The organism is Pedobacter sp. KBW06, assembly GCF_003852525.1.
Classification (GTDB): domain Bacteria; phylum Bacteroidota; class Bacteroidia; order Sphingobacteriales; family Sphingobacteriaceae; genus Pedobacter.
Window position 1 is genome coordinate 1,109,658 of sequence record NZ_QAJL01000003.1, and the last position, 115,343, is coordinate 1,225,000.

The window sequence follows — 115,343 nt, forward strand, 5'->3', positions numbered from 1 at the left end:
GCGATGGTCCAGAGCTTATTGTACTTTTCAGAAAAACGGTCAAAACTTTTTTCGTCCAATGCCTTAATTGCCTCATCAATGGATTCGGCAGCTGCGTTCTCGTCAATCATCCGGGCTATTTCCAGGTGATCCGTTTTGTAACTTTCCAGCACATAGGTGTAAAGGTCTATGGACGCATCAATCATCGGTTTGGCCTCTGTATTGGGGTAAAGCCCCTTTACTTTCTCCAAATTACGCTCTGCAAATGCGATGGAATAGTTTTTCAGGTATTTTTCGCAGGTATTGAAGTCGCCCGATCCAACACCACCTTTAATGTATTTCTGATAGGTATAGAAATAGCTTCCGCCAAACCTGGAGAGCATATTGGTATTCAGGGCCGTTTTGTCAAAATATTCTTCGGGACTATGTATCAGATTGCAACTGCTGTTGATGCACAACAGCAGTAACAACGTGATTTTCATAAGATGATATTTCATTTGATGTCTTTTATGATCTATGGATGCTCTGATCAGCCTTTATCCGATGAAGGCAAATTTGTTCTCAAACATCTTACCAACAAGTGGCGTAGGCTTTTCCGCTCCGTTTGCCGCGTTGATGATGCCCATAATCCAAAGCACTAAAATAACCAAACCTGCAATTCCTAAAAAAGAAAGCGCAGGTACAATCGTGGCAACAATGGTCAGGATGACATTGAAAATAATGCTGACGATGGCCAGGCCCAGTGCTTGCCGGAGGTGATATTTAAGCAGGGAATCTGCTTTTTCTTTGCCATTAAAATAAGCGATCAGCCAACCGATCAGGGTAATGTAGGAGACGATGGATAGGGTTTTGTTGTTCATGTCTGTATGGAAAAATTGTTCAGCAGCAAAGGTGCAAACCCGGCCATCCATTCTCCAAGCCAGGCCCTGCTACAAAACAGCTACACCCTCCCCTGCAGGCGTATACAATACGTCTACGCAATCATGCTCAGCAACAATACATCGCCATACAAATCTATTTCATTACCGCAGGTGTTTGCAGGCATCTAAACCTCATCAGGCTTAGATTGGGTATTTTAGACGCAACAATATCAAGACCGAATGCCGGCCGCATCAGAACGAAGGGCTTAATTGTGCTAAACAAACCGATGGTAATCACAAGCCGGAAAATATCGATCCAGGATTTTGATCATCCTGTTTACCCTGGAAATTCCAAGCCGGGAGGCCGTGCTGCTATCCAGGGTTTCCGATTTCAGTTCATAAAAGCCCATCTTCCGATAGGCTCTTATTGCAGGGGCATTATCGTAGGAAACATCAAGCTGTAAATTCGTTGTTCCTTTTTCAAATGCCACCTTCTCCAATTCCTGAAGTAATAAGCGGATGTATCCTTTTCCCCTGTAATCGGCCTTTATGGTTATGGCATCAATGTATAAATGAGTAACCGGAAATGAATTTGGAAAATACAATCCCAGTTGAAACATTTTATACCACCCTTTGATCAGCCCATACTGTCTGATCATCGCCCTGATATTCATAGAGAACATACTTTTTTGCCCGTAACTGAAACCTGCGATCCCAATTAATTCATTCGTGTCTGATACGATTGAAAGTACCTGTTCTTTATTGATTAAATAAGGTACGACTTTTTGCATCACCTCTTTTGGTCCTAAAAAATAACGGAACTTGCTTTCAAAAGCCTCGGCAAACAATTCGCCGGCAGCTTTCCTGAATTCGGGTCGCAGTTGTCTATAAATCTTCATACAAAATGATCCTTACTGTTTTCCCGGTTTCATCAGCCTTTTACCTTTATCGGCAGGGAGGCGGTCCTCATCTGATGGCTGCTCAGCCGGACTTTCGGCTTTCCGTTTTTTACCAAAGTTCCAGCTGAGGCTGAATTTGACCTGCCTGGAGTCTGTTCTGGAATCAAGATTAAAAGTCTGCGTATGGTCTGACAATACAGCCGCTTTAAAGATTCCGGTGTAAAAGACATCAGCTACCGCCAGTCCGAGGGTCAGCTTATCGTTTAACATTTTCTTATTGATCCCTGTAATGATTTCAGAAACGGGTTTATACCTGAAATTGCCATATAATCCAGCGCTCTGGTACCAACCACTAAGCTCCAGGTTAAAACCTGCCGGAAGTTTAAAGGAATTGTAGGAATAGAAACCATAGGTATTTGCGCTTTCCTTAAATGCTTTGGTCTCCAGGTTTGCGTTAAACTGGGAAGTATAAAAATAAATGCTCTGGTAATTCTCCCACCAGTCTACCCCCGGTATCGGGAAAGACAAAGATGCTTCCCATTGTTGCTGATGCCCCGTATTGATGGTTGTATAGGCTGATTTTGCACCAGGACTACTTAGAAAAGTAGAGAAAATAGGGTTTTTAGTACTGCTATAGCCCAGGGTAAGGTCTATAAAGCTAAAAAATTGCTGATTCAGTTCAATATTATTGGAGAATTGAGGTTTCAGTTTCGGATTTCCCTGCTGGGTAGTGTACAAGTCCAGGTAACGGACAGCAGGGTTCAGCTGATCATAGTCCGGCCGTTCAATCCTGCGGCTGTAACTGACAGACAAGGTATATTTATCATTCAGTTTATATCCGATCAGCGCATTGGGAAAGAGGGAAAAATAATTTTGGCAAACCAGACTGGGATCTGTTCCGGCCTCCCCCCTGACACGCGTATATTCGCCGCGCAAACCCGCATTAAAAGTCCAGGGCTCCAGCTTCAGTTCCATAGTCGCATAAGCAGCCTGAATCGCTTCTTTGTACCGGAAATTATTGTTGCGTAAAGCATCATTTTGCCATACCCCATCTTTTCTGTTTTCACTAAACTGACTGTTGTTGAGGTTTGTTTGTGCGCTCTTAATTCCTGCTTCAAACTTCCCCAATTGTTGATCACCCTTTTTAAGTTCCTGCAAGTAATCAATTTTGATAGTCTTTCTGTCTATTTTTGAAGGATAAATATTCCGGTAACGCAGCTCGGACAAATCCGGCCTGCGACCTAAGGTTTTAAAGATGGTGTAATCTTCGGATCCCCGGGAGTTTAAATTATTGAACTGCAGGGAAGCATTCAGGCTTTTCAATTCCGTGAATTTATGCCTAAACTTTAATCCATAATCCCAGTTACGTGTCGTATTGCGCAGCTCGTTGCGCTGATCGAGCAGTGAATCCTGCACTGTTCCTGCACCAAAACGGGAAATCGTACGGCCATCAGTAGGGCTATTGATGTCATTAAAAGACAGGTTGAACCGCAATGAATTTTTCTCATCAAAATGATGGTCTAAACCAAGTTTGAGCAAGTGTCCCTTTGACTTCTGAGGGTTGAGCTGGAGTTGACTCATATAAAAGGGCTGAGGGATATTTTGACTGCGGAACATGCTGTCACGGTTCCTGCTATGGTCAAAATCATAAGCATAAAGCAGGTTTAAATTCCATTTCTCGGTGCCATAGGTCATGTTCAGGCTCTGGTTGGTCCTATAATAGCGGCCCTTGCTGACATTAGAGCTGATGGTTCCGTTAAAGCCTTTTTTCACTTTCTTTTTGAAAATAATATTAATTACACCGGCTGTTCCCGCCGCATCCATACTTGATGGTGGATTGTTCATGACTTCTATAGACTGAAGTGTGGTTCCAGGCGTACCTTTAAGCAGCGCTTTGAGTTGTGAACTGCCCATTTCTGCAGGTTCTCCATCGATCATCACAGTGACGCCCGATTTCCCTTTAATCCGGATCTCCCCATCTTTATTGATGTTTACCCCCGGAAGGCTTTTTAACAGTTCAAAGGCAGACTGGCTTTGCGCCAGGTTGCTTTGTTCTACATTCATCGTTGTCTTACCTGTTGACACAGAAATGGCCTGCTTTTTTCCATTGATCGTCACCTCCTGCAATTGCCGGGTTTCTGCCAATAGCTTAAAAAGCTGGACTTCCACTGCGCCCTTTCCTACTGTTATTGACCTTGCTTCATTTTTATAGGTCACAAAAGCCGCTTCGATTCGGTAATTTCCTGCTTTTACCTGCTTCAAACTAAAATCTCCCTGTGCATCGGCAATGGCATAGGCGCTAATTTTAGCCTCCGAAATCAGCTTTAATGTAACTGTTGCACCAGGTAAAGGCATGTTCCGTTCGTCGGTAACTTTGCCTGTAATTTCCTGCTGGGCAGAGACCTTTAACGCTCCTAGCAGGAAGAAAATAAAACAAAAATAACGCATATGTCCTGTACTTTTTATCAATTGTTAATGGGACAAAAGTAAATTGACAGGCGATGGCCATTCCTGATAAACTGCGCCAACCTGCCAAAATGATACGTCAATTGTAATTTCGCTTCACTCAATTGATTTTTTAACTGAAGCCTCGATAATCCTTGAAAAGGCGCAATTTTAGACTGCTAAACCGCAGATTCAAACGTCATTTAGGTCAGTTCAGTCAGTTCTCTTTCTGCATGGCGCAGGATGTTTTTAAATTTGCCCCGGATTCCATTAAAGAATGGTTTCCAGCATTTATTAAAATTATTGTAAATGACTTCAAATCATATTAATTCTATCTTCAGTTCTACACTATCCAGGATCATCCTTGTATTTGCGGTTACCGTGATTCTGATATTTTCCATCATGATCATCAATCCCATCGATGAGGAAGATTACGCTGCGATATTGGAACTGAGCTGGGAATCTTTTTTCGACCTCGTCTGGTTTATGATCCTTGGCTGGGCCATTACTGAGACAGGCAGATTTGTTTCCTATTATCTCGACAAGCGGCTTCCATGGGAGCAGTTTTCTGTCAAACGTCTTTTTCTACAACTTTTTGTTCAGTGTTTCATCGTCATAGCAGTGATGACTTTGCTCCTGCTCCTGATGGACTTTCTGTTGGCATCTGAGGAAGATGGGATTGAAAGCGATTTGGTCGGTTACCGGCAACTGCTCTATATCAGCACATTGCTGTCACTCATCATCACTGCTGTTCATACCGGCAGTCGTTTACTGCTCAACTGGAAGAATTCAATTATAGAAGCTTCAGAGCTCAAACAGACCAGTTTACAATCGCAATTGCACTCGCTGAAATTACAGCTGGACCCACATTTCATGTTTAACAATTTCAGTACGCTGTCCAGTCTCATTTCAGAAAATCAGGCCGGCGCGCAGCAATTTCTCGATTGTCTTTCCGAAGTACACCGTTATATGCTTTATAACCTGGACCGGAACATCATTACCCTAAAAGAAGAGCTGGACTTTATTGGTTCTTATATTTATCTCATTAAAATCAGGTTTTCAGAAAACCTGAAAATTGAGCTGAGCGATGTAGAAGACCTGCTCAGCAAGGGGATTCCACCGACAACCTTACAGCTATTGATCGAAAATGCTGTAAAACACAATATTGCTTCTCGCAGTCATCCCCTGCGCATTCGAATTTTCCCGGAAGGTGATTGCCTGGTCGTCGCCAACAACATACAAAAAATACCATCCACCATAGGTTCTTCAAAGATTGGTTTGAAAAACATCATTAACCGTTATAAACTATTGTCCACAAGACTTCCTGAAATCATTCAGACAGCATCTGACTTTGTGGTTAAAATTCCTTTACTCCCTTTAAACGTTTCGCAAGATGAAAGTACTAATTATAGAAGATGAGTTACACAATGCCAAAAGACTAAGGGCCATACTAGAAGACATTGATCCAAAAATTGAGGTTCTGGCAATGCTGGAGGGGGTAACTGAAAGCATCAGCTGGTTGAAAGATCAGCAGCATCCGGACTTGATTTTTACCGATGTCCGTTTGACGGATGGACTTTGTTTTGATATTTTTTCCCAGGTAAAGCTCAAATGTCCTGTCATTTTTACTTCGGCCTTTGATGAATATGCCTTGCGGGCATTTAAGGTGAATAGTGTTGATTACCTTCTCAAGCCCATAAAAAAAGAAGAGCTCATGAAGAGTCTTCATAAATTTAAAACCAATAGCCACCCATCTTACCTCGGTCAGATGCTCGACGATGTGGCCGCCATTTTAAAACAGCAGCAAAAAAACTACCGGACCAGGTTTCTTATTCCAGTCAGGGATTCATTTTATACCGTAATGATCAAAGAGGTTGCCTATTTCTATACCGAATACAGGACCACCAGGGCTGTTATGCCCGACAATCAGCACCATATCCTTCCCTTTACCATGGAGGAACTGGAAGAAGAATTAGATCCGGACGTATTTTTCAGGGTCAGTCGTCAATACCTGATCAACAATAAAAGCATTACGCGCATCAATAATTATTTCAATGGAAAGCTGCATATCGTGTTGAGTCCGGAGCCCGCTGAAAAGATCATCATGAGCCGGGACAAATCCAGAACTTTTAAACAGTGGCTGGATCGGTAACAACATAGCAAAAATGCGATTGAAAGCTACGAACAGGTTCTGAAACTGGATGCTAAAAATGAACATGCTGCCGGACAGCTTAAAATATTATTAAAAAAATAGACAGCCCCTTAGAATACACTGCTAAAACGAAAAAACAGAAGCTTAAACGATTCTCTAGCCCTCTTTAAAAAAAGGTTATTTCGATTAACGTCAAAACATAAGTTAATCTGCCTGAATTAAAAATAATTTTATATCATTGAGAAAAGATTGATAATTAAAGCAAAGTAGAATCGTGATGGCTGATTACAGTACCTATTCTGATTTCGAACTGATATCGTTGTTAAAAGACAGTGACAATGATCAGGAAGCTTATGCTGAAATTTACAGGCGCTATGTCAGGCTGTTGGTTCGTTTTGCAGAATCCAAGTTATACAGCCTGGAAGATGCCCGGGATATTGTTCAGGATTTGTTCACCAACTTCTGGAGTGAAAGATTGGATCTTCATATTCAGGATAACCTAAAGTCTTATCTTTTTGGTATTGCCAAATACCAAATCATCAACAAGATCAGAAAGAATGTGGTCAGGGAAAGTTACGCCGGAAAATTAAGGGCCTTATCTCCTGCCTACCATTCCCTGGAAGAAGAACTCAATGCCAGAGAGCTGAGCACCAATGTTCGCTCGAAACTGGATCAGTTACCACAAAAGACCAAATACATCTACCAGCGGAGCAGAGACGAGCACAAGAGTATTAAGGAAATTGCCGAAGAACTGAACCTTTCCGATCAAACGGTAAAAAATCAGATCAGTATTGCACTGAATCACCTCAGAAAATCCCTTTCTTCGTTCTTTTTATACCTATTTTAAATAATTCAGAATATTTTAACATTTCTTCGGTACTTTTTATTCGCTGAAACTACTACCGTTATGAAGATAGAGAATTAACTATCTACGGTAGCGCATGACAACAAAAAGCATATCAGAACTTTTAACCCGATATTATAACAATGAATGTACTCCTGAAGAGGAGGCAAGGGTAAATGAATGGTTTGCTGAGCATGGCTCTGCCAAAACAAGTTTTGAACAAATGGACGCTGAAGCACAGCAGGTATGGGTAAATACTTTATTTACCGACATCACCACAGCCAATGCACTGAAAACACCGCAGCCTAAGGTCTTGAAAAAAAGACTTTGGCCAAGAATTGCGGCCGCCGCAGCAGTATTAATTGGAATTGGCATCGGTCTGTATGTTGTAGGTCATGAATCAGATCAGGACCGTGTCATCTCTTATGCCAATACCATCCATCCCGCAAAGAACGCGGCTACCTTAAAACTGGCAGATGGAAAAGTGATCAGTTTAAATGAATCAAAAACAGGTATCGTTATAGACATCGCTGCGCTAACCTATGATGATGGTACAGCGGTTGTCCTGAATTCTACCGATGAAAAACAACTTCAGCCAACAGATCCTGAAGCCGATGGCAAAGCCGGCAATCTAACCGTAAGCACGCCAACGGGCAGGCAGTACCAGTTGATCTTACCAGATGGTACTAAGGTATGGCTCAATGCCTCCTCCGCGCTTACTTTCCCTACCGTTTTCTCCGTTAAGGGCAACCGAATGATCACTTTGAGCGGCGAAGCCTATTTTGAAGTCGCCAAAGATAAATCCAGACCATTTATCGTGAAAACAAATACCCAGGAGGTTAAAGTACTGGGCACACATTTCAACATCAATAGTAACCACAGTACGGTAAGAACCACCCTGCTGGAAGGTTCAATTGCCGTTTCTCCGCTAGGCTATGCAGACGGTCAGGAGGGTTTAGCCCTTTCTGCATCCAGTGTACTCCTAAAACCCGGCGAACAAGCCCTGCAAAAATCTGGTAAGATCGAAGTGATTTCAGTAGATACGGAACAGGCTGTTTCCTGGAAAGATGGCTGGTTCTATTTTAAGAGTGCCAGCTTATCCGAAGTATTGAATGAAGCTGCGAAGTGGTACGACTTAAAAATCACCTATAAAAGTGATGTACCTGCAGATCGTTTTACCGGTAAAGTGCCCAGAACAGCAAGCTTAGGTATGTTTATTAAAGTACTTCAATTGAGTGATGTAAAATTCAAACTGGAAGGACGTAACATGATCATTGATTAAAAAAAACGATAATTAACCCCAACTATTAACCTTAACCAAACCAACCAAATGGAAAAAATCTACAAAGACACCGGCCCCTAACCGAAGAGGGCTATCCATATAAAAACAGAAGCCCCGATGGCGATCGGAGCTCTGAAATGATTGGGTAGACCCTTTAACAATTCGTGTAAACCATTTTAGTATTTAACCCAACCAAAACAAAAATATGAATAATATTATTCATTGCACCCTGCTGTCCAAAAAACCGCAGGGGCGCAATCTCATTTGGCGAACTATGAAGTTAACCTTCGCTCTATTATTCTCCGTATTTATGCAGGTAAGTGCGTCGGGAACAGCCCAAACAATAAACTTAAAGAAAAGGAATACCCCACTTACCCAAATCTTTGCTGATCTGGGCCAACAAAGCGGGTATCAGTTCTTTTACAACGAACGCTTGCTGGAAAAAGCCAGCAAAGTAAATGTTGAGATCGCAAACGGTACATTGATCGAAGCGCTCAACCTGTGTTTCGAAAACCAACCCTTCTCTTATGAGATTATGGATAAAACAGTTGTTGTGAAAGCCAGGGAGAAATCTATCCTGGAAGCGATTGCAGACTATTTTGCCATAGTTGAGGTAAAAGGACGTGTAACGGACGATAGCGGACGACCTATTCCAGGAGTAATCATCAGGGAAAAAGGCAAAAAGAACTCTGCCACCACAAATGAAAAAGGAGATTATCAGTTGAAAGTTGATGAGTCTTCTACACTGGTTTTTTCTTATGTGGGTTATAAAAATGAAGAAATTACCCTTGCCGGCAGAACCATACTCAATGTCAGGATGAAAGAGGATGTATCTCAGTTGAAAGAGGTCACGATTTCTACAGGTTATCAAACTCTTGAGAAGAAAACATTTACAGGTTCCTCTGCCATTATTAAAGCTACTGATGCTGAGCGTAACGGTGTTCCTGACATCAGCCGGATGCTGGAAGGACAAGTTGCAGGGGTTACTGTACAGAATGTTTCAGGAACCTTTGGTGCTGCACCGAAAATTCGTGTACGTGGTGCGACTTCCTTTTCCGGCGACAATAAACCTCTCTGGGTAGTAGATGGTATTATCCTGGAGGATGTCGTGAACATTTCCAATGAGGCCCTTACCACGGGTGATGCAAATACCCTGATCGGTTCATCTGTGGCTGGTTTGAATCCTGATGACATTGAGAGTTTCAATATCCTGAAAGATGCCGCAGCCACAGGTATGTATGGTGCAAGAGCCATGAACGGTGTAATTGTCGTGACGACAAAAAAAGGAAGACAAACAGAGGGTGCTGCAAGAATTAGCTATAGCGGAAACTATACGACCTATGCCAAGCCAAGTTATGCAGATTTTGATGTATTGAATTCTGCAGATCAGATGGCCATTATGATTGAGATGCAGAATAAAGGATATTATCAAATCCCCGGCGCTTCCAGAGGCAATTCGGGAGGGATCTTTTACAAGATGTACAACATGCTTTATGACTATAACGAAAGCACAAAAACCTGGGCATTGAGAAATGACAATGCCAGTAAAATTGCCTTTTTATCGAGGTATGCAAATGCAAATACAGATTGGTTTGATGTACTGTTTAAAAACTCCCTGCAACAAGATCATTCGGTCAGCATCAACTCAGGTACGGAAAAGTTTCAAACCTATGCTTCTACTTCATTTCTTCGTGACAATGGACAAACCAAAGGCAATAGTGTAGATCGTTTCACAGGTAATTATCGCGCTAACTTCAAGTTAAATGACAAGCTTAGCGGCGAATTACTGGCAAACGGCTCCGTACGGAACCAGCAAACACCGGGAACAACGGCATTGCAGTCGGACCCTGTTTATGGTACCTATTACAGAGGCTTTGACATCAATCCTTATAACTACGCATTGTCTACCAGCCGTCTGATCACCCCTTATGACGAAAATGGGAACCTGGAATATTTCCGCCAGAACAGTGCTCCATTTAACATCTTAAATGAGTTAAACACCAATTATCTGAAATTGGGAATGATTGATTTTAAGGTTCAGGGAGGAGTAAATTATAAAATAATCCCCAGCTTAACTTACTCCGTGAATGGTTCTTATCGCTTTACAAAGACGGAGAGTCAGATTTATATCCTGAAGAATTCCAATATGGCCACCTCATTTAGGACCATAGATGATGCCACCTCTTCCGTAGATAATCCGAATTTATACCTCGATCCTGATTTCCCAAATGGACTACGTGTGAGCGTATTACCGGATGGCGGTTTTTACAAGATTACAGGAGATAACCTAAAAAGTTATTATTTCAGACAAAATTTACAATACAACAAAACATTTAATAAAGACCATAACCTAAATGTTTTTGGTGCAATGGAGCTGCGCTATGCAGACAGACAAAATGAATATTTTGACGGTGCAGGTTATCAGTTTGAAAATGGAGGATTGGTAAGTTCCAATTACAAATATTTCAAACAGGCCGCTGAAACAGGCAAACCCTATTTTGGGATGGGCTACGGACTTGACCGTTACATTGCTTATTTTTCAAATGCCTCCTATACCTATAAGGAAAAATACACCTTAAAATTCTCTACTCGTCTTGATGGTTCAAATCTGATGGGTAAAAGCACGGTAGCACGGTGGTTGCCAACCTGGAACCTTTCCGGAAGCTGGAATATTGATGAAGAGTCTTTCTGGCCTAAAAACAACATCGTAAATGCGGCAAAACTAAGGGCCTCTTATGGTCTGGTTGCAAGTATCGGAAATGCCAAAAACTCGTCTGCAGTATTTTATAATCAAATTGCAAGGAGACCGAATATTGTGGATCAGGAAGTACAAACTTTCATTTCCAGCTTAGAGAACTCACAGCTTACCTGGGAGAAAACCAAGGATTTTAACATTGGTTTAGATGTAGCCATGCTTGGCGACCGCTTAAATTTAACCCTGGACGTCTATAAGCGGAATATTTTCGACCTAATTGGCGGGATCAAAACTTCAGGTATCGGCGGTCAGTTTGAAAAAACGGCGAATTATGGAGCGATGAAAGGAAATGGGATCGAATTTGCAATTACCGGTAAAGTAATAGACAACCCGAACTTTAAATGGAGAACCAATTTTAATTTTGGATACAATACCAATAAGGTGACCAAACTTGAAGTTGCTCCCAATGTATGGAGGTCTATATCATCTAATGGCGCCCCTGTAGAAGGCTATTCTCAACGAAGTTTATTTTCTGTACAATTTGCAGGTTTAAATCACGATTATGGATACCCGACCTTTATTGGTCCGGACGGAAAACCCACTACTTACATTGGTTTGCAGGACGACAATCTGTCTTTCCTAAAATATGAAGGACCTATTGACCCTACTTTTGCCGGAGGTTTTTACAATCAGTTTTCGTATAAAGGTTTCAGCGTATCCGCTTTATTCGGTTTTTCTGCGGGGAACTTTCTTCGTTTAAAACCAACGGTTCAAAGTGCATATGACGATCTGACCGCATTGAGCAGGGATGTGATGAACAGATGGGTATTACCTGGGGATGAAAAATTCACAAGTGTTCCGGCCATACTGGATCCGCTTTCCGCAGCTAAAATCATTGGCTCTGATGGTTCTGCTGTAGACATCAGGTATCCATATAACATCTACAATTATTCTACAGAACGAGTGGTAAAAGGAGATTATATAAAATTAAGGCAACTGTCGCTCACCTATGCCCTTCCTAAGAGCATTTATTCCAGACTAAATATGTCCAATGCACAATTGTCGCTGGTAGGCAATAACATTTGGTTGATTTATGCAGATAAACGCCTGAATGGGCAGGACCCGGAATTCTATGCCTCCGGTGGTGTGGCCATGCCTGTTGCAAAACAGTATACCCTATCGTTAAAATTTGGATTTTAATACGCATCGATTATGAAATTAAATAAAATATCATTTGTCCTGTTAGCGGCAGTCCCGATCCTTTCTTTACTATCATGTAAAAAATATTTAGACGAAGCTCCGGACAACAGAACGGAAATTAATTCCGTTGAAAAGGTGGCTCAGCTCGTTTCAACGGCCTACCCTACCTATGATTATCTGACATTTACCGAATCCTCTTCAGACAATGCGGAAGATAAAGGCGTTGGTATCGGCAGTACTGACGAAATGTTTGACCTCCCTTACAACTGGGTAGATGTTATTGGTACAGGAACCAACTCTACCTCTAACTACTGGAACGGATGTTATGAAGGGATTGCTGCTGCAAATCAGGCACTGGAAGCCATTGAAAAAGAAAACCTCGGTGCAGCCGTGCTGCCCTATAAAGGTGAAGCCCTTGTAGCCCGCGCTTATGCCCATTTTATGTTGGCGATCCTGTATGCAACACCATATGAAATTGGCGGAAGCAACAGTGCTCCCGGAATTCCCTACATTACGGCACCGGAAACCAAGGTTATTGTACAGTACGACAGAGGTACGGTTCAATCTACCTACGAAAAAATCGAGAAAGATCTGGAAGACGGCCTCAAACTCCTTTCTGCTTCGGCCTACAAAACACCAAAATATCATTTTACCCCCGCAGCGGCACATGCCTTTGCTTCCCGTTTTTACTTATTCAAAGGAGAATGGAAAAAGGTAATTGAACATGCAACGTTAACCGTTCCGGGCAATGATTTTGTCAGCAACATCCGTCCGATTACGACTGGTTTGAAAGATATGACAGGTGAAGAATTTAATGCGGCATTTTTTTCCAGCGCACAAAAGTACAACCTGCTCTTGTCCAATAATTATTCGACCTATCATTACCAGTACGGACCGCGACATGGATATGGTTCAAAACTCGTAAAAATGTTTACCACTGCAAATGTAACCGGTAAGATTTTAGCCAACCGTGTGGTGTCTTATGGCGTACCACAGTATACCACTTATAAGTATAAAGGTTATTTCTTTAATACCGGCCCCGGAATTGGTTTCCCTTACCTGACCAGTGCGTCGTTAACGGTAGATGAAGCTTTAATGAACAGGGCTGAAGCCTACGCTGAGCTCGGAGATAATGATCTGGCGCTGAAAGACATCAATGATTTTTATAGTGTCCGTACCGATTCCTACAGTCCGGTAAACGATGCCGTTACCCTGGCGAAGATCAATAATTTCTATAAGCTTTCAAACCCTAAAGATGGCTTGATCCGAACCATACTGGATGCCAAAAAAGCGGAGTTTTTACAGGAAGGAATCAGGTGGTTTGACATCATCCGACGGAGACTTACTGTTGTCCATAACAACTTCGATGCCAGCGGACTGGAGACCTTTACAGAACTTAAACCAGGTGATAAACGAAGACTATTTCAATTGCCTAAAGAGGTTAAATTGTCTGGTATAGAATTAAACCCGAGATAAAATTAATATTATGAGACATATATATAAATTTTTAATATTTGCGGCTTTAGTTACCTCGATAACGGGTTGTCGCAAAGCTGAAAACCTGAATGTAGATTACAGTACTTTTAACGCTGATCATCCGGAGACCAATACCGCATTAGACCAGTGGTTGAAAACGAATTTTCTGGATGCCTATAATATAGATGTGGTGTATCGTTACAACCGCTATTACCATGGAAATACGGCAAACGTTACGCCCAACAAACTGGGAGATATCCAGCCTACCATGCAGGAAGTCCTGAATGGATTCATTGCCCCATACAGAAAGGTGGCCGGGGAGACATTTTCTAAGAAGTACATTCCTAAAGAGTTTGTATTATTTGGCTCCTACTCCTATGCCGATGGTAATGATCCGGGTGTAGCAGGAACTGCTGCTGCCGGCAGGAGAATTACATTGTATGGCTTAAATGATTATGCCCCGCTCCCTGGAGGTGCATTTTATTTTTGGGACAGACAAAGAATCATGCACCATGAGTTTGGCCATATCCTGAATCAGATCATTCCTATCCCTACGGATTTTGAAAGTATTTCTAAAGGTTTTTACAAGCAACCATATAAAGATATGCCGGAAGAAACTGCCCATCAAAACGGATTTGTAACCAGTTATGCCAGTGGCGTGTATACCGAAGATTATGCGGAAACCATTAGCTGGGCATTAATTAACGGACAGGCATGGTATGATAACTGGGCCAATACCTCATCACCGGCAGGAAAAAACAGGTTGATCCAGAAAGAGCAAAATGTGATCAATTATTACAACAGTCTGGGGATAAGCTTCAAAGAGCTGCAGCGGGAACTACAAAACTATATGCGGAATACGCTGAATTTAAATGAATCAAAGTTTTCTTACTGGCTCAACAGAAAAATATATTCTTCAATGACAGTCAACCTGGAATCAGCGGCCTATACCAAATATGGCAGTTCGGATGCTTTTGGCCAGGTGTATAAAGGTGTAAAAACAGCAATAAACGGCTTGGGCGGATATGGATTGACCTTCAATTTTATAAAATTCAATTTCAGTTCAGCAACCACCATGAACGTGGAGATCAACTTTAATCAGGGGCCGGATAACTATCTCGCAAACTATGCGTATAACATGGCGATTAATCAGACTACCGGAGAGGTTAAATTTACTACAGGTACACCCGGAGGAACGGATAATAACTGGGTAAACAATGCCAATTTACTGCGGCCATCTGTACAGCCTTTGCTGGATTACCTGGGTAACCAGTTGTTCATTGCCGACTGGCTCCCGGTAACTGTTGATGCCGATAATTACATGAAATACGGTGGTTTTTACGTGAAGGGTAGTCCATCAAACTATTTTTATGCACCGCTGACTTATTAAATTAACTTAAGACAAAATGAAAAGATTACTATTTTTTATTGCACTCTTGTCTGTATTGATCAGCTGCAAAAAAACATCATACGTTGCAAAATTTGATAAGTTACCTCAGGAAAGAGCAGGAGAACAAATCGCCCTGGTTCTAAACTCCTTAACATCCGCAAAAGACGGATGGATTGCCTCTCTGCCAACAGCTAAAGGCGGAGGTTATGGTTTTTACGTCAGTTTTGATAAAGATCAGAATGCAATTATGTACGGAGATTTAACTGACAAAAGTGCTTCAGAGGCTGGAAAATCCTACTTTAGGGTAAAACAGGACATGGGAACAGATTTAATTTTTGATACGTATAACTACATTTCTATGTTAAACGATCCCGATGATAGTGTACTTGGAGGTGAAAGCAAAATCGGGTTCAGCAGCGACATCGAATTCATTTATGACCGCTCTACTGCCGATAGCATCATTTTTATAGGGAAGAAGTTTCGCCAACCCTTTAAACTGGTAAAAGCCACGGCTGCACAAAGGGCGATTTATGAAGCTGGTGGTTTTAAAACAGCGATTGATAAATTAAAAAATTTCTTCGTCAGCAACCAAAATCCTTATATAGAATTGGGTTCCGGTGCTGAGGCCAAAAAGATCGGAATCACACCTAATATGACCAATAACCTCGAAATTGGAAAGAGAATCGACTTTACCGGTCCGGCGGCAGATGGAAAAATCAGCTCTGCCTCCGAAAAATTTAATTTTACACTTGATGGCCTCTCCATTCTGAACAAGGGACTTGTTTTTCAAGGGATCACGTTTGTAAGACTGAGCTGGAAGGATGCGGTAACCTTAGCAATGTACGACGCAGCAGGAAAGGAATATATTGTTAAAAATTCAATCGTACCATTAATCCCGCTGAATCAGCTTTGGGGCACCAAATATAGTGGCATGCTTTCTGAATTTAAAACGATCTATCCAGGCACTTCTGCCAGTGGGGCGGTGATACTGAACTACTTCCATAATAACTTACAACCTAATCCGCTTAATCCTTATAGTTTCAATTACGGCCGCATCAACTTTGTGTGGAGCGTAGTGAACAAAAGATTAACGATTAACGCCCATACCAGCCAGAGTGGAGGAGCAAATACCTGGGTTACTTCATCAACCTACAGCTATACTACAGATGATAAAGGTGTGTACAAATTCACGCTTCTATCTCCGCCTTCAGAGGGATATGCGGGCAAAATTATCCTGAAGCTGCATGACTTTATACTGGCCAATCATGTGACTTTTGATTATTACATAGATAATGGCATTGTTTATGGAAAAATGGCGAGCGTAGAAGATCCTACAATCGTGATGACCTTTATGCTGCAATAGAATTCATAAAATAAGGCTACCTTAAATGCCTAAATAGCTTAACGGTTATTTAGGCATTTATTTTAAACATGAAACACCAGTTATGGAAAACAAACCTGTTCAAAATTTAAAGAATGGAGACCAATGTCTGGTTACCAGCAAAACAGGTCATATTACCATTACCGTTGAACAAAAAAATGGCGTTCGGTTGAAAACACTCGGAAAAAACGTTGTGGTTAAGAATGAGGAAGAATAAGTTCCTTTTACAGGGGTAAAAAACCCGTTTTTAAATATTTTGTAAAAAAAACTTAGAATTCTTTTAAACAATCCTTATTTTACAGTGCTATTGTTTTCCGTTGGGCAACCAATTTCGGAAGTCAATACAATTTATCTTTAATAGCTTAAATACAATGCAAGAAGGAACAGTAAAATTTTTTAATGAGTCAAAAGGATTTGGCTTTATCGTACCCGCCAACGGAGATGCAGAAATCTTTGTTCATGTGACTGGACTAACAGGTCCAATCAGAGAGAACGACACCGTTACTTATGATGTTGAAAATGGCAAAAAAGGCCTGAACGCAACAAATGTAAAAGTCATCTAATTTATTGATGATTTACCTAAAGCATCTCCAAAAGAGGTGCTTTTTTTATTTCAATGCTTTTCTGATATTTAACCTTCTTTTGCTGCTGCAGACTGCCGGGAAGAACTTCTATTAAAGGCCACCTGGGCAGGCTCTAACCAGTTAACCGGAGGAGAACTCATCCATCATGTCGACTGTTGGAACGAAAAACAAACTACCTGTTTTTGGGGTACTAAAATCGAGGATCCTATCGTAATTCCCTATAGGAGCACCAATAAACATATTACTCAGCATTTTCTGTACCGTACTGAATTTGCTGGCATAGGCAATAAAGTAAGTCCCCATTTCATTCGTAGACATGTTTCCAAAGGGCATGTTATCCCGGACAATTTTAAGATCATCACCCACGTTTGCTAAGGCGATATGGGAATTGGCCGGTTTTACGTCATCCTCCATTTCGATATCATTCGATTTGGACCTGCCAATTACTTTTTCCTGATCCCCTACAGACAACCCTTTCCAGGCTGCCAGGTCATGAATATACTTTTGAACAAAAAGGTAACTTCCTCCTTTATAATCAGGATCATCATCTCCAATAATACCAAAAAATTCCCGTTCCTGTCCGTTTGGGTTTTCTGTACCGTCAACAAAACCCAGGATGGAGCGTCCATCCCAGTATCTGAAACCCTGGATTTCTTCTACGCTGACGGCTACCGGGCTCAGGAGATCAGTTATTTCAGATGCCATATCATAACATATGCTCTGGCTATCGGCTCTGATATGAAAATGTAAGTCTCCTCTGGAAGATACTGCGGTATGTTTTTCACCTGTAACCGGAACAAAATCTACCAGCTCCTTAGGTAGTGGCGCAGGGAGTCCGAGCTGCAACCAGGCCTGATATCCGATTCCCATTACACAACTTGCACGAGATACCGGGAAGCGAATTGCAGCAGAATTATTAAGGTTGATCAGCAGTTTACAAAGATTGCTAAAAACAGCTTTAACCTGTAAGTTTTCTTTGAAGTTCCAAACCATGAAAATGGTATTGCTATTGGTACTATCTATTGTATTCTGTGATTCCGGATTCATAAAACAGCAGCATTTTTATGCCGGATAAATATATAAAAAAACTACATAAAAGCCTTTTCTATTGTCCAAAACAACTTTTTAACCCTGGCTTCCGGCGGGCAAGACCAAAACATTTTCCATCTGCTCAAAAGTCCTGGCGTCTTCAGCTTTCACAAGTGTTTTTCTATTGAAATATCAGCGATATCTCTAGCGTTATTTTCAATATATTCGCTGTAATTACTCCACATTAATTGTAATTTTTTTTTATGCTTAAACATCACTTCCATATCGTTACAGTTATCCTGTTTTTCAGTTCCTTTATCGCTACAGCCCAACAGGTAAAAGAACCAAAAGATACGCCGGTAGAATGGTCTAAACCTTATCCGCCTTTCCGCATTGCCGGCAACTTATATTATATCGGTACAGATGATCTGGCTTGCTATCTTATTGTTACTCCAAAGGGGAATATCCTCATCAATACCGGGCTTGCTGCTTCTCTGCCATTGATTAAAGCAAACCTGAAAACATTGGGTTTTAAATTTAATGACATCAGGATATTACTTACTACTCAAGCTCATTATGACCATATGGGCGCTATGTCTGAGATAAAAAAAGCGACCGGAGCTAAGCTTATGGTCAATGAAAAGGATGCAGCCGTTGCAGCGGACGGGGGGAGTTCAGATTACGCATTAGGTGGTCATGGACCAACCTTTGAACCCGTTAAAACCGATCGTTTATTACACAATGGTGATGTTATAAAATTAGGTGACATGCGACTGGTAATGCTCCATCATCCAGGTCATACGAAGGGCTCCTCTAGTTTCTTGTTTGATGTAAAAGATGGAGGCCGGAAATATAAAGTATTAATTGCCAATATGCCGACCATTGTTACGGATAAAAAGTTCTCTGAAGTTCATACGTATCCTGATATTGCCCGAGACTATGCGTATACGATCAGTGCGATGAAAAAACTGACTTTTGATATCTGGCTTGCCTCTCATTCCAGTCAGTTTGGGCTGCACAGCAAGAATAAACCCGGCAGTCCCTATAATCCGGCAGCTTTTATTGACAAAACAGGCTACGATAAAGCAATGAATGACCTGGAGGATCAACTTTCAAAAAAAGACTAGCTTCGGTCTGCTGAGTTATCCTGGGGTTTTGAAGAAAACTAAATGAGGGGATTAAAATTCAGCAAGGGTATTAAATTAATTCAGATTTCAGGTCATACAAATGGATGAGAATAAATTCGGGCAGTTAAAAAAGTACCTCACAAATCATGTTGCTGTTGATGATGAAAGTTTTTCCGTTTTTTGCAGCAAATTTAAGTTCAGGACTTTCCGGCGCAACGAAATAGTATTGAAAGCAGGTGAGATCTGCTCCTATATGTATTTCGTAAAAAGCGGATGCCTTCGGGTTTTTATGCTGGATGCCGAAGGCAAAGAATCCACCCGCTTTCTGGTATTTGAAAATAAGTTTGGTACAGCTTTCCCCAGTTTTACGCTACAGGAACCTTCCTTAGCGTCTATCCAGAGTTTAGAAACATCCGAAGTTTTATATATCAGTTACCGCGATTTCCAGCAACTCTCCGATCATTTTCCAGGTTGGGAAAAGGTATATCGGATCAACCTGGAAAAAGACTACATAGAATCTATCAAACGGATTGAAAGTTTAATTACCGTTGACGCTAAAGACCGGTACAAACTGCTGCTGCTTAATAACCAGACACTGATCAAAAGACTGCCATCAAAAATCGTTGCCGATTATCTGGGTATATCACAGGAAACATTAAGCAGACTCAAGTCTAAAAAATGAATTTATTGACTTTTGTCAATTTTTATCCGGGGCATTATCCGGTGATTTGTTTGAGAAATAAGTCTATTATGTTTAAGAAAATTGCGTTTTTAATTCTGTTTTTACCAGGTATTGCACATGCACAAAGCTCCGCTATCGGGCAGAGAACTTTTCAGTACAGGGACTCATTGAGAGACAGACCAGTCAGCACCGAAGTCTGGTATCCTACAGATGCAGACGCTGATAAAGCCTCTACAGATCCAGAATATCCCTTTATTCGCGTCCCAACTATTCGTAATGCTCCTATCCCGCTAAAGAAATTCCCCTTGATCATGCTTTCACATGGAACCGGCGGAGGGCGCTTAAATATGGAATGGCTCGCCGACATCCTCGTTCAAAAAGGGTTCATCGTTGCCGCAGTTGACCATTGGGGAAACACCTATGATCATAAAACAGCGATAGATTTTGTTACCCCATGGAACCGGGCACAGGACATTAGCTTTGCATTAACGCAGCTGTTGCAGACCCGGGAACTTGATCAGGCAATTGACAGCGAACGTATTGGTGCTGCAGGTTTTTCCATAGGTGGTTACACTGTGCTCGCCCTTGCGGGTGCTAAACTAAGTCTGGAATCCCTAAATAATTTTACTGAAACGCCTCTTGGAATGAAGGAAATTGCATTGCCCGAATTCCCCAACCTTAAGACTATGGTAAATAAAGAAGAAGTGAGGGCTTCATTCGAAAAAGCTCCCGATCTGAAGGATAAACGAATAAAGGCATTTTTTGCCATTTGTCCGGCAATTGGGCAGGGCTTTAGGAGTCAAAAGCAGTTTGAATCCATTCATGATCCGGTTTATATTGTGGGCGCACAAAGCGATAGTATTGCCCCAATAAAAACGAATGCCCTACATTATCAAAAGATGATAAAGGGGTCAAAATTATTAATCCTACCAGGTAAAACGGGGCATTATGTATTTTTAAATGAGGCCAGGGACCAATTGAAAGAAAAGGAGAAGCAGTTTTTCATGGACGACAAGACAGTAAACAGGCATCATGTTCACCAGCAGGTAGGGAATGAAGCCGCATTTTTTTTTCTTGGTATTTTAAGGTAAAAAATTAAACATCAAGGCTTATTTATTTGTTGTTAAGGTACTTTCCTAAGTTGGTAGTTTAGGGTTGATTTTTTATCTGATATCTTTACTGATTTTATTGGTGACTGTATCCAATGGACAGTTAGAAAGCTATTTTTCAAAACTTTCATCTCTGCAACAGATCAGGTTGTTTTTAAAACTGAAGAACCCCGGATAGATACCCGGGGCTCAATTCAAAGCGCGTGTTAATTTAAATTTTGAACAGGCTAACTGCGTCCAGCTGATTGGAAGCCGGTGTCACAAAATAGGTTTGCACCCTTCCCTTTTCCCCTTTTTTAGGGAGATACAGCTGGTTCGTCCCACAGTTACTCAGTCCCTCGCTATCGTTAAAGGCCCATTGATCTGTAGTACCTGTTTTGACAAAGTACCAGGTATAAGTCTCATTTGGGTCTTTAAAACCTTCAGTAGTCACATAATCTGCATAGGTCCAGGTTGCAGGTTTTACGTTCCTGGCGATATAGACCGTCTTTCCTTCCTTATTCTTCATAAAAACATCTATCCCATCGTTACTCTGGGGATAATAAATGTAAAAAGCCATCTTGTTCGTTGAAGGATCTGCCGCCGGAGCTTTGATCTCTAAGGGACTGCCGTTGATAAACACAAATGGAAAAAAACGCTCTAACTCAGGGGTATTCAGGTTCAGCTGATTTTGAAAAACCTCTTTTCCAGAAATCACATCTTTAATTCTTAATAAGCCTTGTCCCTGACTAGCCGGATAAGTATACACTTTACCAAAATTCATTTGCTGGTCAGGTTCAATCTTAAATTTATCGTAGACCACTGCATCCATGGACACTTCCAGTTTACTGTTTCCGATGTTATAACCTCTGATTTGTATGCTAACCGCTTTTGTTTTCATTTCGTCTTTGTTGCAGGAAATAAGTCCTGCTGCTGCTATGACAAGCAGCATTAGTCTTTTCATATTGATCATCATCTGTTTCATTATTGATAGCTATTGATCTAATCGGGTAAAAAATCTCATCATACTTCCCGAAGGAGCTTCAGAGAAAATGTAAAGTTTGGAAGATGGAGTGGACGACGAGGGCTTTGGTGCTGTGGACGATAGCGGATTCCAGAGGTATGCCGTTCCATCAGTATAAGGGATGTCCGTTCCAGCCTTATAGATACGGACCACAAAGGAGGCCGTGGTTTTCACCCCATTATACTCCTGCGAGGCGGTAGAAAATGTGGGTAAGGTAATAGGCGCGCAAAACTCATAAGGTTTCACATTTTTTGCCCTGCCAAGTTCCTCGAATACCTTAGGTACCAAATAATATTTACCAACCACAAAGTCAACAGGCTCCGTATAATTGGTGGTGGTTGGCTGGAACATATAAATTAGCTTGAGCTTGCCCTCTTCAACAGCAGGCTTTTCCGGCATTGAACTGATTCGGCCATCTATGTATAAAAAGTTAATTTTTATCCCGGCGTCTTCTTTTTTCAACTCCTTTTCCAGTACCAGTTTTCCGGAAATCTTCTCCGCAACCCGAAGCTTAATCCGATTTTCATTTGGTCTGAAGGTATAAGCAGTTGTACTTTCAAAACGGGAATTAGGCTGCAATGGGGTAACAAAGTCAGTCGTGTCCAACTTCACCGTCAGTTCTTCATTACTTGCATTGTAGCCGATCAGATTGATGCCAAACAGCTCATCTTTATAGAGAAAATCCTGATCCCCTTTATTACAGGCAGTAAACGCCAGCAGCATAGTGCATAGGCAGATCAGGTAAAATTTATTCAATTTCATGATATTAAAAATTAAATCCATATTAAAAGTTGTAAGATAAGCTCAGGCTGAACGAAGTACCGATCTTACGAATGAACGTATCGGTATCTCCAATCCGCCTGATTTTTCCCTCTGGGGTTGTCTCCGTATAGCCTTTTTCATATTTCTCCGAAAATCCATCTTTCCATTCATAGATATCTGACCATTCACCCATTGGGGTATTTACGCCCGGCTTTATTTTATAGGTATCATCAGAATTAATGAAGAAACGGTAAGGGCTGTTGAGCAGGTTGCTCATATTAAACCTGGCTTCCATCTTTTTGCTTTTCAGGAACTTATACCCCAGTTGAGCGTCTAACTGATTACGTGGCCTTTCGAGTTCAGAATACTCAGGCTTCATCCCTACGGTGAATGTCTTATAGCCCGAATGATTGAAGGCTACGTTGGCACTTAAACGATCTCCCGTATAGTTTAGCCCAATATTATACAATACAGGTACCTGACCATACAGTGCCCGCTTTTCTCTCAAATAGGTCTTGGTTCTGTAGGCATAGGATTTACCCTCATTATCTTGCCCATAGCCCATAGTGGAATAGCGAAAGGCGCTTGCCTGTACTTCTGAATTTTGAAGTGTAAGGTTTCCGCTGAAATAGATATTGCTTAAAAAATTCCAGTCCTTATTGATGAATCCCAGGTTTTTGCGGACATCGAACTCCCATCCATTCACATTCGCATAGTCAGAATTGGCAGTAATCAAATCAACTAACCCACTGCTATTGGTTACGTCCAGGTACATCTCCACAGGGTTTTTGAAATGTTTTTTGAAATAACCGGCAGAGAGCACCTCTCCTGCTGATGGATACCACTCCAAACGCAGATCGTAGTGGGAAATCATCGTAGAGATTACACCAGTATTGCGCTGTATCCTGCCATGAAGATGGTTGAAACGTGCGAAACTGGAATTTTCAATCAATGCGGGTCTGACCGCCGATTTGGCATAGGAAGCGCGTATGTTGAGATCGGTCAGTGGCGTAATGGTAAGATTTGCAGAAGGTAGATACAACCATTTCTTTTCATCGGCACTGGCATCCAGGGTCTTGTGTACCAAATTCCCGGTTTCCAGGTCTACATAACGGTTCTTTTCCATATTCTGCATTTCCGACTTTGCTGCCTTATCTGCAGCGGAATCCTTTATCTTTTCATATTTATAATACTCTCCCCTGATCCCCCATACCAAACGAATCCACTTGTTAAAACGGTTGTCCATCATCCCATACCAGGCCTGGTTACTGTTTCTCCCAGTATAGTTGTTATTGTTGAAATCAGAGGGGTGATAGAAAAGATCATGCAGGGGATCATTAAAATCAACGTTCCAGGTTTGTACCGGCCTAAAGCCACCGGTAAAGCCCTTTGCCGAACCAATTGGTAAAACGCTCCAGGCAAAATCACCCTTTTTATTCAGCAGCTGATAACCGGCCTTGAGCACCTGTGCTGACTTCCCGATACTGAACTTGTAGCTCAGTGCAGCGTCGGCCGCCCAGTTGGTTTCTACGTATTTATAGGAAGAACGGCTTAAGGGCCCGGGATTTTCAGTAATGTTACTTGCCTGATAAACATAGACCGTGCTATTCTGTGTTGTTATAGGTCGCAGAATAGCGTCTACTGCATCTTGTTCATGATTGTTCACGCGATTACGTGCCAATCCCCAGTCGAACTTTAACCGGCCAAAAGTATGTTCAGCACTGATGCGGTTCTGGAACAGATCGACAAATTTCGGACGGTCATATTCGTTGATGGCCGGATTTTCGGCATAGCCGATATCCTCTCCCCAGCCAGAAACACGGAAGAACTGGTCGGCGAAGACTCTGGAATAGAAATTACGTAAGGTGAACTTGTGATTCTTACTGTTCCAGCCCATATTAACCAATGCTGCCAAACTGGTTGTAAAATTATATTGACTGGCCGTTGTCTCCTGTAATTCCTTATTGGTAACCGGATCATAAAAATTGTCGCCCAGCTTGTTGAACCGGCCGCGCTCATAATGAGAAATGTCATCTATAGCCTGTTCATTGCGGTAAGTCAACGAGCCCACAAAACCTAAACGGCTATCTTTTAATCCGTAGCTCCTGCCCAGGGTAAACTGATAGTTCTGTCCGGGAGCAGCCTGATATACACGCGTGCCAAATCTTTGTAAACCACCGATCTTTTTGTTTTGCGCAGCAATCATGTCGGGCGTAATTTTTTGAACCCCTTCAGGCGGATTGGTATTGGCCGGATCCGTCGGGATATAATTTGTCTGTGTAAAAATTAAAAGATCCTTCGGAAAATGATTCCTGCCCCCATCATCAAAACCCAGATAATCATTTTTCCCACGCTGGTATCCCAAAAAATCCTCGCCAGTACTTCCATTAGTGTATTTGCTTCCTAAACTGAAGGACATGAAATTCCGGTCAGGTATTGCGATGGTATTGATCTGTACCAGTCCGCCGCCAAAACCAAAGCTCATATCCGGAGTAGCAGTTTTCGAAACCACCACATTATCTACAAGGTTACTCGGAACGATATCGAACTCGAAGTCCCGTACCTGTACATCTGTGCTGGGCAGTGTGGCCCCATCCATCATCGCCAGGTTATAACGTTCGGCAATACCCCGGATCACTACGCGTCGATTGTCGGTGGCACTTACCCCGGAAATGCGTTTCAGGGTTTCACCGATATTCTTATCCGGCAATGCAGAAATCTGTTCTCTGCTAATGCCATTTGAAATGTTAGCTTCATTTTTCTGACGGGCATACAGGGCACTCACACTTTCTTTTTTAAAGGTTCCTGTAACCACCACCTGATTTAAACTTTTGGCTGCAGGATTTAGTACAATATTAAGGCTGGTTACCTGTCCGGCTTTTACTTCTATATCCGTAATGCGTTTGGTCTGAAATGAAATATAGCTCAGTTCAAGTGTATAAGTTCCAGCAGCAATATTGAGGGTATAACTTCCGTCTACCCGACTTTGAGTAACCTCCCCGGTCTGAATGAGTTTGATATTTGCTCCGGGGAGTGGTTCTCCACGATCATCGATGATCTTTCCGGCAATCCGACCAGGTTGCTGAACAGACGCTTTTACAGGATGATGATCTTTCGCATACAGCACTACCGCGCCCCCCTGTTCCATAAAATCCAGGTTACTGTGCTTCAATAGCTGCAGAAGGATATTCTTTAGCTTTTCTTCATGGTAGTTCGCAGCTTTGACCGGTATGGTTCTGGCAAGTGAAGGGTCATAAGCAAGTCTTACTTTTGCTTTAGTTCTTAGTTGTTCCAGGGCGACAGACAAAGGTTGTCCTTCTTTGAACCGGATGTCAACTTTTGTTTCCAGCGCCTGGGGAAAAGCTTCGCTGGCATACAGTGAAGTCATGATGTTAATGGAGACGAAATATAGGATCAGTGATATTTTCACACCTATTTTGATTATAGACATTATTTTTTAATACTTTTATTGTGTTTACAAGTTAAACCCGGTGTTTGCTCATTGAATGACGAGGAAGCTGCAATTTTCTGTCAGTAGCGCAAGCACCAAAACATTCGGTATCTATCCAATAGATACCGTTTTTTTTCTAGTAGACTATCTCATCAATATTACCTCCTTGTCTTTAATCTGATAATTAAGTCCATGTATTAGTTTCAGCTGATTCAGAATAGCTTTAGGGTCATCAGTCCGGTAAAACTGCATCGAAACAGTCAAATTTTCGAGTGCTTTTCCCCTAAACCTGACTTCCATAGAAAAGGCATTGCCAAAGGTTTGTGCAAAAGATTTCAGTGAGACATTGTCAAGAATATATTCCCCGTTCAGCCAGTTTTCAACCATAAAGGTTGTGCTGTCAAGTTTTACAGTTTCGCTTACCTTGTTAAAGGTGAGTTGTTGTTTAGGCAATAAAATACCCAGCTGCGCTTTTTTGTTACGTATGGCAATTTTTCCGCTGAGTAAGCTCACCCGGATATCTGCTGCGAGGGGATCATTGTTAATGATAAACTTAGTTCCCAGCACCTGGGTGGTAATTTGGGAGGTATGTACCAAAAAGGGATGTTCCGGATCAGGACTAACGTCACAGTAGATCTCTCCGGCCGCTAACTTTACCTCCCGGTTTTGTTGCATAAAAGGCTGGGCAACGGCAATCTTTGCACCAGGTCTCAAATGGATCGTAGAGCGATCTGGTAACCGGATCTCCTTAAACTCTCCTTTATTCGCCACATAGCTAACCCAAACCTGCCTGGCAATGGAAGGTGCTGAAGTCAGATAAGCCCGATAACCGAAAGTTCCTGTCGTCATCAATACTACTGCGGCTGCAGCAACATTAAGCCAGCGCCTCTTCTGTCGCTGCGTTCTTATTTTTCGACGGATTTCGTTAAGCATTTCTTCGCCGGTCTTTGTTTTTTCCTGCTGATCGGAAAAAGCTTCAAAAGGGATCCGGTCATCTGTGCGATCGAACCAGGCATCAGCCTGCTGATCTATGCTGCGCCTTTCGCTGAATATGTTTTTCTTTGCCATACATACAACTCTTCGCAACGAAAGCCAAAATGTACTTTAAGAAAAAGCTATAAATAAGTTAAATTTTTGTTAACAGGATTACGAGTACCCCGGCAAGATTTGCCGGCTCTGAATAGAACCTTTTTGTTAGCAATCTAAGGCGTTCCAGAGCCATCGAAATATTGTTCCTCACGGTTTGTTCGGATAGAGAAAGTTCTGTCGCTATTTCTCTTATGGATTTATTTTCGAAACGACTCAGTCGAAATGCCAGTTTCATATTGTCAGGCATCTTCTCAATTTCCAGATCCAGGAGTTCCTGTAATTCTTTCGTCTCGAGTTCAGTTGGAGCAGGTACAATCAAAGTCCCGCTTTCCTGATAAAAGGTTTCTCTCTGCTTTGTGCTGATTTGTTTTCTATACCAGGAAATGGTTTGTCTTTTTGCGGCGCTGTTCAACCAGGGAGCCAATGATCTTTCGGCGATAATCCTGTGACGGTAATTCCAAAGGTTAATAAAGATCTCCTGTAAGATGTCTTTGGTTACCTCTCTATCGTTAATTCGTCGATAGATCATGGTATAAACTTCCGGCCAATATTGTTCATAAAGCTCTTCAAAAGCTTTCTGATCGCCATTTTTCATCGCAGTGACTAAATTCTGATCGCTAAGTGTCAATTGATTCACCCTGCGAAGTTAGCATCAGCCAGATTACCGTTTCGTTAACTTATTGTGAACAAAACAAAGATATTTTATTAAAAATACACGAAATACTCTGGAGAAATGACACTATAAATCAAGATTGAATGTGAGAGCAGAGGGTTATCCCAGAGCATAAGATTTTTGAATTATCTGTATGATTTGCAGCGAATTAAAAGGCAAAAAAAAATTGGGTAAACGAGGTGTTTACCCAATCGGGTGGATCATAATGGATGTTTCCTTAACCATTTGCGATAACAAATGCTATCTAATCCGATAAACTACTTTATGTGCTTCCCACAACGCAGGTACCTCTAGTTTACGGACCAACTTATCCAATACTCCTGCCGGTACGATTTCATCTCTGTTTTTATTCTGATGGTGTAAGCTATGATAAGGCACCTCAATATAAACAATGTTTATTTTTGCGTTATAAGTTAAGAACAGGTCGATCAGCTGCATACGCATCTGACTGGTTATATTAGTTGCATTCCATACAAAAAACTGTTGCTTTCTCAGGAAAACCCGGGCCCGCTCTTTTCCCTCCTGTATTACCCGGCCGTTACCCGCCTTATCTGTTGGCAGTATTCCTCTTTCATGACGAATACCATCCAATGAAATCACCGGCCAGTCATTGTAATGCTCTTTAATATAGCTATCCTTTCCCGCACCCGGCAAACCAGACATCAGAATAACTTCTGCTCCCGGTGTTTCAAACGGGATGTAATCCAGATAAGCATCTTCATTTTGCATATAGTACATTTTGGCCTGACCTGACTCAAACCGTCGCGCATTGCCCCAACATTGATTTTCTTTACAGTATTCTTCAAAGCAAGCAATACGATACAACATCTCTTCCTGATCACTGCAAATTCGACCAAGCATATCTGCCTTTGCCAGCAGGCACAGCCATTCCAGATTAACTTCCATACTTGCTTTTACCAAAGCTTTTAAAGGATCTGGTTTTTCAAATAACCAGATAGGCAAACCATGATACCTGACCAGGCTTACAATTTGCTCGCGAATCGCAAAGGGTGCCGGTTCATTAAAATACAACAACTGCCTGGCAAACTGTGCTCCTTTACGCGCATGTCCATTCGAGGTAATGCTTCCGTCAGTTTCATAAACTGTGGTGCTGTATTTCTCCACATCGTGCAACAAAGCCGCAGCCCATAAAATCTCCCGCTCTTGCGCAGACAGCTGCTGAAAAGCCGATTCGTTTTGTAAGGCTTTCAATACCATTTGCGTATGTATTGCTACATCACCTTCTGCATGATAACGAGGGTCCTGTGGAACCTCGTTCATGCGCTTCACCCAATCAAACCGGCTTTCAAGATCTTCCCATTGTTTGTTTTCGCTAATGGTCCACATAACGCCCCCCTTCATTTATTAATGATGCACGTTTCCAGTTTCTCGTCCAATGTTCATCTGTTTTAACATGCCCCTTGCGTACATATTTAAAGACATTTTTCGCAAAATCATCAACAGCATACCCCTCAGCATTTCTGGTAACGATTCCTTCCATAGTGGCTTTTGATTTATGCTGGACATCGTAAGGATCAAAGGCGCCTGAACCATTAACCAACGCTAACATTTCCCTTTCAAACTGTCCTTGATTTTCCGGCTTCTGCTCCATTTTAAGAACAGGAACTGTAGGCAAATCGAGTAGGTTAGCATAAAACCGGGTTTCTTCCCAGCTTAACCAACGGTCATGTTCCCGAATTCCGAACACATAAAAATGATGTTCTAAATTACGATATTCTATAGAGTGGATTGCGTACAAATTTTCCATAAAGAACTCCAGCTCGCCAAGATCGTATTTAACGAGTTGCCAGAACTGTCTCAGACTCTCCGTCCAGGGCGATGTAGTTGGAACTGCATGTGAGCGGGCAAATACACCATGTTTAGACAAACAGTTATTCTCTCCGTCCAGCTTTTCAGTGTGTATTAACGTCGGTATTTGTTGTAAATATTTCCAATAGTCGTGCTGAATCCTATCATCGCTCGTTGTTCCCGGCGAAAACGGGTAATGAAAAGTACGACCATATTTTTGTGAAATAGCCATATTGTAATAAGTAAAATTAAAAAAATAGTAATTACTCCCTCCCCGGATGGGAAAGGTCATTTAACATTATATGCGAAATGACATTACATGACTCAAGACTTAGACGTTTGATATATTTACAAATGTAAAAAACTAATTTAGCTTTTCTTCCCAAAAGACATTTTTAAAGACTTCTATACAACTTTTAAGATCGCGATATTGATCCAACAATCCTAAACACAGGATGACTTAGGCACAAAAAAAGCCGCCTTTCTTATCGAAAAGCGGCTTTTTAAGCAGTGGGCCATGATGGGCTCGAACCATCGACCAAAAGATTATGAGTCTTCTACTCTAACCAGCTGAGCTAATGGCCCTGAAAAATCTTATTGATTTTGCGAGTGCAATGTTACATATTTGAAACGAATTTTGGAAACAGTTTTTATGAAAAAAATAAAAAATATCATTTTCGATTATGGTAATGTCATCTTCGAAATAGACTTTAAAAGGGCTCAAACAGCTCTAGTACAACTTGGTATCACGAATATAGAAGATTTTTTCGCGCATAAAAGTCATCATAATATTTTCAATAATTTTGAGACCGCAGCCATTAGTCCCGCGGAATTCAGGGCCGGAATCCGGGAAGCATCCTCAAATAAAGAGATCACAGACGAACAAATTGATGCTGCATGGAATAGTTTATTGATTGGAGTTCCACCAAATGTTCATGAGGTTTTGTTAAAAGTAAAAGAGAAATACCGTACATTTTTACTAAGCAATAACAATGAAATCCATTACAACTGGATCGTTGACTACCTGAAAAGAGAATTCGATATGCCTGATAACAGCAGTCTGTTTGAAAGGGCTTATTATTCCCAGCAGATGTTCCTGAGAAAACCTCATGTAGAAATCTTTGAGCAAGTGCTTGCTGAAAACAAGCTCGACCCGGAAGAGACCTTATTTATTGATGATAGTCCGCAACACCTCGTGGGTGCAAAACAAGCTGGCATGCAAACCTTATTGATGACCAAACATCCTAAAGATCTGGAAGAAGTATTAACCGAGCACCATATATTATAAGGCTTCGTTAAAATATCGTAAATTGCAGGCCTAAATAAAACTCAAATACGATGACGGAAAAAAAATTCAAAACTCTGAAAGAATTCTATCCATTCTATTTAACAGAGCATAGAAATTTGACCAGTCGTGTCTTACATTTTATTGGAACAGGCCTGGTTGTTCTTTCTGTATTCACAGGAATCCTGTTTCATGAATGGCGTTTCATTTTAGCGACGCCATTCCTGGGATATGGTTTTGCCTGGGTAGGACATTTCTTTTTTGAGAAGAACAAACCCGCTACTTTCCAGTATCCCCTCTTCAGTCTGGCCAGCGACTTCCTTTTATTCTGGGACTTACTCACAGGAAATCAAAGCTTTAGATCGAAGTAATTTCCCAACATAGAAAGGCTCTATATCGATATAGATATTTGGTGTTTGATCCCAAAGACTATTACCCCTAGTTTTACATCAACACTTAAATCATTCGTTATGGAAAACAACAATACAAATAAGCGCAAACTTACGACTGCTTCCGGCAGACCTTATGCAGAGCACGAAAACTCACAATCCGTAGGAAGCAGGGGCCCATTGTTACTTCAGGACTTTATTCTTCATGAGAAAATGGCCCATTTTAACCGGGAACGGATTCCTGAACGTGTAGTCCATGCAAAAGGTACCGGGGCCTACGGTACATTCACTGTTACTCATGACATTACTAAATATACAAAAGCGAAGATATTCAGTAAGATAGGCAATACCTGTAAAACATTTCTACGGTTTTCTACTGTAGGTGGAGAAAAAGGAAGTGCTGACTCTGAAAGGGATCCACGTGGTTTCGCCCTTAAATTTTATACAGAAGATGGCAATTGGGACCTCGTAGGAAACAATACCCCTATTTTCTTTATCAAGGATCCTAAAAAGTTTAGTGATTTTATTCATACACAGAAGAGAGATCCAAGGACTAATCTGAAAAGCCCAACAATGATGTGGGATTTCTGGTCCTTAAATCCGGAAAGCTTACACCAGGTGGTGATTCTGATGTCTGATCGTGGTACTCCGTTTTCTTACCGTCATATGGATGGTTTTGGGAGCCATACCTATTCCTTCATCAATAGCGAGAACGAGCGGGTATGGGTAAAATTCCATTTCAAGACACAACAGGGTATAAAAAACTTTACCGGTCCGGAAGCAGATGCCATGCGTACACAGGATATGGACCATTCGCAGCGTGACCTTGTAGAGGCTATTGACCGCGGAGAATTCCCTAAATGGAATGTGAAGATCCAGGTAATGACAGAAGCGGAATCTAAAACCTTCAGGTGGAATCCTTTTGACCTGACCAAAGTATGGCCTCATGGCGAGTTTCCTTTGATCGACGTAGGTGTTTTAGAATTAAACCAGATCCCAAGAAATTATTTCGCTCATGTAGAACAGTCGGCATTTGCACCTTCCAATACTATAGATGGAATTGGCTACTCGCCGGATAAGATGCTTCAGGGACGCATATTGTCTTATGCTGATGCACATCGCTATCGCCTGGGTGTAAACTACGAGCAGATCCCCGTAAACAGCTGCCCTTTCATGGTGAACAATTACCATCGCGACGGACAGATGCGTATAGATGACAACGGGAACGACGATCCAAATTACTACCCTAACAGTTTCGGGGATGTTATTCCTGACGAAAGTTATAAAGAACCGGCATGGGAACTCGATTCAAATGTTGCCGATTGGTACGACAGGAATGCAGGACCTGGCGACAATGACCATTATACCCAACCAGGTGATCTTTACCGTAAAGTTTTAAGCCCTGAAGATAAAATCAATCTGGTAAATAACATTGTTGGTGCAATGAGTGGCATCAGCGGCCCTAGAAGAGCACAAATCATCAATTTACAACTGTGTCATTTCTTTAGGGCAGACATTCAATTGGGAATGGCCATTGCCAAAGGTCTGGGTGTTGACATAGACCAGGCCATGGTTAGCAAACACAGTTAAGTAATTTATCACCCACAAAAAAGGCCGGCCTGATGATCAGGCCGGCCTTTTGTTTTTAATACGACTATAATCTTCTGCGTTGCTTTTCTTTCATGATCAGGCCAAGCTCTCTGCTCGTTGCTCCTGCAATAGAAGTGTTTTCCTGAGCTCTTCTGAATAGGTATGGCATTACTGCTTTAATCGGCCCGTAAGGAACGTATTTAGCGACATTATATCCTGCATCAGACAAATTAAAGCTAAGGTTATCACTCATGCCCAGCAGTTGAGCAAAATAAACATGAGGATGATTATGATCGATAGCATGTTTATCTAACAATTCGGCCAATACACGGCAGCTCTCTTCATTGTGCGTACCACATACAATTGCAATTTCATTGATATGTGCCATGCAATAGTTTAAAGATTCGTTATAATCTATGTCTGAAGCTTCTTTAGTTGGTTGAATTGGCGACAAATAGCCCATCTCTTCGGCTCTTTTTCTTTCTTTCTCCATATACGCACCTCTTACCATTTTAACCCCAAGAATATAACCGGAGGCTTTAGCGATCAGGTGATCTGCTTTTAAATCTGCCAGCTTATCATGACGATACATCTGGTAAGTGTTGTAAACGATGATTCGTTCTTTATTAAACAGACGCATCATATCTACCGCCAGCTCATCAATCGTATCCTGAATCCAGGTTTCTTCTGCATCGACCATGATCGGTACATTTTTGTCAAATGCCCTTCTGCAGATCTTTTCGCATCTGGCTTTTACTTTCGCAAACTCTGCCTGCTCTGCTGCTGTTAATTCCTGTTTGGCATCCAGTTTTTCCAATAGCGCAAACCGGCCTATTCCCGTCACTTTAAATACGGTAATTGGAATACGTTGATCTCCTGCAGCTCTTTCTATCGTTCTGATGATCTCCTCGCAGGTAAAGTCGAATACTGATTCTTCTTCCTCTCCTTCTACGGAATAATCTAAAATAGTACCAACGTTGCCTTTGGTCAATTGCTGAATGGTATGCTCACATTCGGCAATTGTCTCTCCTCCACAAAAATGTTTAAAAATGGTTGCCTTGATGATAGATTTTATAGGCATGCCTATATTCAGAAAAAAATTAGTGATTGGCGGGCCAACTTTTGTTAGAAAATTGCTGCTGATTACTTTAAAAAGCCAGTATCCTGCGTTTAGTTCTGAATTTGATTGATTACGAAAAGCGATTTCCGTGTTGTCAAAGTTCAAGGTTTTTTTGGGGAAAGTTTCCATTTAATTCTTATGGTTAGTCAAATTGCATGCAAAAGTATAAATTCCAAGGCTATCCATGGTAAAACACTTTATAAATAATTGTAAATTTGCTGGTATAATGATAGAATTCAAATTAGAAGGTGAATTTATTCCCCTTATTCAGTTGCTAAAGGCAACCTCATTGGTACAAAGCGGCGGCGAAGCACAAACAGTTGTCGAAGACGGCCTGGTAAAATACAATGGCAAAGTAGACTATCGCAAGAGATTGAAAGTGCGGGTGGGCGATGTAATTGATTTTATGGGACAGAAAATAACAGTAATTTAATGCACGCAATAGAAAGTTCAGGACATAGCATTCATTTTGAATCAGCACTTGCGCCACTAGCAGCGCTTATAGAAAATGGTAAATACAGTAAAGTATTTGTTTTTGTAGACCGGAATACTTCGGAATTTTGCCTTCCTTTTTTTCAGGAAATGCTGGACGACTTTACTGGTTTTGACTTGATTGAAACAGATCCGGGTGAAGAAAACAAAAACATTGACTTCTGTATTGGGATATGGAAAACCCTACTCGATTTTGAAGCAGACCGTAAATGTCTGATGATTAATTTGGGTGGAGGTGTCATCACGGATATGGGCGGCTTTATTGCTTCAACCTATAAACGTGGCATTGACTTCATTAATATTCCAACCACGCTCCTTTCACAGGTTGATGCTTCTGTAGGAGGTAAAACCGGAATTGACATAGACAATGTAAAGAACATGGTGGGTACCTTTGCGCTTCCGCAAGCTGTATTTATAGAAACTTCTTTCCTGAAGACCTTACCTGAAAGAGAATTACTTTCCGGTTTTGCCGAAATGATCAAACACGGTCTGATTGTAGATGCTGCCTATTACAATGCGCTAAAAGCAGCTGATTATAAACAAATTGAACCCATCGCAGTTCACCGTTCTGTAGAAATCAAGAATGAGGTGGTGACTGAAGATCCTCAGGAAAAAGGACGCAGGAAGATCCTGAATTTTGGTCATACGATTGGTCATGCAGTAGAAAGTTATTCTTTGATCAACGATAAAGCTCCTTTAACACATGGAGAAGCGATCGCGATAGGAATGATCTGTGAAGCCTATTTATCGAGCACAAACAATACACTGACGAAGGAAGAACTGGAAGACATTACGAAGTATATGTTGAGCCTTTATCCTGCTTATCAGATCAAAACCAAGAGCTTTAAGGACCTTTTAGGTTTCATGCAAAGCGACAAAAAGAATGAACATGGACAAATTATGTTCTCTTTGCTGAACAAAATCGGTGTTTGTGATTACAATTGTATCGTCACGGAGAAGGACATTCTGGAAAGTATGAGCTATTACAATAATCAGGTTAAATAGCACAAACAATAGATTTAGCAGCTAATTTTAGCAAAAAGATTCTGCTCCTTAATTTTGCGTAAGTAGCTAATGTTTTGTTGCACAGGGAATCACAGCTACCGGACAATAAATAATTTTTTTTATTAAAGTATTGACAAATTAAATTTTGTTAGTACATTTGGAAAAACGAAAAAGAAAAAACAATCGAATGAAAAACGTTACTACATATTGGTTTGGCTACTTTTACTACTTTAGTAAGAGCCGGGACTGATATGCAACAAAAATCATAAGATAAAAATGTATATAAAAAGTCCCGGCCTAAAGCCGGGACTTTTTTTGTTTAATGCAAAAACCGAAACCTGCAGAAGTACAAAAAAAGCCTTCTGCAAACTTCAAGACCACAGAAAACTCAGCAGCTAAAATGAAACAGAAAAAAACAAGAGTAGCGATTCAAGGTATTAAAGCGTCATTTCATGAAGAGGCCGCTTTCAAGTTCTTCGGAAAAGACATCGAAACCATAGAATGTAATTCTTTTAAACAGACTTGCGACAGTCTGGAGAGAAAGGAATCTGACTTTGTGATCATGGCTATTGAGAATTCTATTGCAGGCAGTCTTTTGCCCAACTACACTTTAATCCGGGAATACAATTTTGCAGTCGTAGGAGAAGTTTACCTGCCGATTCAGTTGCACCTGATGGCTTTACCGGGTGTCAAATTTGAAGACATCAAATATGCCACTTCCCACCCTATTGCCATTCGTCAATGTGTAGACTTTTTTGATGATTTTCCACACATTCAGGTGATTGAAAGCAACGATACCGCAGCCTGTGCCAAACGCATTAAAGAAGAGCAATTAACAGATACAGTGGCCATTGCAAATACACTGGCTGCAGAATTATACGGACTGAATATCATTGAAAGAAGAATTGAGTCCAACAAAAAGAATTACACCCGTTTCCTCGTGCTAAAACAAGACAAAACAGAAGACCTTAAAGAAATCAACAAAGCCTCTATCTGTTTCCAGGTAGGCAATCATGTAGGTGCGCTGTCAAAAGTGCTCAACATCTTCGCCGATCAGGATGTGAATTTAACAAAGATTCAAAGTATGCCTGTCCTGGGAAAAAGAAACGAATACTATTTCTATGTAGATATGGAATGGAGCAATATGGAACAATACGATAAAGCCATCCGCCAGACCTTAAAATACACGGTAAACTTTAACATTATGGGTGAATACCTAAAAAATGATAAAGTATAAAAGATAAAACACCTTCATAAAACATACAAAAATTAAACCCCAAAAAAAATGAAATTACAATTGAACATCCAGCCATTAAATACCTGGCTTAACGTTAACAACGAGCCATTAATTATCTCAGGACCATGCAGTGCAGAAACTGAAGAACAACTGCTAACCACTGCACATTTACTGGCTGCAACCGGAAAAGTGTCGGTATTGAGAGCTGGTATCTGGAAGCCACGTACCCGTCCGGGAGAGTTTGAAGGTATCGGCAGCATTGGATTAGAGTGGTTGAAAAGAGCAAAAGCCGAAACGGGATTGCCTACTGCTGTTGAGGTTGCAAATGCGAAACACGTAGAGGAAGCTTTGGCTGCCGGTGTAGATATTTTATGGATTGGTGCACGTTCAACTGTAAACCCATTCACTGTTCAGGAGATTGCTGATGCCTTAAAAGGTGTTGATATCCCTGTATTGGTTAAAAACCCTGTAAATCCTGACCTTCAGCTATGGATTGGTGCATTAGAGCGCATCAATGGCGCAGGAATCACCAAACTGGGTGCCATTCACCGCGGTTTCTCTTCATTCGAAAAAAGCTCTTTCCGTAATGAGCCGATGTGGGAACTGGCCATCCAATTGAAAACTTTATGCCCTGACCTTCCGATCATCAACGATCCAAGTCATATCTGCGGTAACCGCGAACTAATTCCATACATCTCTCAAAAAGCACTGGATTTAGACATGCAAGGTTTGATGATCGAGTCGCATGTTGACCCTTCAGTAGCCTGGACAGATGCTAAACAACAGGTAACACCTGCTGCATTAAGCGAATTGGTAGACCGTTTAACCGTACGTGAACCGGAATCACAAAACGAAGCTTTTGCAGATCAATTGGCTGATTTACGTAAGCAGATCGATAAAATCGACGATCAGTTGTTACAGAAACTAGGAGAACGTATGGCCATCGTAGGTAAAATCGGTGAGTTCAAACGCGACAACCAGGTAACGATCTTACAGGTAAACCGTTGGGATGCGATCATGAATAAAGGAATCTCATTCGCTAAAGCTTTAAAATTAGACTTAAACTTTACAGAGAAGTTCTTAGAATTGGTTCACGGAGAATCTATCCGTAAACAAACAGAAATTATGAATGCCGGCAAAGCAGAAAAAGGCATTGCAGCAGAAACACATACAGAAGTTAAGTCTTAATAATGAGTAAGCATGCACTTGTTTCTTTTACGGGAAACACAGAAATCCATACAGAGATCGCGCTTACGGGCTCTAAAAGCGAGTGCAACAGGGCATTAATCATTAGTGCTGCAAGCAAGGGCGCGGTAAAAGTAGAAAATATGTCTATTGCTGCCGACTCCGTAACACTTGACCGCATTTTAAACCAGATTTCCAGCACAGTTCCACATCAGCAAACGGTTGATGTGGGCCCTGCAGGGACTGCCATGCGCTTCTTAACTGCTTACCTTCCTACTCTTCCCGGACAGTTTTTACTGACCGGAACAGAAAGGATGAAACAACGTCCGATCGGGATCCTTGCCGAAGCTTTAAAAGGAATTGGTGCAGACATCAGCTATGCAGAAAAAGACGGTTTCCCTCCATTGAATATTACCGGCCCCTTAGCGCAAAGCGAAGGCCTTGTTAAGATTAAAGGAGACATTAGCAGTCAATATATATCTGCGCTATTGATGATTGCTCCTACATTGGAACAGGGTTTAACCTTACAAATTGAAGGGGAATTAACGTCCCTCCCTTATGTAAAGATGACCCTGAATATGTTGGAGGAAGCAGGAATCAGTCATACCTGGACCGGGAACAACATCAGCATCAAACCACAGCCTTTTAAAGCAGCTACATTGCTGGTAGAGCCCGACTGGAGTGCGGCTTCTTACTGGTACAGCATTGCCTGCTTAGCAGAAAATGCCAGCATTTCCTTACCTTATTTAAAAGAAAAAAGTCTGCAGGGAGATAGCCGGATCCGGTCAATTATGACTGCATTTGGAGTACAAACTGCAACCACAGCTACAGGAATTACCTTAAGCTCTTCAGCAACTGATTTCAGTGATGAAATTTTAGACCTTAAGGATTGTCCGGATTTAGCGCAAACCATTATTGTATGTGCAGCTGCTTTAAAGAAAAACCTGTTCTTTACCGGACTGGAGACTTTAAAAATTAAGGAGACTGACCGGATTAAAGCGTTGCAAAACGAACTCGCCAAAATTGGTGTAACTTTAAACGAAGACAACCTGGTATATACCCTGAACTGTGAAGGACTTCATTTTCCGGACAGGGTTACTTTCAGCACTTATGAAGATCACCGCATGGCGATGGCCTTTGCTCCGCTTAGCCTGCTGATTAAGGAGGTCGTACTGGAAGAGATGGATGTAGTGGAGAAATCTTACCCTGACTTCTGGAAAGACCTGAGGAAAGCTGGATTTAAAGTTGAAGTGATTTAAATTAATCTATAAAAATTAACAAAAAATGGCAGGTAATACATTCGGACAACTATTTCGCATCAGCACTTTTGGTGAATCCCACGGTGCAGCTATTGGTGTTATTTTAGACGGTTGTCCGGCACAATTGCCAATTGACCTGGATTTTATCCAGTCGGAATTGGATAAGCGCAGACCAGGACAATCGAAGATCACTACGCAAAGGAAAGAAAGTGATACTGTTCAAATCCTTTCCGGGACCTTTGAAGGTAAAAGTACAGGTACGCCTATTGCGATGCTGATCCCGAACGAAGACCAGCGAAGTAAAGATTACAGTCACAATACAGATGTTTACCGTCCTTCTCATGCTGATTACACCTATGATGCAAAATATGGTATCCGCGACCATCGCGGTGGTGGACGTTCCTCAGCCAGAGAAACTGCTGCCCGTGTTGCCGCAGGAGCCATTGCCAAACTGCTTTTAAAGCACCATGGCATAGAAATTTTTGCGCATGTTTCTTCGGTAGGAAAAATCAATGCACCTAATCTGGAATCTTCTTTAACTGTGGATCAGCTTTTGGAGATCAGGGAAGAGAACATTGTCCGTTGTGCTGATCCTGCAACTGCAAGAGAGATGATCGAATGCATTGATGCCATCAGAAAAGATGGAGATACCATCGGTGGCAAGGTCAGTTGTATCATCAGAAACTGTCCTGTAGGACTCGGTGAACCCGTATTTGACAAGCTACATGCAGACCTTGGTAAAGCCATGCTCAGCATTAATGCAGTCCACGGCTTTGAATATGGGTCAGGATTTAGCGGCAGCGAAATGAGGGGTTCGGAACACAATGACATCTTTATTCCTGGAAATGATGCCCCTAAGACATTGACAAACTTCTCGGGAGGAATCCAGGGAGGAATCTCTAATGGCATGGAAATCAACTTTACAGTAGCCTTTAAACCAGTAGCCACCATTATGCACAATCAGCAAACGATAAATGCAGCTGGGGATGCCGCTGAGATTAAAGGTAAAGGCCGTCATGATCCATGTGTGGTACCACGTGCTGTAGTCATTGTAGAAGCAATGGCCGCATTGGTACTGGCAGATCAGCTGCTTAGAAATAAAAGCAGTCAGCTGGATTAGTAACAAATCTAAAGCATAAGAAAAGGGGCTCTGTTTTACAGAACCCCTTTTTTATGACCTGATATTTATTAAAATATGGCAGGGTACTTAACTGAATTATGGTCGTGCATCATTTGATAAACTACTTCTACCACATCGTCTACTGATGGTTTACTGAAATAATCGCCATCAGAACCATAAGGAGGACGATGTGCTTTGGCACTTAACGTCTGAGGCTGTCCATCCAGGTTATAATAACCTTTTTGTTCTTCTAAAATCTGTTGAAGGATAAATGCGGTTCCGCCACCAGGTACATCTTCATCAACCACCAATAACTTATTGGTTTTACTTAAAGATTTAGCACAAAGCTGATCCGTATCAAAAGGAAGCAAGGTTTGCGGATCGATGATCTCCACAGAGATGCCAAACTGCGCCAGCTCTTCTGCTGCTTCTTCCACTATCCTGAGCGTAGATCCGTAAGAAACGATGGTCAGGTCTGATCCTTCTTTAATCACTTCTGCTTTACCTAAAGGAACAGTATACTCTCCTACATTTTCAGGAAGTTTTTCTTTCAATCTATATCCGTTCAGACATTCGATAACCAGGGCAGGTTCATCAGACCTGAACAAGGTATTGTACATTCCGGCAGCCTGAGTCATATTACGGGGCACACAGATGTGTAATCCACGCAAAGAGCCAAGGATCATTCCGATTGGTGAGCCTGAATGCCATACCCCTTCTAATCTATGTCCGCGGGTCCTGATGATGACCGGTGCTTTTTGTCCGGCTTTGGTACGGTAGGATAAACTTGCCAGATCATCGCTCAATACATTTAAAGCAAACAGGAGATAATCCAGGTATTGAATTTCGGCAATTGGCTTTAAGCCGCGCATGGCCAGGCCGATTCCCTGACCAACGATGGTCATTTCCCTGATTCCCGTATCTGTAATTCGCAGATCGCCATATTTGGCCTGCAATCCGGCAAAACCTTGATTTACATCGCCAATGGCGCCTAAATCTTCACCAAAAGCTACCAGACGTGGATCACGGCCGAAGTTGGCATCAAAACAGGCATTCAACAATTCGCGGCCATCCACCATTTTACTCAACTCATTGTACTCCGGTTGAAGCACTTCTACCAGAAAGGGGCTTTCTTTACCATCGGTAAACAATTTTGAAGAGTAACGTTCGGTATTCATTCCACTTTGTTCCTTATACCATTCCAACAGCTCATTTCTTTCGCCGGATGGATGTTGAAGGCTTAAGCGCAATGCTTTTCTTGCCGAGGAGATCACTTCTTTACGTTGTGCATCCGGCGTATTGGCCAGTTGAGTGGTAATTTTTGTCAGCGCAGGGTTTCCTTTTGCAAGGGTATTGATCAGTTCAATTGCCTGATCTTTTTCTGTTTTTATATCCGCAAGGAATTCATTCCATGCCTCTTTTTGTGTTTCACGAACAAATTTCTTTGCCTCATCTTCCAGGGCAGCTAATTCTTCCTCTGGAATAATGGCAGATTCGATCATCCATTTACGCATCTGAACGATACAGTCGTACTCTTTCTCCCAGTCTAAACGGTCTTTATCTTTGTAACGTTCATGTGAACCTGAAGTAGAGTGACCTTGTGGCTGCGTCACTTCAGTAACATGAATCATTACAGGAACATGTTCTGTTCTGCAGACGTCAATGGCTTTCTGATAAGTCTCGCATAAAGCCGGATAATCCCAGCCTCTTACTTTATATATTTCATATCCGGCAGCATTTTCATCTCTTTGGAAGCCTTTCAGGATTTCTGAAATGTCTTCCTTTGTAGTCTGATATTTTGCAGGAACAGAAATTCCATAAGCATCATCCCAAATGGAAATCGCCATAGGGATCTGTAATACACCGGCGGCATTGATGGCTTCAAAAAATACACCTTCTGATGTAGAAGCGTTGCCAATCGTACCAAAAGCCACTTCATTTCCTTCTACGGAGAAGTTTTTCAAGTATTCCAGTTCCGGATTCTGCCTGAATAATTTCGAAGCATACGCCAATCCGACTAATCTGGCCATTTGTCCACCTGTAGGTGCGATATCGGATGAACAGTTTTTCATCGCGGTAAGGTCCTTCCAGCTACCATCTTCATTAATAGAGCGGGTAGCAAAGTGGCAATTCATTTGTCTGCCTGCAGATGCAGGTTCAGCTTCAACACTAGGGTTGGCATATAGTTGGGCAAAAAATTCTTTGATGGTGCAAATGCCTGTTGCAAATGCAAAAGTCTGATCTCTGTAATATCCCGAGCGCCAATCTCCATTCTTAAAGGCTTTGGCCATGGCGATCTGAGGAACTTCCTTACCATCACCAAAAATACCAAACTTAGCCTTACCTGTTAAAACCTCCTTACGACCTAATAAACTGGCTTGTCTACTCTCAAAAGCTATTTTATAATCGTTTACCACAATGGTTTTGAAATCCTCAAAACTTAACTCTGAAGCATCAATGGGATTGGTAGTAGGTTTTATATCCGGCATCATAAGCAATATTAGTTAGGTGACAAAGATACATAAAATCTAAAGTATGACTTATGGCTGTCCTGTAATTTATATATTGGAATACTTTTTGATTTATGAATCAAAAGATTAAATTTGTTTTAAAACACCATAGTCATGAAAAAGTTATTACTATTATTTACATTAATTTTAGGAGTAAGTGTTGCAACTAACGCTCAAACAAAACCTGCAGAGTTCAAATTTGATAAAGAGCTTCACGATTTTGGTAAAATCCCATTGAACAAGGCTGCAACGGTTGAATTTAAGTTCACCAATGTTGGAGATCAACCATTAATTCTTACTAAAGTAGAAACTACTTGTGGATGTACGGTACCTGAATACACTCAAACTCCGGTTAAAAAAGGAGAATCAGGTGTGATCAAAGTTACTTACAACCCAACTGGTGCTGCAATGCCATTCAGCAAAAGTATTACCATTACTTCTAATGCAAAAACAACCACTAAAGTGTTGTACATTAAAGGAGAAACCGTAGCTGCCAGTACCAAGTAAAATTTTTAAAGATATTTCTTATTAAAACCTCGTTAATCAACGAGGTTTTTTATTTTTGTGCCATGCCTAACATTTCAGAAAAAGGGTTACAAATGCCCGCCTCGCCGATTAGAAAACTTACTCCTTATGCTGATCAAGCAAAAAAGGATGGTAAAAAGGTTTATCACTTGAATATCGGTCAGCCCGATATCGCTACCCCAGAGGGCATGTTAAATGCCATCAAAAACATTGATTTTAATGTTTGGGCGTATACCCCATCTGAAGGTACTTTATCTTACCGCAGCAAATTAGCTGAATACTATAATAAACTGGGTTATAACATTACCCCTGAAGATATATTGGTGACTGTAGGTGGATCTGAAGCGATCACCATCGCCATGCAAACCTGCGTAAATGAAGGTGATGAAATCATCATCCCGGAACCTTTTTATGCAAATTATAATGGCTTTGCCTGTATGAGCAACGTGGTGGTTAAACCGATCTTATCTTATATTGAGAATGGTTTTGCACTCCCTGCTATTGCGGAGTTTGAAAAACTAATCACAGAACGTACCAAAGCGATCATTATCTGTAACCCAAATAACCCTACCGGTTATCTGTATTCTAAAGAAGAACTGGAAGCATTGAAAGAACTGTGTCTGAAATATGACTTGTTCTTGTTCTCTGATGAGGCCTACCGTGAATTCTGTTATGATGGAAAAGAATTCATTTCGCCAATGCATCTGGACGGAATTGATGAAAATGTGGTAATCATGGATACAGTTTCCAAAAGATACAGTGCCTGTGGCGCAAGATTGGGTTGCCTGATCACGAAAAACAAGGAAGTCATCAAATCAGGATTAAAGTTTGCTCAGGCAAGGTTAAGCCCTGGTATGGTAGAACAAATTGCAGGTACCGCAGCCGTAGATACTCCGGATAGTTATTTTGAAGCGGTAAATAAGGAATATACCCTTCGCAGAGATACAATTGTTAAAAGATTAAATGCGATTGAAGGTGTTTTCTGTCCGAATCCAGGTGGTGCATTTTATGTAGTGGCCAAACTTCCGATTGATGATGCTGATGTATTTTGTCAGTGGATGCTGGAAAGCTTTGAGCATGAGGGACAAACGGTCATGATGGCTCCTGCTACAGGCTTCTATTCTACTGCAGGTTCCGGAAAAAATGAAGTAAGAATGGCTTATGTATTGAATACTGAAGACCTGAATAAGTCGATGGATTGTCTGGAAATCGCATTAAATCAATATCCAGGCAGAACAATCGCATAATTTTTTGTAAGTTTGTACTTCTAACAAATGGGGCCGTTTTGGATTTGACAGGGTGGCGCTACGTATGTTAGCATGCAGTGCGTTGTACGGAGAGCACTTTAAAGAGAACGTTCACACTATAATTGGCGAAAATAACTACGCCTTAGCTGCCTAATTTAGAATTAGCTTAGCTTTTGTCCCTCTGACTGCTGCATTGTTAGGTTAGAATCCGGGGCATCGAAATAACAAAGCTGGCCGCTGTAGGGTATGATACAGTAGCGAGATAAAGTACCTAAGGAAAAAGACAAGGTAGGTTTCCGGCCCGTCTGCTCCCGACAATTGAATGGAAAACAAGCATGTAGAAGGCATAACTTATCACACAACTGGACAAGGGTTCGAACCCCTTCGGCTCCACAGATTACAAACAAAAACGGCTAAGATTAACATCTTAGCCGTTTTTGTTTTAAGTTATTTTACTACACTATTAATCTTCTTTTACCACCTGCTCATCTTTTACGACCTTAACCTCAACTTTGGTTGCCCCTGCCCTGGCAGATGAAACCGCTTTACCAATTTCAGTTAATCCTTTAGACTCGTAGATCTTCATTGCAGTCACCACATCAATTGCCTGCCTGGTTTGCTCTTCCGGAATCGGAACGAATGAAAGGAAGTTTAAAGTCACCCCTTTTGTTTTTAGCAGATCATTTACATTTTTAAGCAACTCCGCTTCAAACTCATTCTGGTTAAAATCAACGATATCTTCATTCAATAACAGGTCTCTGGCAATTTCTTTTATTCTTTTATCAATTACCGAATTTTCAGCAGTTTCATAGGCTTTAGAACTGTTTACCTCACTATCGCTGTCGCTATTCATTTTCCCAAGGTATTTTGCCTCTCCGATATATAACCTTGCATCTGTTATAGAATAATCATAGGTAACTTCAATTTTTGCCATAACACGATTTTTAAAGGCGCTTTTAAAAACGCTTTCGCCCTGCATAGGATAATCGGGAACTGTAATTTTATAAGAACACATTCCTACACCTTTAGGTACCGTTTCTCCTGCTTTTATTAGCTCCCAGCTCACGCCACAATTACTCGTGTATAAGGTTTGTACATTAGATTGGGCACGATCACAGGAAGAAAGGAATAACGCCATCGAGCAGATAGAGAGTGATGCAAATAGATTTTTCATTTGATTGTTTTTTTGACGTAATTTATTAATTTATGTGAGAATATCGTCACTACAATCTGCAACTAAATTAATATTTATATATTGCGATCTAAATATTTACATATGGAAATGGCGATCTTACTCGTAGTAGAATTTTTCCTGTACCGGATAATGGGTAAAACCAAAAAAGCCTAAATGCCCCTGTCGCTCATTGGGCCATGAGCATATCATCCCGTTCAGCACAAACAAAAAATGTTGCCCATAATTATGACTGAAAATGGGCAACATAAAACCAGTGATCCTACCTCTTTATTCACTATGTCCAGGTAAATTTGCCTGATTTTAAAGACAGGTAACTTTACTTGTCATAACCCCGGATATTTAATGTAAATTCAGGTAACGAATATGGAAGACTTAGGATCATAAAAAACAAGACCGTACCTTAAAATATAAATGAGACAGTTACAAGCTGTATAATTGAATCAAAAGATCTCATAAGCCCACGTAAAAAGGTGTGATTACATTCGTAACATAAATCTTAAACCATATAACCTCTCAAAAAATGAATATAGCAGTCCTTGTTTTCAATGGTGTTGAACTCGTCGACATGAACGGTCCTTTAGATGTTTTTCTCCACGCCAACCGTTTTAACGCAGCACCTTTCTACAATGTATATACAGTATCGGCAACGCCCGGCCCGATTATCAGTGAAGGGGGTGTTGTCACAATAGTTCCTCAATATACCTTTGAAACCTGTCCGGATCCCGGGCTGATCGTGATTCCCGGCAGAATAGGCAATGATGCGGATTCCTCTTCCATTCCTGCAAAAGCAGAAGTGGTGGAGTATGTCAAACAAATGGCTGAAAAGGGCAAGCTTATTCTTTCAGTTTGCGTTGGATTGTACACGCTTGCTGAAACAGGTTTACTTGCAGGAAGAAAAGCCACCACACATTACCTTGCGATCGATTACGTAGAATCTCATTACAAAGGTATCGATATGATTAAAAACGTCCGGTACGTGCGGGATGGTAATTTCATTACAACCGGAGGGATTACTTCAGGTATTGATGGCGCCCTGTATGTTGTAGAACAATACAACGGCCCTGATGTTGCCCTTGAAGTTGCCAATATTATGGTATATAACCGGGAAGCACCGCTCCCACCAGGGACCATTTTACCACTTCAGGATCAGTCAGCATCCTGAAACGGATAAAACTGCCTTTCTTTGACACACTTGGTACTTAAACCTTATGAGGGGATTTGATGTAAAAGGTCATGTCCGATAGTTAATTTATCGGACAAATGGTATATCTTTTTTAAATTTGAATACCAGAACCACCTCTCATGACTGAGCTTACAGATTCAATACTTTGCGGATCAGCGTTTTTGTTAACCTTTATAATTTTCATCAACCCAACAAATGTAAATACGGCGGCAAATAAGTGGTTTGGCGCCTTTATCTGCTGCTTTTTTCTGATCAGCGTTCAAAACAACCTTTTGTCGACAGGTTTATTTAAAGAAAATCATCCCTTACCTGAGTGGTTAGGGGTAACAAATTTCATCATTGCACCTGTATTCTATTTAAGCATCTCTTACTATGTAGAACCACTTAGAAAATGGAAACCATCTTCTCTTTTCCATTTCAGCTTCGCGTTATTTATACTTGCTTTAATCATTATTTCTTATTTCCTGGACAATAATTCAGTCCAGGAGGGGGTTGGTAAGAAAGCGATAGCCGATGCAGAAATTATTTTTAACATCTTCTTTTCTATACAGGTTATTCCTTACTGCCTGCTCGCTTATAAAAAAATCATAAAACACAATAAGAACATACATCAACACCACTCAATTCTGGAGAGGGTAAATTTGAGCTGGCTAAAGCACGTCAGTATTGCTGTCCTGATCATTTCTATTTTATGGGTAACAGATATTTTCTTTAATTTCTCCGGAAAGCACCAGATCGTAGATACGTTGACCAGTATAATCTACCTCTCAGGAATATGCTATATCACTTACTTCTGGTTAAAACAAGAAGAAATCTTTCCTTATACCAGAGATGAAAAACATCAGATAGTGACCATTAATGCTGAAAATACCAGTCAGGGAGTTGTTAAGAAAAATTTATTGAGCGAGGTACAGCTAACCATCATGAAAGCAGCACTGCTGGAACTCATCGAAACAAAAAAGCCCTTTCTGGCTTCAGATCTAAACCTGATTAAGCTTGCCGGACAGCTAAATATATCTGCTCATCTGTTATCATATGTAATCAATACAGGCTTTAATGAAAATTTTTATCAATTGATCAACCGCTATCGTGTGGAGGAAGCAAAACGCCTTCTTCTTGAGCCAGAAATGAAACATTTAAATTTGTTAGGGATCGCCTTTGAAGTCGGATTTAATTCAAAAACAGTATTCAATACCACATTTAAAAAAATTACAGGGCTCACTCCTTCCGAATACAAAAAGCAGCATTCGGATAAAACACGTTCTGATTGATAAATCAGAACGACAGGCGATTCATTTTTATAGTTTTTTGTTCAAAATTATAAATCATATGAAACACATGAATTACCTGCTTATTGCAATGACAAGCTGTTTTCTGATCGCCTCGTGCAAAAAAAATGAAGCAAGAAAAAAAAATGTAGAATCCTTTCTCAGCCAAAAAGACCTGAGCTTACCAAGCCACAAACTGAGTACCTATTCTCGAATCCTGAACTCAAAATACCTATTGGTCTTTGAAGCTGGTCTCGGTGATGACCATTCTGTCTGGCCGGAAAACGAACTCATCAAAGTCATCCGTGATCAGTCTGACCTACTAACCTATGACCGTGCAGGTTATGGCACATCAGGTCTTGGGCCAGGGCCGAGGAACATTGCAACTTTAAGTGCTGAACTGGAAAAAGTAATTGATGCATTTTCCGGACAAAAAAAAGTAATACTCATTGGCCATTCTATCGGAGGAATGATCATCCGCGATTACGCCATTAAACACCCTTCAAAAACCGCAGCCTTGTTGTTTATTGATCCATCCCATGAACATTACAACCAACCATCCGGGGAGGAAGAAGATAGAATATACAACATATTTAACAATAGCTACGGAGCCGGTTTTGGTGGTACCCGGGAAGCCAGGGTTTTAATTGAAGATTCGAGGTACATGTCTACATTAGCCACATTACCCAACATTCCCGTTACCGTGATATCAAGTATGAAAACTGATCAGGAACACCCCGCTGCAGATCGAAAAAAGTGGTTTGAAGCCCATGAGTTTTTAGGAACGGGATTGAATGATTTCATGCATATCAGTACGGTTAATTCAGGGCATTACATCATGAAGGAAGAACCTGATCTGATCATCAGAAATATCAACAGCCTCCTGGCAAAACTTCCCTGAATAAACAAACAGGTAGCCAGAGTGGCTACCTGTTTGTCCTACTTCGCGCCTGGGTTGATTATTTATCTTTCAGCACATATAATTTAGGCCCTTTAATTCCTTTCGTTTCATAATTAGCTTTATTCATTCTAAAATGAAGTTCGCTCATTTTGTTTAAATAATCTTCAATGCTATCCAGTCCCACTTCTTTTCTACGTTTGTTTAAAGATCCCGGATTTTCTGTCGGACGAGGAAACGCCTGACAACTGTCAGTGTTATACGTGACCTGTGTTCCATACAATTGGTTACGATTCGTATTGAGCCTTACCCTATCCGTAAGGTAAGCGTAATCCCCGCTGGCAGCATTCTTCTTTAACACCTGCTTTTTCATCGCATCCAATACTTTTTGCTGAAAATCCGGCCATTTGTCCAAATGCTGCACCAACAGCCAAAAATCCCTGGAACCTTGTTCTCCTACCAGATCAAATCCCGGATATCCGTGATCTGACAGGATCTTTTGAAGGCGGATATAATGTGAGCTGAATACGCTATCCTGAAATTGCTTTCTTTTAGGATCACCAATTTTGTGTTCAGGCTGAAATCCGGCGGCTTTCTGATCCCAAATGACCATTTTGGCTAAAGAATCTTTAAGTGCGAGGTCAGTTTGAGCAAATGCGATGACGCTATTTAAGAACACTATAGTCAGGACAATTCTTTTCATAATCGATGTGTTTATCAGCCTAAGATAATTTATTATGGGGACAAGTCACGAGATTCATTCTGCAAATGTAAAATGATCACAGATAACGTTTCTTTAGCCAATAAAACAAAGAAAAACTGATTAAAATAAGTATTCCGGATCCAAATACATAGTACCAGATATTGATCGGACTTTTCTCGACAATAGTATTAGAGTGCTCTGATTTTGAAATTTCCTTTACAGAAGCGGATTGTGTGATTTTTCTATTGATGTCATTTTGCAGGATTGTTTCCTTATTGAATTTAACAGAAATAAGCCGGGGTTTTAAAATTGCCGAAGCAGAAAGCATTCCTGTTTTTGGGTGGAAGAGCAGACTTACATCAAGAAGATCATTTTGAATTACGGTCAAGCCATTTACCAGGCTATCGACTTTAAAAAAAGTCTCCTGCTTAATTATCTTTTCAGGGATGACCACTATCGTATCCGATTGCTCCCTGATCGTCAGGATAGACCTGTCTCTAGTCCATTCTGCCATTTTCTTTTTTTCTGACGAGCTGATTTCCTGTTTAGCGTAGTCATTGGATTTAAACACTTTACGGAACATACCGCATCCAGACAAAAAGACCGTTATGATGATTAGAGGGATACACCTTAGGCAGCAATTATTCATAGCTATTTTTCTTTAGTTATTTCTACTATATTCGACAATTAAGTGCATCCTGTTGCAGCTCGAAAGTGCTGCAACAGGATGCTTAATCTCTAATTATTGTGCACCTACACCAGGCACAAGAGACTGAAAATTAACAGTATCCAACACTGCTTGTTGCTGTGTAAGGAAATAATGATTTCCTTCTTCCCTGACGACAGTTGGTCCACCCATATTTGTCATATTACCAACCGGAAAATAGGTTCCTTCTCTGTACATTTCGAAGCCAAGGTTATTGTAATATTCCAATGTACCTCCGGTTTGATAAAGATCAATCATTACTCCTTCCCAGTCGTGGGATGTATTCATTAGACCTGCAGTATTATTGTAAACCTTTGCGTTTGTCGGCTTAATCCTTGTTGGATATAATGCCATATAATCATGCATATCCGGACTTACCTGCAGTTCAAAAGCAGAATATTTCCAGCTGTTCCAAACCACATTGTTATAGATCAGAACATCTTTAACCTCTGAACCATAAGACACACCCCATGCACGAATTGCATTTCCCTGATGATTTGTTATTTTGTTATCATGGAAAGAGCCATTTCCAATCATCTGAAAAATACCATTATGGTAACCGTTTGGAGCATTAGGATCGCTGAATGTCCTGTTAATATTATTGATCACATTATGGGCAATTTCATAATTTTCAACCTGTCCCATCCAGACAACATTTCCAATTTCAGGGCAATTTTTGATGACACAATTAAGAAACTTAAAATTTTTCATTAAGTTCATGATACCTTCGTCGGTAAAACCGCCATTACAACTGAAACCCATGCCGGTATTTTCAAAAGTAAGCCGCTCCATTTTCCAGTTCATAGAAGCGGTACTGTCTGTTCCGTCATAGATCAGTCTGTTGTGGTAGGAAATCGTATAGTCTCCTACGTTCTTAAAACTCATGTCATGGAAATACACATGATTACTATGTTGTTCAATAGAGATGGCGCGGTAAGGCTGATCAGTTACAGAAACTCCCCAGAATTCCAAATGGTCTGCCTGTCCAATGGAAATTGAACCACCTGGCAGTTTTACTCCGGTTCCATCAATTTTTACGTTTGTGACTTTCGGAATTGAGATGTACTCGTAATTTCCAGGAACGATTTTAATATTCACGTTTGCCAGAGGATCCAGGAACAGTTGTCCGGAACCGGTTCCAACATTGACGAAAACAGGATCTACAGGTGGAATTACAGGAGGCGCTACTGCGGTTGCATAAGCTTTTACAAAATCCGTGCTCGCTATGGATGGATAAGCAATTTTACCATCTGAATAAGTGATTTTAGTGATTTCTACCACATAGGTGATGACCTGTCCATCGACAATAATACTACCTGTCGGTTCTACTGCTGTTAATTGATTGTTCATTTTTTGTTGTTTTATATTTGAATTGATTTTGAGAATTCTAATGCATAACGATCCCCTTTAGTCCTGCAATGGAGCTGTCCCACTCTTAGGTCTATTCTGTAGTTTTATAGAGATGATCTGATTTTTTTAACTTAGCCTATAGCGCTTTTACTAGGATTTCCAATTCCAGGGCCTTTTTGTTGATGCTATCCAATTTACTATGAATCGGATGTCGATAAGATGCTTTAAAGATATTTTGTGTACCCTGTCTGTTCGAAGAAGCCCCAGATACCATCAACATAAATACGGTGATTATAAGTAGTATTCTCATTTCCTTTTATTTTTATTAAAATATTGTTTAACTGATTCAACTGTTCCGTTTAAATTGATTAGAGAGGTATCTAATCTTTTGCTATTGCTATCCTGTTGCTCCTTATATGGAGCCAATTGTTTCGGAAGCTCTCTTTCCACTCCTTTAGCTACCGCGATGTTAATTTTCTCGTTCAACATCGTGATGTCCTGAATCCTTAACCTGTTCATTTCATTAATGACGTTATATTGCCAGAAGTTAAGCCCTACAGAAAGTAAAAGCATCGTCGCAAAAGGATTTTGCTGGACTGCAATAAACAGTCGGTCAAACATCCTTTCCAACCAGGCGGCCTTACGGTCGATCATATCTTGTTTTGTTTCTATCTCCTCTTCCATTATCTTCCAATTTCAAAATGCATCCAATCGTAATTTTTCTCTCTGCCCAATGAGATAAATCCATGTTTATAGAAGATATCAATCATTGGTTTATATTCCGGCCTCGCAAAACGAGCGGTCCTGGCCGTTTCTTTTAGTAAATTCCTATCTGGGTCAAGGTCGATTGCAATTCCCCAGGAATGACGGGAAAGCGTTTTAGTACTTCCTCTCATCAGCCGGTAGTTAAAGCAGCCACCATATAGATCTATGCCCAGTTCCACGATCCTTTCATAACCGTAATGCAGAAGAATATCTTCGAACACAGCCAACAATTGATCAGCGATCAATTCATGACATTGTATTTGTGCTACTACACTTTTCTTTTCCCAGGCAACACGCATTTTATAAGGAAGTTTGATGGTAGTCAGATAACCTTTGCCTGTTGCATTTGGGATGCCGTATTTTTTGTTTAACTGATCAATAGTTATCATATCCGTGTCCTTTAATTGTGTTACACAAATTTACAAAACACAGCTAACAAGCTAAATTTTAAGGTTTTAGAACCAGGAGTTTATAAAGAGAAACAGTAACGGTATAATTTGCTCAATAACTGCATTTAGCACAAAAGATGATATTACTCTAGACCTCACTTCAAAGAATACCGCTCTAGAACTACTTTTTCAATTGCATCTATTTCCCGCAGATTATCAATTACAACAATGAAATATGAAAAAACAATTACTAGTATTGATCATTGGATTAGAAGACAACTGAATATTTCCATCAGTTATTAAACGTGGTAAAGAAGTACTTTACCAAGCCACCACATAAAACCATTAGTCTCCCCAATATATACAACTGTTTTCAAAGGCTTTACCCATTTGATATAGTAAGCAAAATAGTTACCAAGAGCCAACATAAAGACCATTAACAAATCTCATACGAGCACCTCCCGCATTTATATTGACTGTCTCGCCCTTTGTACCTCTCCCATCTAAATGGATTTCCCCATCTACGTAAAACTTGCCCAAACAAGCTAATCCGTATGTAGAACTATTACCTGGCGTGCTTGTGTTTGTGCCGTCATAGCCTATTACAGCAGCTGAAAGCCCTGAGCTTGCTGAGGTAGTATTTCTTTTTTTCAAAATACCGCCAATAGATGTATTCATGGCTCTCATCCCCGAGGCAGAAGAAAACATTCTATTTGAGCTCCCATTCGCGTATATACCTGAGCTAGTTAACCATGAGCTATCATCATTAGCAAAAATACTTAATCCTGCTGATGTCACCCCTTGTCCCGTATCAATAGAGGCATCTATTTGCAATGCTGGATAATCTTGGCCATCTACATATAGTGACATATTATTCCCAGCCTTTGTAATTTCAACTCTTTTACCTGTTACAGCAGTTTTTAAATTTTCAACCCCCAAATTAGCTATAAATGCCATTTTAGCAAAGAAAAGATTTGTCGCAAGGCTTTCGTATTGTCCGCCGAAAGCCTCCCATTTACTTGTATTTGTTGGTGGAATTCCGGAGAATGTACCCGCATCAACCCTGGCAACATAAGCTTTTTCTCCTGAACCATCATTATAACGGACAACATCAACTTTACTGGCGTTTCCAGTATATTGCTTATCCGACTCATATTTACCACCACCAGTAGGAAGTGGACCGTCTTGACCCACCACCACAACCGTCCAGGAACTCCCCTCCTCTGGCGACACATTTGATATCGGCAGGGCACTAATCACATTCCAGGAAGATCCATTATAGCTAACCTGATCCCCGCGATAATAAGTATCAAGTGAATTATATACGCCTCTAAATACGGGAATTGGTGCTTGAATTCCACCAGCATTCTGAACTACTCCACCGCGAATGGTCAACTTATTAGGACTACTTACATTCCAGTCTATTCCACTCAACTCGTCACCAAGTTTTAGCTGGCCCGTTGTCAGATCCATAAACATTTTCTCGTCAATCGACTTAATTCTGCCCGCTGTAATCTGGTCGCCAACAATGAACACCATTCCATTGGTAAGCGCATTATCTCTTCGCCCATCTTTTACTGGAAACAGTACCCCTGCCTGCAAAATATAATATCCTGGCGTGCTCTCAGCTGATTTTACTTCCGTTGACAATTCCCAGGACCCCACGAGAACCGATTTAGAAATTTTAGCATAGAGATAATATTTATTAGATGGGATCAAGTTTGAGGCAGTGAAAGGATCCATTTCCCAGGTAAAGCCCGCTCCAGGGACATTAAGATCATAATGAATCAGCTCCCCAGCAGTAGCCGTAAATGAATTTGGATTACCCAGATAATTAGGCTTAAAGGAAACACTACTTAAATTAAAGTTTGTTGCTTTTGCGCCAATTGCGAGGTAAAGAGATTCAATACTTCCGGTCGCGATCTTCCCGGCGTAATACTTATCCGTTGTTGGATCAATTACTGAATCCTTCAAATCGTAGAGGCTAATCGAATTTCTTCTTGCCTGTTCAGCTTGAATACGTGAAACCTGTTTAACCTCTTTTTTTGTATCAATCGCACTGGCAACTAGCCTTTCCTGCATCGTATAAGGAATAAAATTACTGATAGACACATCGATATTCGCTTCGTTAACCAATGGGTAAGACAGGGTAGCAATCCTTAAAGTTGCATTGATTGGCAACTTAAGGTCTACCAGGGTAATCCGATCTCCCACCCTAAGTTGAATTCCGTTATCGCGGATGTATTTCTCATCTGGTTTCAGTCCATAGGCAACCCTGGGTACACTATTTTCCTGCAGATAAGCAAGCGTATCTGCTTTAAGTTTATTTTCTGCCGCAGTAATATAGCTTTCCGGCATTTTTAAATTCACCAGTGTATATTTTGCATTGACTTCCGGAAAGTTGAGCTCATTAGGAAGTGTATAATCATTTGTATCCTTAAAAACATTGAAGTAAATTGCTTTCTTTGAATGGTCATATTTCCATATTTCAAACTCATAGTTAGCCAGGGCGCCCGATTTGAAAACTATTTTAGCCTTTTCTCCTCCCTGCAAATGTGCATTGATATCAAAGTCAATAGACGTATCAATAACTGTCTTTTTATCAATCACCGCTGTAACCGTCCCGGTACGACTGGGGAAAATCTCTGCATTTTCATACTTTCCCTCTTTTATACCATATAAATCAACATTAGCTTCCAGATATTTCTCTTGAAACAATAGTTTTTTCGCCTTATCTCTATACGTATAATCGATATTCTTTGATCCACCAAAAGCATATACCCTGGTCACTACATTTTTATCATCTGCAATTTTCCGGTTCAACTCATACAAGCCTTTCCCTCTTCCAAATTCAAAAACAAGCCCAGTGTCAGCCCCCAATGTTTTCACCATATTGACCTGCTGGCCTACCAGAAAGAATTCCAATTTAAACTTCTCGGCTATTGCAGTCAAGGCAGTACGACAGGAGTGGTTATTATAATCTAGATTCATTGGCTCAGTTACTTCAATAGCACCCAATGTCCAGCCTTGTTCAATCTGATTAATGTTATCAACCATCAAACGAAGATGATCAGCCGCAGTGCCATAATAAGAGAAGTCATCCGTTCCTTCATGCATCAGAAACTTGTCGTGTAAGCTATAAACCGGACTTTCAAATATGATGTTGTATTTATGGCTATGGTCACTTTCAGACTTTCCATATTCGGGAACAGTATTGATCTTATATCTTTCCCCTTTATGAACAATATAATCGCCCAACTGAACCGGGAGTATAAAAGGCAATACCACACTACATGCGATTTGTTTTTCAGCCATCTGCGTCTCGCTGAACGTCGTATTTTCATCAATATCAAATGACACCAATTGTGTATCATTTCCTCTGTATATCTGTAGTTTCATCTTCTTTATTTTTTATTTTAAAATTCTATTACCCTATTTGACCAGCAAGCCTTATAATGGAAATCTCTTCCAGCTGATTCGAAGAATCAACAACTTTTACATTCATTACATATTCTGGTTTTGACTCTTCCATTCCAGACATATTATATCTCCGGAACTACTTTCGAAACCAGAAAGTTTTCCATCACCGGTCCTATCAATCATTCACTTTTATGGTTAATGGTAGCTCACAACTTCATTAACACCATCCAAAAATCTCAATTCGCTCATATTCTTACTTTAATTAAATTGTTAAAACTACCCGTTATTTTTCGGCCTGAATTATCAACCAGATCGGCGTACGTTTCCAATACACCAGACTCGGTGATTTTACATTCAATAAGACCTGACATTCGGTTTGGCCTACTATTTATATTACTGACTTTAAATCCATCCTTTACAAAAAATTGCCGGTTAAGATCATTCGGAATCCTCAGTTTTCGCAACCCCGGAGCTGAAAAAAGCACATATAACCTACCCAATGTCGCCATGAATGATGCCTGGTCAGGCTGATCTACAAACATCTTTAAGGTAATTTCCCTGGCTTCTGTTTTAACGAAACCCAAACCATCTTCAGGTGAAGTAAAACCCAACGTTTTTGGTGACGGCCGATTGGCTCTGTCTCCTGTAGACAGTAATAATGTTACTCCGAGATCTTTAAAACTAATTCCATCTATTCCATATTCGGCGTTAGTCACTGGCATTTCCCCAACTCCCATATAAACAACAGGTTCAAAGAAATTGAAGGTCATCCTCAAGGCTTTATCTCCAATAAAAGCACCTGTAACCGATTGATTTACATAAACATGATACGTCCCCCATTTGCAACTTAAAGGGACAAGTCCGGAGAAATGGTCTATCAGTTCAAATATCTTATTCGCCTTATTTGTACAATCCATTTTGCCATTCCCATATACGTAACCGACCAATGAAATAGCCCTTCCGCCAAAACTAATTTCAGCAGCAGAAACATAAGGTTCAATTCCATGCTCATCTCCCCAGCTATGAAAAGTTTTTCCGGTTCTTGCCGGCATATCAAAACATCCGGCCAATGCAATATTACTCGCATTTTGCTTTCCCGAGATAAAACCTAAGCTCCCCAGGTCTATATTGTTTAATGTGTATGTATTCATATTGTGATGATGATGTAATTTCAATTGAAGACCGAGTACCTGGTATTGATTTAATTCCAACTGAAGCAAAGTTACATTAGACTACTATAAAGCCAGATTCCAAGGCTTTATAGTAGATTGATTATAAAGTATTTACCAAATTACCATCTTTCATATCGGTAACAGATTTCGCTAAACCATTGCAGTATTTCCGCCCTTGTTTGTAATCTCTTTTTTACTCGGGCAAGACCTCTTCAAGTATCAATGCAGAAACCCACAATGGACTCTGGTCATACCTAAAATTTACTCCCACCTTTGGCGTATTAATATGATCTACCACAGGATAGCCATTAATTGGTTCATGTACCTTATAAGGTGAAGTAACTGCTTTAAGAGAAGTCAGGTATAAACTTTTATCTGGCAGATTTTTATTGAGATAGGACGGCGACTGCCAGTTTTTGTAATAACCTAGTCTGGTTGCTCCGTTTCCATCATAAGTATAAACCGTTAACAATACCCGGATGTTATATTCTTTACTGGCATCGAGATTCTGGAATATGGCCAGTGAGGTCATACCTCCATAATTGAGATTAGCAATGCCTACACCTGAAGTATTCGTCTTAAGAGGAAAATTCGGATCATTAGCATTAATCATCTCCATCTGTATATAACCATTCTGACCTGTATTCTCTTCGCCACTTAATGGCAAAATGAATTCAACGTCCGTGGCTTGCCCGTTGCTGTCCTTTAGATTTTTAGTATAAGCCTGAGCATCCAGGGGAGTGGCCGAGCTCATGGGATTGAGTACAATATCATTCCAACCAGTCCCCTGTAAATTATCAGCATCGGTAAGGTTTACTTGTATTTTTCTATTCAATAGTCCAGCATTATCTTTGTTGTTAACCGTTTGTCTGGAAATAAATCCAGCTAATTTAACACCTGCCGCCGACTGAATATTTGATCTACCGGCATCATAACTCAGATCTACTGTTACGTTGTTACTGCTAATCAAAGCTGATAAATACACGTACATGATCCTTGGATCCGCAGCATCCAATACACATCTTGATGCATTGATACCAGAAGGGATACCGGACAAACTTTCTATTACGGAGAAACCAGATTCCTGTCCTGCCGGATTAGCCATCGGTATATCGAATGTAAGTTTAAGCCGATCTCCAGCATAATTACTTTTGACTGTCATTAATGTCGGCGGTAAAAGAACCACATTTCCTGTAGTTTCCCCAGGAGAGAAACTGAATTCAGAATATCCAAAATCTTTTTTAGCACGGATCTTATAAAAATACTTCGTACCAGCCGTAAGTCCGTTATCGGCATAACTCCTGTTTATTTTGGGAATTGAAGCCAATAAAGTATAGACTCCATTTGCTGTATTTGATCTAAAAATTTCAAACAGATCAATTTTTTGCTGGTTCTGTATTGTATAATCCCACTTCATCGTGATGCTGCTGCTGGTAATAGTTGAAGCAGCCAGATTAACAGGAGGCTGGAGCGTGCTTAAAGTTGTAATTCCAATCGCTTCTGAAAGAGTGGAGACCAATCCATTTTCCTCAAATTTTATTTTATAGAAGTAATTTGCCCCTTCAAGAAGGTCAGTAAAAATATGCGTCCCATTGTCGACATATCCGCTAAATACTTCCACAAAGTTCTGGTCTGGTAAAGCACTCTGATAAATCTTAGTCAGATTACCTCCAATATTTGCATCTGTCCAGGCTAGTTTCACAACTGAGTTACTGATTGCTTCTATTCGTAAGTCCATTGGCGCTTTCAATCTGCGTGTTCCGATATTTTTAGTTTTTATAAGCGTTGGACATTCATTCAACAACAACTCAATGTATTTCCCGTCATTATCAGCCTGGGTATTTATAGTCTGATGTAAACCTCCGGCCGGATCTTTTCGGAGCTCGGCATTGTCTATCCTGATAACCTCGACGCTTCCTTCCCCAGAATGAACATAGAGCTTAAAATAACCATCCGTAAAGCCCACATTTCCCAACCAGGCTACAATCATAGTATCCTGCGTCGTCATATTTTTATAGGCCAAAGCAATCAACTTAGGGTGGTGTGTTTCAAAGGTTAACCCTTCAGATTCCTGAGCTCCAAACATTCTGATGGAATGCTGAAGTGTATATCCCGCAATCTCGGTCATTAAATTAGAGACATACCAGTAAGAAGCCAATGGCTTCCTGTTCCAGTCATTGAAAGCGGTAATTCCATCAGCGTAACCACAGGTTAAGAAAACATCCCTGTATTTGGCATTTTCATCGAGATCCTCGAGTCTGACATTGGTGTTTGCAAACCAATATTGATTAATGACATCACAGCCTGCGAGGAAGCCCAATAGAAAAATCCGTTGTAACCAATAGCCTTTATATTTACTCCGCTCCAACTGACTTCTATACCCCGGAGAATATACTCCTCCCCACTGTTCGTCATATCCAATCTCTGTAATTCTTAGCTCAACAGTTGGTAATTGCGTATCTCTGAACTCATTCCAATTATGAATCAGTTCTAAATATTCACCTTGTTCAGGAGAGACTCCCTCCGAAGGCACATCCGAATAAACTGGTACAGTCTGACTGCCTGCGGAAGAATTATAATGGTGAATATTGATAATCTCTAGTGGATAATCTCCATATCCCCGATGCAAATCCCACCATAACATCATTCGCTTCAGGAACCCGATGTTTCCTCCAACTGCCAGCGAGGACATCGATATTTTTAATTCCGGATCAGCAGTTTTCGCACCAAATCCAGGCCCCATTGCTCCTTTATGTCCATCATACAAGGCAGATAAAATTGCAGCCTGCTCTTCCCAATTGTGATATCCGTTTGCTTCTGTCCAATAAGCATCCGCTTCATTCCTGAACTCCAGAGACTCTAAAACGTTCAATCCTCTTTTTAAGGTGTCAGTAGATGTTAGCTGAATATATTGAGGGTCTGCATTTGGATTATTTCCAAACCTTGCTGCAATATTATAAGCAAGCCTGGCCATATGTTTATAGTTCAACGGGTTTGTGGTTACCGCAAGATTTACAGGATCTAAGCCCGGATCAACAGGTTTAGAATTATCTGCACGTACATAACCTTTAGGCCTGAGATATAAGGGAGCATTGTTGGTTGACATCATTATCTTTTGCCCCGTAGCCACGAAATCAGCCATTCTCAGGTCCCAGTTCCAGATATGCTGAGACTCAAACTGGTACTTTACCTGCGCTAAGCCAAGGATCACATTTCCCGAGGCGTCGTAGGCATCCCCCAATTTGTTATTCTCTTTCCCAACCACCCAGTCGCTTTCCACATAACACCTGGTATTGCGTGATACTTTACGTACCATCTGCTCATTTTCCAGAAGAAAAGCATTGGTACCAATTCGCTGATCTACTGTTCTGGCTGCTACAGTTCGCTTATATTTCTTCCCTTTTATTTCTCCGCGTTGTGTTCTTTTACCATAGAATAAAAGTCCTCTTATACCATGTTCAGAGCTTTTAAAAGCAATATTTACATATTTTATATTTTGAGAAACAATGGTATTCATCATTACCTTTGTCCACTTATTCTGATCTACATTGACACCTATAGTGGCGGCAGTACTAAAACTGACACCATCCAGCGAAGTCTGAATATCAATATCTCCATTTCTGCTCTGCCATACATACAGATATTCTATATTCCAGGCACCATCCAAATCAATGATGGTATCCCAGGAGGGTCTGTTATACATCGGTACATTCCCAAGACCATACATCAAAATTGCCATCCCGACATTTGGTGTTCCTTCAGGTACGCCGTCCTTATCTATAATTCCTCTCAGATCAGCCAGGTGGTCCGGACTCATCACTAGCCCAGTCGCCTCATCTTTAGCGAAAGCCAGACCCTGCGGGTAGATCAGCTTAGGATTGATTGGGATTATTCCAGGCGTTACAGCTCCAGTAACATCACTCGCCGCAGCTATAAAACTGACGACATTGGAAGCGGCAGATATCCTTGATTTACCAAAAATGATTTTCTCAGAAACAATAGTCACGTAATATTTGTGCCCCGGCATCAAAGCCGTCAATACCATTTCTTCTGGTTCACCCGGTTTCTTAGGAATTAGTGAGTTTTTATAGGCTGGCAGATCTGTCACTCCATAGTTAAGGTCAATTTCACTCTGACTGATATAGATATGATACTTATCTGCTTTCACTTCTGCTATCGGAGGATTTCCTTTTGGCGCATGCCATTTTATTTTTGCACCGTTACTATCAACTATAGCGACCAATAAATCCTGAATTTGTGCAGGCTGATTGATGATCAGTTCCGGTGTTAAAATTTCAGCACTCCAATAAACATTTTCATCATCCCTTAACCAGTTCATTTGAGTAATGGCTCCAGGGCTAAGTCCAATATCAACATTCCCAATGTTACCTTCAGCCAATTTGATCCTATGGTTTCCAATCGAATCCTGTTTCACAATAAGAGATCCGCTTTCTCCTGCTTTTTTATCCGGGGCAGCCAGTATCCCATCTTTTTTTAAGATTATCTTTTTCATATTTTTCCTTATACTGTTAAAAGGTCTTAACCCCTTGAATTCTTTATTAAAAAGAGCTGACCGCCCCTATTCCCCGGGTAACATTTAAATCGTTATCCTACCGTTATTATCTGTTACATACTCTAGCTTAGGCTCCTCTTTTCCAGTTATTTTAATATCCCCGGAGCCACCGATCCCCTCACCATTTATCGTCTTAAACGTGATCTCTCCAGGCCCAAGAATGCTCTGTCCGTTAACCATTTTCACATTCACTCCACTGGCTAATTTTGACTGATAAGCCGTCAGGGAATTCACCGTAGCTAATCCTTTTATCAGGTCTGAGGCCAGGATATAAACAATCTTTCCATCGCCGGCCTTTGCGGCCATTATTTTTTCACTGCCAATAGGATTTGACACCCCGGATGCACCATCCGGAAATATTAGTTCGCTCATATTCTTATCTTATTAAATTATTAAACTACGTCTTTATCTACAGCTGAATTTCTCTCCTTAAATGGCGGATTGGGCTGCGCAACTAATCTTTATAATGTGATAGGGTATCCGATATAAGAGCAAACCTTAAGTCCATCGCCATCAACTGCATTTCCCCGTTGCATTCGGTAATCCATCGTGGCCGAAGCACTTACCGGATTCTGGCAATTTATCACCCAGTTTTTACCGGATCCTGTGATGCCCAAGACACTATTGCCTGATACTTTATAAGCATTTCCTCTTGAATTGCTATAGACGGATTGCGTAACAGCTTTGTCGTAGGTAATCAAAACCGAGCTACCTGACCTTATGACATTTATAATTTTAGCAGGAAGTAAATCATTAGCTGGATTTGAAACTATCGGATTCTTTTTATAAATATTAATCAATCCGCTATCTGGATTAAAACTGAAATCATCAGCACCACTTACTGTAATTGTGCTTATTGTCCCTCCCTTTAAAACCAGAGACATATCCCTCAACCTATTCCGCTCGGAAACATTAGAAAGATCCAGTGTTACAACCAATTCCCGACCGCTCAGGGTCTGGTTCTTTAGCGCCAAATCCTTCACCTCACAGTATTCGGAAAATTCCTGCATACCAGCCATCCATACTGTATCAGTATTTCCGGGATGGTTTTTAATATACTGGATTAAATTTTTCCATTGATCGAAGGTATCACTGTTTGCATCTTTTAAACCGTGTGAAAACCAATGTCCAATATAATTCGCTGCCCCATCCTGACTTCCGGTAATCACTGTATTTACCAGATCTTTTATCGCGTCAAGATCTCCCGGATTTCCCTCTCCGGTATAGAGCCTGTTAAAAAGCAGTTTATCTCGTCTAAAATTTCCAGCATTGAGTTTCCCTCCCCAGTACACTCCATAAGTATCTGCGGTAGCTCCTTCAAAATCATCTCTTGCAGGATCACCAAATGAGCTGCCCACCATGAGATAACCAAGGTTCGGTGCAGTATTCGCATAACCTTCATCAACCGTCGGGATAACAAATGTTCTATGTCTCCAGCCTGTTTCATTAAAGGTGATGCGTTCATTCTCTTTTACCTGGAAGAGTTTATCATAGCCGGAATGCGCATGACTATGATTAGACAAGTCAAACCCACCGGCAATAATTTCCTTATACTGCGCCCAGCTTGTGAGGTAGTCATTTCCTGCACCTCCCGTTTTGGGTGTTGCCGTATTGAAAGCAAAAGTCATTTTGTAGGTTACTGCTTTGCCCGCGCCATCAGTATACCTGACACCAGGATAAATTACCCCGTCTGCAGCAGCAATACCACCTTTAAGATAGGCATAGCCGATGGTGTAATCCTCCACAAAACCATCGTCCTTTGCCATAATAAATCCTGACTTTTTATTGTACTTTAATACTGAAAAATCAACTGAAGGATTACTAAATCCTTCATTAAGCGTAATTTTAATTTCCACTTTTTTTGAAGGATCAGGAGGCGTTATTCCTCCCGATTTCCTTAAATTCCGGCCTTTAATTCTTACCATAATTATTCTACCGTTAAGCCTGACTGAACAACATTAACCAAATGCTGACCAGGCGTATCTGTATACACTTTCACATATAAATCCGATGCGGGTTGTACCCCTGTATTCAAGATTGTCCATGACGTTCCGGCATCCGTACTATATTCCGAATAGATATTGATTCCATCAGCTCTCATCCTGGCTTTTGACTGCGTAGAGATCGGCAATGATGGGCTGATCGGATATTGTCCGTTTTTCCCGCCAATTATTCTATTATTGTCAATCCCCTGAATTCTAAAGGACATCGAAGCATTAGATTCCCTTGAAGCCCCCACAGATAAACCTAAAAAGATACCATTTGAAGTCTGAGCATTTGGTGCAGCCAAATCAAACATAACAAAGCCAGATCCGCCAGCCTGCAATCTTACTGAAGAGGAAGCCCAGGCATAGTTATCATTGTCGCCCGCTATGGAAATCAGACTGTTACCATTGATCGTAAGCGCAGCAGCTTCTCTCCAGGTGGTTACCGGAATTGTTGCAGCTAAAGCAACAGTAAACGGAGCACTATTATATAGTGTAGCAGAGTTGTTATTAATACCCGGAACAGCTTTCACTCTGACTCCGATTTCGCCAATTGCTTTGGCAACATTTCCCACATAATATGGCTTCTCAGCTACCGTGCTCCATGAAGTCCCTGCATTTAAAGTGATTTCGTAGTTCGAAGGAATTGAAAATCCCGGACTATAGGTCCAGTTAAACAAATCTGCCGTATTATCAGTCACCGGGTTAACAGGAGCTGATGGCGTATCCAGAGTTTTACTAAAAGCTGTATTGTTAAACAAGGTTGCCGACACCGTTCTGCCAGCTTCAGCTTTTATCCTGACCCCTACCTGGCCAATCGCCTTGTTCAGATTGCCAATCAGAACCGGTTTCGCTGTTGCCGGCGAATAAGTATTCCCTCCGTCAATGGTATATTCATAATTACCAATGCTCTGGTAACCGGCTGAATTGGTCCAATCAAAGGTGTTTGTATTGTCATTTACCACACCAGAAGTTGGTGCAGGAGGTGTAATGTCTCCTGTTAATAAGGTTGTTTTTGATCCTGAAGACCAATTTCCGGGCGCAAATCCTGATGCCATTGCTCTCACCCGATAATAATAAGTTGTATTCGCAATTAAATCAGATTCAGAAAAACTCAATAAAGATCCGTTATAAACCATAACAGCATTATTAAAAAACTCATTTTCAGACCTCTGTACGAAATAAAACTGAGCATCGGTAATTCCGGTCCAACTTAACGGTATTGAATTCACTGAAGCTGTCCCCAGCGTTAATAATGTATTTCCCAGCTTCTCCAGTGTGCCCGATGGTATCGGTCCCCAGGAAAATCCAGCGAGTCCACCCCCATAGAGGATTTTTTCAATACCGGCTTGAAATCCTGGTAAAGACTTAAGATATTCCTCAGCACTTGCCTGCCCTCCGGAACCATTCAAAACAAATGGATCAGCTTCTGTGCCCGAACCTTTAAGCCCTGCAAAAAAGAGGTCAGGTAATTTTGTAAGCAACACTTTACCATCTGGATCAAACCCGTCATATATTTCATTTATTGCTGCTTTGAAAGCATTGTACTCTTGCGCGCTGTGCGTATGCCCCGACTGCTTGTCGGGCGTTGTTATTTTTGCCATTATAATAAGTTGTAAGAAAAGGTGAATGGAAATACATTATTTATGGGTTGATCTCTGGAAATGATTTTCATAAATGCCTCAGAGCTATTGCCATTGCTATCTCTGGCTGTTAATTTCAAGTGGTAGACACCTCGATGATCAATGCCCTTTGCCAAGGGAAACAGCGTATCCCCATTAAGAATACTGAGCGGTAATCCGGATGGCTCGGTATAGGCCAGCTCCCATAAAACAGAAACAATTAAAGCTCCACTTCTTGGAGTTACTGAAGCAGATGTAATCAGTATTTGGTTTATTGCCGAGTCCAGAGTATAATCATTACCTGCATTTACTATTGGTGGCAGGGGGGCCAATGCTTCCACATTGCCCCCGGTGATTTTACATTCCAGCATCCCGGTCATCCTGTTGGCCTGACTGAATACATTCGTAACCTTAAAGCCGTCTTTGACAAAAAAACTAAACGGAGTTCCTCTTTCAGGCACAAAAACCCTCATTCCAGGTGCCGCAAACAAAGCAGACAACGAACTTATTTTATTCTTGAAATCGATCAAACCTGACTGGTCAATAAATATTTTAAGGTTCAACTCGTTTGTTTCTGTTTTTGTAACAGCATAGCCCTCTTTGCCCCAAACACTCACCGTTTGAGATTTAGGGGCAGCCCTATTAAATTGTCTTCCATTAGAGGAAACCAATACACCACCCAATTCCTTAAAGCTAATTCCGTCTATACCATAAGATGCCCCATTGGCGACAGGAAGTACACCATTCATTTCAACTATCGGTTCGCGAAAGCTAAAAGAAATTTTCAGCGCATGGTCTCCTAAAAAATTACCCAATACCGGTTCATTTACATAAACCTGATAGGTTCCCCATTTGCATGTTAGAGGAACGAGATCTGTAAAACCATCAATCTGTTTAAACAAGGACTTAGCTTTATTCTGACAATCTGTTTTACCCGAGCCGTAGATATAACCATTTAATGAAATGCTTCTTCCTCCAAACTGAATTTCCGATGCAGAAACATAAGGCTCTATACTGTGTTCATCTCCCCAGCTATGGAATGTCTTTCCGATTCGGGCCGGCATATCAAAGCATCCTGTTAAAGCAATATTACTTTCATTTTGCTTTCCGGCGATGAATCCGAAACTCCCAAGATCTATATTATTTAATTTGTATGTGTTCATATTATCCTAATGATCTGGTTCCCATTGATGGCTGAGTATTCACGATGATCTGATCCAGTTTACCCGAAATTCCATCTGTATTGTTCGCTGTTCTGTAGGTATTTGACTCGATCTTTAAAGCGACATCAAAGTTTGACCTGGCTACATTCAATAGCTCCATCGCATTTACTCCAACGGTATTTACCACCGCATTTCTCTCCATAGATAAAGTAACAAGCTGCTTTGTCAGGTCAAATTGTCCCCTCCATAATCCGGTAAGCACACCTGCAGTCTCTTCAGTTATTTCTCTTTTTATACTGCTTGCCCCGGTTAATCCTGATGGACCTGCACCACCACTGGAAGGATCCCTGCCAGTGATTTTTTTAAGGGCCTCATATTCTTTTGCCGCATTTGCCATGGAATTGTTAAAGATGCCTTCCAGCTCTGAAATCTCCGTATCGGTTAACTCTTCCCCGCTTACTCCTCTTTTTGCAAACTCCTTATAGAAATTCTCCATAGCTCCGGCAAGAATCTTGTTCTTAAAAATACTTAGGGCGGCATCATCCATCGTTTGTTTAAAGAAATCAGCAAGATCCTGAGCACCTGTCTTCCCATCTTTAAACATTCCCAAAAGACTGTTTGTGAGGTTATCCGAATTCGTTCCGGTGAATATCTCATTGGTCTGTTTAGCTAAATCAGCAATTGCCTTTTCCGCATCAAAACCTTTCTGTTCCAGTTCCTTTAACCTTTCTACCAATGCTTTGGCATCTCCTTCCAATTTCCCCTGGGAAAGCAATTGGCTTAGCTGTCCGTAGTCTTTGCCTTCCAGACTTTCATAAGTCTTTACGACTTTGGCTTTCCTGAACCAGGTCCCGTGTTTATAGGTTTCACTGGCGATACTGCTCATTCCACTAAGCTTGCCCATGATCTCCTCAGACTCCTGTTTCCAGCCAGCCATCTGATCCTGACGGATTTTAAGCTCATCTTTTATCCCATTCAGCGCTGTTTTATTATCACGAACGCGTTGTAAAGCCCGTTCTTTCAAAGAATCCTGATATTCCCGCTCTCCTTTGATTGCGTTTGAATAAAAGTCGGCAACTTCCTTTTTGGCCTTTTCGTTCATTTCCCGAACGCGTTTACCAATCGAGAATAATGTTCCAACTGCTTTTATTGCAGAACCTACAATTTTTGCCGGATCTCCCGACACGATGGATCCCGCAAGATCTCCCGCGGCTCCTGCAAGCTGACCGATCGTATCCATGGTATAACCAGCTTCTGTATCTACTCCTCCCAATGCCTGAGACATGGTTGAAGCTGCATCAGAAGCCAGACCTAAACCAGTAGACAAACCCTGTAAAGCTTTATTATCCTTCAGGCTGTTCATGAAACCTTTTAAGCCCCCGGCGTTGAGGTCATTTATTTTTGATTGGACCTCAGTCAGCTCGGTGTTAAGCGTCTCTATTTCCTTATTATTACCCGTATCATTTTTATCCTTCCTGCTCTGACGATCGGTCAGATTTGTATTGATAACCCCTTTTCTTTTTTCAAGCTCTTTTATATTGGATTTATTAACACCAAAGTTCAAACGACCATCAAGCCCATCCAGTTGGGTTTGAATCCCAGTTTTAACAGAGGTAGAGAGATTCGGATCGTTCAGCAGCGAACGCATAATCACCATTTGCTTTTTGATCTGTTCTCTCGTTAAAATCAGCGTATCTTCACTTAATTTTTTATAGATCTCGCTTTTTTGAAAGGCTTCCTCTTTTGTAGCATTAATCGACGCATCACGTATATTTTCTAAGTTTTTATACTGCTCAGCAGTTACCGCACCATTCTGATCTTTTGTAAGGGCATCTACTTGAGCTTGATATTCATCTTTAGCATCCTGTTCTTTCTGAGCAAATGTTTTTGAAGCATTATAAGCCTGCTCAAAACTTGCTGCGTCTTTTGCTTTTTGCTCCGCTCTATATGCCTCCAAATCGGAAGACATCTCTTTTAACCGATCACGTTGTTGACTGGTTTGTTTGTCTTCAGGTGTCTGATTAATTTCGTCAATCTTAGATTGAAGTAATGCACCGTAATTCTTATGGTACTTCAATTCCACCTTAAATCTCTCATCTGCTGCTTTCTCACCCACAAGCGACTTATATATCTCATAAGCAGCATACATAGACTTTTGCACCTCTAATTGCTCTTTTACCCGCGCCGTTTCATTCGCATATTCCTGATTTTTTTTCGCCAGATCAAAGGCAGATTTCAGATCAATTTTTTTCTTTACATTATCTGGATTCTTATTATAAGCTATCAAAGCTTTATTCAAAGCGTCGTACTCCTTTTCGATAGCTTTCAGTTTTTGCTGATCATCACTTAGGGTCGAATTGAATTTATCACTGAAAGCAGCAATCTGACTGTCCATAGCAGCAGATCTATTTTCTTTATCCTCCTTAGTATCAACCTTCCCGGCATTTGGGTTTTTACCAGTTATCTTTGCCTTTTGCTTCTCCAACCTCCGAATTTCTGTCTCAATGACTTTAAGTTCCTTATTATTTGTTACACTCGGCTTAAGCAGATTTTGCTTCTGGATTTTATCGTCAATATCCCCTAAAGAATTCGGGACAATTGTTTTCTCAGTTATTTCCCTAATTTTTCCACCCGCATAATCCAACTGCTTATTTAATGTAAATAGCGAATACTGGCTAAATGAAAGCCCCAGTTCTCCTGACTTATTAAAAATTTCTGTCATTTTAGTCGAAGCCTCAGTCAAATGTCCATTTAGCGGAAAAAAAGGATCACCCGTTAGCTGAGCTTTCATCTCAGCAGAACTACCCGTCATTTCCAACAACAAATCTTTCTGCTCCGTTAATCTGTCTTTCTGTTGTCCATAATGCTCGAGCTTTTGAGCGTCGTTCATAAGGGACACTTTATATGCCTCCTGTTGCTCTTCAAAAGTGCTACCTAATGTTTTTAATTCCCAGTTCGCGATTTCAAGGTCCTCTTTTACCCGCCTGATATCTTCCTTCAATTTATTACTAATGCCCTTTGTAAAAATCGACTTTTTAGCAGCAAGAGCTACGGTCTTTTCATACCCTTTTAGTTCTTCATTTAGTCTAAATACCTTATCCCTAGCCTCGTCATATCTCTTACCAGTAGCCGCAACATTGTTCTTGTCATTCTCTTCATTGAGCATCTTTTGAGCATCTGCAACACTCATCTTCAGATAAGCCTCTTTTGTCAGATTCTTTAAGCGCTCAGGATACAATGACTGTAATTCCTTATAAGCCTTACTCTGTTGAAATTCTGTTGCATTCTGATCCTGAAGTACCGCATTTAACCCTCCCACCTTCGATTTCAGGTTATCAGCATCTTGAGCAGCTTTTTCACTGGCGGCATTCAACCTACTTTGAGCTTGTTCATAAGTACTTACGGTATTAGCAAGACTATACATTACTGCAATCAAGCCGGCTATAGCAACCGCAGTAAGTACGTATGGGTTAGACAGCATCGTTGCATTTAATACCCTTTGTACTGCGGTCACCATAACTGTCCAATAGTATTGCAGCTTAAACGCTCTAGTCACCCCCGCAGTAACCTCAACAGCAGTCAGCTGAAGCAGAGAAGTCAGCATTACTGCCGCCCGGTAAACCCCATAAACAGCAACCAACTCGCCAAGAACTTCGATAACTTTTTCATAATTTTCAACCAGGCTGATTGCGGTTGAAATTGCTCCGCTAAAAAAACCTTCTCCATCTTGTCCCAAGGAATTCAACATCGCATTCCAGGCTCCACTCAGTGTCTCCAGCTGCCCCCCCAATGTTCCTGACTGCGCTTCCATAGCACCATAAAACGTTCCCCCGGCAGCAGTCAGATTCTGAAAAGCCTGCTCTACCTGCGGGAATCCAACCTGTCCTGCAGCAACAAGCCCGGAAATCCTTTCTTTTCCAACGCCCATCACTTTCGCCAATTCTTCATAAATGGGAATCCCTTTGCTGGCGAGCTGACTGATATCTGACTTAGAAGCGGAGCCTGCTTTTTTCATGTTACCATACACTGCGGCCAGATCTGCGAGGGGGACAGAAGCACCCGAAGCCACTTCTCCCAGCGTCTTCAATTCATCAACAACATCTTTTGTTGTCGATCCGTAACTCAGCAATTGTTTTGCTGCATCTCCTGACTCCTTTAAACTAAAGGGTGTCTTCCCTGCAAAAGAACCCAAGCCTCCCATTAAGTCATCAGCAGCAGCTTTATTTTTAAGTATGGTAGAAAATGAAAGCTCCAGTTGCTGGTATTCATTTCTCACCTGAACCATCGCTTTGACAAACTCAGCCATATTCTCCAGGGAGAAAATCTTGTTGGTAAAATCGGCTGCTTTTTTTCCAAAGGTTTCCAATTCCCCATTCTGATTGGTGATCTGATCTGTCATAGATCCAATATTCACTTCCATACGTCCTATGGCCGCCTGGAACTGTGAATCGTCCAGTGTACTTCTAAAATTTAAATTTCCCTCTGCTGTGCTCATGTTAATATCCTTGTTTTCTTAATTCTAATTCTTCTTCTTCAGGAGAAATGACCTCATCCTCCTCTTTTTTATCGGTATCTATTCCAGGTATGGTGGCCAGATCCATCGTAAAATTCACCCAGCTCATGCCCCATAAAACCTCTGCTCTGCTGCATTTAAAATATTTTCGGTAACTCCCGAGTAAACTCCAGGGGCTATCAACTCCCCTGGCATCTTTAGGCTCATCTTGAACTATTCCTGTTCCGGAGCAGGATTCGCAGCCGGCTCCTCCACATTCAGCACACTTGCGCCGCTGATCAAGACGATAGAATTCATAAAACTTGTCACACCGGCCTGGCTCAGCGAAGCATCCAGAATTTTAAGAAACTGCTGGTCATCCATCCATCGAAGACTGCGCAGCAGCTTCCTGGAGGGCTCCTTTTCTGTATTCTGAATACAAACCCCAACCACATAGATAAAGTCGTCCGTATGCTTCTGTATCGCCTCCCAGGCTTTGGTCAGGTTCATCTTTCCATTCTGAAAAATGTCTTTAGGAAGGTTCACTGCCACCGCAGAAACCCGATACCGGTTTCCCACTAAAATCGGACTGATCTTAAACACTTTCTTCGACTTCAAAAAGCCCTTTTTCATAAGGAGTTTCTGCAGTCTGCCAGCAGGTTTGATCTCGATCTCAATAGTTTTATCCTTCTGGGTTAAAGCCTCGCCGACTTTCCTCAATAACTCTTGTTCTTTCATCTTCAATGTGTAAAGAGGGCGCCCCTGGGCACCCTCATTGTTAAACTAAACTGTACCTTAAACTGCAGGACCGAATACGATCGACATTGCAGGAGTTCCAGCTTTGTCCGGGGTAAGTACTTTACCTGTCCAGTCAATCTGTCCCAACTTTGCTTTATCGAAAGAGATGTTCGCCGTTGCAGTTAACTTCATTTTCACGAAATTGAACTTGGCACCACCTCTGGTTTCTGCAGTCACCGACTGGTGAACCGCAACGCTCACACCACCTACCGGTGCACTCCAGGTCTGATTTGGAGCAGTTCCGGCTACAGTACCGCCAAATAATTTCTTCATCGTTTCTGCAGAAATATTGTAGGTACTCGCTTTTAATGACCATGATCCTGCTTTAGTCTGGATCTCATCATACAGCTCATCTGTTTCTTCGATTTCTACTTCTTCACTGGTAGGTTCAGTAGAGGTTAAGGTAGCTGTACCTTTTACTGTTGCTCCGAATACTTCTGTAAGTGCTGTTCCCATGCCACCGTCTGCAGCTGGATCTCCCATTGTAATGGCTTTTAAGCCGTAAATTTTGCCCATGATTTGTTGTTTTTATTTGTGATTTAATTAATTGCGTAAAATTGTATGTCGAAACTGACATAGTGTTCCCTGGCTTCATTATGTTCAATCTTGTCCATCAGGATCTCGAAACAGAACTTCCCGGATGGGTCCCAGATTTCCTCCCCTTCCCCGAGTGCCGTATTGGCCAGCCTGGATAAATAAAGCATGCGTACCGTATCAGGAAGATATTTATCTTCAGGACGGTCGGGAAAAACCAGGTTAGGGACATAGATATTTAATTTCAATACCCCTTGCTGCACATCCTCCCTGTCAAAGCTAAGTGCGAGAATAACCAGGTCTTCCAGCACTGAACCGGTAGGCCGCTCGTCTTTATAAATACTTCCATTTGGTCTCTGTGCATCGCTCATCAATATGCTGTTCGCAATAGTTTGATTTAGCACATTTACAATCTCAATTGATGAATAACTCATTGTTCTAATTTTAGATATTTAATTGCTCCTGATCACCCTGACCTCTCCCATCACAGGTCATAAATGTGACCTGAATAAATCTTGAATTTCATCATCCTGATGGTGTTTTTCTGTCGTTGTGAGCAGTGATATAAAGGTACGGCTAATGCTTGAAACTTTATTTTTTTAGACTTTATGGTCGCCGGATCATAAAGTTTTCCAGTAAAAACCCCTTAATTCAGGCTATTAATGAAATGTTTGATACTTTTCTTTCCTTTGGCATTTACCGGTTCCTGAATCTTATTCCATTTTTTCAATAAGGGCTCCAGTAAAACTCCCGAGACCACATCATATTCCAGTTTAGTTGTCACAATAAAATAGTATTTCGTTTTTTCTTCTAGGGCATTTGCCAATTGCTCGTCCCAAACCAAATTTGCCAGTTCAGCTCTTTGCTGATCAATGTTTTTTGTGCTGCAGAAATACACAATCTGCTCCGGCTTAAGCATGGACAAATCAATTGTTGTCAATTTCGGCGTGTTGCTAAATCCTATCATTTTCCTTGTTCTTATTAATTTATAATTCTCTTTGTTACCTGTTATGGTGTTTTAACACCTCATCAACTGCATTTTGCAAATCAGAAAGCTGGCCTTCCGTATAATGTCCTTTAATCCTGATCGTCAGTTCCGGATTGGTGGTATACTGCTGAAAGCTCACCTCTCCTTCCGCAAAAGCGATACTTTGTTTTTCCCTCTTCAGAGGATACCTGGTGCTGAGTTCTTTTTTCATAATATTGGGTATAGCGGAGGCTTAACTCCTGTGTAATTTTGAGCCTTATTACTCAAAAAAGCGATGTTCAATGCGGATCAGATCGTAAAGACGATAAACTTCTTCCCTAAAATCTTCGTAGGCTTTAAAAGCAACGATTACTCCCGGAGTCGACATACTGAGTACTTCCTGCGAAGTCCCGATTAAAACAGAGGCCTGCTTCAGAATACCTGGGATGGTATTTCTGCGTACCAGCTGCATGATTTTTTCAGGATCATAAAACAACAATAAGACAGCAACGAGCAAATCTCTTTTATAAGTGATATTGGCCTTTCCCTTCCCATTGGTCCAGTTGTCGGTCTTCACCAGCTTTTCTCTTTTGAAAGTAGCGATGATCTTCCCGATATTCGAAAGGTCTGTTAATTGCTCCCCTGGCAATGTTTCTTTTATTTTTCTGGTGATTCTTTGTGCGATTTCCGGATACTCTTTTCGTAAAACGGAGATCATTAAATTGGAGCTGTATTCCATAGCAATCTATAAGGCTAATGTAATTTGTGCTTCATAGTTTAATTCAGCACAAACCAAATGAATAAAAATGTTTATTTTAATGTATTTCTCTTACTTCAAAGGCCCGGTATGTCGCCATATTTGCGTCCGAGATAATGGTAAGCCGGAGCCCCTGGTTCAAGACCAATGCTTTTGCCATGGCTACATTCAACTCCAGTTCCGGTTGTCCGCGGACTTCAATTCCGTTTCTTAGTCTTTTGTATTTGCTGGGTTCAAAAAGCTGAATAAACCTTTCCAGGTCATCTCTTTTTATATTAGGTGTGCTTGGTTCAATTTTCATGTGTCGTTTTGTTTAAAGTAAAAAACCGCTCTCTCCGTTCTTCAATTAGCGCTTCCAGATCCAGCTCCTCTAACATGCAGGATTTAAAGAAAGCGGAAGTGCCGAGCCGTTTGGACATGTTTCGTATCATGTCTACCGCAGAGCGATCCTTCAATGCATTTATTTTTCGCTGGATCTCTTCTCTTTTGATCATAGAGGCAGTATTGATCAGTTGCTGTTGGAGTGTCCCCCTCAGATACAGACAGGCTTCCTCTACCAACTCCCATTTCTGGGAAACACTAAACTGCAAAAGACCGAGCTGATCTAAAAAGCCATATACCACTGACCCGGAGATGATCTCTTTTCCTGAACGCAGGTCCTCAAATGCATTGAGCGCATTTCTTTTCGCTACCTCAAATTGAGTCGCCAGATCAGGAACCTTATTTTGCTTTGGGATCAGCGCTTCTTTAGCCTGCTGTTCCCGGGCTTCACTATTCAGGTGCGCCTCTATGAATTTTTCAAAGCTGACCACATTGAGCCCATAAAATGGCCCGTATTTTTCCCGGATCCCATTGGAAAAAGCCAAAGGGATCTCATGTAACCTGATAGAGGGGAACTTTCTTGGGATACTGTCTGCAAGCTCATTTGCCAGGTAATCTTTGTCTTTCTGAGGAGGTTGCTCCCTGCCCAGATCTGTATAAGATTTAGCCAAAGACATCAGAATGACCTGAAAGATGTCCTGATCCTGGTGATTCCTGATGGAAGGCAATGCCAGAGGATTTGCAGCAATATGTCCAATCTGCTTGATCATCAGGATCCCCTCCTTTCTATATTGCCCCATTCCATCGCAGCTTCCACTCCTCTGGAAGAAGAATGAAGTACCTTTGTTTTTCTGACAGCCTTCTTTTCTTTTTCAGCTTCCAGTTTCCTGATCCAATTCTCTCCATTCCAGGCACCATCCTGAAAAAGCTGTTCATCAGTACCCAAAAACTTTTTAAAAGAATGAGGGAAGCTATCGTTGATGGTCTTAAATGCTACATAAGCGTCAAACTGCTCTTCAAAATACACCAGTCGGTCTGAATGCTGAAGACATCTCACAAAAGCAGATACCACTCTCAGTTTATCAAAATTTGCCATTTCATTAAAGCCAAAATATTTCATCACCTTATCCCGTAAATCAAAATTTATTTCAGAAAGAGGAGCTTTTTCGCCCATGCTCCCTTCCTCATCCTGTTCCTCTTCCTGTTCCCTTCCTTTCCTCTCCTGTACAACCGGATGTTTCACCAACGTTTCCCCGTCTGCTTCCTGCACATTCAAATCCGGCTCCGCGGGAAACTTCTCCCCTTCGGTCAGTTCCTTCCCCGTAATCCGCTGATGATCTCTGAAAGTAGGAACAATTCCATACCTGCACCCGTTCACCTCATACGACCTGATGAAGCCATTCTTTTCCAGGACTTCCAGACTTTTTTGCATGTCGTAATCCAGAAAGGGTAAAATATCTAACTTTATAGACCGGGGTTTATATTCAAACCGGCCTTTGCTGTCTGCCAGCATCCACAAGCCCATAAACACAATCATAATGTACTGTCCCGGGTTTTCATGCTCCAGGTCCTGTAATTTCTCATGTCTTAAAAAAGCGGGTTTAACAGTTCTTATTCTTGCCAATGTTATTTATTTAAAGCGTAAAATTTTTAAAATACAGCTTATGGGAGCTCGTGCCCGGGACAGCCTTTGAAGGGACAAAATCCCTGGCAACCCAAAGCACCCAACCACAATTCTCCTCTTTCTTTCCGGATCCGGAGCTGATCACGTATCTCAGCAACCACTCCTCCGAATATGGAGGTTAGGGCTGCATCCGTACAATCCAGCAGCTGCGCAATCGGAATGTCAATATGATTGCTTTTCTCTTTCATCTGACCTTTGCTGATTAAATCACCGGAGCTGGTTTAACCTTGATATTCGTTAAACCCAACTTTTCGTTCATAAGATCATTTTTAAGAACTTCTTCCAGAAGCAGCTTCTCCAGAATCTTAATTCTTTGACGTAATGCCTTTACTGTTTTCATTTCTTCCATACTAATAAAATTATAATCAACTAATAATCAACGCAAAAAGAGTAAATCAACTCTTATACAATTCAGCTCGGCTTATTTAATCAGGTGTGTTCCAATTATTAAATATTTAGTATTAATTTGGAATGTGATTCTTAAAATATATATTTGCTGAACTATATAGAACAAATATAGTTCGTATTTACGAACTATTATAACTACATATTCGTAAAAAGGGACATTAAAACTATAACGTATTGTGAATCAGGAAGAAAAAAATTCACAAAAATTCCAGAGACTTAAAGAGATCTACAGTTTCTTTAAATTCAAGAACGACACAGAGTTTGGAAAAGCAATTAATATGTCCAAGTCTTACGTCTCGGAAATTTTGAAAAGTGAAAAAACACCCAAAACAATGGGACAGAAATTAGAAGATCACCTCGGTGTTTCCAGGAAGTGGTATGAAGAAGGCGAAGGAGAAATGCTGCTTGAATCCGCCGCAGCCCAAAAGGCAAACAGCACCTCAATAGGCGAAATCCACTATCCACTGGAGGTCGGAGATTCTCCTTTTATAGACCTGGGAGAAGGAAAATACATAATGGTTGTACCATTAGTTAATGAATATGCATATGCCGGGTATTTACCAGGCTACAGAGATCCGGAATATTTAGAAGAATTACCAAAGCATACGATTATCGTGGATAAACATCATAAAGGCCAGTACAGGGCTTTTGAAATTGTAGGAGACAGTATGGACGACAATACCAAAGAAAGCATCAGCGACGGAAGTATTGCCACCGGAAGGGAAATCCAGCAACATTTATGGACCAGTAAATTTCACACTCACAGGTTCAAAGATTACATCATCGTCCATAAAAAACACGGCATCATCGCAAAAAGAATCACCCACCACGATACAGACACCGGTGTAATTACCTGCCACTCCCTGAATCCCGATAAAGACAGGTATCCGGACTTTGACATTCACCTGGATGATGTCAGACAAATGTTCAATATCGTGAACGTATTACAAAAGAGGTAAAAGAACACATGGCAGAACTAAAAGAAACAACGGAAGAAGCAGAAAGGTTAAAGGTGTTCAGAAAAGCAGAAAAAATGGGTCAGGAGGAGTTCGGAAAACAACTCGGCCTGGATCACTCTGTAATCAGCAGGTATGAAAACAACCGCTTAAACATCCCGATCGATTTTGTAAAGAAACTTCATGAAGTATTCAACATGTCTTTTGAATGGTTTTATACCGGAAAAGGTAACAGAAAATTCACGCCGGAAAAAGGGACATTGATCAAAGACATCAAAACGCTGGAAACAAACCACAAAATCCTGACAGAACAGGTCTCCTCTTTAAAATCAGAATTACTAAAACTTCATAGAGAATTCCATGCTTTTAAAGCAGAAATGAAGTAAATTAGGGGATGAAGAAATTCGTCCTGATCCTCCTTATTTCTTCCTGGGTGATGACTTTATACGCCCAGGAGGAAATCAAAAATTATAAACAATATTTTGCCGCCGCTAATTATCAGGGCAACAACGTAATGACCTTACGGGAATTTGAAAAATCAGGCCAGAAGTATTACCTGACTGTTGATCCTCAAACTCTGGAAACACAAATCATCAGGGCTGCAGAGCTGAATACAAAACCTATTTCAAACTGGCAGGAATCACCGGACCTCAAAGACAGCCCCTACTTAAAAGCCATTCAGGCAGCAAAACAAGAATCTATTGCGCTGCAGGATGCAGGAATCACCCATGGCTTTCCAAAAGAAAAAGGGATTACACTGACGATTGACCTCTGCCCTTCTCATAAAGCTTTAGACCGGGTGATCTTTACTTCTTTAATTGCTGAATTTCAAAAGATAGAGAAACCAGTCCCTGTAGCATTGTCCATTACCGGCAAGTTTATGATCAATCATGCTGCCGATATCGAATGGCTTAAAGCACTGGAAAAATCCGGGGATTTAACCATCACCTGGACCAACCATACCTTCAATCATCGTTATGATCCTAAAATTCCTTTAGCCCTTAACTTTCTCCTGGAACCAGGCACAAGTGTGATGTACGAGATCCTGGCAACAGAAACACTGATGATCCAAAAGGGATTGTTACCTTCCATTTTCTTTCGCTTCCCAGGCTTGGTATCAGATCAGAAACTGGTGGATGAAATCTTAGCATTTGGTCTTATCCCGGTAGGAAGTGATGCATGGCTGGCTAAAGGACAACAGACACATGCAGGGAGCATCGTCCTGATCCATGGAAATGGCAATGAACCAATAGGTGTTCAGGATTTTATTCAGCTCTTAAAAACGGAAAAAAAAGCGGTACTTAACAAACAATGGGCGCTGTACGACCTGAGAGAAAGCATTAAAGAAGAGTTTAAATAAACATCATTTTTCAGTTAACTGGTCTTATCAGAGTGCCCCAGGCTTTTCTCCGGGCTCACCACATCACGCACAATCTGCTTCAATTCTTTAATCTCGGGAAAACGGCCTTCTTCTTTTCTATCAAAGACCACCACTTAATTTATTGTGATGATGTACGCACCTCCTGTCTCACTAGGCTTCAACAGCACACCATGAACCTCATCGGTAAAGGTGCTCAACAATTCCTGCGCCATATAGGCGGCCCTAAGCATCCAGCCACATTTAGGGCAATATTCAATAGCTACTGTAGGCTTCAGATTCATAATGAAAAATATTTACCATAAAGATAACAATGTTACTCCAATGTTATAAATAACTTATATCCTTTTTCTATAGCAGAAGAGCTCATTTCAATCAAGGCCTCCAGTCAAAATGATAATCCAACATTCGCAATTCAAACAGCACTATCCCATCCAATGTTTTTTCCTCAACAATGATCTCTCCATACCCTTCGTAACCTCTGTAAAGGTCAATCTTTTTCATAGCCATAACAACCTTCTAAAAACTACCCCCTCATGTGCCAGGCTTTAGTCTTCGTAAAAGCACGAAGTCCCTGATGTGACAAGGTCGATCCGATTCCGGAATGTTTTCTTCCTGCCCATGGAAGTCCGGCACTTACGCGGTCACAGCAATTCCAGTATCCCGATCCCGAATCGATCTGCGACAAAATCCCGTGCGCACGGTCGTCATTTTTCGAATACACTGCTGCGGTTAAACCATAGGTACTATCTTGCATCAAAGCAATCGCTTCGTCATCGTCCCGGACCTTCATAATTCCAATGATTGGCCCAAAACTTTCCTCCTGCATCACTTTCATATCGTTTGTCACATTGCTCAGCACAGTAGGCTCAAAGTAATACCCTGGGCCTGTTCCTCTTTTACCACCGGTCAACAACAAAGCGCCCTTTGCTAAAGCATCCGCCACCTGAGCTTCCAACACCTCTAATTGTTCTTTTCTTGTCAAAGCCGCAATATAAACCCCCTCGTCTGTTGGCGCCCCTTTTTTCCAGGATTGCACCTCCTTCAAAAAGGCATCAAGATAGCCTTCATAAACCTCCTCATGCACATAGATCCGCTCTACCGAACAGCAGCTCTGTCCATTGTTATAAAAGGCACCATCTGCTGTCCCGGCAGCCACCGCAACGATGTCAGTTACATCATCCGCCACGTACAAAGGATCTTTTCCACCCAGTTCCAGCTGACAAGGCACCATTTTCAAGGCAACCCGTTCGTAAATATGTTTACCGGTTTGATAAGATCCTGTAAAAAAGTATCCATCAAAATCCATATCCAACAATTCTTCGCCAACAGACTTGCCGCCAACCGCGATTTGAAAAGCACCATCCGGCAATCCTGCTTTCTTCCATAACTTTTCAATTTCCAATCCCGTAAGGGTTGCATATTCAGAAGGCTTATACATCACGGTATTTCCCGCGATCAATGCCGGAACGAAAACATTCACACCTACCAGATAAGGATAGTTCCAGGCAGAGATGTTACAAACCACACCAAGCGGATCATAAGAAATCTTTTCTTTCAACTCCTCCGTATCCGTTACCCATTCTTCAGAAAGGTATTTCTCCGCATTGTTCATCATCCATTGGATCCTTGTTCTGGCTCCGTTAATTTCATTGCGCGACTGCTGCAGAGGCTTCCCCACTTCCGAAGTCAGGACCGCAGCCAATTGCTCCTGCGTTGTTTCCAACAGGTCATAAAACCGATGAACCACCGCCAGCCTTTCCGGCAGACTTTTCCTTGCCCAGTTTACTTGTTCGGCTTTAAGAACCGAGTATTTCTCCTCCAGAGCTGATCTGGAATCTTCCTGAAGTGTAGTAATTATTTCTGCTGTAGCGGGATTAATGATGTTCATAGTTTCTTACTTCAATGATAAATTGTTCTTTGATCTTTTGTGACAAGGGATTGCTTTCTTTTTCTTTCATTCTTTCGGGATGCCACTGCACCCCAATCATAAAACCGGAATTGCTTTTATCTTTATATTCCAGGGCCTCAATAATTCCATCACCGGCTTCCGAATAAGCACTAATCATCAAACCATCCCCAAGATGTTCCGGATCCACCGCCTGATGATGGGCACTATTCACCAAACCCTCTTCCTGTGCCGTAATCTCATAAAGCAAACTGCCTTTATTGAGACTTACCGAATGAACTTTATCTTCAGCGGCTTTCTTATGCACAACATTTGCATTTTCTCCGATATCATCATAAACTTTTCCGCCTTCCAGGATATTGATGTACTGCATTCCCCTGCAGATCCCCAATACCGGGACCTTTTCTCTTTTGGCATGCTCGTAAATCAACTTCTCAAAAGCATCTCTTTCCGGCAGAAAGGATTCAGGACGGTGAGGATAGTCCTGAGCACCGCCAAAGATGGAGGGCTCCACATCTATTCCCCCTGTCAATACAAAACCATCGCAAGCGGCAATATCTTCCACATTGTTCTTTTGAAAAGAGAGCTCAAGTAATTCCAGGTCTGCCCCAAGATCATCCGAAGTAAACCAGTTCCAATAATTTGGAGAATTCACTTCTGTATAGCTAATTCCTATCTTTTTCTTCATAAACAATCCATACTTTATCCCCTGTTAAAGGGCCTTTAAATATAACTGTTTAAAATCTTCCCTGCTCACCGGCTTAGGGTTATTCGGATGGGCAAAATCTGCGAAGGCAAGATCAGCCAGCGTTTCTATATGTGATGAATTCACCCCAATCCCGCTCAGGCGATGAGGAATATGCAGTTTCATATTGAGTTCAAAAAGATACTTCACCACTGCTTCCCCACTTTCATCTTTCAACTCCAATGTTCTGGCAATCCGGCGAAACTTATCTTCAAAACCAGCAATATTGAACTCCATTCCGTAAGGGATATTTACCGCATTCGCCAATCCGTGGTGAGTATCCAGCAAGGAAGAAAGCGGATGTGCCAGAGAATGCACCACCCCCAATCCTTTCTGAAAAGCGATCGCTCCCATCATTGAGGCCATCAGCATTTTGCTTCGGCTCTCGAGGTCCGACTGATGTGTGGCCTTCTCCAGGGCATCTTTGATCAGGTAAATACCTTCTAAAGCAATCCCATCACAGAGTGGATGTGTATTTTTTGCCAGAAAAGCTTCCATATTATGCGTCAGCGCATCCATCCCTGTTGCCGCAGTGATGTGCGGAGGCAGGTCCATCGTTAATACCGGATCGGCAAACACAATTTTCGCCATTAACTTAGGCGAGAACAGGATTTTTTTCTGATGTGTCTCATCGTCAGAGATAATGGCGCTCCGCCCCACTTCACTTCCTGTTCCGGAAGTAGTTGGCACAGTGATAAAATGAGGCACCTCATTCGTCACATACACATCGCCACCAATCAGGTCGTCGTATTTAAACAAATCTTCCCGGTGGTTTACCCGCAGCACAATAGCCCTGGCCACATCTAAACCCGCTCCGCCACCAATACCGATCACACTGTCTCTGGAGGTTTGGTCCCAGACCTCTGTTCCTTTATAGACATCACTTTTTACCGGATTTTTATGGATATCACTAAAAACCTCCACGGAAAGATGATGCGCTTCCAGGTCTGCGAGAATCGCTTTAAAAAAAGGCAGGGCGGCTACCGTAGGATCCGTTACAATCAGCGGGCGTTTTAACCCGTTTGCCTGAAGGTAAGCAGGCAGTTCTTTTATCGCTCCCGCACCAAAACGGATGGTGGTAGGAAAATTATATTGATATACTTTATCAAATGTCATCGCTTTTATGGCTTAAATAATTTCAAAATATCTTTTCATCTCCCAGTCGGTCACTACTTTGGCATATTGCCTCCACTCCCATTCCCGGGTCAGGGTAAAATGTTCCACGAAGGAAGTTCCAAATAATTCTCCCGCAATCGGAGATCCTTTCATTTTAAGGGTAGCCTCGTGCAGGTTTCCGGGAAGAATCCCATTAGAAAGGTCTTTGTACCCATTACCTGTGGTCGCTTCTTTATCGAGGCTGAGTTTATTTTTTATCCCATACAAGCCTGCTGCCAGACAGGCAGACAAAGCGAGATAAGGGTTTGTATCCGATCCCACTACCCTCGTTTCTAAACGGCTCGCCTTCACATGCCCTGGTAAAGCCCTTAACGCAACCGTCCTGTTGTCGATGCCCCAGGTTAGCGTTGTCGGTGCCCAGGCCCCCTCCACAAGTCTTTTATAGCTGTTAATGGTCGGCGCAATCATAGGCAATATATAAGGAAGGCAATGCAGTTGACCAGCAATATAGCTTTTCATCAGGCCGCTCATTTTATCCTTGGCATCAGAATCATAAAACAGGTTATGTTTTCCTTCCTGATCCCATAAACTCTGGTGCACATGACCACTGCAGCCGGGTAAATGTTCAGAAATTTTCGCCATAAAGGTGGCCATAATCCCATGCTGATAAGCAATCTCCTTTACTGCCGTTTTAAACAAAATCGCCTGATCTGCAGCCTGCAGTACTTCCGCATATTTAATCGCTGCTTCGTATACTCCAGGTCCGGTTTCTGTATGCAAACCTTCCACAGGGATTCCAAACCGGCACAGCAGGTCAAACAGATCCGTCATATAGGAACTTTTCAGACTGCTGCGTAAAATAGAATAACCGAACATTCCTGGTGTTAAAGGACTGAGCTCATGAAAGTTCTTCTGATGTGCTGTTTCCGGTGTTTCCGCAAAGTTGAACCATTCAAACTCCTGTGAAAAATAAGGCCGGAAGCCAAGTTCTTCCGCTTCAGCAAGCACTTTACGAAGCAGTTGCCGCGGACAAGTATAGGCCGGTTCATTTTTGTCATTGACAAAATCTCCCAGAAAGAAAGGAACATCATTCTCCCATGGAATCTTGCGAAAGGTACTCAGATCCAGTTTCACCTGGGCATCCGGATATCCGGTATGCCATCCGGTAAACTTAACATTGTCGTAGGCCACATCCCCCATATCCCAGCCAAACGTCACATCACAAAAGCCCAGCCGGCCTTCCACCATCGACGCAAACTTATCTGCCGCGATGTATTTACCTCTTAACACCCCGTCGATATCTGCCACAGCTACTTTCACCTTTCCCGAAGGGTGTTGTTTTACGTATGCTAAAATTTCTTCTGTTGTCATTTATCAGCTGTTTTAAAGGTCCTGTAGAGCAAAAATGTAACTACCAAAATAGAGAAATAGATCAGGCCAAGTTTGGGGTTAAAAATAAACATGGCTACAATTGAGATGGAGGCAATGATCAGTGCCACCACCGGAAACAAGGGGTAGAAACGAACCCGGAAAGGACGGGGCAGCTCCGGCTCTCTTTTTCTCAGAATCACAATCGAGATCATGGAAATGATGTACAAGGTTAAAGCGCCGAAAACGGAAACAATAATGATCTCCGAAGTTTTCCCCGAAAGCAATGCCAGAATTCCGATCACCATATTTCCAATCAGTGCATTGGCTGGTGTATGAAAACGCGGAGAGATCTTACCAAGAAAGGAAGGGATATTGTGCACCCGCCCCATTTCATAGGTGGACCTTCCTGCCGCGAGTATCAATCCATGAAAGGAAGCCACCAAACCAAATAGGCCTACCGTGATCAATAAATGATACATCAGGTGGTTATTGCCGGTGATCTTCGCCAGTGCCAGCGGAAGCGGCGAGTCTGAAGTCTCTCCGTTTAGCCCGTTTTTATAAACGATGGCTTCCCATCCGGCGATGCCTGTTGCGGAGATAAAAATGAGAATACAAAGAATGGCCAGTGTAAATATCGCCCATCCAAAGCCCTTGCTGATGTCTCTTTGCGGATTCCTGGTCTCTTCAGCAACGTTGGCAATACCTTCAATGCCCAGAAAAAACCAGATGGCAAAAGGGATGGCCGCAAAAATACCACTCCATCCGTTAGGCAAAGCGTTATGCGTTAAGTTCGCGAGTTCAAATTTTGGAAGTGCAATTCCTGAGAACAGCAAGAGTTCTCCTACTGCAAAGATGGTTACGATCACTTCAAACGAAGCTGCGGCTTTCACACCGTAGACATTTAAAGCAGTAAAGATAAAATAAATGGCGATGGCACTGGTCAGGACCGGCACCTGTGGATAGAAAGCATTAAAATAGGCACCTATGGCAAAAGCAATTGCCGGAGGTGCCAGTATAAATTCAACAATTTGGGCAATACCGGCTATAAAGCCGATATTTTTCCCCATTGCTTTATTTGCATAGTCGAACACTCCTCCTGCTTTAGGGATCGCGCAAGCCAGTTCTGCGTAACTAAAGGTAAAGGTGATATACATCACCATGATGGCCAGGGTGGCAATTGCCATGCCCCCTGTCCCTCCTTTTTCAAGGCCAAGATTCCAACCGAAATACATGCCTGAAATAACGTACCCTACTCCAAGCCCCCACAACATAAAGGGAGTCAGTGTTTTCTTTAAACCCTTGTTTTGTGTCATTCGATGATCTGTTTTACATGATTATAAATATAACATAAAAAACTACTTCAACAACCACATTACCTGGTTAACGTCATCATTGCCACCAAATTGACTTTGAATGGCTGCAGATACATTTGCGCCATTATAATCCAGTTCATTCGATGGATAAAGCCAGCGTACAGGAAATTTGGTGCTTGGCATATTCAGGTTCGTGGCACTGTTTAAAGTGAATACCGGATAACCTGTTCTTCTATTTTCATACCAGGCGCTGTACTTGCTTCCCTGTAAAAAATTTGCCACATACTTCTGCGTAATGATTTGCGCAATCTGCTCCTCATCTGAGCCTGCAAGGGCTACCCCCGGGCTGGCCGGAAAAGCAGCAATATATCCCGCATCCATTTTCATGTTGTGATGATAATCCATCAGGTCAGGTGTATTTCCTGCGATGAAATTCATAGAGCTGCTGATTCCTGCGGCGTAATAAGTCTGGGCAGGCGTTCCGCTGATCCAACCCCTCAGGCTGGCTTCGGCAAGAATGAACTGCAGGTCCCAGTAACTGAATACACTCACCGCTTCGGCATTTACCAACTGTACATAACGGTTGTTCAGATCTGCATAATCTTTTCCTACCCTGCGGGTTTGAAGACTGGAAAAAGCATCTGAAGGAGCGACTCCCGGATATGCATTGTAATCTGATTCAGACAAACCTCCTGAGATCTTAACCGGAGAAGGCTTGGCATAATAAAACAGACGTTTATCTTTCAGCGTTCTCATTGGGTCCAGCAAAGTATTGGAAAGCATCGTGTAATTTGATTTCACAAAAGAATTCCCTGATCCGGCAGGAACGTCAGACCATGGATAGTTTTGTCCGGCAATATTGTTGTAAGCCAATGCAAAATTATCTTTAAAATCGCGCATCAAAGGGCGGTTGGCCACGATATCTTTAAACTTTTCTATGACTTTTAAATCTGCATCAGCCGTTTTTTTATACAGATTAATCAGGACATGAAGCTCGAAGCTATTGGTTAACCTTCTCCAGTTGTCTGCTTTCCCGGCATATATCGGATCGCCGTCGAAGTTCGCGCCTTCCGCAAAAAGCTGATTTGCCAGATCCAGTTCCGCAAGGATTCCCTGAAAAACAGCTTTCTGGGTGTCATATTTGGGACGTAAAACATTTTCTGTTTCTGCTTTGATTGCTTCAGTAAAAGGCACATCTCCAACCTGCATCGTGACCTGAAAAAACTGCCAGGCACGAATAAAGTGCCCCAATGCCTGATAAGATTTCTTTAAGGCCTCACTGGTCGCATATTTCTCCATTGGCGCAATGTTGCGAAGCAAGGTTAAACGGCCAAAATCTGCCCTGTTAATTTTATTGTACTGAAGGTTCTCCTGCCCTTCACCCCAGGTGATGTACTTCCCTAAGAGAAAAGGCTGGATAAATGCCTTTTGAGTGCTGATATCACTACGGGTGATGTTCAGGATCATACCGGTAGCCAGGATGGAGGAACTCACCTCACCTGTTTTATCCGGATTTGAATTGATATCATCAAACTTCTTACATCCGGGGGTTAACAATGCCAGCGTGGGCAATATTAACATATATTTTAAAAGAGTATTTTTCATTTGAATATATTTAATATTATCGGTTATGAAGCGATCATGAGCACATTCATTGCTTTTTTTAGCGGTATGCTCATGATGGTTTCATCTGTTATATTTTTACGATCTACAATAAGATTACAAGCCTAATTTAATATTGAAACCCAGCATGCGCTGCGATGGCGAGTTCAGGTTTTCAGTATCTACATCCGGATCCGAGTATTTGAAGTTCGTCCACATGAATAAATTCTGTCCTGTAACAGAGAAAGAAGCGCGCTTCAATCCCAGTTTACCAATGATCTTTGGCGAGAAGGTATATCCCAGCGACAGTTCACGAAGTTTCACAAAAGACTCATTCTGAATCCCTTTATCTCCTCCTCTGAAATTCTGTGCGAAATCCTGGTAACCTACCTTTACGTCATTTGGTGCATATTGTCTGGTATCGCTCGTGATCTGTCCGTATTTATCAAATACTACACTTCCCGAAATCACTTTCACCCCCTGCCCTACATAATTGTTCAGGCCATTCACTACCTGATCATAACGGTATTGGTTGTCCGAATCAGGATTTGTTCCTGTATCCCACATCTTATCGTACATATAATTGTACATCAGTCCACCTATCCTGCCATCGATATTTACACTCATATTCCAGTTTTTATAGCGGAAATTATTGAGGAATCCAAAGCTGAAATCAGGCTCTCCATAACCATACTTCTTCTGATAATCACTGTTTACAGGGTAACCATTATTGAAGATGACATTCCCCTGCGGATCTCTCAGCCAATAGTTGGCTTTATAAGTATCCAGACGTTGTCCTTTCTTGGTCCATAAGTCGTCGGGAGAATACTGAGGATCTGTGTTTACATAATAACGGTGTTGCTGTGCCCAGTTCATGGTTGCATACCATTCGAAATCCCTGCTTTTAATCACCGATCCATCTACTGTGATCTCTATACCTCTGCGCTCATAAGTCTCCTTGCTGTTCACAATTGCCATACTGAATCCACTGGAACCAGGTAAATAGGCCGTGTTTCCTTTTTCTTTGGTATCCGTCTGCCTGTTGTAGTAATACTTGTTAAAATAAGCCACATCAAAGTGCAGGCGTTTTTTAAACAGGTATCCTGCTGTACCAATTTCCCAGGTGCGTTGTGAACTTGGAAGTAAGCCTTCACCCAGTAAATAATTCCGGTAACTTCCAGAATTAAGGGTATTCCAGGCGGCAGTGGTCGTACTGTACACATTATTGATCGCATAAGGATCAAATGCAGTTTTAAAGACAGACCATGATCCGCGAAGCTTAAACATGTCGATTACTTCAGGCAGTTTAACCAGTTCCGAAATCACCACACTGGAACCAATGGAAGGGTAGAAATAATCCCTTGAAGATTTTGGCTGCGCCGAATTCCAGTCATTTCTGCCGGTGAAATCTAAAAACACAGCATCATTCCATCCAACAGAAGCCCTGCCATAAAGACTGTTGATTTGTCTTGCGCTATGATCAGGAGTCACTGTTGGAGGCTCGATCGAACCTGCTAGAGAGAAGAATGTTGGAGAAATCAATCCGTTTTTCGTCGTTGCTTTTAACCATTCATTGGAATAATAGTAAAGTGTTCCCCCGGCAAGTGCATCAAAAGACCATTTGTTGATTTTCTTTTTATAAGTTAAAATCAGGTCATTGTTGGTACTGAACTGTGATTTATTCTGGATGCTGTACATCCCCCTGGCGTTCCAGCCTCCACGGGTGGAGAAAATATTTGAGGTAGGATTTCTCATCGTCTCTGCATTGTTCAGGTTGTCATATCCCAGACGCAGCATCAGGTTAAAATCCTCATTGAACTTATAATTGGCCGTTACATTTGCATTCACGGTATTTTCTGTAATGCCACTTAACTTCTCATTTGCAATCAGATAAGGATTGTCATACCAGTTGGTATACATCCAGTTCTGCGTTTTATTCGGTACCACCCAATAATCTTTATAATCGCGAATGTCGTATTCCGTCCCCGTCCACATCACTAACTGATATAGGTATCCCTGGTTATCATAACCACCTCCCCAAACTTGCGGGGCAGAACGGCGGCTAATGCCAAGGTGACTTTCAATTTTAAACTGATCGTTGATTTTAATCTCCCCACCGGAAGTCAGGTTCATCATGTTCAATTTCTGATTTGGAAACTGACCTTTATTATAAATGTGATTTAAGCCGATTCTAAAACTTCCGTTTTCACCAGTCTGAGCGATGGAAATGTTGTTATTGGTGATGACCCCTGTACTCATAAAGTTTTTGAGGTTGTCTTTTCCAACAGAAACCAATGGGCGGTTGTCTTCAAATTGCTTGGTTGCGGGATTCCAGTCTCTCGCTGTATTGCCAGCATTCAGCCTTGGCCCCCAGACATAATCGTTATCGATCTTTCCATTCTGCCCACGTCCATAAGAGCTTTGTACTTCAGGAACAGCAAGGTATCCCAGCTGAAGCATGGTATTGCTGTTAAAATCTACTGCGAAACCTTTTCCTGCTGCACCTTTCTTGGTCGTGATCAGGAGTACACCACCAATGGCTCTGGAACCATAAAGGGCTGACGCTGTTGAACCTTTCAGTAAGTCCATGCTTTCTATATCATCCGCAGGAACATCACGAAGGGTCATATTGCCATAAGGCACCCCATCAATCACCAATAAAGCATCCTCTCCACGAAGTTCCAGCTTCGGCTTTCCATTAAACTCTGTAGAATTTTTTACGACCAAACCAGCCACCTGACCCGTTAAGGAAGTTCCAAGGTCCACACCTTTAACGGTCTGGATTTTATCTCCACCAATTTTCTGCACCGCATAACCCAGGGATTTTTCAGATCGTTTGATCCCGAGGGCAGTCACAACGATCTCCGAAAGCTCCTGTTTCTGTGCCTCCATAACAATATTCAGGACCGCACTTGCTGCGGTTACCGTAACTTCTTTAGTCACATAGCCCAGAAATTTCACTACCAGTACATCTCCTGCTTTCGCATTCACGACAAACTCTCCTGAAGCACTGGCAGAAGCCCCCTCTTTGGTCCCTTTAACCTGGATGGATGCACCCGGCAGCGGATTTCCTTCCGTATCTACCACCTTCCCCCTGATGTTAACCCAGGCCTCCGGATTTTCCATTCTGTTTCTGTTTTCCGGTTCAATCTTCTTGATCACAACCGTTTTATTCATGATCATATAGGAGAAAGGACGGTCTTTCAAAATCTGGCTAAGCGCCTCATCCAGGGTCACATTCCTAAAGTTCACACTGATCTTTCCTTCTTCCTTGATCAGTTTATTGTTGTAAAAAAAAGTATAACCGCTTTGTTTTTTGATGCTTTCAAACAAGCTGTTAAAAGAGCTGTTTTTTTCTGAAAGCGTAATCCTTTGCGAGAAACCATCTGCGGATACCTGGAGGCAGCCGAGAAAGAGTAAAATTACTGTTAGTTTCATGGCCAATAAAATCTTAATTGAGCTGAACCTCCCGACAAAAGAGGCTTTACTACATGAGTTTAAATTCATATTTTTGAATGTTTTGGTTTATTCATTAATTATCCAATAAGTATTTTTTGAGGTCAACCGGAACAATGTTCCATTCTGATATGATCGGATGGGCAATCCGGATCCTGTTGCGAGCAGGGTCCGGTTTATTCCTTCATATGAGATCGTTGTTTTCGAGTATCTATTTTTTCATATCCTACCGTTTTGGGTTTAACAATACATGAGTTATATATTTGGGTTAGTATTTATTTGATCACAAACAGTTTCCTGCCTTCAATTTTAAAATGCGTTCCTTCAAATTCCAGGATCTTCAGCACTTCAGATAATTTCACTCCACGGGGGATGTCTCCGACAAACTCATCATCAGGACGGTCTACCTGGTAAACTACCTCCACATCGTACCATCGCGACAATTGACGCAATACCGAATGAAGGGTCTCTTTTTCAAAATGGAAGAAACCATTTTTCCAGGCCATAGCCTGTTCTATATTCGCCGGGCTGACTTTAATTTTCCCTGCTGACCGGAAGCCTAAAGTAGCCTGCTGACCAGGCTTAAGCAGCATCACATTTCCGGCAGAAACCTTTACACTCCCCTCCAGAAGCGTAGTTTTCACCTCTCCCTCATCTTCATAAGAATTGATGTTAAAATGTGTTCCCAATACCTCCACCTGCTGTTGTGCAGTGCTGACAATAAAGGGTAGTTTTTTATTCTTTGCCACTTCAAAATAAGCCTCTCCCTTCAACTCCACTTTACGCTGGCTCAGGTGGGCAAATGTGGTAGGAAACTTGATCGAAGAAGCAGCATTCAGCCAAACACTCGTTCCATCAGGCAAATTGATCTGGTAAACACCTCCTCTTGGCGTGCTGATGGTATTATAAGCCAATTCTTTTGTATCAGACGGAACGATCGCATAAACCAGCTGTCCGTCTGCATTTTTGGTAATCTTTACACCAGCCTGTTCTGCCAGCTGGCCGTTTCCTGCATCGGTCAGTGAAATCTGCGAGCCGTCAGATAAAGTCAGGGTTGCCTTATTGCCGCCCGGTGCGGCATCATGCTTCGCATTTACCGTGGTTATGGAATTTAAAGTATTGCCGGTGCCGGAGTAAAAATAGAACCCGGCAAAAATGACAATCAGGATACTGGCAGCAGCAGCCAGCTTTGGCCATAAAGGTTTTGGCTGATTGGCACGCTGGTAATCCATTTCGTCGGCATCAGAAATCTTCGCCTCTTCATTCCAGGCTTCCAGCAGCTGATCATCCAGTTTTCCTTCTTTTGTTAACTGCACAAAAAGCTCCAGTTCCTCATCACTGAGTTGTTTGTCCAGGTAACGCTGAACAAGGATCTTGTAAAATTCGTTTTCTTCCATACGGCTGACCATTCAAACAGGAAGACAATATTTGAGGCAGGCAAGGGTAGCTGGAAATAGATTTTTTTTAAAATTATTTTAGAAAGACGGTCAGAAGTACACTCAATGAGATTCCAAGGTCTCTTTTCGCAGAGGCACTCAGAATTTTCATGGAGCCCACCATGTGGTTTTTTACTGCATTTCTGGAGATCCCCAGTTCGGTAGCCACCTCATCGTAACTTTTGCCCTGTTGCCTGCATAACTTAAAGATCTCCCTGGTCCTGGAGGGTAAAGCATCCAATGCTTTTTCCAGGTATTCATGATACTCTTTACTTAAAAGGCTTTCTTCCGTATCATTTCTTTCTTCTACAAAAGAATTCAGCACTTCCGACATGGCCACATCAGAGCGTAATGCTTTTTTAAGACTGTTCAAGGTATGGTTTCTGGCCATAATAAACAGATAAGCCCTGATTGAGCGGACTTCACACAGTTTAGATTTACATTGCCAGATCTTGATAAAAATCTCCTGAGTAAGGTCCTCAGACAAGTCTGTAGAATGCACAAACTTCTTGATATACTGATAAATCGGGGCACTATAACGATCATAAAGTTCCGCAAAAGCAGTCTCCTCCCCGGCGATTAACCTGGTCTTGAGATCATGATCTGAAAGTGTTTGCTGTAATGACATGTTTGAATCCCCGAAACTAATTTATCAAAATTAAGTTAATGTAACATATATGTTTCCGAATTAATAATTCTGAGCCATGTAATCCCTAATTTTTCAACAACAGACCATACAATCAGGTTTCACCCAAAAATAATGGGCTTAACCCCTAAAAAATGAGATCGTTAACTTTATTTTTCAACAAACACAATATTTAACAACAAATTAACATCAGCGGAATTTTTTGCGTATATTTTTGGCAATCTAAACCTACGCTCTTATGAAACCATCATGATCTTACAGGTCACCACAGGAAAGCAGATCAGGATCATGATCGCTTTATAACCGCTAAACCATCACCACAAGTCACTAAGAACCAACAAACTAAGCACACAAAGGCTTGAGAAGCACTCAAAATCAATAAAAAGATCAAAAAAAACCAATAACTCCACAAAAAAAACAATTACATCCCTATGAAAAAACAATTACTCTTGTTGTTATTTTTTGCTGTTCTTTATTTTCCCGCCCAACTTCGTGCGCAAATTGCCAGTTGGGATTTCAGCGGACAGGGTCAGCCCGTCACCTCCACAGCAAACACCTATGATGCGGGGCTTACCGCAGCCCCCGTACTCACAAGAGGAGCCGGTGCCCCTGCCAGTTCAGCCAATAATTCCTTCAGAACCACTGGCTTTAAGAACGACGGAATTAATGTCGCAAACACAGATTATTTCCAGGTGACCCTCACAGCATCCAGCGGAAAAACGATTTCATTAGCCAGCATCAATGCAATTTTCGCTGGGACTGCAACTTATTATCAGAATCCAGGAGTAAGTGTACAGTTTGCTTACAGCCTGGACGGGAATACGTTTAGCCTTATTGGCGCTCCTTCTACTGTTCTGGCAGCAAACGTGACCAATCCAACAGCAAACCCTTTTCCAACCATCAGCCTGTCAGGGGTTTCTGCGTTGCAAAATGTGGCTGCGGGAACCACCATTACGCTTCGTTTTTATGCAAGCGGACAAAGCGGCACCGGTGGCTGGGGTTTCAATTCTCCTGCCCCGGGAAGAATGGGCTTTGAGATTGGGGGAAGTACCTCCAGTACCGGTGGAACGGACAATACACCACCAGTAAATGCTCTTACCTACCCAAAACTCAACGACATCAGCGCGACCTCCCTTGATCTTTTAACGAACATCAATGAAGCGGGGACTACTTATTATGTATTGATTCCAGCCTCAGGAACCGCACCAACCAGCCCCACACAAATAAAAAATGGCCAGGATGGCAATGGAATTGCCGCATTCAAATCAGGCAGCATTGCAAATACCGCCAATATAGAGGCCATTGCAACGATCAATGGTTTAAATCCGAACACCGCCTATAAAATCTTCAGCGTTTCCGCAGATGCTGCAGCCATTCCTAATCTTCAAACGACATTTTCTACCTTAAATACAACGACCCTAAATCCGGATGTCACAGCTCCGGTTAATACCGCAGGCTACCCTAAAATAGGCACCATTGGCAATACTACACTAGAATTGATCAGCAACATAAATGAAGATGGAACAACATATTATGTCTTAATTCCAGCTAGCGGAACCGCGCCAACTACCACCGCACAGGTAAAAGCAGGTCTGGACGGAAATGGAATTCCAGCATTAAAGTCGGGCCCGATGGTAAATACAGCCAATACTGATGTCGCACAGACCATCACCGGACTGGTTGCCGGCACCGCCTATAATATTTACCTGGTCGCATCCGATGAAAGCCTAAACACGCAAACAACCATCAGCATCCTGAATGCGAGGACCAAGAACCCTCCCGCCTTAAACATTCCGGTAATCATCAGCCAGTATTACGAAGGTACCTCCACCAATAAGTGGATTGAACTGAGCAACCTGAGCAACAGCCCGGTCAACACGGCTACTTTACAATTAAAGCTGGCATTGTATAACATTTCCGGAGATGCAGGAAACATTAACATTACACCGAACCCATCCCAGACCATGAACCTCAACGTGATCATTCCCGCTCAGGGAACAGTATTGATCGGCAATACAGGAAATGGTGCTGAGGTTCCCTATTTAACCTCTGCCAGCGCCGCACAAACGAGTAACCTGGTGATCAACTTCAATGGAAACGACGGTATCACCTTGTTGGACAACGACAACAACATCATTGATGCTTTCGGACAAGGCATCAACGCAAAAGACATCTCTTATGTCAGAAATATCTCTGTAACCGGACCAACGCCAACATTCAACCTGAACGACTGGACCCAATTGCCGATCTCTATCGTTCAGAATGCGATTGACGACGATGACCTGAACCGCCTGGGTGTTCACCTGCCACCAAACCTTCCGCCCTGTGCAGCACCAGCTACCATTGCCAGTTCACTGGTTTTCAGCAGTGTCAGCACCAACAGCATTACAGGGAGCTTTACCGCAGCTGCAGATGCCAATGAATACCTGATCATCAGAAGCTTATCACCAAACCTGACGGCCTTACCGGTAGATGGAACCGTTTACAACAAAGGGACTGCTATTGGTGGTGGTATTGTCAGCGACCGCATTATAGGCCGGACTTTTACAGATACCGGACTCCCGAGTTCCACAACCTATTATTACTTCATTTTCTCCTTAAACAACATCTCCTGTACCGGAGGACCAAAATACCTGAGCACAACTTACCTCAGCGGATCTGAAGTCACCAAAACCCCGGCTCCCTGCAGCATTCCTGCAAACCAGCCTACTGCTTTTACCGTAACTTCTTCAAACTACAACTTCATCCAGGGGACTTATGCACCAACAGGCAATGCCGATGAATACCTGGTGGTCATGAGCACGAACAACAGCCTTACTGCCGGCCCTGTTAACCAAACAACATACAACGTTGGAGATGCTCTGGGAGGTGGTATTGTCATTAAAAGAGGAACCGGAAATGGATTCATCAGAAGCGGACTCGCTCAGAATACCACTTACTATTTTTACATCTTTTCCCTGAACAGCAGCTGTAGCGGCGGCCCATTGTACCTGAGCAGCAACCCACTCAGCGGAAGCCAGAAAACAGGTATTTTAGATGTAAACAACCTCAACTTCTATTACGGAAACCTGCACAGCCACAGCAGTTATTCTGATGGAAATAAAGACGATAAGACTAAAAAACCTGAGGACGATTATGAATTTGCAAAGAATTCCATGAAAATGGACTTTTTAGGACTTTCTGAGCACAACCACACCGGGGCAGGAATGTCACTGGCCAATTGGCAGCCAGGTATGGATGCCGCTAAAAAAGCAACAACCTCTACTTTCCTGGCCCTTCATGGTATGGAATGGGGAGTCATCAGCGGCGGCGGTCACGTGATCGTTTATGGGATAGACTCCCTGATCGGATGGGAAAGCGGAGAGCACCAGATTTACGTTCCTAAAAGCGTATATACCGGTCCTACCGGATTATTCAGGGCCATCAACCGCCATGGATTGAATGCCATTGCCACACTTGCACACCCAAATACAACCGACTACAACAATATTGCAGCTAATTACGACTTAAGTGCCGATAGCGCGATTGTGGGGACAGCACTGGAAAGCGGTCCGGCTTTCTCTACCAACCTGACCTATTCAGATCCGGCCAGCTCCATGAGTTACCTCAGTTATTACAACCGGATGCTCGCCAAAGGATACCATCTTGGTGCCAGCATTGACCACGACAACCACAATTTAACCTTCGGACGGCATACCCGCGCGAGATTGGTGGTCCTCGCCCCTGCCCTGACAGAAAATGACCTCCTGGATGCAATTAAGAAAATGCGGTTTTACGCTTCTCAGGACTCCGCTGCAAAGGTGACCTTCACTTTAAATAAAATGCCCCTGGGCAGCGTCTTCACCGGTGTTGCCGGACCAGTGATCTCGGTCAGCACCGCCACGACCAGTCCGGTAACGAGCATCAAGCTGATGTATGGAACGCCCGGAAGCGGTGTAAACCCGACTCAGGTGAGCAACAGCAGTTCGGGAGTATTAAACTATACACACAGCGATTTAGCTAACCTGGCCACAGGTTATTATTATGCAGACATCCTGGAAACGGACGGAAGCAGGATCATTACCTCTCCGATCTGGTACACCCGCGACGACAGCTTTATTCCAAAAACCCAAACCATTACTTTTAACCCAACCAGAACAGCCACTTATGGAGATCCGGACCTGGAAATTGGGGCCAGCAGCGACAATACCGACATCAACCTGAGCTATACCAGCTCTGATGCAAGTGTTGCCACGATCACAGACCTTAAAATCCGCGTCATCAATGCAGGCGTAACGACGATTACTGCAAGCCAGGAAGGCAATGCATTGTACAGTCCGGCAATTCCAAAACAACAGGTACTAACAGTCGCACCGAAAGCAATGGTGGTTACTGCAGAAAACAAACAAAAATTAGCAGGAACCGCAGACCCGGCATTTACCTATACCTCATCAACAGCACCGATAGGAACAGATGTATTTTCAGGTCAGCTGAGCAGGAATGCAGGAGAAGCAGCCGGGACTTACCAGATTACCCAGGGCAGTCTCGCGCTGAGCCCTAATTATGCCATTGATTACAAACCGGCAACATTAACGATCCATGCAAAAGCAGCCGGAACGATCAGTGGCAATACCACAGTTGCCATAGGCAGCCCGGCACCGATAATCACTTTTACCGCTACAGCCGGAGTTCCTCCTTTCACATTCAGCTATCAGGTTAACGGAGGCGAAATCCAAAACCTAAACAGCGCAGGGAATACCGCCATGCTGGAAGTACCTACCCAAACAACGGGCAGTTTTACCTATGTGCTGACCAATGTGCGTGATGCCAATAGCAGTCAGCCTCAAACAGGATCTGCAACGGTTACCGTAAAACCTTTGCCGGTAGCTACAATTTCAGGTTCAGCAGCGGTATGTGTCAATGGCACTCCTCCGGTAATTACCTTCAGTGGCAGTACTGGTACTGCTCCTTTTACCTTCCTCTATTCGATCAATGGAGGCAGCAACATCCGCCTGATCAGCAATACGAACGTGGCCACCATAAGTGCTCCTTCCGGCAATTCAGGCTTATTTACTTATCGATTGATCAGTGTAACAGATGCCTACGGTACACAGGCACAAACAGGAAGCGCGACAATTACCGTCAACGCTTTACCAACCATACAGATTTTTAGCGGCAAAGGAACGAGCATCTCCAAGGGAGATCTGATCCAGTTAACGGCCACAGGAGGAACGCAATACAGCTGGACAGGCAATGAGCTCATCAGCGGACAAAACAGCGCCACGGTTTCCATAAGGCCAAAACAAAGCAGCAATTATAAAGTGACCGTAACCAATGCCAGCGGCTGCAGTTCTGAACAAAGCATTCAGATCAGCGTTGCCGATGATTACAAGCTGGAAGCAGGAACCCTGATCACCCCGAACGGAGATGGCATCAATGATAAGTTTGTGATTAAAAACATTGATTACTATCCGAAAAATACCCTGAGAATCTTTGACCAGAGCGGCCGGGTGTTGTTTATGCGCCAATCCTATGCCAACGACTGGGACGGCACCGTAAATGGCAGTCCGCTGCTGGAAGGCACCTATTACTACATCCTTGACATGGGAGCCGGATTAGGGAATTTCAAAGGGTATATCAATATTATCAGAGATTAATTTTTACAGACATGAGATCAATCAATCTACATATAAAATACTTCAGCCTTAGTCTGTTGTTATTTACATCGGCATTTATGCAGGAAGGAAAAGCACAGATCCTTCCCCTGAATGCGCAGTATTTTCAGAACAAATACCTGGTCAATCCGGCAATGGCAGGAGCAAACAGTGGTTTAAATATTAACGGGAGCTTTCGCAAACAATGGTCAAACATTCCGGGTGCCCCGCTGAGTCAGGGAATTACCCTGGATCAGCAACTGGGTAAAGTAGGCCTGGGCCTGAATGTATATAACGAGAAGGCAGGTGGAATACAACACACCAAGGCAGTAGCGACTTTTGCTTATCACCTCCCCCTGAATGACGACGATAAAAAGCTAAGCTTTGGCCTCTCTTTCGGTGCCAGCAAGGACCGTTTTGACCTGAGCAGCTTAAAAAACAGCGACATCAATGACCCTTCCATTGCCAGGTTTAACGACAGGGGTTATCTCGTAGATGGTGATTTTGGTGTTGCCTACAGCTCCAAAGGATTGAACATTGAAGGTTCCATCCCGAACCTGCGTTCTGCCTTTAAAAAAGAAGATTTAAATTATGCAGACAAGCCTACTTTTTACTCCGCAATAAGCTACAAATTTAACCTGGGCAGCGATGTCGATGCGGTCAGGCTGGAGCCTAAAGGGGTGTTCAGAGGGATTAAGAATTATGATAACCTATGGGATGCCGGGCTCAATGCCAGCTTTGCCAACGACAAGCTGTACCTGATGAGCATGTACCACAGCACTGAAAATGTGACGGTTGGACTGGGCATAAATTATAAATCAAGCTTATACATTATGGCCTATTACAATACTGCAACCTCTGCCATCACCGGGTATACCGATGGGGATTTTGAGGTCAACCTTAAATTCAATATCGGCAAAAAATAACCATCACAGAAAAGGGAGGAAACTCCCTTTTTTATTTGATTTTATCCAGCACAAACTCCGTTTCATCAAGAAAAGGTTCAATGGGGTTTGTCTTACCAAAACCTTTCAAAGTCAATTCCTTCTCCTCTTTACTTCCTCCTTTGACAAATTTCATTCTGATGTCTGTTCCGTTATAAACGCCATTATGGCTCTTCCTTACAATGTTAAACCCGGTAAATCCAGATAACGGATAACTAAGCAACGGCAGGCCAAACAGGTATAGGCGGATGCTTTTCCTGCTGACATCAAAAACAACCCTTCTGCTCAGCGTTGCCAGGAAAAAGCCAAGCGGGATAAATGGCAGGAAAGGGATAAACTGGTCTTTTTGCGGCCATCCATTGCCAAAAATGATGGAATACCAGGTGATGCCCGCAAAAACAAGAAACAGCGCAAAGCTGGGAACAGCGCTCCAGATGCTATTGGGTTTCAACACATAGCCATCTGCATGCGTATTGTAAAAGGCGAGCGTACCCGTTTGCCGTAATATTTTAGCAGGATCAGAAATCAGCGGAGCAGCTGGCTGCAGGACCTGAATTCCCCGGATATCGGATAATAACACCTCTTCAAACTCCTTTTTGGAGGGATCATTTGCGTTGATAAAAGAGGGAGAAATCCGGTATCCTTTCCCATATCGGTCGGCCTTACTTTTCAGGTAATAAGCCATTCCAAAATCTGCTTTTAAGGTAATCTCGCCCATTTGCTCAAAGGTCATCAAAGATTTTCTTCTAAATATGGTCTGCAGGTAAACCATTTTTTCATTTTTCTCAAAAACCATTTGCCTCCGGCTATAGGTAAACAAAGGGATACTGGCAATGAACAGCGGAAGAAGGAGGATATAGCTGGCGAAATTTTTAGCCTCGATCTCCTGAACCTCGCCTTTCAGCATAATGAGTATCGTCATCAGTGGCAGCAGGAGCAGCAATATCAAAAAAGCAATCCCTATTGGCAGCAGGAATGCCAGCGGCCTGATCACCGTCCGGTCCTTCTCTATAACGTAATATTTAGCCATCCCTGTTAAACTTCTGATTTTATGAATTTACCCTAACATGTCCCCTATGACTGCATTGTGGCTGCATTACCTCCCTGTTTTTCAGCCCTTTTTCTTTTTACATAGCCAACGATAAAAATCAACAACCCTGCCGGCACAAGCAGGACAAAGGGATTATCGGCCAATCGATTAAGTAAAGTTACCTGTCCTTCGTCCCAGCTATGGATGTCTTTGTCTACGAGTAACTGACCATTCACAGAAAGCTTAAAAATAGTCACCTCCCTTTTGTCGCCCATAATAAAGCGGTTTATGGCTTTTAGCACACCATTTTCCCGGGCCGAAGCCAGTTGCCTGCTCAGCACTTTTACGGTGATGCTGTCTCCGTCATGGATCTTATTAGCAATCGCGACCTGATCTTCAGTGAGCCCCTGCCATGGCAACCTCAGGTTAACCGGCTCATCCTTCACTTTCATATAAAGGTAAGAGCTCATCACCTGACTTCCTTTTTTCTTTTGCATTTCCCAGAGTTCCGTAACCACAAAACGGCCGGTAGTAAAATCAGCAGCCGACCTTGCCTCCGCTTCAGCATTAGACCTGTCGAAACTGTTAAAGATCCAGAAGGTTGCCCCTCCCATTACCACAAAGAAAATGACTAAGCCCAGGATTACTCTTTTTACCATCACGTTAATTTATTATTCAGCGAATCAATCATTATGCCAAAAACCTTCGGAAAATTTATTTACAATCTGCTGTAGCGTTTGATCACGATTGTCCGTTTTAATAAAAGCACGCTAGATTAAGATTCCGGGGGCAGGTTTCAGGCCCTGTCTCCGAGTCTTTATTCCCAGACATCTTCCAATTCGTTATATTTACCAAAAAAACAATTAGAATATGTTAGCTCACCACGTTTTATTCTGGCTAAAAGCCGATACCACCGAAGATCAGAAAGCTGCTTTCAGAAAAGGTCTTGAATCATTGGAAAAGATTGAATCAGTAAAGTCTTTTTATGTAGGAATCCCTGCTCCCATTGAGCGCGCTGTAGTGGATACTTCTTATACTTTTTCTTTGATCATTATTTTTGAAGATCTTGCCGGACATGATGTTTATCAAACGCATCCTTTACACCTTGCCTTCTTAGATGAATTCCGTGGTCTTTTTGAAAAGGTCACCATTTACGATGCATTATAATTAACAAATAAACCGGAGAAAACGAACGCCTCCTGCTTACATTTTCTCCGGATTTTCTATTAAAAAACAAGTATGAGCGCATTTCAGGAACTTATTCAATCAGAAACACCGGTACTGGTAGATTTTTATGCCGACTGGTGTGGACCATGCAAATCAATGAACCCTGTGATTCAGGAGGTAGCCAGAATTACCGAAGGAAGGGCAAGGGTGATTAAGATCAATATCGACAAAAATCAGGCTGCTGCGGCGAAATACAATGTCAAAGCCGTTCCAACCTTCCTCCTTTTTAAAAAAGGGGAAATCATCTGGCGCCATTCAGGAATGATAGACCAGATGAGCCTGTTAAAACAGCTTTCTATTTAACCTCAACAGCAATCATATTGCTGTTTCTTGCGCCACTAAAAGGTTCAGTTCTTAAGGAGAAGATCAGCTTATATTTTCCGGCAGATTCCGGGGCAATAAATTTGGCCGGCAACTCAACAGATTGCTTTGCAGGAATCCTGATGTTTTCGAGATCAGCGCTTACCTGCTTAAACTCAGCCAGGTCTTCTCCGTTCCTGAAACTGTATTCAAGAAAACATTTCCATTTTTCTCCGCTATTGCCGAGATAGATTTCCTGATCATATGGATTTGTAATCTTCAGTTTCAAAGATACTTCGGTTCCCTTTTTCAACGGGGCAAGCGTTTCCACAGGATTAACAGCCACTTTCTGGTAAGTCCTCAGCGCTTCAACCCAGCGTCCATAATACAAGCCTTTTGAAGTAGAGATTGTATCCTGCGACAGCCCTTCGCCATGACTGGCTGGTAAAACATAATATACCTTTTTGTTTCTGATGCTGTCTTCCAGCGGCCAGATGTCGTACTGGTTTTTCCGGTAATACCTGGAATCGTAGCCAAAACCTTTAGTACTGCGGTTGTAGTAATTATAACGTGAAGGGACCTGGAAAGAATCCGTAAAGACTACAGGAGCATCTCCGGCCTTTTCATGAATCTGTTTTGCCCAAACCTGGTTGCCAAAGTAATAGTCAACCACATTAATTTTCATTAAAAAACCGATCGGGATGATGAGAATGATGCGGGTCAGAATGATGAGTATGATGTTGACGATGGCCAGCTTCTCAAACCATTTCGGCATTCCCTTTTTTGCCATGAAAAGATAGGCAAGGATAAACAGACAAAGCATCCCCGGCAAGGTCCAGTGTGCCTCTACCCTTCCTTTCAGTGTACTAAAAAGAAAGAAAATGAAAATACCATAAAAGTTAACTTTAATCGCCCTGATGAAAGCATCTTCCGTTTTCAACCTTACGGCCGCCTGGTACAGGAACCAACCCACCAGTGGCCCGGCAAGTGCCAGCTGAGCCAGCAGATATTCCGTCGTGAATTTTGATTTATAAAAAGCCGCGGAGCGGTCAATCACATGGTAATAAAATGAAGGGTAATTGTTTTGCACCTGCCACCAGATATGGGGAAGAAAAGCAAGGACAGCAACCCCAACAATGAGCCAGAAAGAAGGTCTTTTTAATAACTTCAGGTTAGAAAGGATCGTGAAAAATAATACCAGAATTCCATGATATTTGCTGTACAATAAACAAGCGATCACTAATGCCAGGAGAAAAGCCCATTTGAGCTTATCAGAAGCTACATATCTCTGGTATATATAAAAAAACAGCACTGTGAAAAAGAACAATGGCGAGTCGGGGGTGGTAATGAAGCCATATACATGGAAAAGAACCACCGAGGAAAACAACAAAACAAAGAGCTTAATATTTTCCGCATAGGGCTTTACGATCTTCCAAAGCAGGAAAACAGAAAGCGTACTCGTGATGACCGTAAATAGCCTCAACCCCAGTGTCCCCGGCAATAAAGCGTCTCCGATTTTGATAAATAACGCCACCATTGGCGGATGGTCAAAGTATCCCCAGTCCAAAAAGCGGGAATACACCCAATAATAAGCCTCATCGGCATGTACCTCTACAAATGTTGCCTGAATAATATTCAAAAGGGTCCATATCCCTAAAAAAATGAGCAATACTTGTTCAGCACTTTTTTTCGTTTGTAGCATTTAAAGATTGGGTTTTAACTGGAGAAGGTATACAGGTAATTGGCAAAGAAGTTCCATAAAGAAATAATCACAATGGCACAAGCCTTGGCAACATAGAAATTCCATTTCAACTTGTCATTGAGCAGGTAAATCAGGGTATTGCTTAAAAATAATCCCACCAGAGAGATGACAAAGAATTTGCCGAACTGGGTAATACTGGCCGCATCATGGTTGTTAAAGGTCCAATACCGGTTTAAGGTATAATTCGTGGTAGTGGCCACAATAAAGCCCAATGAACTGGCAATGTATTTATGAATTTTCAACTTCTCCTTACAGAGATAAGTAACACCAAAATCGACGATAAGCCCGGAAAAACCTACGACACCGAATTTCAAAAACTTAAAAAGAAAAGTGTTATTTAATTCAATTGCAGCAAGGGTCATCATAGAAAAAGATACTTTCCCGCAAAAGTACATATAAATTTCAATTCCCTTCCCCAAAACCATCCTTCGCAGCTCCGGGACTTTCTTCGCAGGGATTTACCTTGACCGATCAGGGCGCTGCAATCATTATTTAATAACGATATCAAAAAAATACGAGAACTGTACAGAATAAACGATAAAAACAAACAGTCACCTCATGGAGACAAGTGTAACGTTTTTTTTAAGAACCACAGAACTTAAGTACAAAAACATAATTTAAATGCATTAAAATCAATATTTTAGGAGAAACAAACCGAACACAATCCCTTGCTCCGGATCTAAAAATTCTACTTTAAGATCAAAATTTCGGCACTCTTGGCATGACATTTGTTTTTCGGCATTTTATAATTTATAACCAATAACTATTTAAAAAATCAATGAAAAGACTTACAAAAATCCTATCACTAACATTAATTTTAAGCTTAACCTTATTATTTGCGTGTAAAAAAGACAAGAAAGATGGACCTTCAAACGGCACGCATAAAGTTGTATTCAAAGCCATCGGTTCTACAGGTACAAAAATCAGCAATGCAGTTTATACAGACGGTTCCGGTAAAAATGAAAGCTTCACCAGCCTCAATACGCAAAACTGGACCAGTAATGAATATACCATTCCTTCTTCAGCTCACGCGGTAAGTTTTGGTGTCTCGGGAACTGGTGTTGATGCCAACTCTACACTTGTAGTTGAAATCTGGGTAGATGGCGTTAAAGCAGCCGATGGAAAATCCACCGGAACGATCCTTAGCCCAAGCGCTACCCTTGCTTTTAAATAATTAATTCATACAGGGTATCCACAAGCTGAAGGATACCCTGTGTTTAAGCACATAAATCAAAGCAGAACCACCTTAACCAGGCTTCCCGGGAAGGTGTTCCAGTTTGTTTTTCAGCACCTCATATTCCTTTTCCAGGTTCCGGAAGGCCTTAGTATTGACGGGATTCCCCCGGTTATCTTTTATCTGCTGCAAATAATCGGCCTCCAGAATATCAAAACGTTGTTTTACCAGTGCGTATCCTTGCTTTTGCTTAAGCATTTCGGGGCTTTCCACTGCTCCGTTTAGATTTCCAATGTAGGCACTGTCCGAAATGGCCTTGCCATTGGCGGATTTAAAGCAGATATAAGCTTCAATAGGTTCATCAAGCCGTTTCTCGTACAAATCGATAAAATACGAGCCCGCATCTCTCCTGCAGGCGTTAATCACAGACATCGCTGTTTTTTCCAGGGGATGATAAAGAAGAATCATGACGGTATCGTCGTGCTTACCACTAGGGTCCCAGCTTATCAATACTCCTTTTTCCTTCTTTTCGATGTTCAGGTCATTTGCCCCTGGTAAATTGCCATTGCTGAGTATGACCTTGCTGTAATCCACGGAAATATTAGGATATTCCCCTTTTAAAGCGTGTTTTTTTATATAGGAAGTGGCCAGGTTATGGGCATTTCGCACAGTTCCTCTTGCTTCCAGCTCAAAGCTGACATTGATAAACTCAGAGATCCTGCTTACCATTTCCATGGTCATAGACATCGCCTGGCGGTTGGCCAGCTGATTCCTGCTTGGTTTACCCGGATCGCCGATGGTACGAACAACAGGCTGTCCGTTCAGCATATAAAAAACCAGGTTGTGTAATTTTCCGTTTAAGGCCCCTAAAGGACCATTTGGTGCTTTTGCCATATTGAACAGGTTAATCGATAATTAACAACAGTTAATATTTTAAATATCAACAATACTAATATAAGCAATAAGTTTTATTAAAGTCAATACAAAGCGTATAACATGCGACCAACTACTTTTAGATTGCAATTAAATTTCAACAGACAACAATCGGGATTGACAGGGCTGTAGCCCCTACAGGGCCCTGGCAACCTACTCTCAAAAAAGAAACAGAATAGTAGCAGTTGGAAGACTGTTATAGCAATACCTACAGCGAGGATACCGGCAGAACCAGAGGAGCTGGAGATGAAGGAGCGTCAGGAAGCAACGCTGGTACGAATAAAAAAAATGGCTGAATCCCTGATNNATCAGGGATTCAGCCATTTTACTGTTTTTCTTATTTATCCCACCATACCCTGGTGGTATAAGCGTCCGGCCCTTGTTGTGCGATGGCCTGTTTCACCTGTTCTCCGTTGGTGCTGTATTCGTTTCTCGGGAAGGTAAACCTTCTTGGAATCGTTCCACCGCTTGCGTTCCCGGGATAATTCACCGGACTTAGCTGAGGGATTCCGGTCCTTCTCCAGTTGGCGTAACTTTCCCAGCCGTTTAAAAAGGTCACCACCCAATACTGTTCATTGATGGATTTCAATTGCAATTCCAGGCTTCCTCCTGTTGGGAAAGGGTTCCCTGTTGTCAGGTAGGTACTGGTTGCTGTAGCTGAAATGGTTTTACCATACAGCTTTTGCTGATCCATGGATGCTTCGACTGCAGCGCGGTAATGTGTGGCCGCCTGATCGGTTGTCCAGCCTCTGGCCGCAGCTTCGGCCAGCATCAGTTCGGTTTCCGCATAAGTGATAAAAAAGGTAGGTGCTGCTAACGGCAGAATGGTCTTGACATTGAAAATAGAATAAGTAGTCAGGTCTCCTCCGCCCGGAGTTGCAGAAATGGTGCTTGCATTGTAACCATTTGGCAATCCTTTTTGCAGAGAAGGGTCGCTGTTTCCATCAGGAAGCGAGCTGTAGACCTCCAATCTGGGATCGTTTGTTGCTTTCAGGTAATCCATAAATGTCTTACCGATCTTAATGTCTCCTGCCCTGATCAGGTCGAACTTTTGAAAATCGAAAGCTATCGGGTTAGCCAGTTCCTGTTGCGGGCCCGTATGCCTCATGTAACAGATATCGGCATTATTCTGCATCACACCACCCTGGATGGCTTTTAACGCCCATTGTTTAGCCGTTGCCGGATCAACTTTAATCAGACGCAATGCCAGGCGCAGCATTAAGGAGTTGCCCAGACGCTTCCATTGTTCTGTTTTTCCCTGATAGATGATATCCGCCGCACCAAAGGTAGTTTTCGCCGGATCAAGCGCTTTTGTCGCCTGTTCCAGTTCGTTTAACATATCGGCATAGATGGCCGACTGTTTATCATATACCGGCTTATAAATCTGCTGCAGAAATCCCTGCCCCGCCTGGGAATAAGGAACATCGCCGTAGGCATCTGTCAACCGGTGCATCTGCATCACTTTCCAGATTCTTGCCGCAGCATAGAGGTTTACTTTTTCCGGGGCCTGCTTTAGCATATCGATCAGCATGGCCATATTTACAACCGGGACGGCATACTCTTCATTGAATAAAAGGGCAGCACTTTCCGATGGCAGGTATTTATCGCCTTCCAGGTCATCAATCTTTGTGGTTGCGGTCTGCTGAACCATCATCATTCCAAAACCAACATTGCTTCTTCTGGCAACAGACGTTCCGGCCTGGCGCAGCTCCAGCGCTGTAAACAAAGGCCCCGGTTCTACTTTTGTGGGTTGATTTGGATTGATGTTCATCTCTTCCAGATCTTTGGTACAGGAAGTACCCAGCAAGATCCACAATGCTGCTATATATAAAGTTTTCTGCTTCATGGTTTCAATTTTTAAAACTTACAATTCAGGTTTAAGCCAAATGAACGGGTTGCCGGTACAGAGAGCATTTCTATCCCCTGTACATTTCCGGTAAGGAAGGTCGATTCCGGATCCACCAAAGGCACTTTTTTATAAATGGTAAACAGGTTTCTTGCGACAAACGAAAGGCTGATATCGCTCATTTTGATCTTGTTCACCCAGGTTTTAGGTAGATTTACGCCCAATACCACCTGTCTTAACTTGACAAAGCTGGCATCGTATACAAATTCTTCTGCAATGTGATTGGCTACCCAGCTGTAATATTCCTGGGCCGGAACATTGACCGTATTTGGTTGCCCCTGTTCATTGACACCTGCCCCCACAACACCTCCTTCACGACCAGGTAAGGTTTCCTTACTCAAACCCGCCAGATAGGCCAGGTTATTTGTTCCCGAGGAGATCTTTCCTCCAAACTTCGCATCCAGCAAAATGCCAAGGTTAAAGTTCTTATACCTGAAATTGTTATTGTATCCCAGGGTATATGGAGAAACGCTGTTTCCAATATTTCTCAGCTCACCTTCCACCGGAAGACCTTTAGCGTTGAAGACAATCTTTCCGCTGCCATCGCGTTTATAGCCGGAGCCCTGAATAATACCATAAGGCTTCCCTACTTCTGCTCTGATGAATACCGGGGTCCCCCCATCGCCATATAATCCGGGACGGCTCTGCTGTATCGTCATCGATTGCTGCCCGTCGGCTAGGGAAATGATGTTGTTTTTGTTATAGCCCATATTGAACGACATGTCCCAGCTCATGGATTTCTGCTTGAAGACCGTACCCGAAATCATCATTTCCAATCCTTTATTGACCATTTCTCCACTGTTCAAACGGACATTACTGAAACCTGAACCAACAGAGATCTGGCTGCTTAAGATGTCATTTTCTGTTTTCCGGTTATACCAGGTCAGTTCCAGTCCGATGCGGTCGTTGAACAACCTCGTATCCAGCCCCAATTCATAAGACTTGGAAGTTGCTGGTTTTAAACGGGTATTGGGAATGGTCCCTTCATTGATATAGGCTAAAGATTGTCCCAGGTGCTGCTGACCGAAGTAATAAGTCAGGGATTGTGCATAGGCAGAAATATCCGAATCACTTCCGGTTTTCGACCATGCCGTACGCAACTTCGCAAAACTCAGCCAGGAAGGCATCGTAATGGCCTGTGAAGCGACAAAACTCAAACTTGCTGAAGGGTAAAAAATGCTGTTTGATGCCCTGCTTAAGGTAGAGAACCAATCGTTACGTCCGGTAAAAGTGGCATAGAAATATCCTTTATACCCCAATTCTGCGGAAGCAAAAAGAGAGTTGAATTGTTTTTTGTAGAGGTTATAGCTTCTTCCCTGTGTAACGGTATTATTTACAGAATAGAAGAAAGGAACGATAAACTGACTTCCCGAAGCATTTAAATTGGACTCCTTGCTTTTCATGATATTCCCTCCCACAAAGGCATCTACAGAAAAATCACTGGCTACATTTTTCTTGAAGCCCAGCATCAGCTGTGAATTGAATTCTCCCACATAACGCTGATTTTCGCTCATGCCTCCACTGGCGATCGCGCTTCCTTCCGGGGTAACATTTTCCGAAAGACGGTAAGCAAAATCAGTTCCTGCCAGTAAACGTGCATATAAATAAGAAGTAAAATCATATTTTAAATCTGCAGAGGCAATGAGGCGGTCTTTTCTATCCCTGTTCTGCATGTCGTAAGCAATGAAATACGGATTCGCCAGGTAGATATTTGAAGATACCAGGTATTCATTTCCATTTTCATCTACTCTTTGGCTCAGGTTTCTGACATCATAATTGGTAGGCAGCAATTGAACGCCTACATTGGGATTCCAGGAGAAATCGCCCGAACTTGGTCTGTTTTCTACGCGCTCCCTGATGTATTGAACACTCATTTGTGCGGTCAGTTTATCTGTTGCTTTTAAGTTTCCATTCAAAGAAAAGTTGTTTCTTTTCAAGCTTGAATTGGGCATAAGGTCGTGGTTGTTCAGGTCTGAGGCAGAAAAACGAAGCGTTGCTTTTTCCGAGCCTCCATATAGGGAAATGGTATTGGCAAAGGTATTTCCGTCATTGTAAAAATTACGGCTATTGTTTTTTACTGCGCTGTAAGGACGAAGTACTCCATCAAACTGCATTACCGGTGAGCCATCCAGTTTTGCGCCCCAGTTGGAAGTTCCTGCCTGCAGGGCAGTGGCTTTATCTTTTGGAGCGACACCATTTGTTCCCTGTCCGTAGACATACTGAAAATCCTTTTCATTGTTAAAGATGGGTTTATCCAAAGTATAGGAACCATTGTACTCCACGCCAATTCCTTTTTGCGCTTTTCCGGATTTGGTGGTAATGAGAATGGCACCATTGGAAGCCCTTGCCCCGTAAAGCGCCGCAGCCGGCCCGCCTTTCAGGACACTCATCGTTTCGATATCATCGGGGTTGATGCTGGAAATCCCATCTCCGCCATCGCCACCGCCATAAAACACGGAGCTCTGACCGAAATTGGTATTGACCAACGGGATCCCATCAATCACATATAAAGGCTGGTTATTTCCCGATATAGAGCCGTTTCCACGAATCACCACCCTGCTCGATCCCATAGATCCTGAAGCAGGTTTGGTCACATTGACCCCTGCTACCCTTCCAACCAGGGAATTGGCAACATTCGTTTCTCTGGCCTTGGTAAACTCCTCACCTTTCACTTCCGTTACGGCATAGCCAAGCGCCTTCTTTTCTCTTTTGATCCCGAGAGAGGTGACCACGACTTCATTCAGCGCCACATCGTCATCAGCTAAAGAGACATTAATTTCTTTTCTGCCATTTACAGCAACCTGCACTTCTTTAAAGCCTATAAAACGGAAAATCAGAATGGCATCAGCAGCGGCTTCCAGGTTATATTTTCCATCCTGACTGGTGGTGGTACCCTTTCCCTGCTGATTTTTAACCAGGATGGATACGCCCGGCAATTTATTCCCTTTGGAATCGGTTACTGTTCCCGTTATGCGGGTATCCTGGATGAACAGGCGCGTTTCCGCTCTGCTTTTGCTCCCGGCAAAGGCAGGGCCAAACAGCAATAAGAGGAGGAACAGCTGAATAGCGCTGATCCTCAACATCGTAAATAAAGTTTTCATATTTGGTTATATTTTGGTGGTTCAATTTTTTCAATGGCCACTGGCCATTAGCGGGATGTTTCGTTGGTCTGGTTCTGATTTTTATCCCATAGGCAGCTTATCTTTTTTATTCTGATCAATCAATTGATGTATTCTCTGCACAGTTGCTGCGGATCTCCACTCATCCTCCGGTGTATGAAGTACATAATCCAGCAACTGGTCTATTGTACTCGTGGCCACATGAATGCGGGAATCTGAAGAGGCATAATAGATAAAGACCTTTCCATCTTCATCGTTGATCCAGCCATTGCTGAACACCACATTGGAAACATCGCCTACCCTTTCTGCGCCCTCCGGAGCAAGAAAGTATCCTGCAGGTTTGTGAATCACCCTGCTGAGCTCCGTTAAATCCGTCATAAATACATAGAGCACATAACGCAGGCCCGCTGCGGTATTCCTCACGCCATGGGCCAGGTGTAACCAGCCATATTTCGTTTTTATCGGTGCCGGCCCCTGTCCGTTTTTAGCTTCATAAACCGTATGGTATTGCTTTTTATCAACGATCACCTCTTCCGGAACAAAGGCGTTTTCCATAGTATCAGACAGACCAAAAGCGATCCCGCCTCCTTTCCCCGCCTCGATAAAGGAATCCTGCGGGCGGGTATAAAAAGCGTATTTACCATCCACAAATTCCGGATGAAGGACCACGTTTCTCTGCTGCAGTGAAGTTGTTTTCAGGTCCGCCAGTCTTTCCCAGGTAATCAGGTCTTTGCTGCGGACTATGCCACATTGTGCCAGCGCTGCCGTCTGGTCTCCTTCCGGGGCATCAGGATCTCTTCTTTCCGTACAAAACAGTCCGTAGAGCCAGCCATCCTCGTGTGTCGTGATGCGCATGTCATAGATATTGGTATCCGGAATTTCCGTTTCAGGAATGATCACCGGGCATTCGCGGAACCTAAACTGATCGATTCCGTTTGTGCTTTCTGCGATCGCGAAAAAAGACTTTCTATCGTTCCCTTCCACCCTTGCAATGAGCAGGTATTTGTTGTTCCATTTGATCGCTCCCGGATTAAATACCGCATTGATTCCAATGCGCTCCATCAGAAAAGGATTACTGTCCCTGTTCAGGTGATAACGCCAGTATAAAGGGGTATGTTCGGCGGTTAATACCGGGTATTTGTATCGGCTAAAAATGCCGTTTCCTAAGCTTTCCGCTTCATTTTCGCGCATAATCAGAGACTGATGGGCAGCCATAAGCTGCGCCAACCTCTTGTCGTAATCCATCATATATCTTTTGTTCTGTTTGTGTGTTTAATCTTCGAGTTTATTCCACCAGGTTTTTTTGAGGATGAAAATGATGACCGCCAGGATGGCAATCGTGATCAGCAGCGGCAGTTTCATCATTAAGATCAGGTACATTGGCAATAGGGTGAGGCAGAGCTGGGCAATGATTCCCAGGACTACATTGAACATGTCCCTGCCAAAGTTTTTGTTTGCCACAAAGTGAGGATCATCCGCAATAACCAGCTGATGAACCGGTCCCCAGAATCCCCATGGGCGGACTGTTTTATAAAAGCTTTTGAGTGTTTCCTCCTCTGTTGGCGGTGCCATATAAGTACCAATAATGGACCCCGCCAAAGAAAGGATAAACAACAGGGGGAAATAATATAAAAACTCGACGCCTGCAAAGAACCTCGTAAAGACCAGTGCAGAGATGATTCCGGTAAACATGCCCCAGAAAAAGCCATTGGAATTGAACCTCCACCAATGCCATTTCAACACGTTGGCAGCAATGTACCCCCCATATAATGCAGAGACGATCCACTGCAATACGCTGTTCACATCTTTTGCAAAAAAGCCCAGCGTGATCCCCACTGCCACGACCAATACGCCGGAACAGTAGTTCATCGAGATGATCTTTTTATTGGAAGCATCAGGATTGATGTATTTCAGGTATACATCATTCACAATATAAGCCTGGGCTGCATTTAAGGTTCCGCTGAAGGTACCCATGAATGCACCAAGCAGTCCGGTAAGTACCAGGCCGAACAATCCGGCAGGGACAAAACTGTTGATGCTTGCCGGCAGGATGCGCTCATAATCGATTGCCCCATCCAGTCCGCGGAGGTTCATCTGATCGTAGTAAAGGATTCCCAGCACAGTGAGTCCTACGATGAGGGAATAACGGATCGGCAGCAATACAATCGACACAAACCCGCTCATTTTACTCGCTTCCTTTGGGGATTTTGTAGAAAGAATCTTTTGCATGTCGTAATTTGGCGGCGGCCCGGCCAGGGAAGCAAAAGCGCCTTTGAACAACATCATCATAAAGAAAATGCTAAACAGGGAGTAGCCGTCGCTTTCTATTTTTTTATTGACATCAGTAATGATACCGGTCCAGTCCAGATTCAGGCGGGTGCCAAAGAAAGGGCTGTCCCATCCTTCCGGCACCTGTAGTTTCTGCCCGTTCAGGTTAACCACTGCAATGACCGCTATGGAGATACAAACTACCGTCATGATCGCATATTTGATCATGTCCCCGAATACGATCCCATGCATCCCTCCCAGAATGGAATAGAACATGGCAAAGAGGGTAAAAATGATCCCATAAAAGTGCGGAACATAATGCGGGGCTACAGCAAAAGGAACATAATCCTTCACCAAATCCCATGGAATGAAAATCTCTACAAATTTACCAAGGCCAATAAAGCCATAGGCAAGGAAACCCAGACAGCTTAGTAAGGCAAAGGTGACGACAACTTTATGGGAAGCGCCAACCCCTCTCCCTGTTGTCCCGAACCTGGTAGACAACCATTCGGCTCCGGTGGTGGCATTTGACCTTCTCAGCCATTTGGAAAGGTACATCATCAGAAATACCTGATTAAAGACCGGCCATAACCAGGGAATCCAGATGCTTTTCATTCCGTAAACAAAGCACAGGCTGACCATCCACATCGTCCCGCTGATATCGAACATATCAGAAGCATCACTCAGGCCCAGCTTATACCATGGAAGAGACTTCCCTCCCATGATATAGCTTTCTTTATTTTCCTTTGCTTTCTTACGATACCAAAAGCCAATAATGATGGTACTGATGAGATACGTTACAATAATAATGATGTCGACGGGTTGGAACTTCATGGACTCAAAACTATACTATTTTCGAACGGAGCTTCAATACTATTTTAACAATTAATTGTATTCACAAATCAAAAACACTCACTATCATATTATTAATCCTAATTTACCATAGTACTATTTTAACAGAAACATAATCAATTCATATCAAAATTGTTATATTTATATGATGGGCAATAATATAGTCAGGGAGATTACCCCTTTAACCCAAAGTGATTGCTTTACCATTTTTTCGAGAACGAAAAAGGAGTTTGACTTCCCGCTTCATTACCATGAAGAGTACGAGCTGAACCTGATCCTTCATGCCAAAGGAGCGAAACGGATTGTCGGGGACCACATCGATACGATTGAAGATGCGGAGCTTGTTTTTATCGGTCCAAACCTTTACCATGCCTGGTTTACCCACCAGTGTAAAAGCGAAGAGATCCTGGAGATCACCATACAGTTTCACAAAGACCTGTTTGATGAACGCCTGCTCAAGAGAAATCAGCTGAATTTCATCTCCAATATGTTTGAACGTTCTCAAAAAGGGATTCTCTTTTCTGCGGAAACGATCGAAAGGCTGAGCCCAAGGTTGTTGTCTTTAAGCCAGAAGAAAGGTTTTGATTCTGTTTTGGAGCTTTTTTCTATTCTGCACGACCTGTCTATTTCCAGGAACATGAGGACGCTCTCCAATTCCAGTTTTAACAACGAGCAGTTCAATTACAACAGCCGGAGGATCGAGAAAGCCTTTGATTATATGAATGCGAATTATAACCGTGGAATTTCCCTGGAGGAAGTGGCAAAAGTGGCCAGTATGCCGGAAGTATCTTTCAGCAGGTTTATCAAGAAACGGACGGGAAGTACGTTTATCGACAGCCTGAATGAGATCAGGTTGGGACATGCGACGAAACTGCTGATCTCCAGTACGCAAACCATTGCAGAGATTGCCTATAAATGCGGCTTCAATAACATATCGAACTTTAACAGGATTTTCAAGAAAAAGAAGAATTGTACGCCCAAGGAATTCAGAGATAGCTTTTCGGGGACACGGTCTTTCATATAGACAAC

The 115,343-nt window shown here is 42.1% G+C and carries 94 protein-coding genes, 1 tRNA gene, 1 other RNA gene and 1 pseudogene (1 of these 97 only partly in view); 37 read left to right on the top strand and 60 right to left on the bottom strand.

The window, feature by feature from the left end; translation table 11 throughout:
• From DBR43_RS19445 to DBR43_RS19460, 4 genes are all read right to left on the bottom strand, one after another.
• Nucleotides 1–476 carry the 5' portion of a hypothetical protein gene (locus DBR43_RS19445; RefSeq protein WP_124583812.1) on the bottom strand. The gene continues 52 nt to the left of window position 1, outside the view, so 476 of the gene's 528 nt are visible here — the first part of the coding sequence; it begins with the start codon at nucleotides 474–476; its stop codon lies beyond the left edge, outside the window.
• Nucleotides 477–515: 39 nt separating this feature from the next.
• Nucleotides 516–839, bottom strand: coding sequence for a DUF4870 domain-containing protein (locus DBR43_RS19450; RefSeq protein ID WP_124583813.1), 324 nt, complete (start codon nucleotides 837–839; stop codon nucleotides 516–518).
• A 275-nt stretch (nucleotides 840–1,114) separates the two neighbouring features.
• On the bottom strand, nucleotides 1,115–1,738 hold the full coding sequence (locus DBR43_RS19455) for a GNAT family N-acetyltransferase (RefSeq protein ID WP_124583815.1): 624 nt from the start codon (nucleotides 1,736–1,738) through the stop codon (nucleotides 1,115–1,117).
• Between the two features lie 12 nt (nucleotides 1,739–1,750).
• Entirely contained in the window at nucleotides 1,751–4,186 is a 2,436-nt protein-coding gene (locus DBR43_RS19460; protein ID WP_124583817.1) for a TonB-dependent receptor domain-containing protein, read from the bottom strand.
• Between the two features lie 306 nt (nucleotides 4,187–4,492).
• Here DBR43_RS19460 and DBR43_RS19465 point away from each other — a divergent pair, with 306 nt between their 5' ends.
• The 10 genes from DBR43_RS19465 (at nucleotide 4,493) to DBR43_RS19510 (ending at nucleotide 17,166) form a co-directional block, all read left to right on the top strand.
• Complete coding sequence (locus DBR43_RS19465; protein ID WP_124583819.1) at nucleotides 4,493–5,602, top strand: sensor histidine kinase; 1,110 nt, start codon at nucleotides 4,493–4,495, stop codon at nucleotides 5,600–5,602.
• Nucleotides 5,577–6,335, top strand: coding sequence for a LytR/AlgR family response regulator transcription factor (locus tag DBR43_RS19470; protein ID WP_124583821.1), 759 nt, complete (start codon nucleotides 5,577–5,579; stop codon nucleotides 6,333–6,335). Before DBR43_RS19465 ends, DBR43_RS19470 begins: the two co-directional genes overlap by 26 nt.
• A gap of 277 nt (nucleotides 6,336–6,612) precedes the next feature.
• The gene (locus tag DBR43_RS19475; RefSeq protein ID WP_124583823.1) at nucleotides 6,613–7,182 is read left to right on the top strand and encodes an RNA polymerase sigma-70 factor; all 570 of its coding nucleotides are present in this window, start codon (nucleotides 6,613–6,615) and stop codon (nucleotides 7,180–7,182) included.
• Nucleotides 7,183–7,276: 94 nt separating this feature from the next.
• Entirely contained in the window at nucleotides 7,277–8,461 is a 1,185-nt protein-coding gene (locus DBR43_RS19480) for a FecR domain-containing protein (protein WP_124583825.1), read from the top strand.
• Nucleotides 8,462–8,735: 274 nt separating this feature from the next.
• Nucleotides 8,736–12,356 carry a SusC/RagA family TonB-linked outer membrane protein gene (locus tag DBR43_RS19485; RefSeq protein WP_124583827.1) on the top strand — a complete coding sequence of 1,207 codons (3,621 nt, stop codon included), beginning with the start codon at nucleotides 8,736–8,738 and terminating at the stop codon, nucleotides 12,354–12,356.
• Nucleotides 12,357–12,368: 12 nt separating this feature from the next.
• Entirely contained in the window at nucleotides 12,369–13,832 is a 1,464-nt protein-coding gene (locus DBR43_RS19490; RefSeq protein WP_124583829.1) for a RagB/SusD family nutrient uptake outer membrane protein, read from the top strand.
• A 10-nt stretch (nucleotides 13,833–13,842) separates the two neighbouring features.
• On the top strand, nucleotides 13,843–15,222 hold the full coding sequence (locus tag DBR43_RS19495) for a substrate import-associated zinc metallohydrolase lipoprotein (protein WP_124583831.1): 1,380 nt from the start codon (nucleotides 13,843–13,845) through the stop codon (nucleotides 15,220–15,222).
• 16 nt (nucleotides 15,223–15,238) lie between these two features.
• A complete protein-coding gene (locus DBR43_RS19500) occupies nucleotides 15,239–16,585 on the top strand; it encodes a DUF4302 domain-containing protein (RefSeq protein WP_124583833.1) in 1,347 nt (448 codons plus the stop codon).
• 82 nt (nucleotides 16,586–16,667) lie between these two features.
• Nucleotides 16,668–16,820 carry an RNA-binding protein gene (locus tag DBR43_RS19505; protein WP_124583835.1) on the top strand — a complete coding sequence of 51 codons (153 nt, stop codon included), beginning with the start codon at nucleotides 16,668–16,670 and terminating at the stop codon, nucleotides 16,818–16,820.
• 154 nt (nucleotides 16,821–16,974) lie between these two features.
• Nucleotides 16,975–17,166, top strand: coding sequence for a cold-shock protein (locus tag DBR43_RS19510; RefSeq protein ID WP_074605915.1), 192 nt, complete (start codon nucleotides 16,975–16,977; stop codon nucleotides 17,164–17,166).
• Between the two features lie 141 nt (nucleotides 17,167–17,307).
• On the opposite strand, the gene DBR43_RS19515 is transcribed toward DBR43_RS19510, so the two are convergent.
• A complete protein-coding gene (locus DBR43_RS19515; protein WP_124583837.1) occupies nucleotides 17,308–18,234 on the bottom strand; it encodes a Dyp-type peroxidase in 927 nt (308 codons plus the stop codon).
• 245 nt (nucleotides 18,235–18,479) lie between these two features.
• Between DBR43_RS19515 and bla the strand changes: the two genes are divergently transcribed.
• The 3 genes from bla to DBR43_RS19530 all read left to right on the top strand — a co-directional run bounded on the left by bla (nucleotide 18,480) and on the right by DBR43_RS19530 (nucleotide 21,116).
• A complete protein-coding gene (bla, locus tag DBR43_RS19520) occupies nucleotides 18,480–19,343 on the top strand; it encodes a subclass B3 metallo-beta-lactamase (RefSeq protein ID WP_124583839.1) in 864 nt (287 codons plus the stop codon).
• A gap of 100 nt (nucleotides 19,344–19,443) precedes the next feature.
• Nucleotides 19,444–20,025, top strand: a complete 582-nt coding sequence (locus DBR43_RS19525; protein ID WP_124583841.1) for a Crp/Fnr family transcriptional regulator — start codon at nucleotides 19,444–19,446, stop codon at nucleotides 20,023–20,025.
• A gap of 68 nt (nucleotides 20,026–20,093) precedes the next feature.
• Nucleotides 20,094–21,116 carry an alpha/beta hydrolase family protein gene (locus DBR43_RS19530; protein ID WP_158622551.1) on the top strand — a complete coding sequence of 341 codons (1,023 nt, stop codon included), beginning with the start codon at nucleotides 20,094–20,096 and terminating at the stop codon, nucleotides 21,114–21,116.
• Nucleotides 21,117–21,345: 229 nt separating this feature from the next.
• On the opposite strand, the gene DBR43_RS19535 is transcribed toward DBR43_RS19530, so the two are convergent.
• The 8 genes from DBR43_RS19535 to DBR43_RS19570 form a co-directional block, all read right to left on the bottom strand.
• On the bottom strand, nucleotides 21,346–22,098 hold the full coding sequence (locus tag DBR43_RS19535) for a hypothetical protein (protein ID WP_148090767.1): 753 nt from the start codon (nucleotides 22,096–22,098) through the stop codon (nucleotides 21,346–21,348).
• A 9-nt stretch (nucleotides 22,099–22,107) separates the two neighbouring features.
• Nucleotides 22,108–22,899 (bottom strand): hypothetical protein, encoded by a 792-nt coding sequence (locus DBR43_RS19540; protein WP_124583847.1) that lies wholly within the window; start codon nucleotides 22,897–22,899, stop codon nucleotides 22,108–22,110.
• 22 nt (nucleotides 22,900–22,921) lie between these two features.
• Nucleotides 22,922–26,350 (bottom strand): TonB-dependent receptor, encoded by a 3,429-nt coding sequence (locus DBR43_RS19545; protein WP_233603049.1) that lies wholly within the window; start codon nucleotides 26,348–26,350, stop codon nucleotides 22,922–22,924.
• A 144-nt stretch (nucleotides 26,351–26,494) separates the two neighbouring features.
• On the bottom strand, nucleotides 26,495–27,418 hold the full coding sequence (locus DBR43_RS19550) for a FecR family protein (protein WP_124583849.1): 924 nt from the start codon (nucleotides 27,416–27,418) through the stop codon (nucleotides 26,495–26,497).
• A 58-nt stretch (nucleotides 27,419–27,476) separates the two neighbouring features.
• Nucleotides 27,477–28,076: an RNA polymerase sigma factor gene (locus DBR43_RS19555; protein ID WP_124583851.1), complete on the bottom strand. Its 600-nt coding sequence runs from the start codon at nucleotides 28,074–28,076 to the stop codon at nucleotides 27,477–27,479.
• Nucleotides 28,077–28,352: 276 nt separating this feature from the next.
• Nucleotides 28,353–29,474 (bottom strand): AAA family ATPase, encoded by a 1,122-nt coding sequence (locus DBR43_RS19560; RefSeq protein ID WP_233603050.1) that lies wholly within the window; start codon nucleotides 29,472–29,474, stop codon nucleotides 28,353–28,355.
• Complete coding sequence (locus DBR43_RS19565; protein WP_124583853.1) at nucleotides 29,446–30,153, bottom strand: RNA ligase family protein; 708 nt, start codon at nucleotides 30,151–30,153, stop codon at nucleotides 29,446–29,448. Before DBR43_RS19565 ends, DBR43_RS19560 begins: the two co-directional genes overlap by 29 nt.
• Nucleotides 30,154–30,432: 279 nt before the next feature.
• Nucleotides 30,433–30,506: transfer RNA gene (locus DBR43_RS19570), tRNA-Ile, on the bottom strand.
• Nucleotides 30,507–30,573: 67 nt separating this feature from the next.
• Here DBR43_RS19570 and DBR43_RS19575 point away from each other — a divergent pair.
• From DBR43_RS19575 to DBR43_RS19585, 3 genes are all read left to right on the top strand, one after another.
• Nucleotides 30,574–31,209: an HAD family hydrolase gene (locus DBR43_RS19575; protein ID WP_124583855.1), complete on the top strand. Its 636-nt coding sequence runs from the start codon at nucleotides 30,574–30,576 to the stop codon at nucleotides 31,207–31,209.
• 50 nt (nucleotides 31,210–31,259) lie between these two features.
• Nucleotides 31,260–31,577 carry a DUF962 domain-containing protein gene (locus DBR43_RS19580; protein WP_124583857.1) on the top strand — a complete coding sequence of 106 codons (318 nt, stop codon included), beginning with the start codon at nucleotides 31,260–31,262 and terminating at the stop codon, nucleotides 31,575–31,577.
• Between the two features lie 99 nt (nucleotides 31,578–31,676).
• On the top strand, nucleotides 31,677–33,185 hold the full coding sequence (locus DBR43_RS19585) for a catalase (RefSeq protein ID WP_124583859.1): 1,509 nt from the start codon (nucleotides 31,677–31,679) through the stop codon (nucleotides 33,183–33,185).
• A 64-nt stretch (nucleotides 33,186–33,249) separates the two neighbouring features.
• Here DBR43_RS19585 and DBR43_RS19590 read toward each other — a convergent pair whose 3' ends face one another.
• Complete coding sequence (locus tag DBR43_RS19590) at nucleotides 33,250–34,434, bottom strand: proline dehydrogenase family protein (protein WP_124583861.1); 1,185 nt, start codon at nucleotides 34,432–34,434, stop codon at nucleotides 33,250–33,252.
• Nucleotides 34,435–34,531: 97 nt separating this feature from the next.
• Between DBR43_RS19590 and DBR43_RS19595 the strand changes: the two genes are divergently transcribed.
• From DBR43_RS19595 to aroC, 6 genes are all read left to right on the top strand, one after another.
• Complete coding sequence (locus tag DBR43_RS19595) at nucleotides 34,532–34,738, top strand: RNA-binding S4 domain-containing protein (RefSeq protein WP_069382236.1); 207 nt, start codon at nucleotides 34,532–34,534, stop codon at nucleotides 34,736–34,738.
• Nucleotides 34,738–35,802, top strand: a complete 1,065-nt coding sequence (gene aroB, locus DBR43_RS19600) for a 3-dehydroquinate synthase (protein ID WP_124583863.1) — start codon at nucleotides 34,738–34,740, stop codon at nucleotides 35,800–35,802. Before DBR43_RS19595 ends, aroB begins: the two co-directional genes overlap by 1 nt.
• Before the next feature lie 400 nt (nucleotides 35,803–36,202).
• On the top strand, nucleotides 36,203–37,039 hold the full coding sequence (locus DBR43_RS19605; RefSeq protein WP_074605931.1) for a prephenate dehydratase: 837 nt from the start codon (nucleotides 36,203–36,205) through the stop codon (nucleotides 37,037–37,039).
• Between the two features lie 48 nt (nucleotides 37,040–37,087).
• A complete protein-coding gene (locus DBR43_RS19610) occupies nucleotides 37,088–38,227 on the top strand; it encodes a chorismate mutase (RefSeq protein WP_124583864.1) in 1,140 nt (379 codons plus the stop codon).
• A gap of 2 nt (nucleotides 38,228–38,229) precedes the next feature.
• Nucleotides 38,230–39,483, top strand: coding sequence for a 3-phosphoshikimate 1-carboxyvinyltransferase (locus tag DBR43_RS19615; RefSeq protein ID WP_124583866.1), 1,254 nt, complete (start codon nucleotides 38,230–38,232; stop codon nucleotides 39,481–39,483).
• A 25-nt stretch (nucleotides 39,484–39,508) separates the two neighbouring features.
• On the top strand, nucleotides 39,509–40,603 hold the full coding sequence (gene aroC / locus DBR43_RS19620; protein ID WP_124583868.1) for a chorismate synthase: 1,095 nt from the start codon (nucleotides 39,509–39,511) through the stop codon (nucleotides 40,601–40,603).
• Between the two features lie 68 nt (nucleotides 40,604–40,671).
• Here aroC and DBR43_RS19625 read toward each other — a convergent pair whose 3' ends face one another.
• Nucleotides 40,672–43,095 carry a thiamine pyrophosphate-dependent enzyme gene (locus DBR43_RS19625; RefSeq protein WP_124583870.1) on the bottom strand — a complete coding sequence of 808 codons (2,424 nt, stop codon included), beginning with the start codon at nucleotides 43,093–43,095 and terminating at the stop codon, nucleotides 40,672–40,674.
• 132 nt (nucleotides 43,096–43,227) lie between these two features.
• Here DBR43_RS19625 and DBR43_RS19630 point away from each other — a divergent pair, with 132 nt between their 5' ends.
• The 3 genes from DBR43_RS19630 (at nucleotide 43,228) to ssrA (ending at nucleotide 45,281) form a co-directional block, all read left to right on the top strand.
• Nucleotides 43,228–43,620 carry a DUF1573 domain-containing protein gene (locus DBR43_RS19630; RefSeq protein ID WP_074605936.1) on the top strand — a complete coding sequence of 131 codons (393 nt, stop codon included), beginning with the start codon at nucleotides 43,228–43,230 and terminating at the stop codon, nucleotides 43,618–43,620.
• Between the two features lie 62 nt (nucleotides 43,621–43,682).
• On the top strand, nucleotides 43,683–44,885 hold the full coding sequence (locus DBR43_RS19635) for a pyridoxal phosphate-dependent aminotransferase (RefSeq protein WP_124583872.1): 1,203 nt from the start codon (nucleotides 43,683–43,685) through the stop codon (nucleotides 44,883–44,885).
• 29 nt (nucleotides 44,886–44,914) lie between these two features.
• Nucleotides 44,915–45,281: a transfer-messenger RNA gene (ssrA, locus tag DBR43_RS19640) on the top strand.
• Nucleotides 45,282–45,348: 67 nt separating this feature from the next.
• On the opposite strand, the gene DBR43_RS19645 is transcribed toward ssrA, so the two are convergent.
• Nucleotides 45,349–46,059 (bottom strand): SPFH domain-containing protein, encoded by a 711-nt coding sequence (locus tag DBR43_RS19645; RefSeq protein ID WP_124583874.1) that lies wholly within the window; start codon nucleotides 46,057–46,059, stop codon nucleotides 45,349–45,351.
• Nucleotides 46,060–46,600: 541 nt separating this feature from the next.
• Between DBR43_RS19645 and DBR43_RS19650 the strand changes: the two genes are divergently transcribed.
• The 3 genes from DBR43_RS19650 (at nucleotide 46,601) to DBR43_RS19660 (ending at nucleotide 49,432) form a co-directional block, all read left to right on the top strand.
• On the top strand, nucleotides 46,601–47,242 hold the full coding sequence (locus DBR43_RS19650) for a DJ-1/PfpI family protein (RefSeq protein ID WP_124583876.1): 642 nt from the start codon (nucleotides 46,601–46,603) through the stop codon (nucleotides 47,240–47,242).
• A 140-nt stretch (nucleotides 47,243–47,382) separates the two neighbouring features.
• A complete protein-coding gene (locus DBR43_RS19655; RefSeq protein ID WP_124583878.1) occupies nucleotides 47,383–48,534 on the top strand; it encodes a helix-turn-helix domain-containing protein in 1,152 nt (383 codons plus the stop codon).
• A 58-nt stretch (nucleotides 48,535–48,592) separates the two neighbouring features.
• Nucleotides 48,593–49,432 carry an alpha/beta fold hydrolase gene (locus DBR43_RS19660; RefSeq protein WP_233603051.1) on the top strand — a complete coding sequence of 280 codons (840 nt, stop codon included), beginning with the start codon at nucleotides 48,593–48,595 and terminating at the stop codon, nucleotides 49,430–49,432.
• 58 nt (nucleotides 49,433–49,490) lie between these two features.
• Here DBR43_RS19660 and DBR43_RS19665 read toward each other — a convergent pair whose 3' ends face one another.
• The 24 genes from DBR43_RS19665 to DBR43_RS33000 all read right to left on the bottom strand — a co-directional run bounded on the left by DBR43_RS19665 (nucleotide 49,491) and on the right by DBR43_RS33000 (nucleotide 77,179).
• Entirely contained in the window at nucleotides 49,491–50,132 is a 642-nt protein-coding gene (locus DBR43_RS19665) for a DUF6624 domain-containing protein (protein WP_124583880.1), read from the bottom strand.
• A gap of 76 nt (nucleotides 50,133–50,208) precedes the next feature.
• Nucleotides 50,209–50,646 carry a hypothetical protein gene (locus tag DBR43_RS19670; protein WP_124583882.1) on the bottom strand — a complete coding sequence of 146 codons (438 nt, stop codon included), beginning with the start codon at nucleotides 50,644–50,646 and terminating at the stop codon, nucleotides 50,209–50,211.
• A gap of 228 nt (nucleotides 50,647–50,874) precedes the next feature.
• Complete coding sequence (locus tag DBR43_RS19675; protein ID WP_124583884.1) at nucleotides 50,875–52,188, bottom strand: hypothetical protein; 1,314 nt, start codon at nucleotides 52,186–52,188, stop codon at nucleotides 50,875–50,877.
• A gap of 306 nt (nucleotides 52,189–52,494) precedes the next feature.
• Nucleotides 52,495–52,872 (bottom strand): hypothetical protein, encoded by a 378-nt coding sequence (locus tag DBR43_RS19680; protein WP_124583886.1) that lies wholly within the window; start codon nucleotides 52,870–52,872, stop codon nucleotides 52,495–52,497.
• Nucleotides 52,872–53,342, bottom strand: coding sequence for a M15 family metallopeptidase (locus tag DBR43_RS19685; protein WP_124583888.1), 471 nt, complete (start codon nucleotides 53,340–53,342; stop codon nucleotides 52,872–52,874). The genes DBR43_RS19680 and DBR43_RS19685 overlap by 1 nt, the downstream gene beginning before the upstream one ends.
• 411 nt (nucleotides 53,343–53,753) lie before the next feature.
• On the bottom strand, nucleotides 53,754–56,741 hold the full coding sequence (locus tag DBR43_RS19690) for a phage tail protein (protein WP_124583890.1): 2,988 nt from the start codon (nucleotides 56,739–56,741) through the stop codon (nucleotides 53,754–53,756).
• Nucleotides 56,742–57,007: 266 nt separating this feature from the next.
• On the bottom strand, nucleotides 57,008–57,913 hold the full coding sequence (locus DBR43_RS19695) for a hypothetical protein (protein WP_124583892.1): 906 nt from the start codon (nucleotides 57,911–57,913) through the stop codon (nucleotides 57,008–57,010).
• A 214-nt stretch (nucleotides 57,914–58,127) separates the two neighbouring features.
• The gene (locus DBR43_RS19700) at nucleotides 58,128–62,447 is read right to left on the bottom strand and encodes a fibronectin type III domain-containing protein (protein WP_124583894.1); all 4,320 of its coding nucleotides are present in this window, start codon (nucleotides 62,445–62,447) and stop codon (nucleotides 58,128–58,130) included.
• Nucleotides 62,448–62,531: 84 nt separating this feature from the next.
• Nucleotides 62,532–62,879 (bottom strand): hypothetical protein, encoded by a 348-nt coding sequence (locus DBR43_RS19705; RefSeq protein ID WP_124583896.1) that lies wholly within the window; start codon nucleotides 62,877–62,879, stop codon nucleotides 62,532–62,534.
• An 89-nt stretch (nucleotides 62,880–62,968) separates the two neighbouring features.
• Complete coding sequence (locus DBR43_RS19710; RefSeq protein ID WP_124583898.1) at nucleotides 62,969–64,432, bottom strand: hypothetical protein; 1,464 nt, start codon at nucleotides 64,430–64,432, stop codon at nucleotides 62,969–62,971.
• Between the two features lie 2 nt (nucleotides 64,433–64,434).
• Nucleotides 64,435–66,096, bottom strand: coding sequence for a hypothetical protein (locus DBR43_RS19715; protein WP_124583900.1), 1,662 nt, complete (start codon nucleotides 66,094–66,096; stop codon nucleotides 64,435–64,437).
• Entirely contained in the window at nucleotides 66,096–67,277 is a 1,182-nt protein-coding gene (locus DBR43_RS19720) for a hypothetical protein (protein WP_124583902.1), read from the bottom strand. The genes DBR43_RS19715 and DBR43_RS19720 overlap by 1 nt, the downstream gene beginning before the upstream one ends.
• A 1-nt stretch (nucleotide 67,278) precedes the next feature.
• Nucleotides 67,279–71,772, bottom strand: coding sequence for a tape measure protein (locus DBR43_RS19725; protein WP_124583904.1), 4,494 nt, complete (start codon nucleotides 71,770–71,772; stop codon nucleotides 67,279–67,281).
• Between the two features lie 231 nt (nucleotides 71,773–72,003).
• Nucleotides 72,004–72,507 carry a hypothetical protein gene (locus tag DBR43_RS19730; RefSeq protein WP_124583906.1) on the bottom strand — a complete coding sequence of 168 codons (504 nt, stop codon included), beginning with the start codon at nucleotides 72,505–72,507 and terminating at the stop codon, nucleotides 72,004–72,006.
• 57 nt (nucleotides 72,508–72,564) lie between these two features.
• Nucleotides 72,565–73,083 carry a hypothetical protein gene (locus DBR43_RS19735; RefSeq protein WP_124583909.1) on the bottom strand — a complete coding sequence of 173 codons (519 nt, stop codon included), beginning with the start codon at nucleotides 73,081–73,083 and terminating at the stop codon, nucleotides 72,565–72,567.
• Between the two features lie 23 nt (nucleotides 73,084–73,106).
• Nucleotides 73,107–73,535: a hypothetical protein gene (locus DBR43_RS19740; protein ID WP_124583911.1), complete on the bottom strand. Its 429-nt coding sequence runs from the start codon at nucleotides 73,533–73,535 to the stop codon at nucleotides 73,107–73,109.
• Nucleotides 73,536–73,747: 212 nt separating this feature from the next.
• Nucleotides 73,748–74,068 carry a hypothetical protein gene (locus DBR43_RS19745; RefSeq protein WP_124583913.1) on the bottom strand — a complete coding sequence of 107 codons (321 nt, stop codon included), beginning with the start codon at nucleotides 74,066–74,068 and terminating at the stop codon, nucleotides 73,748–73,750.
• A 34-nt stretch (nucleotides 74,069–74,102) separates the two neighbouring features.
• Entirely contained in the window at nucleotides 74,103–74,300 is a 198-nt protein-coding gene (locus DBR43_RS19750; protein WP_124583915.1) for a hypothetical protein, read from the bottom strand.
• A 48-nt stretch (nucleotides 74,301–74,348) separates the two neighbouring features.
• Nucleotides 74,349–74,807, bottom strand: coding sequence for a hypothetical protein (locus tag DBR43_RS19755; RefSeq protein WP_124583917.1), 459 nt, complete (start codon nucleotides 74,805–74,807; stop codon nucleotides 74,349–74,351).
• Between the two features lie 76 nt (nucleotides 74,808–74,883).
• Complete coding sequence (locus DBR43_RS19760) at nucleotides 74,884–75,126, bottom strand: hypothetical protein (protein WP_124583918.1); 243 nt, start codon at nucleotides 75,124–75,126, stop codon at nucleotides 74,884–74,886.
• Complete coding sequence (locus DBR43_RS19765; protein WP_148090768.1) at nucleotides 75,116–75,916, bottom strand: hypothetical protein; 801 nt, start codon at nucleotides 75,914–75,916, stop codon at nucleotides 75,116–75,118. The genes DBR43_RS19760 and DBR43_RS19765 overlap by 11 nt, the downstream gene beginning before the upstream one ends.
• On the bottom strand, nucleotides 75,916–76,770 hold the full coding sequence (locus DBR43_RS19770) for a hypothetical protein (RefSeq protein WP_124583923.1): 855 nt from the start codon (nucleotides 76,768–76,770) through the stop codon (nucleotides 75,916–75,918). The genes DBR43_RS19765 and DBR43_RS19770 overlap by 1 nt, the downstream gene beginning before the upstream one ends.
• 38 nt (nucleotides 76,771–76,808) lie before the next feature.
• A complete protein-coding gene (locus DBR43_RS19775) occupies nucleotides 76,809–77,018 on the bottom strand; it encodes a hypothetical protein (RefSeq protein WP_124583925.1) in 210 nt (69 codons plus the stop codon).
• Nucleotides 77,019–77,032: 14 nt separating this feature from the next.
• A complete protein-coding gene (locus DBR43_RS33000; RefSeq protein ID WP_158622553.1) occupies nucleotides 77,033–77,179 on the bottom strand; it encodes a hypothetical protein in 147 nt (48 codons plus the stop codon).
• A 391-nt stretch (nucleotides 77,180–77,570) separates the two neighbouring features.
• On the opposite strand from DBR43_RS33000, the gene DBR43_RS19780 reads away from it, so the two are divergent.
• Genes DBR43_RS19780 through DBR43_RS19790 form a run of 3 tightly spaced genes read left to right on the top strand, consistent with a single transcriptional unit; the run spans nucleotide 77,571 to nucleotide 79,554 of the window.
• Nucleotides 77,571–78,197 (top strand): helix-turn-helix transcriptional regulator, encoded by a 627-nt coding sequence (locus DBR43_RS19780; protein ID WP_124583927.1) that lies wholly within the window; start codon nucleotides 77,571–77,573, stop codon nucleotides 78,195–78,197.
• An 8-nt stretch (nucleotides 78,198–78,205) separates the two neighbouring features.
• Nucleotides 78,206–78,580 carry a helix-turn-helix domain-containing protein gene (locus tag DBR43_RS19785; protein ID WP_124583929.1) on the top strand — a complete coding sequence of 125 codons (375 nt, stop codon included), beginning with the start codon at nucleotides 78,206–78,208 and terminating at the stop codon, nucleotides 78,578–78,580.
• Between the two features lie 8 nt (nucleotides 78,581–78,588).
• Nucleotides 78,589–79,554 (top strand): polysaccharide deacetylase family protein, encoded by a 966-nt coding sequence (locus DBR43_RS19790; protein WP_124583931.1) that lies wholly within the window; start codon nucleotides 78,589–78,591, stop codon nucleotides 79,552–79,554.
• Nucleotides 79,555–79,568: 14 nt separating this feature from the next.
• Here DBR43_RS19790 and DBR43_RS19795 read toward each other — a convergent pair.
• The 11 genes and pseudogenes from DBR43_RS19795 to DBR43_RS19840 form a co-directional block, all read right to left on the bottom strand.
• Nucleotides 79,569–79,856: pseudogene (locus tag DBR43_RS19795) on the bottom strand (SelT/SelW/SelH family protein).
• Between the two features lie 91 nt (nucleotides 79,857–79,947).
• On the bottom strand, nucleotides 79,948–80,076 hold the full coding sequence (locus DBR43_RS33450; RefSeq protein WP_255420973.1) for a hypothetical protein: 129 nt from the start codon (nucleotides 80,074–80,076) through the stop codon (nucleotides 79,948–79,950).
• 22 nt (nucleotides 80,077–80,098) lie between these two features.
• Nucleotides 80,099–81,463 carry an aldehyde dehydrogenase family protein gene (locus DBR43_RS19800; RefSeq protein WP_124583933.1) on the bottom strand — a complete coding sequence of 455 codons (1,365 nt, stop codon included), beginning with the start codon at nucleotides 81,461–81,463 and terminating at the stop codon, nucleotides 80,099–80,101.
• Nucleotides 81,450–82,169, bottom strand: a complete 720-nt coding sequence (locus tag DBR43_RS19805; RefSeq protein WP_124583935.1) for a gamma-glutamyl-gamma-aminobutyrate hydrolase family protein — start codon at nucleotides 82,167–82,169, stop codon at nucleotides 81,450–81,452. Before DBR43_RS19805 ends, DBR43_RS19800 begins: the two co-directional genes overlap by 14 nt.
• Before the next feature lie 24 nt (nucleotides 82,170–82,193).
• Nucleotides 82,194–83,342 (bottom strand): iron-containing alcohol dehydrogenase, encoded by a 1,149-nt coding sequence (locus DBR43_RS19810; RefSeq protein ID WP_124583937.1) that lies wholly within the window; start codon nucleotides 83,340–83,342, stop codon nucleotides 82,194–82,196.
• Nucleotides 83,343–83,354: 12 nt separating this feature from the next.
• Nucleotides 83,355–84,713 carry a glutamine synthetase family protein gene (locus tag DBR43_RS19815; protein WP_124583939.1) on the bottom strand — a complete coding sequence of 453 codons (1,359 nt, stop codon included), beginning with the start codon at nucleotides 84,711–84,713 and terminating at the stop codon, nucleotides 83,355–83,357.
• On the bottom strand, nucleotides 84,710–86,026 hold the full coding sequence (gene eat, locus DBR43_RS19820) for an ethanolamine permease (protein WP_124583941.1): 1,317 nt from the start codon (nucleotides 86,024–86,026) through the stop codon (nucleotides 84,710–84,712). Before eat ends, DBR43_RS19815 begins: the two co-directional genes overlap by 4 nt.
• Before the next feature lie 42 nt (nucleotides 86,027–86,068).
• Nucleotides 86,069–87,631: a SusD/RagB family nutrient-binding outer membrane lipoprotein gene (locus DBR43_RS19825; protein WP_124583943.1), complete on the bottom strand. Its 1,563-nt coding sequence runs from the start codon at nucleotides 87,629–87,631 to the stop codon at nucleotides 86,069–86,071.
• Between the two features lie 114 nt (nucleotides 87,632–87,745).
• Complete coding sequence (locus DBR43_RS19830) at nucleotides 87,746–91,066, bottom strand: SusC/RagA family TonB-linked outer membrane protein (RefSeq protein WP_199757092.1); 3,321 nt, start codon at nucleotides 91,064–91,066, stop codon at nucleotides 87,746–87,748.
• Between the two features lie 293 nt (nucleotides 91,067–91,359).
• The gene (locus DBR43_RS19835; RefSeq protein ID WP_124583948.1) at nucleotides 91,360–92,481 is read right to left on the bottom strand and encodes a FecR family protein; all 1,122 of its coding nucleotides are present in this window, start codon (nucleotides 92,479–92,481) and stop codon (nucleotides 91,360–91,362) included.
• A gap of 73 nt (nucleotides 92,482–92,554) precedes the next feature.
• Nucleotides 92,555–93,148, bottom strand: coding sequence for an RNA polymerase sigma factor (locus tag DBR43_RS19840; protein ID WP_124583950.1), 594 nt, complete (start codon nucleotides 93,146–93,148; stop codon nucleotides 92,555–92,557).
• A 449-nt stretch (nucleotides 93,149–93,597) separates the two neighbouring features.
• Here DBR43_RS19840 and DBR43_RS19845 point away from each other — a divergent pair, with 449 nt between their 5' ends.
• The gene (locus DBR43_RS19845; RefSeq protein WP_124583952.1) at nucleotides 93,598–98,802 is read left to right on the top strand and encodes a CehA/McbA family metallohydrolase; all 5,205 of its coding nucleotides are present in this window, start codon (nucleotides 93,598–93,600) and stop codon (nucleotides 98,800–98,802) included.
• A gap of 11 nt (nucleotides 98,803–98,813) precedes the next feature.
• A complete protein-coding gene (locus tag DBR43_RS19850; protein ID WP_124583954.1) occupies nucleotides 98,814–99,725 on the top strand; it encodes a type IX secretion system membrane protein PorP/SprF in 912 nt (303 codons plus the stop codon).
• A 31-nt stretch (nucleotides 99,726–99,756) separates the two neighbouring features.
• Here DBR43_RS19850 and DBR43_RS19855 read toward each other — a convergent pair whose 3' ends face one another.
• Both DBR43_RS19855 and DBR43_RS19860 read right to left on the bottom strand, forming a co-directional pair.
• A complete protein-coding gene (locus DBR43_RS19855; RefSeq protein WP_124583956.1) occupies nucleotides 99,757–100,773 on the bottom strand; it encodes a hypothetical protein in 1,017 nt (338 codons plus the stop codon).
• Between the two features lie 44 nt (nucleotides 100,774–100,817).
• Nucleotides 100,818–101,432, bottom strand: coding sequence for a hypothetical protein (locus DBR43_RS19860; protein ID WP_124583958.1), 615 nt, complete (start codon nucleotides 101,430–101,432; stop codon nucleotides 100,818–100,820).
• Nucleotides 101,433–101,643: 211 nt separating this feature from the next.
• Here DBR43_RS19860 and DBR43_RS19865 point away from each other — a divergent pair, with 211 nt between their 5' ends.
• Nucleotides 101,644–101,940: a Dabb family protein gene (locus DBR43_RS19865; RefSeq protein WP_124583960.1), complete on the top strand. Its 297-nt coding sequence runs from the start codon at nucleotides 101,644–101,646 to the stop codon at nucleotides 101,938–101,940.
• Nucleotides 101,941–102,012: 72 nt separating this feature from the next.
• Nucleotides 102,013–102,303 (top strand): thioredoxin, encoded by a 291-nt coding sequence (trxA, locus tag DBR43_RS19870; protein WP_074605967.1) that lies wholly within the window; start codon nucleotides 102,013–102,015, stop codon nucleotides 102,301–102,303.
• On the opposite strand, the gene DBR43_RS19875 is transcribed toward trxA, so the two are convergent.
• Nucleotides 102,296–104,002, bottom strand: coding sequence for an ArnT family glycosyltransferase (locus tag DBR43_RS19875; protein ID WP_124583962.1), 1,707 nt, complete (start codon nucleotides 104,000–104,002; stop codon nucleotides 102,296–102,298). The two genes, trxA and DBR43_RS19875, sit on opposite strands and share 8 nt — an antisense overlap.
• Before the next feature lie 14 nt (nucleotides 104,003–104,016).
• Nucleotides 104,017–104,427: a GtrA family protein gene (locus DBR43_RS19880; protein WP_124583964.1), complete on the bottom strand. Its 411-nt coding sequence runs from the start codon at nucleotides 104,425–104,427 to the stop codon at nucleotides 104,017–104,019.
• Nucleotides 104,428–104,840: 413 nt separating this feature from the next.
• Between DBR43_RS19880 and DBR43_RS19885 the strand changes: the two genes are divergently transcribed.
• Entirely contained in the window at nucleotides 104,841–105,236 is a 396-nt protein-coding gene (locus tag DBR43_RS19885; RefSeq protein WP_124583966.1) for a hypothetical protein, read from the top strand.
• A gap of 72 nt (nucleotides 105,237–105,308) precedes the next feature.
• Here the strand turns inward: DBR43_RS19885 and DBR43_RS19890 are convergent, their stop codons facing one another.
• The 5 genes from DBR43_RS19890 to DBR43_RS19910 form a co-directional block, all read right to left on the bottom strand.
• A complete protein-coding gene (locus tag DBR43_RS19890; protein ID WP_124583968.1) occupies nucleotides 105,309–106,130 on the bottom strand; it encodes a DUF6266 family protein in 822 nt (273 codons plus the stop codon).
• Nucleotides 106,131–106,506: 376 nt separating this feature from the next.
• Nucleotides 106,507–108,015, bottom strand: coding sequence for a SusD/RagB family nutrient-binding outer membrane lipoprotein (locus DBR43_RS19895; protein WP_124583971.1), 1,509 nt, complete (start codon nucleotides 108,013–108,015; stop codon nucleotides 106,507–106,509).
• Nucleotides 108,016–108,026: 11 nt separating this feature from the next.
• Complete coding sequence (locus DBR43_RS19900; RefSeq protein WP_124583973.1) at nucleotides 108,027–111,176, bottom strand: SusC/RagA family TonB-linked outer membrane protein; 3,150 nt, start codon at nucleotides 111,174–111,176, stop codon at nucleotides 108,027–108,029.
• 81 nt (nucleotides 111,177–111,257) lie between these two features.
• Nucleotides 111,258–112,442, bottom strand: a complete 1,185-nt coding sequence (locus DBR43_RS19905) for a glycosidase (RefSeq protein ID WP_124583975.1) — start codon at nucleotides 112,440–112,442, stop codon at nucleotides 111,258–111,260.
• A 24-nt stretch (nucleotides 112,443–112,466) separates the two neighbouring features.
• The gene (locus DBR43_RS19910) at nucleotides 112,467–114,296 is read right to left on the bottom strand and encodes a sodium:solute symporter family protein (RefSeq protein WP_124583978.1); all 1,830 of its coding nucleotides are present in this window, start codon (nucleotides 114,294–114,296) and stop codon (nucleotides 112,467–112,469) included.
• A gap of 163 nt (nucleotides 114,297–114,459) precedes the next feature.
• Between DBR43_RS19910 and DBR43_RS19915 the strand changes: the two genes are divergently transcribed.
• On the top strand, nucleotides 114,460–115,338 hold the full coding sequence (locus DBR43_RS19915) for a helix-turn-helix domain-containing protein (protein WP_233603053.1): 879 nt from the start codon (nucleotides 114,460–114,462) through the stop codon (nucleotides 115,336–115,338).
• The last annotated feature ends 5 nt before the right edge of the window (nucleotides 115,339–115,343 follow it).

Excerpts from the sequence above, each read along its gene's own strand:
- DBR43_RS19450 (WP_124583813.1), bottom strand. The coding sequence starts at position 839 with ATGAACAACAAAACCCTATCCATCGTCTCCTACATTACCCTGATCGGT.
- DBR43_RS19455 (WP_124583815.1), bottom strand. The coding sequence starts at position 1,738 with ATGAAGATTTATAGACAACTGCGACCCGAATTCAGGAAAGCTGCCGGC.
- DBR43_RS19460 (WP_124583817.1), bottom strand. The coding sequence starts at position 4,186 with ATGCGTTATTTTTGTTTTATTTTCTTCCTGCTAGGAGCGTTAAAGGTC.
- DBR43_RS19465 (WP_124583819.1), top strand. The coding sequence starts at position 4,493 with ATGACTTCAAATCATATTAATTCTATCTTCAGTTCTACACTATCCAGG.
- DBR43_RS19470 (WP_124583821.1), top strand. The coding sequence starts at position 5,577 with ATGAAAGTACTAATTATAGAAGATGAGTTACACAATGCCAAAAGACTA.
- DBR43_RS19475 (WP_124583823.1), top strand. The coding sequence starts at position 6,613 with ATGGCTGATTACAGTACCTATTCTGATTTCGAACTGATATCGTTGTTA.
- DBR43_RS19480 (WP_124583825.1), top strand. The coding sequence starts at position 7,277 with ATGACAACAAAAAGCATATCAGAACTTTTAACCCGATATTATAACAAT.
- DBR43_RS19485 (WP_124583827.1), top strand. The coding sequence starts at position 8,736 with ATGAAGTTAACCTTCGCTCTATTATTCTCCGTATTTATGCAGGTAAGT.
- DBR43_RS19490 (WP_124583829.1), top strand. The coding sequence starts at position 12,369 with ATGAAATTAAATAAAATATCATTTGTCCTGTTAGCGGCAGTCCCGATC.
- DBR43_RS19495 (WP_124583831.1), top strand. The coding sequence starts at position 13,843 with ATGAGACATATATATAAATTTTTAATATTTGCGGCTTTAGTTACCTCG.
- DBR43_RS19500 (WP_124583833.1), top strand. The coding sequence starts at position 15,239 with ATGAAAAGATTACTATTTTTTATTGCACTCTTGTCTGTATTGATCAGC.
- DBR43_RS19505 (WP_124583835.1), top strand. The coding sequence starts at position 16,668 with ATGGAAAACAAACCTGTTCAAAATTTAAAGAATGGAGACCAATGTCTG.
- DBR43_RS19510 (WP_074605915.1), top strand. The coding sequence starts at position 16,975 with ATGCAAGAAGGAACAGTAAAATTTTTTAATGAGTCAAAAGGATTTGGC.
- DBR43_RS19515 (WP_124583837.1), bottom strand. The coding sequence starts at position 18,234 with ATGAATCCGGAATCACAGAATACAATAGATAGTACCAATAGCAATACC.
- bla (WP_124583839.1), top strand. The coding sequence starts at position 18,480 with ATGCTTAAACATCACTTCCATATCGTTACAGTTATCCTGTTTTTCAGT.
- DBR43_RS19525 (WP_124583841.1), top strand. The coding sequence starts at position 19,444 with ATGGATGAGAATAAATTCGGGCAGTTAAAAAAGTACCTCACAAATCAT.
- DBR43_RS19530 (WP_158622551.1), top strand. The coding sequence starts at position 20,094 with ATGTTTAAGAAAATTGCGTTTTTAATTCTGTTTTTACCAGGTATTGCA.
- DBR43_RS19535 (WP_148090767.1), bottom strand. The coding sequence starts at position 22,098 with ATGAAACAGATGATGATCAATATGAAAAGACTAATGCTGCTTGTCATA.
- DBR43_RS19540 (WP_124583847.1), bottom strand. The coding sequence starts at position 22,899 with ATGAAATTGAATAAATTTTACCTGATCTGCCTATGCACTATGCTGCTG.
- DBR43_RS19545 (WP_233603049.1), bottom strand. The coding sequence starts at position 26,350 with ATGTCTATAATCAAAATAGGTGTGAAAATATCACTGATCCTATATTTC.
- DBR43_RS19550 (WP_124583849.1), bottom strand. The coding sequence starts at position 27,418 with ATGGCAAAGAAAAACATATTCAGCGAAAGGCGCAGCATAGATCAGCAG.
- DBR43_RS19560 (WP_233603050.1), bottom strand. The coding sequence starts at position 29,474 with ATGAAGGGGGGCGTTATGTGGACCATTAGCGAAAACAAACAATGGGAA.
- DBR43_RS19565 (WP_124583853.1), bottom strand. The coding sequence starts at position 30,153 with ATGGCTATTTCACAAAAATATGGTCGTACTTTTCATTACCCGTTTTCG.
- DBR43_RS19575 (WP_124583855.1), top strand. The coding sequence starts at position 30,574 with ATGAAAAAAATAAAAAATATCATTTTCGATTATGGTAATGTCATCTTC.
- DBR43_RS19580 (WP_124583857.1), top strand. The coding sequence starts at position 31,260 with ATGACGGAAAAAAAATTCAAAACTCTGAAAGAATTCTATCCATTCTAT.
- DBR43_RS19585 (WP_124583859.1), top strand. The coding sequence starts at position 31,677 with ATGGAAAACAACAATACAAATAAGCGCAAACTTACGACTGCTTCCGGC.
- DBR43_RS19590 (WP_124583861.1), bottom strand. The coding sequence starts at position 34,434 with ATGGAAACTTTCCCCAAAAAAACCTTGAACTTTGACAACACGGAAATC.
- DBR43_RS19595 (WP_069382236.1), top strand. The coding sequence starts at position 34,532 with ATGATAGAATTCAAATTAGAAGGTGAATTTATTCCCCTTATTCAGTTG.
- aroB (WP_124583863.1), top strand. The coding sequence starts at position 34,738 with ATGCACGCAATAGAAAGTTCAGGACATAGCATTCATTTTGAATCAGCA.
- DBR43_RS19605 (WP_074605931.1), top strand. The coding sequence starts at position 36,203 with ATGAAACAGAAAAAAACAAGAGTAGCGATTCAAGGTATTAAAGCGTCA.
- DBR43_RS19610 (WP_124583864.1), top strand. The coding sequence starts at position 37,088 with ATGAAATTACAATTGAACATCCAGCCATTAAATACCTGGCTTAACGTT.
- DBR43_RS19615 (WP_124583866.1), top strand. The coding sequence starts at position 38,230 with ATGAGTAAGCATGCACTTGTTTCTTTTACGGGAAACACAGAAATCCAT.
- aroC (WP_124583868.1), top strand. The coding sequence starts at position 39,509 with ATGGCAGGTAATACATTCGGACAACTATTTCGCATCAGCACTTTTGGT.
- DBR43_RS19625 (WP_124583870.1), bottom strand. The coding sequence starts at position 43,095 with ATGATGCCGGATATAAAACCTACTACCAATCCCATTGATGCTTCAGAG.
- DBR43_RS19630 (WP_074605936.1), top strand. The coding sequence starts at position 43,228 with ATGAAAAAGTTATTACTATTATTTACATTAATTTTAGGAGTAAGTGTT.
- DBR43_RS19635 (WP_124583872.1), top strand. The coding sequence starts at position 43,683 with ATGCCTAACATTTCAGAAAAAGGGTTACAAATGCCCGCCTCGCCGATT.
- DBR43_RS19645 (WP_124583874.1), bottom strand. The coding sequence starts at position 46,059 with ATGAAAAATCTATTTGCATCACTCTCTATCTGCTCGATGGCGTTATTC.
- DBR43_RS19650 (WP_124583876.1), top strand. The coding sequence starts at position 46,601 with ATGAATATAGCAGTCCTTGTTTTCAATGGTGTTGAACTCGTCGACATG.
- DBR43_RS19655 (WP_124583878.1), top strand. The coding sequence starts at position 47,383 with ATGACTGAGCTTACAGATTCAATACTTTGCGGATCAGCGTTTTTGTTA.
- DBR43_RS19660 (WP_233603051.1), top strand. The coding sequence starts at position 48,593 with ATGAAACACATGAATTACCTGCTTATTGCAATGACAAGCTGTTTTCTG.
- DBR43_RS19665 (WP_124583880.1), bottom strand. The coding sequence starts at position 50,132 with ATGAAAAGAATTGTCCTGACTATAGTGTTCTTAAATAGCGTCATCGCA.
- DBR43_RS19670 (WP_124583882.1), bottom strand. The coding sequence starts at position 50,646 with ATGGCAGAATGGACTAGAGACAGGTCTATCCTGACGATCAGGGAGCAA.
- DBR43_RS19675 (WP_124583884.1), bottom strand. The coding sequence starts at position 52,188 with ATGAACAATCAATTAACAGCAGTAGAACCGACAGGTAGTATTATTGTC.
- DBR43_RS19680 (WP_124583886.1), bottom strand. The coding sequence starts at position 52,872 with ATGGAAGAGGAGATAGAAACAAAACAAGATATGATCGACCGTAAGGCC.
- DBR43_RS19685 (WP_124583888.1), bottom strand. The coding sequence starts at position 53,342 with ATGATAACTATTGATCAGTTAAACAAAAAATACGGCATCCCAAATGCA.
- DBR43_RS19690 (WP_124583890.1), bottom strand. The coding sequence starts at position 56,741 with ATGAAACTACAGATATACAGAGGAAATGATACACAATTGGTGTCATTT.
- DBR43_RS19695 (WP_124583892.1), bottom strand. The coding sequence starts at position 57,913 with ATGAATACATACACATTAAACAATATAGACCTGGGGAGCTTAGGTTTT.
- DBR43_RS19700 (WP_124583894.1), bottom strand. The coding sequence starts at position 62,447 with ATGAAAAAGATAATCTTAAAAAAAGATGGGATACTGGCTGCCCCGGAT.
- DBR43_RS19705 (WP_124583896.1), bottom strand. The coding sequence starts at position 62,879 with ATGAGCGAACTAATATTTCCGGATGGTGCATCCGGGGTGTCAAATCCT.
- DBR43_RS19710 (WP_124583898.1), bottom strand. The coding sequence starts at position 64,432 with ATGGTAAGAATTAAAGGCCGGAATTTAAGGAAATCGGGAGGAATAACG.
- DBR43_RS19715 (WP_124583900.1), bottom strand. The coding sequence starts at position 66,096 with ATGGCAAAAATAACAACGCCCGACAAGCAGTCGGGGCATACGCACAGC.
- DBR43_RS19720 (WP_124583902.1), bottom strand. The coding sequence starts at position 67,277 with ATGAACACATACAAATTAAATAATATAGATCTTGGGAGTTTCGGATTC.
- DBR43_RS19725 (WP_124583904.1), bottom strand. The coding sequence starts at position 71,772 with ATGAGCACAGCAGAGGGAAATTTAAATTTTAGAAGTACACTGGACGAT.
- DBR43_RS19730 (WP_124583906.1), bottom strand. The coding sequence starts at position 72,507 with ATGAAAGAACAAGAGTTATTGAGGAAAGTCGGCGAGGCTTTAACCCAG.
- DBR43_RS19735 (WP_124583909.1), bottom strand. The coding sequence starts at position 73,083 with ATGGGCAAAATTTACGGCTTAAAAGCCATTACAATGGGAGATCCAGCT.
- DBR43_RS19740 (WP_124583911.1), bottom strand. The coding sequence starts at position 73,535 with ATGAGTTATTCATCAATTGAGATTGTAAATGTGCTAAATCAAACTATT.
- DBR43_RS19745 (WP_124583913.1), bottom strand. The coding sequence starts at position 74,068 with ATGATAGGATTTAGCAACACGCCGAAATTGACAACAATTGATTTGTCC.
- DBR43_RS19750 (WP_124583915.1), bottom strand. The coding sequence starts at position 74,300 with ATGAAAAAAGAACTCAGCACCAGGTATCCTCTGAAGAGGGAAAAACAA.
- DBR43_RS19755 (WP_124583917.1), bottom strand. The coding sequence starts at position 74,807 with ATGGAATACAGCTCCAATTTAATGATCTCCGTTTTACGAAAAGAGTAT.
- DBR43_RS19760 (WP_124583918.1), bottom strand. The coding sequence starts at position 75,126 with ATGAAAATTGAACCAAGCACACCTAATATAAAAAGAGATGACCTGGAA.
- DBR43_RS19765 (WP_148090768.1), bottom strand. The coding sequence starts at position 75,916 with ATGATCAAGCAGATTGGACATATTGCTGCAAATCCTCTGGCATTGCCT.
- DBR43_RS19775 (WP_124583925.1), bottom strand. The coding sequence starts at position 77,018 with ATGAAAGAGAAAAGCAATCATATTGACATTCCGATTGCGCAGCTGCTG.
- DBR43_RS33000 (WP_158622553.1), bottom strand. The coding sequence starts at position 77,179 with ATGGAAGAAATGAAAACAGTAAAGGCATTACGTCAAAGAATTAAGATT.
- DBR43_RS19780 (WP_124583927.1), top strand. The coding sequence starts at position 77,571 with ATGGGACAGAAATTAGAAGATCACCTCGGTGTTTCCAGGAAGTGGTAT.
- DBR43_RS19785 (WP_124583929.1), top strand. The coding sequence starts at position 78,206 with ATGGCAGAACTAAAAGAAACAACGGAAGAAGCAGAAAGGTTAAAGGTG.
- DBR43_RS19790 (WP_124583931.1), top strand. The coding sequence starts at position 78,589 with ATGAAGAAATTCGTCCTGATCCTCCTTATTTCTTCCTGGGTGATGACT.
- DBR43_RS33450 (WP_255420973.1), bottom strand. The coding sequence starts at position 80,076 with ATGAAAAAGATTGACCTTTACAGAGGTTACGAAGGGTATGGAGAGATC.
- DBR43_RS19800 (WP_124583933.1), bottom strand. The coding sequence starts at position 81,463 with ATGAACATCATTAATCCCGCTACAGCAGAAATAATTACTACACTTCAG.
- DBR43_RS19805 (WP_124583935.1), bottom strand. The coding sequence starts at position 82,169 with ATGAAGAAAAAGATAGGAATTAGCTATACAGAAGTGAATTCTCCAAAT.
- DBR43_RS19810 (WP_124583937.1), bottom strand. The coding sequence starts at position 83,342 with ATGACATTTGATAAAGTATATCAATATAATTTTCCTACCACCATCCGT.
- DBR43_RS19815 (WP_124583939.1), bottom strand. The coding sequence starts at position 84,713 with ATGACAACAGAAGAAATTTTAGCATACGTAAAACAACACCCTTCGGGA.
- eat (WP_124583941.1), bottom strand. The coding sequence starts at position 86,026 with ATGACACAAAACAAGGGTTTAAAGAAAACACTGACTCCCTTTATGTTG.
- DBR43_RS19825 (WP_124583943.1), bottom strand. The coding sequence starts at position 87,631 with ATGAAAAATACTCTTTTAAAATATATGTTAATATTGCCCACGCTGGCA.
- DBR43_RS19830 (WP_199757092.1), bottom strand. The coding sequence starts at position 91,066 with ATGAAACTAACAGTAATTTTACTCTTTCTCGGCTGCCTCCAGGTATCC.
- DBR43_RS19835 (WP_124583948.1), bottom strand. The coding sequence starts at position 92,481 with ATGGAAGAAAACGAATTTTACAAGATCCTTGTTCAGCGTTACCTGGAC.
- DBR43_RS19840 (WP_124583950.1), bottom strand. The coding sequence starts at position 93,148 with ATGTCATTACAGCAAACACTTTCAGATCATGATCTCAAGACCAGGTTA.
- DBR43_RS19845 (WP_124583952.1), top strand. The coding sequence starts at position 93,598 with ATGAAAAAACAATTACTCTTGTTGTTATTTTTTGCTGTTCTTTATTTT.
- DBR43_RS19850 (WP_124583954.1), top strand. The coding sequence starts at position 98,814 with ATGAGATCAATCAATCTACATATAAAATACTTCAGCCTTAGTCTGTTG.
- DBR43_RS19855 (WP_124583956.1), bottom strand. The coding sequence starts at position 100,773 with ATGGCTAAATATTACGTTATAGAGAAGGACCGGACGGTGATCAGGCCG.
- DBR43_RS19860 (WP_124583958.1), bottom strand. The coding sequence starts at position 101,432 with ATGGTAAAAAGAGTAATCCTGGGCTTAGTCATTTTCTTTGTGGTAATG.
- DBR43_RS19865 (WP_124583960.1), top strand. The coding sequence starts at position 101,644 with ATGTTAGCTCACCACGTTTTATTCTGGCTAAAAGCCGATACCACCGAA.
- trxA (WP_074605967.1), top strand. The coding sequence starts at position 102,013 with ATGAGCGCATTTCAGGAACTTATTCAATCAGAAACACCGGTACTGGTA.
- DBR43_RS19875 (WP_124583962.1), bottom strand. The coding sequence starts at position 104,002 with ATGCTACAAACGAAAAAAAGTGCTGAACAAGTATTGCTCATTTTTTTA.
- DBR43_RS19880 (WP_124583964.1), bottom strand. The coding sequence starts at position 104,427 with ATGATGACCCTTGCTGCAATTGAATTAAATAACACTTTTCTTTTTAAG.
- DBR43_RS19885 (WP_124583966.1), top strand. The coding sequence starts at position 104,841 with ATGAAAAGACTTACAAAAATCCTATCACTAACATTAATTTTAAGCTTA.
- DBR43_RS19890 (WP_124583968.1), bottom strand. The coding sequence starts at position 106,130 with ATGGCAAAAGCACCAAATGGTCCTTTAGGGGCCTTAAACGGAAAATTA.
- DBR43_RS19895 (WP_124583971.1), bottom strand. The coding sequence starts at position 108,015 with ATGAAGCAGAAAACTTTATATATAGCAGCATTGTGGATCTTGCTGGGT.
- DBR43_RS19900 (WP_124583973.1), bottom strand. The coding sequence starts at position 111,176 with ATGAAAACTTTATTTACGATGTTGAGGATCAGCGCTATTCAGCTGTTC.
- DBR43_RS19905 (WP_124583975.1), bottom strand. The coding sequence starts at position 112,442 with ATGATGGATTACGACAAGAGGTTGGCGCAGCTTATGGCTGCCCATCAG.
- DBR43_RS19910 (WP_124583978.1), bottom strand. The coding sequence starts at position 114,296 with ATGAAGTTCCAACCCGTCGACATCATTATTATTGTAACGTATCTCATC.
- DBR43_RS19915 (WP_233603053.1), top strand. The coding sequence starts at position 114,460 with ATGATGGGCAATAATATAGTCAGGGAGATTACCCCTTTAACCCAAAGT.